This is a genomic window from Glycomyces tritici, from assembly GCF_030403505.1.
This window is the reverse complement of the sequence record NZ_JAUEMJ010000001.1, coordinates 490,439-605,781: the sequence shown is the minus strand read 5'-3', so window position 1 is coordinate 605,781 and position 115,343 is coordinate 490,439. Positions and strand designations below refer to the sequence as shown.

Here is a 115,343-nt window from a genome sequence, read left to right as displayed (position 1 = left end):
CCTCCCTCGGACCACCGCGCTGCGGCCGCCTCCCTGGCCCTGACCACCCGTTTCGCCACCTGCTCGGACGGTTCCGCTTCTTCCGACAGCTCGGCCAGGATCGCCGAGGGCGGCACCGCCGGGAGATCCACCCGGAGGTCGATCCGGTCCATCAGCGGCCGCGAGATCCTCGGCAGATAGCCGCGCTTCACCTGCGGCGTGCAGATGCAGTCGTACGGCTTGTTCGGCGCACATGGACACGGGTTGGCCGCCAGCACGAGGATGACCTTGGCCGGATAGCAGATCGAGGTGTTCGCCCTCCTGATCCGCACCTCACCGCTTTCCAAGGGCTGGCGCAACGAGTCCAGGACCGGCCGCTTCCACTCCGGCGCTTCATCGACGAACAGCACGCCCCGGTGAGCGAGCGCCAGCGAGCCCGGTCCCACGAAACCACTGCCGCCTCCTATCAAGGCCTGCATGGTGATCGAGTGGTGCGGCGCCTCGAAGGGGGCATGACGCATCAGTGTTGCCGCGCCTCCGGAGAAGCGGCCCCGGAGGGAATGCAGCGAGGTGACCTCCACGGCCTCGGCATCGGTCAGCGGAGGAAGGATCGACGGCAGCCGCTCGGCCAGCATCGTCTTGCCCGCGCCCGGAGGACCCACCATCAGCATGTGGTGGCCTCCTGCCGCCGCGATCTCGAGGGCGCGGCGGGCGGCCGGTTGGCCACGCACGTCGGCGAGGTCCGGCAGCGGCGGTGGCGCATCCGGGGCCGTTCGCATCACCGGTTCGAGCGTGGTCTGGCCGAACAGCCAGGCCACGAGCGTCGCAAGATCGCGCGGGGCGTAGACCGCGAGACCGTCGACGAGGGAGGCTTCTGCGGCGTTCTCCGGTGAGACGATCGCGGTGCGCATCCCGCACTTCCGGGCCTCCATGAGCGCGGGGAGCGTGCCCGGCACGGCCCGGAGGCTGCCGTCGAGGCCGAGTTCCGAGAGCAGGACCGTGTCGTTCAGCTTCTCGGTCGGCAGCGTGTCGTCCGCGCACATGATGGTGAGCGCCAGTGCGAGGTCCGCCGCCGAGCCCGTGGTCGGAAGGGAGGCCGGGCCGAAGTTGACGGTCACGGATTTGTCAGGGAACCGCAGGGCGGAGTTCGCCATCGCGGAGCGGACGCGGGTCTGCGCCTGGTTCACGACGCTGTCGGGCAGGCCCGACATGCGGACCGTGTCCGTGCCCTTCGCGGAGGACTTGAACACCGAGGCCTCGACGGTGACCGCGACGGCGGTCGCGCCGATCATGCAGACGGTGTTGGTGCGCGCGTAACCCATGGCGGTCCCCTTGGCGGTGTTCGAGTGCGAGTCTCCGCGGGCCGGTGACGGTGAGCGCGAGGCGGTCGATCCGCCAGGGCTGGTCGGTGCGGCAGTGCTGCCTGAGCCAGGCGCGGGCGAGTTTCTCGATCCGGTCGAGCTTGTCGCCGTCGACGGCGCCGAGCGGGCCGCCGTACCGGTCGGATCGGCGGGTCTTGACCTCGCAGAAGACGACCGTGTCGGCGGAGCGGGCGATCAGATCGAGTTCGCCGAGGCGGTGGCGCCAGTTGCGGGCGAGGATCTGCATACGGTCGCGTTGGAGGTGGGCGGCCGCGAGTTGCTCGCCGAGGCGGCCGAGTTGGTGCGGGGTGAGCCGTTTGAGGTTCACGGCCGGGCTCGGCAGGGCCGGTGGGGTGCGGAGCGGGGCCGGTGGTGCGGCGGTGGAGGCGGGCGGGTTCACGGCTGGGCCTCCGTCCGGCCGGGGCGGGGGAGCAGGCGGACCTTGCCTGCGCCGAACAGGAGCATCGGGTCGAGGTAGAGCGGGCCGCGTTTGAGGCCGAGGTGGAGGCAGGTCTGGCCGGGGCAGGAGGCATGGTCGGGTTGAAGGCGGCCGATCGTCTGGCCCGCGGTGACCGTGGTGCCCGCGGTGACGAGGGGTTCGACCGGTTCGTAGGTGGTGCGGAGGCCGTTGTCGTGGACGATGCTGACCACGCCCCGTCCGGCGAGTTCATCGGCGAAGACCACGGTGCCCGCGCCGGCGGCGGTGACGGGGAGGTCGGTTCCCGCTGCGAGGTCGACGCCGCGGTGGCCCGCGAGCCACGGTTCGGGTGGCGGGTCGAAGCGGGTAAGGAGGTCGAGGGTGCCGACCGGGGAGTGCCAGGGGCCGTGGGCGGGGTCGGGTGGCGGTGCGGTCTGCTCGAGGGCGGGTGCTTCGGCCCTGGCGATCGTGGGGGCGGCGATCGCGGCGGCGGCGAGGAGCGATGCGGTTATGAGGCTGATGGCCATTGCGGTGTGTAGTTGTCGCATGACTCAATGCTGACCGGGGTGCCCGGTTTCGGCAACAGAAAGTTTTCTGCCTGTGGATAACTTTGTTCGGAGGGGTTGCGACCTGGGCGTCTGGTTCACGAGGTATGGGGATCTTCGAGGGCTTCGGCGGGCCTGTCGTGGCGCGCGCGGCGATTGCGTCTGTCACTGCCGTCCACCGCGTTCGTAGAGCGCACGGGGGTTTGAGTACACTGATCGGAGCGGTACGGGGCCCTTGTGTCCTGAACCGACTTCGCGCGCTCGCCGCGGCCCGACCTCCATCGCACGCTCTGCAGGGGCGCACTGCGACGGATGCGGTCCGGCCCTAGCGATCTCCCAGGTCCGGGACTTCCCGGTTGCAGATCGCCGGAGGCGAGTGCCAGGCGCGGGACGCCCGGACTTCGGGCGGCTCCCGCGATTGAACCAGGGAACGAAAGGAATACAACCGTGTCGGTTGTCACTATGCGTCAGCTCCTCGAGAGCGGCGTGCACTTCGGTCACCAGACCCGTCGCTGGAACCCGAAGATGAAGCGGTTCATCCTCACCGACCGCAACGGCATCTACATCATCGACCTGCGCCAGTCAGTCGACTTCGCGGTCAAGGCCCACGACTTCGTCAAGAACGTCGTCGCCGAGGGCGGCGAGGTCCTGTTCGTGGGCACCAAGAAGCAGGCCCAGGAGGCCGTCTCCGAGCAGGCCCTGCGCGTCGGCATGCCCTTCGTGAACCACCGCTGGCTCGGCGGCATGCTCACCAACTTCCAGACGATCCAGAAGCGCCTCATGCGCCTCAAGGAACTCGAGATCATCGAGGCCAACGGTGCGGCGAACCGCACCAAGAAGGAAATGCTCCAGCTGATGCGCGAGAAGGACAAGCTCGAGCGCACGCTCGGCGGCCTCCGCGACATGGAGAAGACCCCGGCCGCGATCTGGATCGTCGACACCAAGAAAGAGCACATCGCCGTCGACGAGGCCCGCAAGCTCGGCATCCCGATCGTCGCGATCCTCGACACCAACTGCGACCCCGACGAGGTCGACTTCCCGATCCCCGGCAACGACGACGCGATCCGCTCCGTCGCCCTGCTGACCAAGGTCATCGCCGACGGTGTCGCCGAAGGCCTGCTGGCCCGCTCCGGCGGCCAGGTCGCGAAGGGCGAGGGCGAGCCGCTCGCCGACTGGGAGAAGGAACTGCTCTCCACCGACGCCGCCGAGACCGAGGTCGCGGAAGCCGCCGTCGAGGCCGCAGAGAACACCGAAGAGTCCGTGAAGGTCGTCGAGCCGTCCGGCGAGAAGACCGTCGAAGACGAGAAGTAAGAAGGGGAGCAATGGCCAACTTCACGATGGCTGACGTCAAGAAGCTCCGGGAAGCCACCGGCTCCGGGATGATGGACGTCAAGAAGGCCCTCGAAGCGGCTGACGGCGACTACGACGCCGCCCTTGAGGCCCTGCGCATCAAGGGTGCCAAGGACGTCGGCAAGCGCGCCGAGCGCACCACGGCCCAGGGCCTGGTCGCGCAGTCCGGCAACACGCTGCTCGAGCTGCTGTGCGAGACCGACTTCGTCGCCAAGAACGGCGCGTTCATCGAGCTCGCCCAGACGCTGGTCGAGCTGGCCGACGAGGTCCGCCCCGCGGACGCCGAGGCCTTCGCCAAGGCCGAGCTGAACGGCAAGGCCGTCGCCGAGGTCATCGCCGAGGAGTCGGTGAAGCTCGGCGAGAAGCTCGCCCTCGGGCGCGTCGGCTCGCTGGAAGGCGACGTCGCGGTCTACATGCACCGCAAGGCCGCCGACCTCCCGCCGGCAGTCGGCATCATCGTCTCGTACACCGGTGACGCCGAAGCCGCCCGCCAGGTCGGCATGCAGGCCGCCGCGATGCGTCCGAAGTACCTCACCAGCGACGAGGTCCCGGCCGAGATCATCGAGGCCGAGAAGCGCGTCGCACTCGAGACCGCCAAGGAAGAGGGCAAGCCCGAGCGCGCCTGGGACAAGATCGTGGAAGGCAAGGTCAACGCCTACTTCCGTGACTTCGCCCTGCTCTCGCAGACCTCGGTCCTCGACAACAAGAAGACCGTGTCCCAGGTGCTCGCCGAGGCGGGCACCGAGGTCACCGGCTTCATCCGCTACGAAGTCGGCCTGGACTAGCAAGCAGCCCGCACACGCGGACTACACTGGCTCCAGCCGTAAGCACGGGAAGGGGCGGCGGCGCAGGCCGCCGCCCCGTTCCATGCCCGGAGAAAGCGCCTGCGCCCTCGAGCGCCGCCGCACGCGAGGCCGCCACCGCGGCCGGAGCGAGCGCGGCCCGGCGCGGGCAGTACGGTCAACGGCAGCGCAGCCGCCAGGGTCACGTCAGAGCAGGGGAGTGCCATGAGTCAAGACACGTACCGCCGGGTCGTGCTGAAACTGTCAGGTGAGGCCTTCGGCGGCGGCGCCGTCGGCGTCGACCCCGATGTCGTCCAAGCCGTCGCACGCCAGATCGCGGCCGGCGTCGCCGCGGGCGTCCAAGTGGCCATCGTCGTCGGCGGCGGCAACTTCTTCCGCGGGGCCGAACTCCAGCGCCGCGGCATGGACCGCGCCCGCGCCGACTACATGGGCATGCTCGGCACCGTCATGAACTGCCTCGCCCTCCAGGACTTCCTGGAGAAGGAAGGCGTCGACACGCGCGTCCAGACCGCCATCGCCATGGCCCAGGTCGCCGAGGCCTACCTGCCGCTGCGCGCCATCCGCCACCTCGAGAAGGGCCGCGTCGTCATCTTCGGCGCCGGCGCGGGGATGCCCTACTTCTCCACCGACACCGTCGCCGCCCAGCGCGCCCTCGAGATCGGCGCCCAGGTCGTGCTCGTCAGCAAGAACGGCGTCGACGCCGTCTACACCGCCGACCCGCGCACCGACCCCGCCGCCCAGCGGCTCGACGACATCACCTTCGACGAGGCCCTCAAGCGCGAACTCATGGTCGTCGACCAGGCCGCCTTCAGCCTCTGCAAGGACAACGCACTGCCGATGCTCGTCTTCGGCGCCGACGACGACGGCAACCTCCGCCGCGCCATCATCGGCGAACAGCTCGGCACCCTCATCCACGCCGCCGACGACTGACCCGCGGACGCCGGCCGCCTGCACGAACCGGCCGGGTCCGATGACATCCACGCCACCGAGCCACGCCGCCGGGACGGTACGGTCAGAAGTGCTGTCAGGCCGCGAGAGAATGTGAGAAAGCCGTGATTGACGACACCCTCCTCGAAGCCGAGGAGAAGATGGAGCGGGCCATCGAGCACGCCAAGGAGGAATTCGCCGCCATCCGCACCGGCCGCGCCTCCTCCTCAATGTTCAACCGGATCACCGTCGACTACTACGGTGCGCCCACCCCCATCCCGCAGGTCGCCTCCATTGCGATCCCCGAGCCGCGCATGGTCATCGTCAAGCCCTTCGACGCCTCCCAGATGAAGGACATCGAGGACGCGATCCGCAACTCGAACCTCGGCGTCAACCCCTCCAATGAGGGCACCCAGCTGCGCCTGAACCTGCCTCCCATGACCGAGGAGCGCCGCCGCGAGATGATCAAAGTGGCCAGGACCAAGGGCGAGGACGCCAAGATCGCGATCCGCAACGTCCGCCGCAAGGCCAAGGACGAGATCGGCAAGGTCGTCAAGGACGGCGAGGCCTCAGAGGACGAGGGGCACTCGGCCGAGAAGGAGCTCGACGACCTCACCGGCCGCTTCGTCAAGAACGTGGACGAGCTCATGAGCTCCAAAGAGTCTGAGCTGCTCGAGATCTGATGAACGCCCTTCCCGACGGACCGCCCGGCCGTCGCCCGCAGCCGTCGCCGGACGGGCGAGGGCCCGGCGCCGCCGAGGTCGACCCTGACGACCGCAAGCCCAAGGCCGGCCGCAACCTTCCCGTCGCCATCGGCGCCGGGCTCGGCATGGCCGCGGTCGTCCTGGCCTCGCTCCTGATCTGGCCCACCGCCTTCCTCGGCGTCGCCGTCATCGCCGTGGCCGTCGCCTGCTGGGAGACCGGCACGGCGATGCGCAAGGCCGACCGGAACGTCCCGGTGATCCCGCTGGCCGCCGCCGGCGCGCTCATCGTGGTCCTCGCCTGGTTCGGCGGCGCCACCGGCCTGCTGCTCGGCACCGCCGTCGGCGTGGCCGCCCTGTTCGTGTGGCGCCTCTCCGAAGGCGCCACCGGGTACCGCACCGACACCGCCGCCGCCGCGCTCCTGCTCGTCCAGGTCCCGTTCCTGGCCGGGTTCATCATGCTGCTCGCGAACGCCGACAACGACTCGGCGCGCTGGATCGACGGCGCCGCCGCGCAGGTCATCATCGCGCTGTTCACCGTCGTCTGCTCCGACACCGGCGGCTACACCGCCGGCGTCCTGTTCGGGCGCCACCAGATGACCCCGCGCATCAGCCCCAAGAAGTCCTGGGAGGGCCTCGGCGGTTCCGTCGTGGCCGCCGCCATAGGCGGTTCGGTCACCCTGTGGCTGTTCTTCGACGTGCCCTTCCCGTTGGGCGTGGCGTTCGGCGTGTGCGTCGCGCTGGCCGCTACGTTGGGGGACCTGTCCGTCTCGCTGCTGAAGCGGGACCTCGGCATCAAGGACATGAGCAATCTCATTCCGGGCCACGGCGGGGTCATGGACCGGCTCGACTCGATCCTCATGGTCGCCCCAGTGGCTTACGTGTGGTTCCGTTACCTGCTCGGGTGATGTGTCCTGATTGGTGTATCCGTTGAAGGAGGGCCCGGGGTGAATTCCATGATCCGGGGTTGGCGGGTTCCGGTCCTGTCATGCGAGACTAGGTCGTGACATGTCTGTAGCACTCACGTTGACCGAACCGCGCCCCCGCAAGGCTGCGCCGCGGCACCTCGCCGACCTCGACCTGGCCGGGTGCCAGTCCGTTCTCTCTGAGATCGGGCAGCCCGCCTTCCGCGCCAAGCAGCTGCGCCAGCAGTACTTCGGCCGCCACGTCGGCGACGCGTCCCTCATGACCGACCTGCCCGCCGACGCGCGCGAGGCCATCGGCGAGGCGCTGCTCCCGCAGCTGCTCAGCCCGGTGCGCGTCGACTCGTGCGACGACGGGCGGACCGTCAAGGCCGTGTGGCGCCTCTACGACGGCTCGCTCGTCGAGAGCGTCATCATGGCCTACCCGGACCGGGTGACCGCGTGCGTGTCCTCGCAGGCCGGTTGCGGCATGGCCTGCCCGTTCTGCGCCACCGGCCAGGGCGGTCTCGACCGCAACCTCACCACCGCCGAGATCGTCGACCAGGTGGTCGCGGCAGCGCGGCTCGCCGAGGAGCGCGGCCTGGGACGGCTCTCGAACATCGTGTTCATGGGCATGGGTGAGCCGCTGGCGAACTGGGCCCGCCTCAAGAGCGCCCTGCACCTCATCACCAAGCCGGTGCCCGACGGGATCGGGATCTCGGCTCGGAGCGTCACGGTCTCCACGGTCGGCCTCGTGCCCACCATCAATAAGCTCTCGGAGGAGGGCCTGCCGGTGCGACTGGCGGTCTCGCTCCACGCCCCCGACGATGAGCTGCGCGACGAGCTCGTCCCCATCAACACCCGCTGGAAGGTCGCCGAAGTGCTCGACGCGGCCTGGGAGTACGCTCGGGTGACGAAACGTCGTGTTTCGATCGAGTACGCGATGATCAGGGACGTCAACGACCAGCCTTGGCGGGCGGACCTCCTCGGGAAGCTGCTCGCGGGCAAACTCGTGCACGTCAACCTGATTCCATTGAACCCGACTCCGGGAAGCCGCTGGGACGCCAGTCCCAAACCGGTCGAAGCGGAGTTCGTACGGCGGCTGCGGGCCGCGGGTGTGTCCACGACGGTGCGCGATACGCGCGGCCAAGAGATCGACGGCGCGTGCGGGCAGCTGGCCGCTTCGGTCCGGGAGGCCGGCACGCCCGGCCGCGCCGGAGCGAAGCCGCTCGGCGCCTCTGGCGCCGAGGATTAGGCGGAGAAGGGTGGCTTGGTAGTGGCGAGTCATGGTGACCGGTTCCGGCGCCGGGCGTTGAGCCGGGGCTACAAGGTCGATGAGGTCGATGCGTTCCTCGACCGCGTCGAGGCGACCCTCGCCGGGGAGCCCGTGGGCAGCCCCGTGTCGGCCGACGAGGTCGACGACGTCGTCTTCAGGGTCCGTTTCGGCGGCTACGACGAGTGGCAGGTGGACGTCTACCTCGACCGCGTCGCGCGCCAGCTCGCCGAGCTCGAGGAGCGCGGCGTCCTCGGCACCGCGCCCGCCCCCGACTACGGGAAGGCCGAGGTCGGCGCTGCGCCCGCCCCGCCGATGCAGGCGGCCCCCGGGTCGCGACGCGCTCCCGAACCCCAGGCGACGCAGGTCATTCCCGCTGCGACGCAAGCGATCCCCGCACACGAGATGATGGGCGCCCGCGAGATGGCGCCACCGCCTCCCACTCCCGAACCGGTCGGCCGCGGACGCGGCGCCTCGCGCGGCGCGGCGGTACCCCCGCCCTCCGACCACGAGGGCTTCGGCGACCTGCGCGGCGGCGACGACGAGGGCTTCGGCTTCCTCGCCGGTCCCCCCGACGACGACTACGACGACCCGTTCGCGCAGCGAAACGGGGCGGACCAAGGGCTCGGCGCCAAGCGCAACGGCGCCGGCCAGGACTTCGGCCGCGGCGGTCCGAACGACTTCGGGCCCGGCCAAGGCGACTTCGGCCGCGGCGGCCAGGGCGACTTCGGCCCCGGCGACTTCGGCGGCCAGCGCGGTGCCAACGGATTCGGCCCGCGCGGCGGCGCCCCTGAACCCGCCGGTTTCGGCAACGAGTACGGCGCGCCCGCGCCCGAACCCGCAGGGTTCGGCAATGAATACGGCGCTCCCGAGCCGGGCGGCTTCGGCAACGAGTACGGCGCTCCGCGCGGCCCCGAGCCGGTGCGCGGCGAGTTCGCCCCGCCCACGCAGGCGGTGCCCCGTGCCGGGATGCCGATGCACGAGGGCCCGCAGGCCGGTCCGATCCCGCACGGCGCCACCGAGCAGCTGCCGCTGCAGTCCGACCCGCGGCGCGGTGGCGGTTTCGGCCAGCAGGGCGCTCCGAACGACCTCCCCGCCCCGTTCGGGCAGAACGAGGGTCCGGGCGGTTTCGCCCCGGGCGACGCGCCCGGCGGATTCGGCCAGAACGACGCTCCCGCCTACGGTCCGAACGACCAGGGCGTCTACGGCCAAGGCCGGCGGTCGGCCCCCGAGCCCGCTCCCGGCTTCGGCGCGGCCTACGACGACGAGTTCAGCGACACCGGGAGCCGCCGCGGCATGCCGCAGCAGCCCCCGATGCAGCAGCCGCCCATGCAGGGCGGCCACCAGGGCCCGCCGTCGGGCGCGATCCCGCAGGCCGGGCGCTACAGCCAGCCCGAACCCGAGCCGGTGCCGCCCGCGGCGCCGACCCAGGCGATCCCGCAGAGCCTCGTGAACGGCATGGGCCAGAACCCGATGGGCCGCCCCGAGCCGCAGCAGTCCGATCCGTACGGCGGCGCCCCGCGCCGCGAGTACGGCCCGGGCGGCGGGTTCGGACAGCCGAGCGGCCAGCAGCCGCCGCAGGAGGACACCGGGTACGGCCGCCGCGCGGCCGCACCGAGCCCGCCGATGCAGCCGGGTTTCGACCGCGGCCCGCAGCACGAGCCGACGGGCGGCTTCGGCGCCCCCGCCGGACCGCCTCCCGGCCCCGCCGACCACGGTTTCGGACCGCAGGGCGCCCCGCCCGCGCCTCCCGCCGACCCCGCAGGGTTCGGTCAGCCGAGCGCCCCGCGCGGTGCGGCCACGCCGCCTGACTTCGGCCGCCGCAACCCGTACGAGGGCCGCGGCGCGTTCGAGGCCCCCGGCCGGCACGGCCGCGAGGAGATGACGACCGAGATGCGGGCGTCCGACTCCCCGTTCACCCCGGACGACGTGCAGCGCCTGGAGCAGATGCGCCGGGCCTTCCAGCCGCGCCGTTTCGGCTCGGGCTACGACCCCAGCCAGGTGGACCAGATGTTCGACGCGGTCTCCGCGGCGATGACCGGGCGCAACCCGGTCCCGCTCTCGGACCGCGAACTCGACACGAGCCAGTTCTCCCTGGTCCAGGGCGGGTACTTCGAGGCCGAAGTGGACTCGGCGCTGCGCGAGGTGCGCGAGATGTTCGCCCGCCGCGGCATGATGCACTAGCAAGCACGCGAATGGGCGGGTCCGCGATGGCGGACCCGCCCATTGCTTTTCTCAAGATTCAGTGTGTTCGCGGCCCCGTGCGCGCCGCGCTCGGGAGCGGCGTCAGCGCAGGCCGGTCTTGCGCATCCAGGCGTCGGAGACGATGACGCCCAGGAGCACCACGACGGTGATGCCGATGAAGACGTCCTCGATCCAGCCCTGGTGGTTGCCGAACAGGTACGCCAGGTTGATGACGATGGCGACGCTCAGCGCGGTGTACAGGGCCTTGCGGCTGGTGGGCTTGCGCTGCGCGGGCGAGAGCACCTGCTCTTCTGCGGCCATGTGACTTCCTCCGAGGTCTTCGTTGTTCGGCCACAGTCTCCCACGCCACAAGCCCGAACGTCGGGGGCCCGTCGATGCTGTGACTTGTAGAGTTGAGGCGTCGTCGTCCTCCTGTCCGGAAGGGTCACTGTGCGAATCACCGGTACTGGCCACGCCAGCATGTTCATCGAGACCGCCGCGGGGTCGATCCTGTGCGACCCCTGGGTGAACCCCGCCTACTTCGCCTCCTGGTTCCCCTTCCCCGACAACTCGCAGCTGGACTGGAAGACCCTCGGCCAGGCCGACTACCTGTACGTCTCGCACCTCCACCGCGACCACTTCGACGAGGAGAACCTCTCGGAGCACATCAGCAAGGACACGACGGTCCTGCTGCCGGAGTACCCCACAGCGGAGCTGGAGTCGGAGCTGCGGGCCCTGGGCTTCCACAAGTTCATCAAGACCGTGTCCGAGGAGATCGTGGAGCTGCCCGGCGGCGTCAAGGTCATGATCCAGGCGCTCACGAGCCCCACGGACGGGCCGATCGGCGACTCGTCGCTGTGGGTCGAGGACGCCGACGGGACCCGCCTGTTCAATCAGAACGACGCGCGCCCCACCGACATGAGCGTGTTCCTGCAGCACGGCAAGATCCACGCCCACCTGCTGCAGTTCTCGGGCGCGATCTGGTTCCCGATGGTCTACGAGCTGCCCGACAACGCCAAGCGCGCCTTCGGGAAGCAGAAGCGCGAGCGCGGCTTCGACCGCTCGCTGCGCTACATCGACGATGTGAAGGGCGACTGGGTCTTCCCGATCGCCGGCCCGCCCTGCTTCCTCGACGACTCGCTGTACGAGTTCAACGACGTGTTCGGCGACGAGGGGAACATCTTCCCCGACCAGATGTCCTACGTGGAGTGGCTGGAGGAGCAGGGCCGCAAGCAGAACATCATCCTGCTGCCGGGCTCCGTGGCCGAGGTGAGCGCCGACGGCTCCGCGTCGGTCGTGCACCCGGTCGACGACATCCGCGAGTGGTTCAAGAACAAGAAGCAGCACCTCGACGAGTACAAGGAGCGGATGCAGCCGCGCCTCGAGGCGGAGAAGGCCTCCTGGTCGCACCCGGAGATCGACGTCCTGGAGACGCTGCGCGAGCGCATCGAGCCGCTCATGCAGTCGGCCGAGCACATCGCGACCGGCATCGGCGGCCCCGTCCGCTTCGACCTCACCGCGGCCGACTCCGACCAGGTGGTCGAGTCGATCGTCTTCGACTTCCTCGAGCGCAGGATCTACCACGACGACGGCGCGAAGGTCCGGTACCGGTTCCGCACCGAGCGGCGACTCATCGAGCACCTGCTGCACATCCGCGAGGTCGACTGGGTCAACTCGCTGTTCCTCTCGTGCCGCTTCACCGCGGCGCGCATCGGCCAGTACAACGAGTACGTGTACGCGTTCTTCAAGTGCCTCTCGGAGGAGCGCCTGCAGTACGCCGAGGGCTGGTACGCCGAGCAGCGCCCCGACGACGAGGACATCACGGTGCAGGGCTGGCAATTCCAGCGTCGCTGCCCGCACCTCAAGGCCGACCTCTCGGTGTTCGGCAAGGTCGAGGAGGGCGTCCTCACCTGCCAGATGCACGGCTGGAAGTGGAACCTCAAGTCCGGCAAGTGCATGACGAGCGTGGGGCATGACATTCGAAGCGCTCGCGCTGAGGATGCTTGAGCAGGGTCGAAGCGCTCGCGCTGAGGATGCTTGAGTTAAGCGGCCGCGTCGAAGAGGGCGCTGCGGAGTCTTCTTGAGACGGAGGGCCGGACCGTTACGGTCCGGCCCTTCACTCCTCCATGCCGAAGTCGCGCAGCATGGACTTGATCTGGGCCTTGTAGAACTCGTCGATGTTGTGCTGCACCGGCAGCGACCCGAACGCCTCCATGGTGACCAGGCCGAACACCCGCACCCAGGCCGAGGTGAACGCGAACACCCACGACAGCGGGAGGCGTTCGCCGATGATCATCAGCGAGCAGCTCTCGATGAGCTCCTGCTGGAGTCCCTCGGACATCTCGGGCAGGCTGACCGAGCCGAACTCGAACCCCTCGCCCTCGGTCTGCCGGTAGAACGCGGCGAGTTCGCGCCCGCACAGCTGGGCGTGCTCCATCGATTTCAGTATCACCGGGTCGAGGTGCTCGACGTCGATGGCCGCCGGGTCGGCGCAGATCGACATCGCGCTGTTGCCCTCGGGGTAGCTGATCATGAGTTCGAATTCGCGTCGGTTGCCCACTGACCAGGCGCGGAACGCCCAGACCCAGGCCTTCATCCGTTCGAGGTGCGCCTCGGGCGGCGCTTCGTCCATCGCCGCGCGCGTTGCAGCGATAAGTTCGTCGTAGAGGTCGCAGACGAGTTGGATGAGCAGCGCGTCGAGGTTGTCGAAGTACCGGTACAGCGCGGCGGGCGTCACGCCGACCTCGCGGGCGATGGCCCGCAGGGAGATGCCGCTGGGGCCTTGCTCCAGCAGTTGTCTCCTGGCGCTCGCCTTGATCTCGGCGATCGTCTCGGCGCGCATCCGTTCGCGGCGGGACGGGCCTCCCGCGGTGTTCGAGGTCACTGCTCTCCTCAGACTACAACTTGGTTAACGGTGTTGACTCTATCGATGGGCGTTCATTATAGTGAACACCGTTAGCAAATTAATCAACGCTCACCATCCTACCGCCAGGCGCCCCTCGCGCACCAGCGGTCAGCGCCTCACCTTTATTGGAGAAGCACATGTACTCCCTGCTAGGCAGAGCGGTCATCAAAGCCCGCTGGTTCATCGTCGCCGGCATAGCCGCGGTCTTCGCGATCGGCGCGACCTGGGGACTCGGGGTCTTCGACGAGTTCACCGACGGCGGTTACGTCTCCCAGGACTCGCAGTCGGTGCGCGACGCCGAGGCGATCGAGGAGGAGTTCGGCTCCACCGGCGCCGAAGTCGTGGTCCTGTACGAGTCCGAGACGATGACGGCGGACGACCCGGCATTCGCCGAGGCCGTCAAGGGCGCGGTCGCCGACATCGACGACCTCGAGGGGGTCGAGACCGTCACCTCCTACTACGACACGCAGCTGCCGTCCTTCGTCTCCGAGGACGGGCACGCCACCTACGCGGCCGTCTCGCTCGCCGGCTCCTCCGACGAGGCCCAGGCCCAGTCCTTCGAGGCCATCGAGGACCAGCTGAGGGACGCCGGGGACACCGGCGACCTCACCGTCTCCCTCGGCGGCGGTGCGGCGATCTTCGCCGACCTCAACGAGCAGGTCCAGCACGACCTCGAGATCGCCGAGATGATCTCGATGCCGATCCTGCTGCTCATCATGATCGTGGTCTTCGGCGCCCTCGTGGCCGCCTCGCTGCCCCTGCTCATCGGCGGCATGTCGATCCTCGGCGGCTTCGCGATCACCCGCGTCATCACCGAGTTCACCGACGTCTCGGTCTTCGCGGCCAACGTCATCACCATCATCGGCCTCGGCATGTCCATCGACTACTCGCTGTTCGTGCTCCGCCGGTTCCGCGAGGAACTCGCGGCCGGTCGCGACAAGCGCCGCGCCGTGCTCAACACCGTCGCCACCGCCGGTCGCACCGTCATGGTCTCGGGCGTCATCATCGTCCTCTCGATGGGCGGCCTCCTCTTGGTCGACGTGCCGTTCCTGCACGGCATCGCCTACGGCGTCATGTCCGCGGTGGGCGTGGCCATGCTCTCGGCGCTCGTGGCGCTCCCGGCACTGCTCTACCTGCTCGGCCACCGCGTCGACAAGGGCCGCCTGCCCTGGCGGAAGAACAAGGAGCCCAAGACCGACACCGGGTTCTGGCACGGCCTCGCGGCCGGCGTGATGCGCCGCCCCGTGCTGGTGCTGCTGCCGGTCCTGGCGTTCATGGCGCTGCTCGCCAGCCCGATCCTCGGCGTGCAGTTCGGCGGCGTCGACGAGCGCGACATGCCGAAGGACGCCGAGTCCCGCGTCGTCACCGAGACCATCGCCGCCGATTTCCCGGGCGGCGAAGAGGAACGGTTCCAAGTCATGGTCACCGGTGGCCAAGATGCGGCCGCCGAAGCCACTGCAGCGATCCTGGAGCTCGACAACGTCGACGACGTCGTGCCCGCCGCCGCGCCCCAGGACGACGCGACCCTCCTCGACGTCCTCTACGACCTCGACCCGTTCAGCGCCGAGGCCCGCACCCTCATCGAGGACACCCGCGCCATCGAGGTCGACGGCGCCGACCTGTACGTGACCGGCGGCGCCTCCGACCGCGTCGACATGCTCGACGCGATCGGCGAGGGCCTGCCCTACATGCTCGGCTACATCGTCATCGTGACCATGGTGGTGCTGTTCCTGGCCTTCGGCTCGATCGTGCTGCCGATCAAGGCGGTCCTGATGAACGCCGTCTCGCTCGGCGCCGCGCTGGGCATCGTGGTGTGGATCTTCCAGGAGGGCCACCTCTCCGGCCCGCTGGGATTCACGCCCTCGGGCTTCATCGACCCGTCGAACCTGCTGCTCATGATCGCCCTGCTCTTCGCCCTCGCCACCGACTACGAGGTCTTCCTGCTCTCGCGGGTGCGGGAGGAATGGGACAAGGGAGCCGACAACCGCACCGCCGTCCTGCGCGGCATGCAGTCCACCGGCTCGATCATCACCGCCGCGGCCCTGATCCTCATCGTGGTGGTGGGCGCGTTCGCCTTCAGCGGCATCACCTTCATGAAGATGATCGGCCTGGGCATGGCGATCGCGATCTTCCTGGACGCCACGGTCGTCCGGATGCTGCTCGTGCCCGCCACGATGCGCCTCCTCGGCCGCGCCAACTGGTGGGTCCCGGGCCCGCTCGGCCGGCTCTACTCCAAGTACGGCATCAAGGAGGGCGACGACTCGGTTGCCGCCGTTGAGGAGCGGTCGCACGCCGGGGTGCGCTGACCAGACCATCCACTGGGGAACCAGCGGCCCGCCCGGATTTCCGGGCGGGCCGCATTTCGTTGCGGGAGCGGCGGAATCGCGCTTCGGTAACGGCCCGGGACCGGAGAGCGAAAGATATTCGGGAATTTAAGTACAGGCATTGACAAGAGGCAAGCGGTTGCATAGCCTGATGTGATCTAGGAGCCAACCCCCTCCGAAAGGTCCCAAAACCTTATGACCGACAACGATGTCGCTGTGGTGCGCCCGAAGCAGCGCAGCTCGGGAGCACCCCCCGGGCACGCCGCCTCCGCACCCTCCCCGAGCCCCGAACGGGTCCGCAGGAGGACCGGCGCGTCCATCCGCTCCCGCGAGCGGTGGGCCGCACTGAGCTTCCTGTCGCCGTGGCTGATCGGCCTCCTGGCCATCACCATCGGGCCCATGATCGCCTCGTTCTACCTCTCGTTCACCGACTACAGCCTCGGCTACGGCGAATGGGTGGGCGGCGAGAACTACGCCCGCATGTTCGAGGACCCGCGCCTGGCCAACGCCATCAAGGTCACCGCCGTCTACACCTTCGTATCGGTGCCCCTGCAGCTCGCCGCCGCGCTCCTCCTCGCGATCGTCCTCGACCGCGGCCTGCGCGGCATGGCCTTCTACCGCTCGATCTTCTACCTGCCCTCGCTGCTCGGCGGCTCCGTCGCCATCGCGATCATGTGGCGCCAGGTCTTCGGCACCGAAGGCCTCGTCAACCAGGTCCTCGCCATCTTCGGCATCCAGGGCGAAGGCTGGGTCTCCCACCCCGACTACGCCCTCGGCACCCTGATCATCCTGCACGTGTGGACCTTCGGCTCACCGATGATCATCTTCCTGGCGGGCCTGCGGCAGATCCCCGCCATGTACTACGAGGCCGCGAAGATCGACGGCGCCGGCGTCATGCAGCGCTTCATGAGCGTCACCCTGCCGCTGCTGACCCCCATCATCTTCTTCAACCTCGTGCTGCAGATCATCAACTCGTTCCAGTCCTTCACGCAGGCGTTCATCATCTCCAGCGGCAAGGGCGGCCCGGCCGACTCCACGATGTTCCTGACGCTGTACCTCTACGACCAGGGCTTCACCCAGTTCGACATGGGGTACGCCTCGGCCATCGCCTGGCTCCTGCTGGCCATCATCGCGATCTTCACCGCGCTCAACTTCCTGATGTCGAAATTCTGGGTGTTCTATGGCGACAATGACTGAGACTCCGACCCCCGCGCCGGCCCGGCCGCGCGCCAAGCAGAGCCCCGCGACCCTCGGGCTCAAGCGCTTCGTCTTCCACCTGGTGCTCATCATCGCGGCGATGGTCATGATCTACCCGCTGCTGTGGATGCTCTCGGCCAGTCTCAAGCCGATCAACGAGATCTTCGCCGACCCGGGGCTCATCCCGTCCTCCTGGGAATGGGGCAACTACGCCGACGGCTGGAACGCCCTCCCGCACCCGTTCGAGAAGTACATCTGGAACTCGATGGTCATCGTCGCCGGGTCCATCCTCGGCAACCTGGTCTCCTGCTCCATGGCCGCCTACGCCTTCGCGCGGCTGCGGTTCCCCATGCGCGGCATGCTCTTCGCGGTCATGCTCGGCACCATCATGCTGCCGATCCACGTCGTGATCATCCCGCAGTACATCCTGTTCAACAACCTCGGCTGGGTCGACACCTTCTGGCCCCTCATCGTGCCCAAGCTCCTGGCGACCGACGCGTTCTTCATCTTCCTCATGGTCCAGTTCATCCGCGGACTGCCCAAGGAGCTCGACGAGGCCGCCTCGATCGACGGCTGCGGCTACTGGGGCACCTACCTGCGCGTCATCATGCCGCTGTGCATGCCCGCGCTGGCGACGACCGCGATCTTCACGTTCATCTGGACCTGGAACGACTTCTACTCGCAGCTGATCTACCTGCGCGACGTCGACCTCCAGACGGTGCCGCTGGCGCTGCGCCTGTTCATGGACTCGACGGGGACCACCAACTGGGGCGCCCTTTTTGCCATGTCTATTGTGGCTCTGGGCCCGATCTTCGGGTTCTTCCTCGCCGGCCAGCGCTACCTCGTCCGGGGTATCGCCACCACCGGTATCAAGTAAACCGGCAAACAACCCTCACCAAAGTCCTGAAAGGACCACGACAATGCAGTCATCCAACCCCTCGGGCGTCTCTCGGAGAACGCTCGCCAAAGCCGGGATCTTCGGCGCCGCCTCCGCACCCCTCCTCGCGGCCTGCGGCAACGGCGGCGGCGGCGGTGCCAAGGACGGCGACGGCGAGCTCGACTTCTGGTGGTGGGGCTCCGACCCGCGCCACGAGTACACCCAGAAGATCGTCGACGCCTTCCTCGCGAAGAACGACGGCGTCACGATCAAGCCGAGCCCGAACGAGTTCGACGCCTACTGGGACGCGTTGAACGTTTCAGTGTCCGGCAACAACGCGCCCGACGTGCTCCAGCAGGACGAGCGCTACCTGCGCGACTACGCGGACAAGAACGCCCTGCTGGCGCTGGACGACATCGGCATCGACCTCTCCAAGATCGAGGAGGGGACGCTCAAGACCGGTCAGCTCGACGGCGAGACCTACGGCATCGCCACCGGCGTGAACGCCATGGCGCTGCTGGTCAACCCGGCACTGGTCGAGGCGGCGGGCATGGCCATGCCGGACGACACGACCTGGTCCTGGGCGGACTTCTCGCAGTTCCTCACCGACCTGTCGGCCAAGGGCGACGCGATCGGCAACTCGGCCATCTCGTTCAGCAACGAGTCGCTGTTCAACATCTTCGCGCGCCAGAAGGGCGAGAGCCTCTACACCGCGGACGGGAAGCTCGGCTTCACCGAGCCGACCATGAACGAGTGGTGGCAGATGGTCCTCGACCTGCGCGACGCCGGGGCGATCCCGGAGCCGAGCAAGATCGTCGAGGCGTTCTCCGCGGGCCAGGACCAGGCGCCGCTGGCCACGGGCACCGGTGTCACGGAGTTCTACTGGACCAACCAGATCGGTGCGATCCAGAAGGTCCTGGGCGCCGACCTGGCCCTGCTGCGCGTCCCGGGGGAGAGCACCGGCACCCAGCCGGGCCTGTACCTGAAGTCGGCCATGTACTGGTCGATCTCGCGCACCACCTCGGACCAGGCCGCGGCCGCGAAGCTGGTGGACTTCCTGCTCAACAGCGACGAGTCGCTGGACCTCATGCTGGGCGACCGGGGCGTGCCCTCGAACACCGCGCAGCGCGACCGGATCCTGCCGAACCTTCCGGCCGACCAGAAGCTCGGCGCCGACTTCATCGCGACGATCACCCCCGAGCTGGCCGAGGGCCCGCCGGTGCCGCCGGTCGGCTCCGGTTCCGCCGCGGACATCATGCTGGGCGTGTTCGAGACGATGATCTTCGGCGACGTGAGCGTCGAGGACAGCACCAAGTCGTTCATGGAGCAGCTCAACGCCGAGATCGGCGCTTAAAGTCACTTGACTCTTACTCAGGGTGAGTTACAATAAAGGTCGAAGGGTGAACTCGAAAGAGTCCGCCCTTCCTCCTTGTCCGGCGTCTTTCTCGCGGCGGAGCTGGTCGAAATGCGACACCCCGTGACATCCCGTCCGTGATGGAAGTCGATTGTCGCCTGCTCGGGCAGCTCCGTATCATTGGTAGGATGACCAGCCAGTTCGTGCTCACGCTCTCGTGCCCCGACCGCCTCGGCATCGTGTACGCCGTCTCGGGTTTCCTGACCCGCCGCGACGCCAACATCGAGGACTCCCAGCAGTTCTCCGAGCACGGATCCGGTCGCTTCTTCATGCGCGTCGAGTTCAACACCGCCGCGCAGCGCGATGAACTGGCCGTGGGCTTCGCCGACATCGCCCGCGAGTTCGACATGGACTGGCAGCTGCACGACCGCGCCGTCAAGCGCCGCGTCCTCATCATGGCCTCCAAGCAGGGGCACTGCCTCAACGACCTGCTGTACCGCTTCCGTATCGGCGCCCTGCACGGCGAGGCCGCCGCGGTCGTCTCGAACCACCCCGACTGGGCCGACCTCGCCGCCTCCTCGGGCGTGCCGTTCCACTACCTGCCCGTCGGCCCCGAGGGCAAGGCCGTCCAGGAGCAGCGGATCCTCGACATCATCGAGGAGGAGCGCATCGACACCGTGGTCCTGGCCCGGTACATGCAGATCCTCTCCTCGGACTTCTGCGCGAAGCTCCCGGGGAAGATCCTCAACATCCACCACTCGTTCCTGCCGAGCTTCAAGGGCGCCAAGCCCTACCACCAGGCGCACGACCGCGGTGTCAAGCTCATCGGCGCGACCTGCCACTACGTCACCGCCGACCTCGACGAGGGGCCGATCGTGGAGCAGGAGGTGGCCCGCGTCGACCACGCGCACAGCCCCGAGGAGCTCGTGGCCGCCGGACGCGACCTCGAATCGACCTGCCTCGCCCGCGGCCTGGCCGCCCACCTGGACGACCGCGTCCTCATCAACGGCACCAAGACGGTGGTTTTCCGCTAGCGGATAATCATGCCCGTGACTGACCAACGCGAGATCGTGCTCCTGGGGTCCACCGGCTCCATCGGGACGCAAGCCATCGACATCGTCCGCGCCAACCCCGACCGCTTCCGCGTCGTCGGCATCGGCGCGGGCGGCGGCAATCCGGCACTCCTGGCCGAGCAGGCGATCGAACTGGGGGTCGACGTCGTGGCGGTCGCCGACGCCAAGTCGGTGGAGGACGTCCAGCTCCGGCTGTTCGCCGCCGCCACCAAGGCCGGCTGGACCTCCGGCGACGCGCGCATCCCGAAGCTCATCGCCGGACGCAGGGCCATGGCCGAACTGGCCGCCTGGCCCTGCGACACCGTCGTGAACGGCATCAACGGCTCCATCGGCCTCGAACCCACGCTCGCCGCGCTGAAGGCCGGACGCCAAGTGGCCCTGGCCAACAAGGAGTCCCTCGTCGCCGGCGGCCCGCTCGTGCGCGAGCTCGCGAAGTCCGGCCAGCTCGTGCCGGTCGACTCGGAGCACTCCGCGCTCGCCCAGTGCCTGCGCTCCGGCTCGATGGAGCGGGTCGCGAAGCTCATCCTCACCGCCTCGGGCGGCCCCTTCCGCGGGAGGACCCGCAGTGAACTCGCCCAGGTCACCGTCGACCAGGCGCTCGCCCACCCCACGTGGGCCATGGGCCCGGTCGTCACGATCAACTCCGCGACCATGGTGAACAAGGCTCTCGAGGTGATCGAGGCCCACGAGCTCTTCGACGTGCCGTACGAGCGGCTGGAGGTCGTGGTCCACCCGCAGTCGGTGATCCACTCGATGGTCGAGTTCACCGACGGCTCCACCATCGCCCAGGCCTCCCCGCCGGACATGCGCCTGCCCATCGGCCACGCGCTCGCCTGGCCCGACCGCCTCCCCGGCTCCGCGCGGCCGGTCGACTGGACGCAGGCCGCCGACTGGCACTTCGAGCCGCTCGACGAGACCGCGTTCCCGGCCGTCGCCCTGGCCAAGGACGCCGGCCGCGCCGGCGGCCTCATGCCCGCCGTGTACAACGCCGCCAACGAGGAGGCCGTAGCCGCCTTCCGCGACGGGCGGCTGCCGTTCCTCGGCATCGTCGACACCATCGAAGCGGTCCTCACCGCCGCGCCGGACGGCTTGTCCGGGCACGGTTCGCGACCCGGCAGTGTCGCAGACGTACTCGAGGCGGAGAACTGGGCGCGCGCGTGCGCGCGACGGCTAGTGTTGGACGCGTCCGAGCGTTAGAAGGAGACCGACTTGCTGGCCTACATCACCGGGATCGTCCTGTTCGCCTTGGCGATCCTCATCTCCGTGAGCCTGCACGAATTCGGCCACATGCTCACGGCCAAGGGCTTCGGCATGAAGGTGACCCGCTACTTCGTGGGCTTCGGGCCCACCCTCTGGTCCTTCCACAAGGGAGAGACCGAGTACGGCGTCAAGGGCATCCCGCTCGGCGGTTTCGTCAAGATCGTCGGGATGACCCCCCTCGAAGAGGACGAGGAGGAGCTGAGCGAGGCCGACAAGAAGCGCGTCTTCTGGCGCAAGCCGCTGTGGCAGCGCACCGTGGTGCTCGCGGCCGGCTCGGTCACGCACTTCATCATCGGCTTCGTCGCCCTGTGGATCCTCGTCTCGTTCGCCGGCGTCGTCGCCAACCCGGCCTACGCCGAGCAGGTCACCGAGTCCCAGGAGCACTCCCAGGTCGCGGTCGCCCAGTGCGTCGAGTCCACCGACACCGCCGCCCCCGCGGGGGACTGCCCCGAGGGCCAGATCCCGGGTCCGGCCTACGCCGCCGGCATCAAGGACGGCGACGCGGTCACCGCCGTCGGCGGCACCGCGGTCACCGACTGGGATTCGCTGGTCGCCACGGTCACCGAACTGACCCCGGGCGAGCCGGTCGCCGTCACCGTCGAATCGGGCGGCACCGAGAAGACCGTCGAAGTCACCCCGTACGCCGCCACCGCCGAGACCGAGGACGGCAAGACCACCACGGTCGCCCGCCTCGGCGTCTTCGTCTACACCGACCCCTCGATCGCCCCGACGATCGCGGTGGGCCCGATCGACGGCATCGGCGAAACCTTCACCACCACGGGCGACATGTTCAAGGAGACCTTCATCGCCCTGGGCCAGCTGCCCTCGAAGATCCCGCCGCTGTGGGACGCGATCATGGGCGGCGAGCGCAGCGCGGACTCGCCCGTCAGCGTCGTGGGCGCCTCCCGCCTGGGCGGCGAGATGGTCCAGTACGACCAGTGGGCGATGTTCTTCATGCTCCTGGTCGTCCTCAACTACTTCATCGGCATCTTCAACCTGCTGCCGCTCCTGCCGATGGACGGCGGGCACATCGCCATCGCCTGGTACGAGAAGGCCAGGTCGTGGCTCGCCCTGAAGCGAGGAAAGGTCGACCCCGGGCGTGTCGACTACATGAAACTCATGCCGCTGACCTACGCTGTCATCGTCCTCCTGGGCGGCTTCATGCTGCTGACGATCACCGCAGACATCGTCAACCCGATCACTATCTTCAATTAACCCGCGAATCAAGGTGGAAACTAGCCACATGACCGCAGTGAACCTCGGTATCCCCACCAAGCGCCACGACCACGAGATCGAGCCGCTCGCCCCGCGCCGCAAGACCCGGCAGCTGAACGTCGGCGGCGTCCTCGTGGGCGGCGGCGCGCCCATCAGCGTCCAGTCCATGACCACCACCCGGACCTCGGACATCGGCGCGACGCTGCAGCAGATCGCCGAGCTCACCGCCACCGGCTGCAACATCGTGCGCGTCGCATGTCCCACCCAGGACGACGCCGACGCGCTCAAGATCATCGCCAAGCAGTCGCAGATCCCGGTCATCGCCGACATCCACTTCCAGCCGAAGTACGTCTTCGCCGCGATCGACGCCGGATGCGCCGCCGTGCGCGTCAACCCCGGCAACATCAAGCAGTTCGACGACCGCGTGGGGGACATCGCCAAGGCCGCGAAGGACGCCGGCACGCCGATCCGCATCGGCGTCAACGCCGGCTCGCTCGACAAGCGCCTGCTCCAGAAGTACGGCAAGGCCACCCCGGAGGCGCTGGTCGAGTCCGCGCTGTGGGAGGCCTCGCTGTTCGAGGAGCACGACTTCCGCGACATCAAGATCTCCGTCAAGCACAACGACCCGGTCGTCATGATCAAGGCCTACCGGCTTCTGTCGCAGCAGTGCGAGTACCCGCTGCACCTGGGCGTCACCGAGGCCGGACCCGCCTTCCAGGGCACCATCAAGTCCGCCGCCGCGTTCGGCGCACTGCTCGCCGAGGGCATCGGCGACACCATCCGCGTCTCCCTCTCGGCCCCGCCGGTCGAGGAGGTCAAGGTCGGCAACCAGATCCTGGAGTCGATGGGCCTCAAGGAGCGCGGCCTGGAGATCGTCTCCTGCCCGTCGTGCGGCCGCGCCCAAGTGGACGTCTACACGCTCGCCGAGCAGGTCACGGCCGGACTCGAGGGCCTGCCCGTGCCGCTGCGCGTGGCCGTCATGGGCTGCGTCGTCAACGGTCCCGGCGAGGCCCGCGAGGCCGACCTGGGCGTGGCGAGCGGCAACGGCAAGGGCCAGATCTTCGTCAAGGGCGAGGTCATCCGCACCGTGCCCGAATCGCAGATCGTGGAGACGCTCATCGAAGAGGCCGTCAAGCTGGCCGAAGCGATGGGCGCGGACCTGCCCGAGGAGCTCAAGGGCCTCGCCGGACCGGTCGTCCAGGTCCACTGACGCGACTGTCGGATCGCCGACTCACCGGTCGGCGATCCTTCCGTACGCTGGTACGCAGCGCCAGTTGAGGGCTCCACCGCTCGACGCGAAACCCGACATTCGTCTCATCCTGTGCAAAATTCCACAAAGGTGACTCGAGGGGATTCCGCCGAAGCACCGCCCGGCGCCGCGCATAATGACTTCCGTGCGTGTCAAGCGCAGCCCGACGGCTGCGTCCGCGAAAGGGGAGCGACCGGCATGGGGAAGTTCGAACGACAGATTTCCGAGGGCGTCACCAAGTACTACTGGTACCCCGGCGAAAAGGTCGACTGGATCAGGGGCGTCCTCACCGTCCTCGGCGGCGGCCTGCTCTTCGCCCTCATCTACGTGGTCAGCAAGAACCTGCTCCTCGCCGCCGTCGTCTCCGGCACCGCCGTCCAAGCGGTCGTCGGCGCCTACCTCGGCCGCCGCGACGCCGCGGGCCTCTCCGAGTTCCACGACCCGGCGACCGAGCGCCGCGAAGCGGTCGTCGACGGCACCCGCGCCGCCTGGCGCGGTACGCTCCAGGGCCTGCTCTGCGCCGGATCGGCCATGCTCGTGCTCAACATGCCGCACTCGGGGTTCCTCGCCGACTGGGTGCTGCCGTTCGTCCCCTCGATCATCGGCGCGCTGGCCCACTCCGGCGGGATGCTCTGGGAGCGGCTCGCTCAGGAGGTCGGCACCGCCGACGTGGAAGCGGCGGCCGCCGATGCGGACGCGGAGGCGCCCACCAAGGCGCTCGAGGCCGCGTAGCCGCGTCATCGGCCAAGGCCCGCAGTCGTTCGACGGCTGCGGGCTTTCGCGTGCGCGGGGGAGGTGTGGTGAGCCGGCGCGGGGCGACTGCACGCCGCCTGGGTTGGACAGGCGGGGCGCTCGACCGCGGGAGGTGTCGTACACCGCGCGCCCGGCCTGAGCCGGACCGCGGATCTCCTGCGGGAGCCGCGCCCCGCGCCGGCTCGGTAGGAAAGTCGTTCGGACTCATCGTGGCGCGCCGTATTCGCGGGGTCCCGGATCGCCCCGTCCCCGAATGCACGGACACGGGCTCGCCGGATGTCCAGGATGCTGCCTGGCGCGGCGGAACGCAAGAGGTTTTCGCGGTCGCAGGGCCATTTACGCGCGTCGTCTCGGTAACGGACCGGACCGGCCCTGAGCCCCTCCGGTTAGGCTTGACGGATGGAATCCCGTCCCGCGCTGCGCCCAGGCAGGCAGAGCCCCCGCAGGAGTGTCCCCGACGCGATCGAGCGGCCCGAGTACGTCGGCAGGCCCGCGCCCTCGCCGTTCACCGGTTCGGAGGTGAAGGACGCCGAGACCATCGACCGGATGCGCATCGCCGGCCGCATCGCCGCCGACGCCCTCGAAGTCGTGGGCAAGGCCGTCGCCCCCGGCATCACCACCGACGAGCTCGACCGGATCGTCCACGAGTACCTGTGCGACCTCGGCGCCTACCCCTCGACGCTCGGGTACCGCGAGTACCCGAAGTCGTGCTGCACCTCGCTCAACGAGGTCATCTGCCACGGCATCCCCGACTCCACGGTGGTCCAGGACGGCGACATCGTCAACGTCGACATCACCGCGTTCATCGGCGGCGTGCACGGCGACTGCAACGCCACGTTCCTCGCCGGGGACGTCTCGCAGGAGGTCCGCGACCTCGTCGAGCGCACCTGGACGGCCACCTGGCGCGGCATCAAGGCCGTCAAGCCCGGCCGCCAGCTCAACGTGGTCGGCAAGGTCATCGAGGCCTACGCGCAGCGCTTCGGGTACGGCGTGGTCCGCCAGTTCACCGGGCACGGCATCGGCACCGCGTTCCACTCCGGACTGTACGTCCCGCACTACGACAACCCCGGCCTCCAGGTCGAGATCGAGACCGGCATGACCTTCACGATCGAGCCGATGATCAACCTCGGCACCGCCGAGCACGAGATGTGGGACGACGGCTGGACCGCCGTCACCCGCGACCGCAAGTGGACCGCCCAGTTCGAGCACACGCTGCTCGTCACCGACGACGGCTTCGAGATCCTCACGATGCCCTCCAGCGGCGTGCCCGCGGGCACGCCCGAGCACCGGCGCTGAGCGGCGGCACCGTTGCAGCCGATGCCGTTGGCGGGCACTGTCTAAGCTGGAGCGGGGCGGCGCCGGTCCGCGAGATGCCGATGTCTCCGAGGGGTTGAGCCGGCGCCGCTCCCCTGAAGCATCCGAAGCCGAGGGCCCCAGTGCGACCGCACTGGGGCCCTCGGCTTTCTCGGAGTGCTAGGTCAACCGGCGCTCGCTCGGGAGCTTCGCCTTGGTGAAGACGAGCGCCCCGAGTGCGGCGAGGACCGGCACGGCCACGAGGATCACGGCCATCGCGCCCCACGGCAGTTCCCATCCGTACGGCACCTCGAACGGGTACACGAACCGCAGCGGCCGGTTCAGCGCCTGCTGCACCATCGCGTATCCGATGACGCCCGCGATGGTGCCGAGCCCGGCGCCGAACACGGCGATCATCACCGTCTGCCACATCGCGAACCGCTTGCGCAGGCCTGGTGCGGCGCCGACCGCGCCCAAGGTCGTCATGTCCTTGCGCTGCTCGGCGATGATGAGCCCGGTCGAGACCGCGGTGGCGCCCAGAGCGACGAGCGCGCACAGACCGGACACGAGCAGCACCATGTAGAACGTGAACTCGTCGGTGTAGTCGGCGACGCTGGTGTGCGCGGCGAGCCGGCCGGTGCCGATCGCCTCCAGGTCGGCGGAAATGGCCTCGACGACCGCGCCTTCCACCGGAGTCGACGTCTGGAGCAGGTAGGTCCTGTCGTAAGGGTTGGGACCCTGGCCCATCTGCTCGGCGGCCCCGGGGCTCAAGAGCAGCTTGTTGTAGCCCAGGAGCGAGTCGTCGACCGCCATCGCCGGCAGCTCCAGGTACTGCGTCTCGTACTCCTGGTACTCGCCGCTCTCCTCGTCGAAGTTGGTGATCCTGCCTTCGAGGACGACCGTGCCCTCACCGGTGAGGGCCAGCGGGTCGGCGACGAGCACGCCGCCGCCCTCCAAGACCGCCACCGCTTCATCGAGCTGTTCGCCCTCGAAGCCGGTGTATGCGGCCACGATCTGCGGATCGGTGGTCGTGGGCGTATCGCCCGAGCTGATGCCGACGTCGTTCGAGGTCTCGTTGCAGTTGGGGTCCTGCCGCGCGGCCTCGGCCCCTTCCCGTTCGGCCTCCTCGGTGCGGTCGCCCTCAGGTACGTCCCAGTACGAGCACTGGTTCTCCTCGGGCCGGGTCACCATCCAGGAGCATTCGGCCGTCTCCTTGAACTCCTCCACGACGGGCAGCGTGCAGCCGGTCCAGCTGGAGGACATGGAGATCGGCACGATCTCAAGGTCGTCGAGGTGGCGCTCGAGCACGGTGCGGGCCTCCGCGAGCCCGGCCTCCCAGTCGGGTTCGACCGCCTGTTCAGGGTCGGCGGTGCCGATGTCCCACAGGTTCAGCGTCACCGTGCCCTGCTGGAGGTCGATGACCTGCGACTGCATCTTGCGCTCCGCGTCCGCGGTGACGATCATCGAGAAGACCATCCCGGCGGCGACGACACCGAGCACCGCGGCGATCGCGGGAGCGGCCGAACCGCGGTTGCGCCCCGCTTCGCGCAGCGCCATGCGCGGCGCCAGCGGCAGCCACCGGCCGAGCTTCGCCATGACCGCCAGCAGCGCCGGTGTGCAGGCCACGAGTCCCAGCTGCGCCAGGATGATCGCTGCCGACATGAGCGGCAGGCTCCACATCGAGACCCCCGCGAGCGCCGAGGCGACACCCGCGCCCAGCATGAGCAGTCCGATGACCAGCCAGCGCTTGGAGCCCTTGCGGCCCGGCGTGCGGCCCATGAGCGCCGCGACCACGTTGACGCGGGAGGCGCTGATCGCCGCCGCGAGCGCCGCGAGCAGCCCGGTCGTGAGCGCGACCGCGACCAGGCCGATCTGCAGCAGCGGGAGGACCCGCAAGCCCGCACTGCGGTAGCCGAAGATCCCCTCCAGGATCGGCATCCCCGCGAACACCACGAGAATGCCGATCGCGATGGCGCAGACCGCCGCGATGAGTCCGAAGATGACACCGCTGGCGAGCACGACCCGGCGGATCTGCGCGGGCGTCGCACCGTTGGCGCTCATGAGCGCGAACTCGCGGGTGCGGCGGCGGGCGCTGATCGCGAACGCGGGCCCCGCCAGCAGGATGACCTCCATGACCACGGCCACCACGATGAGGCCGGTGATCATGATCGTCGCCTCGTCCAGCAGCATCGAATCGAAGTAGTAGTCCCCGGAGGTCGGACGGTCGATCAACGAGCCCGCCCACACGACGACGCCCAGCTCGTTGAGCGCCAGCGCGTCCTCATAGGTCAGCTCCTCGGGCGTGTCCACCAGCCAGCCGCCGACCGGGGTCGCGAACATCGAGCCGATCACGAACTGCTCGTCGATGTTCCACGGGACCTCGACGATCCCGCTCACCTCGGCCTCCTGCGTGCCGACGGTCTGGTCGGCCACGAGCATGTCGCCGACCCCGAGCTCCAGATGCTTCGCCGCCTCCTCGGAGAGGACCACCTCGCCCTTGCCGGGAGCCGAGCCCTCGATGAACTCGATCCCCGCCTTCTCGTAGAGGCCGTCGTGGAGGTCGTACCCGTAGGTGCTGATCGAACCGAGACCGTCGGGGGTCTGGACCTGGATCGTCTCCGACCCCTCATACGTGCTGTAGGGCACGATCCAGGAGCCGATCGGGAGCGCGCCGAGGATCTCGCTCTCGGTGGGGCCGGCCGCCCCTTCGATGTAGTCCTCGGCCTCGTACATCGGCCACTGTTCGTTCCACGAGTGCTGCACGATCGGCGTACCGGAGCCCGTGTCCTCGATGAACGCGTCGTTCTCGCCCACGTACTGCTGCACGGTCTCCTCGTCGGAGAGCATCATCGTGTCGTAGGCGCTCGCGCCGATGGCCACGGCCAGCAGCGGGAGGCCCAGCAGCGTGATCGACAGGGCCGAACGGCCTTTGTAGCGCAATGCCTCGCGGCGCGCGATCCTGAAAGCGAGTCGTTGGCTCGCCAGCAGTCTTCCCACGCTACGAACCGGCCCCTTCGAGCAGGCTGTCCGCACCGGCGAGCGGCGCGGAGGAGTCCACGATCCGCCCGTCGCGCAGGAACACGACCCGGTCGGCCCAGCCCGCGTGCCGGGCGTCGTGGGTGACCAGGAGACCGGCCGCGCCCGCGTCCACGCGGCGGCGCAGCAGCTTCAGCACCTCTTCGCCGGTGTGCGAGTCGAGCGCGCCGGTCGGCTCGTCGGCGAGCACGAGCCGCCGCTCGCCGATGAGCGCCCGCGCGATGGCGACGCGCTGCGCCTGGCCGCCCGAGATCTCGTCGGGGAAGCGGTCGGCCTGCTTGACGTCGAGCCCGACCTCCTCCAGCGCTGCGAGCGCCATCTTGCGGGCCTTGCCCGCGGACATCCCGTCCAACTCCAAGGGCAGGGCCGCGTTCTCTGCGGCCGTCAGGCTCGGCACCAGGTTGTAGTCCTGGAACACGTACCCGACGCTGCGCCGGCGCATCCCGGCGAGCTGCTTCTTGTTCAGCGAGGCGAGGACGGTGCCCTCGACGAGGACTTCGCCCGCGGTGGGGGCGTCGAGCCCTCCGGCGAGGTTGAGCAGCGTGGACTTGCCGGACCCGGACGGGCCCATGATGGCGACGAGTTCACCGGCTTGGATCGTGAGCTCGGCGTCGACGAGGGCGTGGACGAGGTTCTCGCCGGTGCCGTGGGTGCGGCTCACGCGTTTGAGGTGCAGAACGGTCATGGGGGTACCGCGTTCTCTCTTAGTGGGTTCGGGTTCGGTTGTGTTCAGGCGTCGCGTCGGCCGAGGTCGGCTCCTCGACTGCGAAAGGGAACGGCGCCGGCAGTTCGGCGCGGGCGACGACGGCCTCCGTGTGGTCGAGCCACCGGATCTCGGCCTCGGCGCGGAAGATCATGGACTCCAGCACCAGGCGCCAGGCCAGTTCCGCGTTCTCCTCCGCGACCTTGAGTCGCGTGTACTCCTGCAGCAGGCGCAGGGTCGCCCCGCGCTGCCGCTGGATGACGTCGGCGACGTCCACGCCGGGCGTGGTCACCGCCAGGGCCAGCTTGATCGTGAGCTCGTCCCGGGGCCGGTCCGCGGCCTGCACCGGCGAGGCGAACCAGCCCGCCAGGTGGCGGCGGCCCGTCTCGGTGATCCGGTACGGGCGCTGGCCGGAGTCGTTCTCCGGCAGGGCTTCGACGAGCTCGTCGCGTTCGAGCCGGTTGAGCGTGGTGTAGACCTGGCCGATGTTGAGCGGCCAGGTGTTCCCCGTGGCGCTCTCGAACGCGGCCCGCAGTTGGTAGCCGTAGGCGGGTCCCCGTTCGAGCAGCGCGAGGAGGCTGTATTTGACACTCATGTGCACCCTCGTATCGCTACTTCTTCTCCAGATGGAGAGATACCGAGTATGGCATAACTGGTATGCAGTTCGGGGATACGGGGTATTGAATTCTGATCGAACGCCGTGGAACGGGCCGGGGCTACGCGGGGCGGCCCGGCCAGGGGTCGGCCGCGGACCGGCCGACCGCCAGGCGCCAGCGGGCCAGCGTGACCGCTGAGTCGCCGTACATCCGCAGGCAGAGTTCGCGCTCGTGCGGCTCGGTGGAGACCACGCCCGCGCGCCAGGTCGCGGTCACGTTCGTCTCGACGGCGAGCAGCAGCTCCTGCGCGGCGGCGGCGTCCGCGATCGGCTCGATGTCGTAGCCGGGCAGGGACGGCGCGGCTTCGAGCCCGTGCTCGTCGTAGAAGTCGAGCAGCGCGTCGCGCCGCGAGCGGTGCTCGGACTCGAGCTCCTCGGCGATCCAGCGCGGATCGCCGTCCAGGTGCACCGCGGCGGCGCTGTAGGCGTAGACCGCCGCGTACTCCGCGGCGAGGCCGGTGTCCACAACGGTCATGCGAGCACCGCCGCGTGGGCGGCGCGGCAGGCCGCGATCTCACCGAGGAGCACGGCGTAGTCCGACTCGGTGGTGAGGCAGGCGTCGCCCGCCTCCCGGCTCGCGGCGGACTCGGCTTCGGCGAGCGCCGCGGCGTCCGCCGGGAGCTCCCCGGTCTCGTCGGCGACCACATTGGGCCGCAGCAGCCGCTCCAATGCGGCGGCGTGGGTCAGGTGGTCTTCGGCGAGGTCGCCGAATCCCAGCGCGTCGGAGGCCGCGGCCAGCGTGCGCGCAGAGCGGAGCGCGGCGGTGAGGTCCGCGTCTGACGTGATGATGTGCGCCGTCTCCCGGGTGCATCCGGCGGCCGTGAGAACGGCCGCCCCGACCAGGAGTCCGCGTCGGGTCGTGAACACCCCCCCAGTTTCCCAGGCTGCCTTTCCATTCTGTCCCCGGGCGGTTAATCTCGGCCGAACAGCCAACGGGAGGGAAGTGCGCATGGGTTCTGAGCGGCAAGCCGAGGTAGAGGCGATCCTGGCTCCGGCCGTCGCCAAGATCGGGTTCGACCTCGAAGGGCTGCAGGTCACCAAGGCCGGCCGACGGCTGCTCGTCCGCGTCCTGGTCGACAAGGACGGCGGCATCAGCCTGGACGATGTGGCGGTGGTCTCGAAAGCCTGCTCGAAGGCGCTCGACGAGGCGGAGTCCACGGGCGGCCCCTTCGCCGACACCGCCTATACCCTGGAAGTGTCCTCGCCAGGCGTGGACCGTCCGCTGACCGAGCCTCGGCACTGGCGGCGTAATATTGGGCGCTTGGTAGCCGTGCACATCGGGGAGGAGCCCTTCACTGGGCGCGTCACGGCCGCCAGCGAGCGGGGGATTGAACTAGAAGCCGACGGCGCGCGCCGCTCGGCTACCTATGCCGAGCTGGGGCCCGGCAAGGTGCAGATCGAGCTGAGATGAGCGTCTGCTCGAAGACGCGGCTCGCACGCCTTGAACGGCCGCGGTGAGGACAACTCAAGACTTAAGGAGAACGGGTGCATATCGACCTGGCCGCGCTGCGGTCGCTGGAACGCGAGCGCGACATCCCTTTCGAGACCATCCTCGGCGCTATCGAAACGGCGCTGCTGACCGCCTACAAGCACACCCCCGGGGCCGATGAGCGCGCGCGAGTAGTGGTGAACCGTGACAACGGTATCGCCAATGTCCTTGTGCCGGTGCTGAACGAAGAGGAAGAGGTCGTCTCGGAGCGGGACGACACCCCGGAGGGGTTCGGCCGCATCGCCGCCCAGACCGCGAAGCAGGTCATCCTGCAGCGGCTCCGCGAGGCCGCCGACGAGGTCAACTACGGCGAGTACTCCGGCAAGGAGGGCGACATCGTCACCGGTGTCGTCCAGGCCCACGGCGAGCGCAACGAGCGCGGAATCGTCACTGTGGACCTCGGCAAGATCGAGGCCACCCTGCCCCTCAACGAGCAGGTCCCCGGTGAGAACTATGAGCACGGCAAGCGCATCCGCGCGATCGTCATCCAGGTGAACCGCACCGCCCGCGGCCCCCAGATCACGCTCTCGCGCACGCACCCCGCCCTGGTGAAGAAGCTGTTCGCGTTCGAGGTGCCCGAGATCGACGAGGGCGCCGTCGAGATTCCGGCCATCGCACGTGAGGCCGGTCACCGTTCCAAGATCGCGGTGCGCGCCACAACGAAGGACGTCAACGCGAAGGGCGCGTGCATCGGCCCGATGGGCTCGCGCGTCCGCGCCGTCATGAGCGAGCTCGGCGGCGAGAAGATCGACATCGTCGACTGGGACGCCGACCCCGCGCGGTTCGTCGCGAACGCCCTGTCGCCGGCGAAGACCCTGTCGGTGCGGGTGGTGGACGAGTCCACGCGGTCCACTGAGGTGATCGTCCCCGACTATCAGCTTTCGCTCGCGATCGGCCGCGAAGGCCAGAACGCCCGGCTCGCCGCGCGCCTCACGGGATGGCGGATCGACATCAAGTCCGACGCGCACGTCTCCGGCGGCGCGAAGGAGGAGACCGGCCCGGCCGGTGGCGGTCGGCGGTCCGGGAGGTAGACTGAATATCGGATCGCAACGTGACGCAGCGGTAGTCCGCACTTGTGTGGGGTGCCGCAGACGCGCATCGGCCAGTGAGCTGCTGCGCGTCGTCGTTCAACGCTCTGAGGGTTCCCTGAATCGCTTGGTTCCGGACCCGCAGCGCCGCCTCAGCGGCCGCGGAGCACATGTGCACCACGACCTGAACTGCCTTGACCAGGCAGTTCGTAAGCGTGCGTTCGCCCGAGCCCTCAACATCGAGGGAACGGCAGACGTTGAAGCGGTGCGAGCCCATGTCGAGTCGGAGTCGGCCGAGAGGCCGACTCCCGCACACGAAGCAGGTATGGACCGAATGAAGACCACGCGATGAAGTTCTTCGAATGAACACGTTGCTAGTCGGTAGATAAGGTCGGCGGGCGCTGCCCGTACGACCTCGAATTGAGGAGTGCAGTGGCAGCAAAGCCCCGCGTACATGAACTTGCCAAGGAACTGGGCACGACGAGCAAGGAATTGCTCTCCCGCCTCGGTGACATGGGCGAGTTCGTGAAGTCAGCGTCGAGCACGGTCGAAGCGCCTGTGGCGCGTCGACTGCGGCAGGAGTACGACGCCGCACAGGGCGCCCCGGCTGCGTCGGCCGGGAAGACCGAGTCCCCGACGCCTGAGCCCGCCAAGGCGGCGGCGGCCCCCAAGGGCCCGCGCCCGGCGGCACCGAGCCCGTCCAAGATCATGCAGGCCAAGGTCGAAGCCAAGGACGCCAAGTCCGAGGCGAAGGCCGAGGCCGAAGCGAAGAAGGCCGAGAAGAAGGCCGCTCCGAAGCCGGGCGCGGCCGCCGGGCCGAAGCCCGGCCCGAAGCCGGCCCCCGCGCCGGCCCCGGCCGAAGCCAAGCCCACGAGCGCCCGCGACATCGAAGTGGCCGCGGAGCAGAAGCGCGCCGAGGAACTGGTCAAGCGCCAGCAGGAGCAGGCAGAGGCCGCCAAGCGCGCCGCCGCCGCTCCGAAGCCCGGCCCCAAGCCCGCTCCGGCCGCCCGTCCGGGCGGCCCGAAGCCGGGCCCCAAGAACCCGTTCGGCGTCGGCAACGCCGGTGCCAAGCCGCGTCCCGCTGCCGCCGACGGCGGCGCGGAGCGCCCGGGCGGTCCCCGTCCGAGCCCGCGCATGATGCCCCCGCGGCCGAACCCGGGCATGATGCCCGGTCGTCCGGCAGGCGGCGGTCGTGACGGCGGCGGTCCCCGCGGGGCCCGCGGCGGCGGTCGCGGCGGCCCCGGCGGCGGCGCAGGTCGTCCCGGTGGCGGCGGCGGTCGTCCCGGTGGCGGCGGCGGCAACTACCGCGGCACCTTCGGTGGTGCGGGCGGCGGTGCCGGCGGCGGCGCAGGCGGTGCGGGCGGTTCCGGTCCTTCGACCGGTACTCCGGCTCCGTACCGCGGCGGCGGCGGTCGCGCAGGCGGCGGCGGCAAGGCCCGCGGCGGCGGTGCGGCCGGTGCGTTCGGTCGCGGCGGCCCCCGTGGCAAGAGCCGCAAGTCGCGTCGTCAGCGGCGCCAGGAGTTCGACAACCTCGCAGCGCCGAGGATGCAGTCGGGCGCTCCGCGCGGCAACGGCGAGACCATTCGCCTCGCACGCGGCGCGTCGCTCTCGGACTTCGCCGACAAGATCGGCACCCTGCCGGGCACGCTCGTTCAGGAGCTGTTCGGCCTGGGCGAGATGGTGACGGCCACGCAGTCGGTGTCGGAGGACACCTTCACGCTGCTCGGCGCCCACCTCGACTGGGACATCAAGATCGTGTCCCCGGAGGAAGAGGACCGCGAGCTGCTCTCGCAGTTCGGCATCGACCTCGACGCCGAGGACAAGGACACGTTCGTCGCGCGTCCCCCGGTCGTCACGGTCATGGGCCACGTCGACCACGGTAAGACGAAGCTGCTGGACGCGATCCGCAGCTCCAACGTGGTCGCCGGCGAAGCGGGCGGCATCACCCAGCACATCGGCGCGTACCAGGTGCACGTCGAGCACGAGGGCGAAGACCGCGCCATCACCTTCATCGACACCCCGGGCCACGAGGCGTTCACCGCCATGCGTGCTCGCGGTGCGAACGTCACGGACATCGTGGTGCTCGTGGTCGCGGCCGACGACGGCGTCATGCCGCAGACGGTCGAGGCCCTGAACCACGCGAGCGCCGCCGGTGCTCCCGTCGTGGTGGCGGTCAACAAGACCGACCTCCCCGACGCGAACCCGGGCAAGGTCCGCCAGCAGCTGACCGAGTACGGCCTGGTCGCCGAGGAATACGGCGGGCAGACCATGTTCGTCGACGTGGCCGCCAAGCCGCGCATCGGCATCGCCGAACTGCTCGAAGCGGTGCTCCTGACCGCTGACGCCTCCCTTGAACTGGAAGCGTCGGAAGAGGGCAACGCGCAGGGCATCGCGATCGAGGCGCACCTCGACAAGGGCCGCGGTCCTGTCGCGAGCGTCCTGGTCCAGAAGGGCACGCTGCGGGTCGGCGACTCGATCGTCGCCGGCGGGGCCCACGGCCGCGTCCGTGCGATGCACGACGCCGACGGCAACCGCGTCACCGAGGCGACCCCGTCGTTCCCGGTGCAGGTGCAGGGCCTCGCGTCCGTCCCGATGGCGGGGGACGTGTTCCTCGCCGCCGACGACGACCGCATGGTCCGGCAGATCGCCGAGCAGCGTCAGGCTCGCCGCCGCGCCGCTCAGCAGGCGTCCCGCGTCTCGCGCACCACGCTCGAGAACCTCATGGACAAGATCGCCGAAGGCGAGCGCACCACGCTCTCCCTCATCATCAAGGGCGATGGCGCCGGTTCGGTCGAGGCCCTCGAAGAGGCCCTGGTCGCGCTGGAGATCCCCGAGGAAGTGCACCTGCAGGTCATCCACCGCGGCGTCGGTCCGATCACCGAGAGCGACGTCAACCTCGCTGCGGCGGGCGACGGCGAGTCGGCGACGATCATCGCCTTCAACGTGCGAGCCGAGGGTCGCGTCCGCGACATGGCCGAGCGCGAAGGCGTGGACGTCCGGTACTACACGGTCATCTACCAGGCGATCGAAGAGATCGAGACCGCGCTCAAGGGCATGCTGAAGCCCGAGTACGAGGAAGTGGCTCTCGGCACCGCCGAGATCCGCGAGGTGTTCCGATCCTCGAAGCTCGGCAACATCGCCGGTGCGCTGGTCACGAGCGGTTCGATCAAGCGCAACGCGAAGGTGCGCCTCATGCGCGACGGCAACGTCGTCATCGAGACGACCATCTCCTCGCTGCGCCGGTTCAAGGACGACGCGACCGAGGTCCGCGAGGGCTTCGAGTGCGGTTTCACCTTGAAGAACTACAACAACATCGAAGAGGGCGACATCGTCGAGGCCTTCGAGATGCGCGAGAAGCCGCGCGTTTAGTGCGACTGCTCCAAACCGACGCCGCAGCGCGGCTCGGCGAAGCCTTTCGGGGCTTCCGCCGGGCCGCGCTGTCGGCCGTCTACGGCGACGAGGCGATGCGCGCGGCCGACCGCGGCGACTACCGGGCGCTCCTCGCGCAGTGCGGTGACGATCCGCTCGGGGTGTGGACGCGGCTGTTCGTCGCCGGGGTACCCGTACTCGCCGATGCCGCGTCAGCGGCCTTGGCGCCCTTCACCTTCGATGAAGCGCTCGACTGCGGACTCCTGGAGCCCCTGGACTGCGGCCGCCTCTCCGGCGACGGCGAGGTCGCGGCCGGCTGGGGCGCCCAGTTCGACAGCACCTCTGCAGGCAACGACCGCCTCCTGTTCTCCGACCAGCTGCCGAACACGACGGGCGGGCGGATGCGCGAGCACGTGCTCGGCGTCGGCGGCGCCTCGAAGCTCCTCATGGACGCCACGCTCCGCGCCCCGGTCGGCAGCGCGCTCGACCTGGGCACCGGCTGCGGGGTGCAGGCGCTCGGCCTCGCGGACCACGCCGAGCGCGTGACCGCCACGGACCTGAGCGAGCGCGCGGTGGCCTTCGCCGCGCTCAACGCCGTCGTCAACGGCGTGGAACTGGAACTGCTGCAAGGCGACCTGCTCGCTCCCGTGGCGGGCCGCCGCTTCGACCTGGTGGTCGCGAACCCGCCGTTCGTCATCGGCACACCGGGATCGGGCTGGACCTACCGGGACGGCGGCCGCGAAGCGGACGGCCTCGCCGCCGAGCTCTCGGGGGCCGCTGCGGACCTGCTCAACCCGGGCGGCACCATGCAGTTCCTCGCGAACTGGCTGCACGTCGCGGGGGAGGACTGGGCCGAACGCGTCGCGGGCTGGTTCCCGGACGAGGGCCTCCAGGTCTGGGCCGTGGAACGCGAGCGGCTCGATCCGCTCGACTACGTGCGCACCTGGCAGCGCGATTCAGGGGAGGACCACGACGCCGATCAGGCCGCGGCCTGGCTCGACTGGTTCGAGTCCGCCTCCGTCGCGGGCGTGGGCTTCGGCTTCATCAACGTCCGCCGGGTCGAAGGCCCGACGACCGTGGTCTGCGAGGAGGCCCGCCACTCGGTCGAGACCCCGTGGCGCGACCGCGTCGCGGACTGGTTCGCGGTGCGCGGCAGGGACCTCGAACCCGAAGCCCTGTGGCAGGCGAAGCTCCGCGTCGCCGACGGCGTCGTGCTCCAGCAGACCGCCGGGATCGGCGACGAGGGCTGGGACGTCGAGCATCAGTGGCTGCAGCAGGCGAACGGCATGCGCTACGCCGAGGAGCTGGACCCGCTCGTCGTGCAGTTCATGGGCGCGTGCAACGGCGAAGCCGAAGTGCGCCTTCAGGTCCAGCTCCTCGCGGACACGTACGGGGCGGAGCCGGCGATGCTCTACGCCCAGCTCTACCCCGTGATCCGCCGCCTCGTCGAACGCGGCTTCCTCGCGTTAGGAGCGCAGGTAGGCCAGGACCGCCTTGACGCGGCGGTGGTGGTCGCCGTCCTCGCTGCTCAGCGTCAGCTTCGTGAAGATGTTGCGGATGTGCTTCTCGACCGCGCCGTCCGAGATGAAGAGCTTCTTGCCGATCGCCTTGTTGGAGTGGCCCTCGGCCATGAGGCCCAGGACCTCCTTCTCGCGGGGGGTGAGGGTCGCGACCGGGTCGTTCTTCCTGCGGCGCACCATGAGCTGCGAGACGACCTCGGGGTCGAAGACCGTGCCGCCGCCGGCGACCCGCTTCAGCGAGTCCATGAAGTCGTCCACGTCGATCACGCGGTCCTTCAGCAGGTAGCCCACCGCACCGCGGGCGTCCGCGAGGAGGTCGTCCGCGTAGGAGACCTCCACGTACTGGCTGAGGATGAGCACCGGCGCGCCCGGCACGAGCTCCCGGGCGCGGGTCGCGGCCCGCAGCCCCTCGTCGGTGAAGGACGGCGGCATCCGCACGTCCACCACCGACACGTCGGGCCGGTGCTCGGCGACGGCCTCCACGAGGGCGTCGCCGTCACCGACCTCGGCGACCACCTCGCAGCCGAACTCCTCCAAGAGCCTGACCAGGCCGGAACGGATGAGCACGGCGTCATCGGCCACCACTACACGCACGGAACCTCCACGACGATCACTGTCGGACCGCCGTCGGGGGAGTCGATGGTCCACTGGCCCTCGACGGCTTTGACCCGGTCGGTGAGACCCGAGAGCCCGTGCCCCTTGGAGACGTGCGCGCCCCCGATCCCGTTGTCGCCGACCGAGAGCACCAGCCTATCCCCCCAGTCCTCGACCGCCACGGTGGCTTTCGTCGCCTGCGAGTGCTTCGCGATGTTCGTCAGGCACTCGGCCGTCACGAAGTACACGGTGCTCTCGACGCTGGCCTTGTAGCGGCCGTTGAGGTTCGTCTCCAGCTCCACCGGCACGAGCGAGCGCGCCGCGAGGGCCGCCAGCGCCGCCGCCAGGCCCCGGTCGGTGAGGATCGGCGGGGCGATGCCGCGCGAGAGCGAGCGGAGCTCGTCGATGGTCTCCCGGGTCTGCGCGATCGCCGCCTCCAAGGTCTCCTGCGCCGCTTCCGGGTTCGTCGCCAGCTGGCGTTTGACGCGGGCCAGCTCCATGCCCAGGCCCACCAGCCGCTGCTGCGGGCCGTCGTGGATGTCGCGCTCGATCCGGCGCAGCGCGTCGGCCTCGGCGGAAGTTGCCGCGTTCCGCGACTCCTCGAGCTGGTCGATCCGCTCGTGCAGGCCGCTGATGGAGGTGAGCATCCCCTTGCCGACGAGCGCTTGGGCGAGCGCCAGGCCGCGCAGGACCGGGACCAGCGTCAGCGCCATGATCACACCGCCGATCACCGCCAGGATCGACTGGGCCAGGTACGAGTCGCCCCACCCGAGCCACTCGGTGGCGTAGTGCAGGCCGTCGTCGCTGTCGTTGGTCGCCGCCCGGATGATCCACGAGTAGGCCGGGTACAGCAGCGCGGCGACCGTGGCGCACCACCACGAGATCGCGACCGCGAACCCCGTGACGGCGATCGGCAGGACCGCGACGGCCCACAGGACGTTGAGCCACGACTGCCCGTCCGTGAGCGGCGTCAGGTACCGGCGCAGCGCCGAGGCGTCCTCGCGGGCGCGCTTGTAGCGGGGGCGGGGCAGCTCGCGCCGCAGCACCGCCGGGAGCATCGACCGGCCCGCGGCGGCCATCCCGCGCATCGCGAAGAGGGTGGCGGCGGCGATGGGCACGCCGATCCAGATGACGGCGGTGCCGACGCCGAGTACGGTGCCGACCACGCCGATGATGAAGGCGGGCAAGGCGATGAAGAACATCGACAGCAGATAGCCGGTGTCGATGCCCAGTTGTCGCAGGGTTGTACGCATGCGTCAACACTAGAAAGGCCGAGCCGCCATCGCGACCCGGCCGTCCTGTGTCTTCCTGGTAGGGACAGCCCTACCTCAGTACGCTCCCGCCCCAGGCTGGCGCGGCTCCCGCGTCGCGATCCCGGCCACCGAGTTGAGCAGGCTCAGGATGCAGATCCCGATGACGAAGTTCAACCCGGCCGTCGCGATCTGCGACTCCAGATCGGCCACCACCGTGAACGGGATGAGCACGCCCACCGCGATCACCAGCAGCATGATCCAGACGAAGAAGCTCATCGGCCGCGGCATGAGCAGCAGCAGCAGGTGCACGACCCCGGTCGCCAGGATCGCCACCGCGAACGCGCCGAACGCGTACGTCGTCGTGGTCGCGTCGCCGTAGGCCCCCGCGTCCGACGGCGAGAGGATGTGGATGCCGAACACCCCGCGCACCAGCAAGATGCCCACCAGCGCGACCAGCGCGGCGACCACGGCCGTGCCGAACCCGCCCGCCCACAGCTTCGCGGCGTCCACCGCGGGCCGCTGCGGCTGCGGCTGCGCCGCCGCCGGATACCGCCTCGTCGGTTCTTCGTGGTTTCCGACCCACCCGCCCTGCGGTGCCGACATGGTTCCTCCTTCTCGGCGAAGCCCGCGGGCCGCAACCGGCCCGCTCCTCGGCCCCATGGTGGCAGCAACTCGTGACGGAGGTCGCGAAACCGGTGTTTTCGGGCGGCTTTAAACGTCTTGGGGATGTCGGAGGCGGCGCGTAATCTAGAGCCGTGTTCACTGGATGCGCAGAATTCGACCTCCTCCTCCCACAGGACTCCCGCTCACTGAAGGCCAAGCGCTCCTACGTGCGCCCGATCGTCGCCTCGCTGCGGAAGTACGAGGTGGCGGTGGCCGAAGTCGGCGACCAGGACGTCCACGGCCGCACCACCATCGGCGTCGCCGCCGTGGCCGGCGAGAACCGGCACGTCCAGGAGCTGCTGGACGCCTGCGAGCACCACATCGCGGGACGACCCGAAGTGGAACTCCTGAGCGTCAGGCGGCGAGTCTTCGGCCCGGAAGACGAATAGGCGCGCAAGCGCTGCAAGACCAGTAGCGGCACGCCCGACCGGCGAGCCGCAGAACGGACTCGGCGAAGCCCGGCGAGCCGTGCATGAGTATGGCGCACCCGAACCGAGGTGCGCGTGAAGCGGAAGGCAGGAGTGCGATGGTAGACGCGGCGAAGCGAGCCCAGGTTTCCAAGCGGGTCATGGAGCTGACCGCCCAGGCGGTGCGCAAGCTCAAGGACCCCCGGGTCGGCATGGTCACCATCACTGACGCGCGCATGACCCCCGACCTGCGCGAGGCGACGGTCTTCTACACCGTCCTCGGCGACGAAGAGCACGTCAAGGCCTCCGCGGTCGGTCTGGAGCGCGCCACCGGGCACCTGCGCACCACCGTCGGACGCGCCCTCGGGATGCGCCACACGCCCTCCCTCACCTTCGTGGCCGACACCGTCCCCGACCAGGCCAACCGCATCGAAGAGCTCCTCGCGAAGGCCGCCGCGGCCGACGCCGAGGTCCACAAGATCGCCGAAGGCGCCGCCTACGCGGGCGACGAGAACCCGTACATAGAGAAGGACGACGAGGAGGACTCGGAAGAGTCCACCCGGTGACCCCGGCGCCGCAGGACGCCGCACCGCGCCCGGCCTCGTACCGGCGCATCGCGTCCCTGGCGATCCCGGCCCTGGTCGTGCTCGCCGCCGAGCCGATCTACCTCCTCATCGACACGGCCGTCGTCGGCCACCTCGGCGCGGTCCCGCTCGGCGGCCTCGCCCTCGGCGGCGTCATCATGGGCCTCGCGCCGTTCATCGGTGCGGTCCTCGCCTACGGCACCACCGCCCGGGCCTCCCGCCGCTACGGCGCCGGAGACCGGCCCGGCGCGGTGGCCGAAGGCGTCCAAGGCACCTGGCTCGCGCTCGCCGCCGGCCTGGTCATGATCGTCGCCTTCCAGTTCCTCGCCGGCCCGGCCGCCGGACTCATGGGCGACGACCCCGCCGTCGAGGCCGCCGCCGCCGAATGGCTGCGCGTCGCCGTCCTCGGCGCCCCGTTCCTGCTCGTGGCCGGCGCCGGCCAGGGCTGGATGCGCGCGGTCCAGGACACCAAGCGCCCCATGTGGTTCGTGACGGCCTCGTTCCTGCTCTCGGCCGTCCTCGCGCCGATCCTCGTCTACCCGGTCGGCCTCGGCCTCGTCGGCTCCGCGTGGGCCAACGCCGTCGCGCAGGCCGTCTCCGGCGTGCTGTTCCTCCTCGCGCTGCGCCGCGAACGCGTGCCACTGCGCATCGACCGGGAACTCATGTCGAAGCAGCTCGTCGCCAACGGCGACCTGATCATCCGCGGCGTCGCGTTCCAGGTCAGCTCCTTCTCGGCCACCGCCGTCGCCGCCCGGGTCGGCACGGTCGCGCTCGGCGCCCACCAGATCGGCGTGCAGCTGTGGTTCTTCGCGGCGCTGGCGCTCGACGCGGTGGCGATCGCGGCCCAGGCCCTCATCGGCGCCGACCTCGGCGCGGGCCGGCCCGACGCCGCGCGCGCCACCGCGAAGCGGCTGACCGTGGTCGGCCTCGGCTACGGCGTGGCCTTCCTCGTCGCCGTCCTCGCGCTGCTCCCGGTCTTGCCGGACCTGTTCACCGCCGAAGCGGGCGTCCACGACCAGCTCGGCTACATCTGGCCGTGGCTCGTGCTGCTGCTGCCGGTGGCCGGGGTGGTCTTCGCTCTCGACGGCGTGCTCATCGGCGCGGGCGACCTGCGGTTCATGCGGAACATGACCGTCATCTCGATCGCGAGCGGCCTGCCGTTCACGTGGCTCACGCTCGTCTTCGGGTGGGGCCTCACCGGCATCTGGGGCGGCATCGCGGTCTTCATGCTGGTGCGCCTCGGCATGATCCTCTGGCGCCTGCGCTCGGGTGAGTGGGCCGTCACCGGAGCCGAGCGCTCCTAGCAATTCCCATCCCACTATGTGAATTGTGCGCAGCGCTGCTCCTGAACCTTCGTTAAGGTGTCGAGGATGAAGACTGATTCATCGACTCGACGGAAGCGCCGCACCCGTCCCGATAATTGGGACGAGGAGAAGGCGGAGGCACTGCGCGCCCTTCAGGAATCGCTCGACCGGCACCAGTAGCCACCCACGCGGCGGGCGCGGTCGGGGGCGCGGTTAGCCTCTACGACCGTGACCACAGTGCCGCCCTCAGCCGCTAAAACCGCGCGCCCGGTGCAACCGGGCCTCATCGTCGTCGACAAGCCGCAGGGCATCACCTCGCACGGCGTGGTATCCCGGATGCGCCGCATCTGCGGCACCCGCAAGATCGGCCACGGCGGCACGCTCGACCCGATGGCGACCGGCGTGCTCATCATCGCGGTCGGCAAGGCCACCAAGCTGCTGACGTACGTCTCCGGGCTGGACAAGTCCTATGCCGCGACGATCCGCCTCGGCCAGGCCACGGTCACCGACGACGCCGAAGGCGACGTGATCGCGAGCGCCGACGCGTCGGCGCTCGCGGACGCAGCGATCCGCGACGGACTCGCGGCGATGACCGGCGAGATCGACCAGGTGCCGAGCGCGGTGAGCGCGGTGAAGGTCGACGGCCAGCGCGCTTACAAGCGCGTGCGCGACGGCGAGACGGTCGAGCTGAAGGCCCGGCGCGTCACGATCGCCGCCATCGAGGTGGGGGCGATCCGGCGCGACGGCGAGTTCGTGGACGTGGACGTCGACGTCTCGTGTTCCTCAGGCACGTACATCCGCGCGATCGCGCGCGACCTCGGCGACGCGCTCGGCGTCGGCGGGCATCTGACCGCGTTGCGGCGCACCAGGATCGGCGGCTTCGGGATCGATGTCGCGGCGACCTTGGAGACGCTGGGGGAGCGGTCGGAGGCGGGCGAGCCGCTGGGCGTGCTCGCGATGGGCGAGGCGGCGGCCCGGCTCATGCCGACGCGAACCGCGACCGAGGTCGAGGCGAAGGCGCTCTCGTACGGCAAGTCGCTCGACGCGGTCGGCATCGATGGGCGCTACGCAGTCCTCGGCGGGGACGGCGATCTGCTCGCGGTCGTGATCGAGAAGGACGGCAAGGCGAAGCCGGAGACGGTCTTCGCCGCGGCGTCGTAACGCCGGGCGTCGGATCTCGGAGTGGCTGACCGGGCCGCTCCGTGTGGGGCCGCTCTGTATTGGGCCACTCTGTGTCGGGCCGGTCAGTGTTGCGCCGGCCCGGCGCGCGGGCGCCTCGGCATAGGGCATGCCCCTTCCCACCCGCATCCACCTCCGACCAACCGAAGAAATGAGACGACTCTCCCACACGGGTCCGACACTCAGCGTTTTCGCAGCCGGCGCCGGGCTCAGTGTGCCGGGGCTCGGGCCGCGTCGCGGAAGGCGATCGGGGTCGTGCCGGTTCGCTGGGCGAAGAACTTGTTGAAGTTGGTGGCGCTGCTGAAGCCGAGCCGCTCGCCGATGCGGGCCGCCGGGATCAGGGAGCAGGCGAGCATGCGCTTGGCCTCCAGGACGACCCGGCGGTCGATGAACTCCTTCGCCGGAATCCCCGCCGCCGCGAGGGTCGCGCGCGACAGCGTCCTGGGGGAGTAGGCGAGCGCATCGGCGTAGTCGCTGAGCCGCCGCGAGTTCGCGAAGTCCCGCTCCACCGCGTCCCGGAACGCCAGGTACACCTCGCTCGGGTCCGGACCCGCTTGCGGCGCGGGCAGGCTCGCCACGCGCAGCACCAGCACCGCGAGGAGGTGCCGCAGGACCTGCAGCCGCGTGTCCAGCGGCAGCTTGTCCGCCGAATGCTCCCACTGCAGCTGCGTGGTCGCCGCGCGCAGCAGCGCGTGGTCCTCGTTCGACGGGACGCGCACCGCCGGAGCGTGCGGGTCGTCGACGCACACGCCGATCGCCGTGTCGGGGTCCAGGAACTCGGTCGCGAAGCGGATGACGGTGCCCTCGGCGCGGTCGAGGCCGCTCCACTGCTGCACCTGGCCCGGCCGCGCCCACAGCCACTGGGTCGGCGCGAGGGCGTGCTCGGTGAAGTCCACCGAATGCCGCATCGCACCCGAAGTGAGGGTGAGCAGGCAGTGCCTGTCGGACCGGAACGGCCTCGCCAGAGCGGGAGCGTCGCCGCTCGCGCGCAGCCGCGCGAGCGTGAGGATCTCGATCAAGGGACCGCGGCCGTCGTGCCCGGCCGGCTCCGAAGCGGGCGCGAAGAGGCTACCCGTTATGTCGTCTTGTCGCGTATTCACCAGCATCGACGGCAAGTTTATCCCTTTTATCGTGGTTCCACGTTGTGTCTCGATCATAGGGTCGAGCCGCCCAGCGAACTTGTTTAAATTTGAAGTAGTGTAGTCCGCATGGCTGAAACCAAGACTGTCGACTTCTGGTTCGACCCCGCCTGCCCCTGGGCGTGGATGACCTCCCGCTGGATCATCGAGGCCGCCAAGCTCCGCCCCATCAACATCCGCTGGAACGTCATGAGCCTCTTCGTGCTCAACGAGCCGAAGCTCGACGAGATCCCCGAGCACTACAAGGAGCTCCTGCCGAAGACCCTCCCGGCCGTGCGCGTCGCCACGGCCGTGGCCCAGCAGTACGACAATGAGACCCTCGGGCGCCTCTACACCGCCCTCGGCAACCGCATCCACCTCGGTGGTGAGAAGGACGCCGAGGTCTACATCCCCGCCGCGCTCGAGGCCGCCGGCCTCCCGGCCGAACTGGCCGACGCCGGCAAGAGCGAGGAGTGGGACGAGGCGCTCAAGGCCTCGCATCACCGCGGCATCGGCCTGGTGGGCACCGACGTCGGCACCCCGGTGGTGGCCGTCGAGAACGACGAGGGCGTGCAGGTCGGCCTCTTCGGCCCCGTGGTCACCCCCGCCCCGCAGGGCGAGGCCGCCGCGAAGCTGTGGGACGGCGTCTACGCCGTGGTCACCACGCCGGGCTTCTACGAGCTCAAGCGCTCGCGCACCGACGGCCCGAACTTCGACAACCTCACCGCCGACCTCTAGACGGCGGGCACGCCGACGCCCGCAACGCCTATAGCGTTGCGGGCGTTGGTTTTTCCACGCGTGTCGCGACGCGAGACGCGTTCGGGCCCCGCGCGAATCGCGCGGGGCCCGAACGTTCGTCTCGCTCAGCCGACCTGGGACAGCCAGGACTGCTCGGTGCCGCCCGCGGCCTGGCGGTACGGCCGCAGTTCCCGGTCCCACTCCAGGCCCAGCAGCTGGTCCAGCCCATTGCGCAGCGCCTCGGCACTGGTCGTGGTCGCCAGCAGTGCGCGGATGCGGTCCTCGGCGATCATGATCTCGCCGCCGGCGCTCATCGCCGCACGGTAGATGCCGCGGCCGGGGACGTGCATGATCCGCTCGCCGTCGACGCCCGCGCTCGGGTCCTCGGTGATCTCGAAGCGCAGCATCGGCCACTGCGCGAGGGCCTTCGCGAACTCGGCGCCCATGCCGGCGTAGCCGGTCCAGGGGCGCTCGGCGCGCATGGTGGCGCGCTCGGCGTTCTGCGGGGTCCACCCGAGCTTCACGCCCTGGCTCGCCGCGGAGCCGGAGCGCTCCAGGACACGTCCGATCGCCCACTCGACATGCGGGCAGACCGCAGACGGGCTGGAGTGGATGTAGATCACGCCGCGTGTCTGCATCGCGCACCTCCTTGGGAATCGGCGTATCTGAGTACTGGCTCACTCCTTGTGGTCATTTCATAACGACTTGAAGTCGTGCAACGGGTATCGGCCGGGATGAGAGTGGGATGAACTCGAACCCGGCACGCTATTCCGCTCAGTTACATACTGACAGCTTCGAAAGCATCGCGCTAGGCTTAAAGCGCCCCGGGGGCTCACTTTTTCGATCATTCGATGCGTCACACCCGGTACGTGTGCTAGTTGCCGCACCCCGAGGCTGAGCTAGACTTGCGCATGACCGGCGGACTGTCGGTTTTCTTTTGTGGTCCAACCCAGGTTCAGAGCCCGCCTTTCGAGCTGCTCTCCCTGCGCCGGGCCGAAGATACGTCGTAACGACATGGTGAGGAGACCGGCGTGGCAGCCAACACTTCCAAGACAGCACGCGCTTCCGTCAAGGCCGGCCAGAAGGGCGGCTCCGCTGGCGGACTCAACGTCCTCGGCGAGTTCAAGTACCTGATCCCGCTCAACAACGGGAAGCACGTGTACCTGCGCAACCTGACCACCGGCAAGACCCTGCACCTGGCCACCGGCTCCGAGGCGTTCACCGAGGCCGTCAAGGCCCTCGCCGCCGCCGGCCACGGCGCGAAGATCAAGGCCGAGATCGAGGGCCTCGCCGCCAAGCTCCCGGCGGAGCAGGGCTGGGACACCACCCTCAAGACCCTCGAAGAGGCGGACGCTTTCGCCGCCGAGGCCGTCGCCGCCTAGGTCTCGCACCCGCGACATTCGCGCTCCATGCCCGCGAGGGCGTGGAGCGCTTTTTCGTTTCCGGGACCGGCGAACGCATTGCTCGATCGCCTGTTCGAATGGGTCCGCGCGGGCGCGCATTTGCCGAATGTGTCTATGCACATTGCCGTTCGAGGTTTAAAAGTGCGGCACTGCGAATAGGCCGTCGAGGACGCGCGCCTCAGCCGATCGGACGATCCCCAATGGGGCGAGCGGCTCAGTCCGCCAGATCGGTGGTGCAGACCGGTTCCGACATCGGGACCTTGTCGACGGCCCGCAGCACGCCCACGGTGAAGCAGTAGTCCTCGCCCGGGATCAGGCCCGCGGCGGAGAACTCGGTCGCCGTGGTGCCCTCCGGGTTGAGCGGCTCGGCCTTCTCGTCGCCCACCCGCTGGGCGAAGACGATGTACCGCAGGCCCTCGGCGTCCTCGGCCGCCGTCCAGGTCAGGTCCACCGCGCCGTCGTTCCACGTCTCGATCGTGACCGCTTGCGCGGCATCGCCCGAGGTGTTCGCCTGGTCCAGGTCGTCGGCGTCCCGGTTCGGCGAGAGGAGCCACAGCCACACGGTCATGATGCCGCCGAGCAGCACCGTGATCGCGAGCCCGAGGTACACGTACGACTTGAGGCTCCGCTCGTCCTTCTGCTTCGCCTGCACCGGCTTGGGGGCCTTGTACGCCTGGGTCTTGCGCGGCTTCGAGCCGTCGCGGCCGATCACCGGCGGCGCGAAAACCTGCTCCTGCGGTGACGCCTGCTGCATCTGCGGCGACTGCTGCCCGGCCTGCGGGCTCCACGGCATCGGCGGCGGCTGCATGCTCACCGGCGCCTGCGGAGGCGCGGAGTACGGGGCGATGCCGGCCGCGGCGGCCTGCTGCGGCGCGCCGGAGAACGGCTGGGCGCTCATGGGCGCCCCCGAGAACGGCTGCCCGCTCATCGGCACGCCCGAGAACGGCGCGGCCGAGACCGGTCCGCCCTGCGTCCCGCCCTGGGCGAGGCCGTCGAGCTGCGCGTACCGCGGGTCGATCGCGTGGCCCAGCTCCCCGGCGTAGCCGCCGGTGCGCCCTCCCGTGAGACCGCCGCCGAGCGTGCCGCCCCGGTCGGGCTGCGCCATCGGGTGCACGGGTGCGAACGGGTCCAGCGGGACCCGGGTGCCGCGCGAGGCGACCTCGGGCCGGTAGACCGTCTCCTCGTTGCTCACGTCCCCGATCACGGCGGGCGCGGCGGCCTTGCCGACGCCGCCGCCGTACATGCCGCGCTGGAGCTCCTCGGCGAACGCCTGGCCCGAGGCGGGCCGGCGGGCCGGGTCGCGCGAGAGGGCGCGCACGAGCAGGCTCTCCAGCCACTCGGGCACGTCGTCGCGGGGGAGCTTCGGCGGCGGCGCGTCTGAGGTGACGCGCTCGCGGTGCGTGTCGGGGTCGGTGCCGCCTTCGGGGTTGGCGAACGGCGCGTACCCGGCGAGGAGGTGCCACATGCTCGACGCGAGGCTGAACAGGTCGCTCGCCGAGGTCTGCGCTTGGCGCAGCAGCGCCTCAGGGGAGGCGTGGAGCGGGGTGAGCTTGTCGATCGCGGCGGTCGCGGCCAGCGAGGCGGGGGTGCGCGCGATGCCGAAGTCCGCCAGCGCGGGCCCGTACTGGCCGCGGAGGATGTTCTGCGGCTTGACGTCCCGGTGGAGGATGTCCGCGTTGTGCGCGGCCTGGAGGGCCTGGCCGATCTTGACGCCCATGTCGATCACGTCGTTCACGGGCAGCGGCCCGCCGGCCTTCAGGATCGCGGAGTAGGAGCCTTCCGCGCAGTACTCCATGACGATGTACGGCTGCCCGGCGTCGGTGTGGCCGGTGTCGATGATCGAGACGATGTGGGGGTGGTTCGAGACCGCGACGGTGGCCTCGAGCTCCTTCTCGACCGAGTCCGCGGTGGTCATGTCGTCGTCGACGAGGAGGACCTTGACGGCGACCGTGCGGTCGAGCCGCTCCTGGACGGCGGTGTAGACGAACGCGGTCGACCCGTGCGCGACCATCGCGAAGTCGCGGTAGCCGGGGATGGCAGGAGTGGGGGAGCTCAAGGCGAGGGCTTCCTGTCAGGATGCGGTGTGTCGTCCTGAACAGAGTAGCCCTCGCCTTGAGGCTGCCTCAGATGCGTCCGCTGGGGCCGTTCAGCAGGTTCGCGACCCGGATGAGGCCCAGGTGCGAGTACGCCTGCGGGTGGTTGCCCAGGCCGCGCTCGGCGATCGGGTCCCACTGCTCGGGCAGGAGGCCGGTCGGGCCCGCGCACGCGAGGATCTGCTCGAACAGCTCCTCGGCGTCGGTCCGGCGGCCCACCTGCAGGTACGCCTCGGCGAGCCAGGCGGCGCAGATGATGAACCCGCCCTCGGTGCCCGGCAGGCCGTCGTCGCGGTGGTAGCGGTAGACCGTCGGGCCCGAGCGCAGCCCGGCCTCGATCTTGAGCACGGTCCTGAGGTAGCGCGGGTCGTCCGGCGGGAGCAGCCCGGAGAGGCCGATCCACAGCGACGCGGCGTCGAGGTCGTCGTGGCCGTACGCGGCCGTGTAGGCACCGGCCTCGTCGTTCCAGCCCAGTTCGAGCACGTTCTTGGCGATCTGGTCGCGCAGCTCGTGCCAGTTGGGGCCGTACTCCATGCCGAAGTGGTCGGCGACCTTGAGCGCGCGGTCGACGGTGACCCAGCACATGACCTTCGAGTACACGTGGTGGCGGGGGGCCTGGCGGGCCTCCCAGATGCCGTGGTCGGGTTCGTGCCAGCGCTTGGCGACGGCCTCGACCATGCTGCCGAGGACCTGCTGCTCGAACTCCGAGAGGTGCCCGCGGCGCTGCGCGACGGCCTCGACGAGCATGGCCACGGGGCCGAACACGTCCAGCTGGACCTGGTTCGACGCGGCGTTGTTGATGCGCACCGGCCGCGCCCCGGCGTACCCGGGGAGCGTGTCGATGATCGCCTCGGGGCTCGGGGCCATGCCCTCGATGTCGTAGAGCGGGGCGAGCCGCTCGGGGTGGCCCGCGGTGCGCTCGAGGATGCCGGCGACCCACGCGAAGTACGCCTCGGCCTCTTGGAGCGAGCCGAGGTCGACGAGCGCGTTCGCGGTCATCGCGGCGTCGCGGATCCAGCAGAACCGGTAGTCCCAGTTGCGGACGCCGCCGAGCTCCTCGGGGAGCGAGGTGGTGCCCGCGGCGAGGATCGCGCCGGTGGGCTGGTAGCAGAGCGCCTTGAGCGCCAGCGCGGAGCGGGAGACCATCTCGGTCTCCACGCGCGGGAGCTTCAGCGAGTCCGACCAGTTGCGCCAGCCGGCCTCGGTGGTGCGGCGGCGGACGTTGACGGCGGGCTTCCACTCGTCGAGGCTCGCCGAGCCGGAGCGCATCTCCAGGACCACGGAGCCGCCGATGGCGGCGAGGTCGACGACGGCGACGGCGAGCGAGTGCTGGCCGTCGTACTCGATCTGCCATTCCACGCCCGGCGAGCGCAGGCTGATGGGCTCGCGGCCGCCGAGGACCCGCAGGCCGTCGTCGCCGACGGGCTGGAGCTGCACGGGCAGCTGCCCGAACTCGGGGCGCGGGGCGAAGGTGATCTTGACCGGGACCTCGCCGTTGATCTCGCGGACGAGGACGGTGGCGTTGAGGTCGCCGCGGCGCCGCGGCGTGGAGTCGAGCCAGTCGGTGACCGACAGGCCCGGCCAGCGGGTCTCGACGGTCATCGTGCCGGACACGTACCGCTGCCCGAGCGGGATGCCGGCGTTGACGGGCTGGACGCTGAAGTGCCCGGCGTGCTCGCCGCCGAGGAGGTCGGCGAAGACCGAGCCGGAGTCGGGGCGCGGGTGGCACATCCAGGTGACGCGCCCGTCGGGGGTCAGGAGCGCGTGGTTGGCGCCGTCGGCGAGCATCGTGTGCCGCTCGATGAGCTGCGCCTGCTCGCCTTGGAGCCAGGCGCGGCGGGTGTCGACGAGGCGGGCGAGGAGCTTCGCGACGTCCTCGGGGTCGCCGATGCGGAACGACGCGCGGGTGGGGCCGGGGCCGACGCGGACGCCGACGTCCGGGCCGTGCAGGTGCGCAAACGCATTCTCGTCGGTCACGTCGTCGCCCAGGAAGAGGACCGCGGAGGCCCCCAGCTGGTGGCGGAGCTTGTCGAGCGCGTCGCCCTTGTGGGTGGTGACCACGGACAGGTCGACGACGGCCTTGCCCTCGGTCGTCTGCACACCGTCCCAAGTGGACGGGCCCTCGTGGACGTCCTCGACCGCGCGCATCGCGTCGGCCTCGGACGCCTCGCGGACGTGCAGCGCGCAGCCGGCGGGCTTGGGCTCCACCCGGGCGCCCTCGTAGCGTTCGGCGATCGCGGACAGCTCGGCTACGAGCTTGTCGCGCAACCGCTGGTCCTCGCTCGAGAGCGCCCGGGTGAAGCCGACGTCGAACTCCGATCCGTGCGAGCCCACCAGGTGGATCTCGGAAGGGAGCCGGGAGAGCGCCGCCAGATCCCGCAGCGCCCGGCCGGAGATGACCGCGACCTTCGTCTGCGGCAGGTTCGCCAGCGTCCGCAGAGCCGAGACCGACTCGGGCAGCGGCATCGCCTGCGAAGGGTCGGTCACGATCGGCGCGAGCGTGCCGTCGTAGTCGCACGCGATCAGCAGCTGCGGAACGCGGGCGAGCAATGTGAGAGCCGAGCGCAGCTCCTCGGAGGAGCTGAAGTCCTCCGGCGCGGGGCCCTCAGGGCGTGGTGCGGTCATCGTGGCGTATCTCTCCAACACCGTCGTTGCGGAAATGTCTGTGCCTGCCGCCCGACCGCCGGGTATCAGACTTCGGCAGGCGGGCTGCCCGGATTGTACGCCGCGCTGCGCTCCGGAACTCCTAGCGCTGTGAGGAAACTGCGCGCCCAGCGACTCACGTCGTGCTTGCGCAGATACCGCCTCATGGCGCGCATCCTCTTCATCTTATCGTCGAGCGGAGCGTTCGCCGCTGTCACAAATCCGTCTTTCAAATCGGTCAAATCATGCGGATTCACCAGGAACGCCTGCCGCAAATCGCCTGCGGCACCGGCGAACTCGCTGAGCACGAGGGCCCCGCGGTTGTCGATGCGGCTCGCCACGTACTCCTTCGCGACGAGGTTCATCCCGTCACGCAAAGGGGTGACGGCCATGACGTCGGCCGCCTGGTACAGCGCCGCGAGCTCGTACCGGTCGAAGCTCTGGTGCAGGTAGTGCACCGCCGGGAGCCCGACCTGCCCGTACTCGCCGTTGATCCGCCCGACCTGGCGCTCCACCCGCTCCCGCAGCTTCATGTACTGGTCCACGCGTTCGCGACTGGGGGTCGCGACCTGCACCATCACCGCGTTCGGCACCTGCAGCCGGCCGTCCTCCAGGAGCTCCCGGAAGGCCTTGAGCCGCTGCTCGATGCCCTTGGTGTAGTCGAGCCGGTCCACGCCGAGGATGATCGTCTCCGGCTCGCCGAGCTCGGCGCGGATCTCCTTGGCGCGCTGGCGTACCCGCTCGGTGCCCGCGACCTCTTCGTTGTGGGCGGTGTCGATCGAGATGGGGAAGGCGTCGGCGCGCACCAGGCGGTCGTCGACGGTGACGTAGTGCCCCCGCGGCCGGTAGCCGAGGAGGTGCCTCGTGAGCGCCAGGAAGTTCTGCGCGGCGAGCGGGCGCTGGAAGCCGACCAGGTCGGCGCCCAGGAGCCCCTTGAGGATCTCCATGCGGTGCGGCAGCTGCATGAACAGCTCCACGGGCGGGAACGGGATGTGCAGGAAGAACCCGATCCGCAGGTCCGGGCGCCGTTCGCGCAGCATCCCGGGGACGAGCTGGAGCTGGTAGTCCTGGACCCACACGACCGCCCCGGGGGCGGCCTCGCGGGCGCAGATGTCCGCGAACCGCTCGTTGACCTCGTAGTAGGACTTCCACCAGGAGCGGCGGAAGACGCGCGGTTCGACCGCGTCGTGGTAGAGCGGCCACAGCGAGGCGTTCGAGAACCCCTCGTAGTAGCGCAGGACCTCCTGCTCGCTCAGCGGGACGGGCATGAGGGTCACGCCGTCCGACTCGAAGGCGTCAGGGGCTTCGCCGGCGGTGCCGGCCCAGCCGATCCACGTGCCCCGGTTGGCCTGGAGTACTGGTTCGAGGGCGGTGACGAGGCCGCCAGGGGATCGGCGCCAAGTTCGGTTTCCCTCGTCGTCGACCACTGAGTCGACGGGGAGGCGGTTGGCGACGACAATGAAGGATGCGTTGCTCAATTCGTATTTCCTCCTTTTCGCCAGCCTACCGGGACGCGCGACCCGGTGGTCGCGGTGACGCAGACGGTCACCGCGAAGGGCCCGTTTGCGGGGGCGCGCCGGGGCTTGACATCATTGACACCGGTCAGTTCAGTACGGCTCGTCCCAAAGCGAAGGATCAGCGTGGCGCAGTTCATCTACACCTTGGAAAAGGCGCGTAAGGCGCACGGTGACAAGGTCGTCCTCGACGACGTCACCCTGTACTTCAACCCGGGTGCGAAGATCGGCGTGGTCGGCCCCAACGGCGCCGGCAAGTCCAGCCTCCTGCGCATCATGGCGGGGCAGGACCAGGTCTCCAACGGCGAGGCGAAGCTCGCCAACGGCGCCACGGTGGGGATGCTCGCCCAGGAGCCGCCGCTGAACGAGTCGAAGACCGTCATGGAGAACGTGATGGAGGCCGTGGCCGACATCCAGGGCAAGCTCGACCGGTTCAACGAGGTCGCCATGGAGATGGCCACCGACTACACCGACGAGCTCATGACCGAGATGGGCCGCCTCCAGGAGGAGCTCGACGCCGCCAACGCCTGGGAGCTCGACTCCCGGATCGAGCAGGCCATGGACGCGCTGCGCTGCCCGCCCGGCGACTGGCCCGTCACCAACCTCTCCGGTGGCGAGCGCCGCCGCGTGGCCCTCTGCAAGCTGCTGCTCGAGGCGCCCGACCTGCTGCTCCTCGACGAGCCCACCAACCACCTGGACGCCGAGTCCGTGCTCTGGCTGGAGCGCCACCTGGCCTCCTACGCCGGTGCCGTGATCGCCATCACGCACGACCGGTACTTCCTCGACAACGTCGCGGAGTGGATCCTCGAGCTCGACCGCGGCCGCACCTACCCGTACGAGGGCAACTACTCCACCTACCTGGAGAAGAAGGCCGAGCGCATGAAGGTGGAGGGCCGCAAGGACTCCAAGCTCCAGAAGCGCCTCAAGGACGAGCTGGAGTGGGTCCGCTCCAACGCCAAGGGCCGCCAGACCAAGTCCAAGGCCCGCCTCGGCCGCTACGAGGAGATGGCCGCCGAAGCCGACAAGACCCGCAAGCTCGACTTCGAGGAGATCCAGATCCCGCCGGGCCCGCGCCTGGGCTCCACGGTGATCGAGGCCAAGAAGCTGGTCAAGGGCTTCGACGGCGAGGTCCTCATCAACGGCCTCGACTTCAGCCTGCCGCGCAACGGCATCATCGGGATCATCGGCCCCAACGGTGTGGGCAAGACCACGCTGTTCAAGACCATCGTCGGCCTCGAGAAGCCCGACTCGGGCGAGGTCAACGTCGGCGGCACCGTTCAGCTCTCCTATGTGGACCAGAACCGGGCCGGCCTCGCGGGCGACAAGTCGGTGTGGCAGGTCGTCTCCGACGGCCTCGACTACCTCATGGTCGGCAAGGTCGAGATGCCCTCGCGCGCTTACATCGCCGCGTTCGGCTTCAAGGGCCCGGACCAGCAGAAGCCGACCAAGGTCCTCTCGGGCGGCGAGCGCAACCGCCTGAACCTGGCGCTCACCCTCAAGCAGGGCGGCAACGTCCTCCTGCTCGACGAGCCCACCAACGACCTCGACGTCGAGACCCTCTCCAGCCTCGAGAACGCGCTGCTGGAGTTCCCCGGCTGCGCCGTGGTCATCAGCCACGACCGGGCCTTCCTCGACAAGGTCGCCACCCACATCCTCGCCTGGGAGGGCGAGGGCGAGGACGGCCTGCCGAAGTGGTTCTGGTTCGAGGGCAACTTCGACTCCTACGAGAAGAACAAGATCGAGCGGCTCGGCCCCGACGCGGCGAACCCGCACCGGGTCACGCACCGCAAGCTCACCCGGGACTAGCCGTGGCGCGCTTCAAGACCGACGTCCCGCTGCGCTGGTCGGACATGGACGCCTTCGGGCACGTGAACAACAACCAGTTCATGGTGCTGCTCGAAGAGGCCCGGGTCGCGATGATGTTCACCGCGGCCTACGAGGCCGGCGTCCCCGGCTTCCGCGAAGGCGTCGTCGTGGCCCGCCACGAGGTCGACTACCTGCTGCCCGTGGTGGTGCCCGCCGAGGTCCGCGTCGAGCTCTGGGTCGAGCGGATCGGGAACGCGTCGTTCTCGTTCGCCTACGAGCTCATGGCGAACGACAAGCTCGCGCTGCGCGCCAAGTCCGTGATGGTGCCCTTCGACACCGTCGCTCAGCGGCCCCGGCGCCTCACCGCCGAGGAGCTGGCGTTCCTCGAGCAGTGGACCGACTGACGATCGATGCTGATCCGATGACCGACACGACGACCGCCGGGGACGACGCGGCCTTCGCCGCGCGCGCCGCCCGGCTCGATCCCGACACCCTCGTGCTCGCGCAGGGCGGCCGCCTCTGGGCCGCCCTGCCCATCGGGGTCCTCGCCGTCCGCGACGCGGGCGACGGCAGCGCCCTGCCCGACGGGGTCTACCGCGCCGGCGACCTCGCCTCGGGGAACGCCGCGGTGCGGCCCGCCGCCGAATGGCGGGGGCGCCTCCCCAGGCAGCCGTGGACGGCCGTCGAGGCCGTTCCGGCCGCCGACATCGCCGACATCGACCGCAAGGCCGCACAGGCCCTGCGGGAGCGGCGCGGCCAGGGCATCGGCGACCGGCGCCTGCGCGACGCCATGCTCGACCACGTCACCCTCCGCGTCGAGCACGACGGGCAGATCTACCCGGTCGAGCTCCGGCTCGTCGCCGGGCTGTGCCGCATGGGCTTCCTCGGCGACGAACCCGTGCGGGTCGTCAAGGCCGGGCGCCGCATCGGACTCGCCGCCACCTACGGCACCGTCTGGGACAGGGACCGCGGCCTGCCGATGCTGTGACCGATTCGGAACACACAGTGACCGTTACGCCGATCGGTGACGGATACCCGACGTCCGGAGGATGGGACGGCCCTTCCTGTTCTGATACATATGAAACCGGTGACAGTACCCAGTTCGTGCCTGCGAACAAACGCGCGACGGTTCATACTTTTGGTCAGGATTGGTTGACGGTTGTGCCATGTCAGTGGCGAGCCCTAGTCTGCTCACTGCAACACGACGTAACTTGGCTATGCCCCGCGAAGCACAACCAATCACATCCAATGGTTCAGCCGAGCATGAATGCCAACGTATTACCCAACACTGCCAGTGATTCGCATTTGGGTGGGAAGGCGGACAACACCATGGCATGGTGGCGCAGCAGAAAACGCGACGCACAGCAAGAGTCGATCGCCGAGGCGGTCGCGGAACCCGACACCGAGCTCGGAGGAGCCGCCGAGCGCGCCCAAGCGCGCGGCAGCCAGCCGAGCGCGGTCCCGAACCCGCGCGCCGAACGGCACGAGGACCCCGAGCTCGACACCGAGGAGTACGAGGTCGACCTCGAGTTCGCCTCCCGCGAGCTGCGCCACGAACTCACCGCGGAACAGCTCCTGCTCGGCCCCGAGCACGAGCAGATCTCCGAGGTCGAACGCTGGCACCTCATCAAGCGCGACCTCGAGGAGATCGACCCCGAGTTCATCTCCGACCTGGAGCAGATCGCCGCCGACGCGGTCGCCCAGGAGACCGACGAGGCCGCGCCGCTCGACTCGGACCGCATCATCGCGGCCCTGAAGAACCTCGACATCCGCTACCTCGTCGACGAGAACGGCGGCATCGTGGCCCTCTGGGAGCGCCACATCGTCCAGGTCCGCGCCGAAGGCCCCGACGCCGACATCCTGGTCCTGCGCGCCCGCGCGTACCAGACTGTCCCCCGCGAGTGGGCCGAGCGCGGCTACGCGACCATGAACGAGTGGAACCGCACCCGCCGGTTCCTCAAGGCCTACCTCGGCGAACCGACCGAATCGGGCTCGCTCCCGGTCTTCGGCGAGATCCAGGTCCCCGTCCGCCCCGGCATCACCACCGCCCTGCTCGAAGAGCTCATCGACTGCGGCACCGCGATCTCGGGCACATTCGTCGAGTGGCTCGAGGGCGAACTGCTGTAGACCCTGCCGGTCTGACCGTTGTGCGACGCCGCCCCGGACTCCCATGGGAGTCCGGGGCGGCGCTTTGAGCAGGTGCGATGAGCTTTGAGTCGGTACGATCATGAGGAACCCCCATCTCCAAATTGGATAGGAGACCTCCATGACCCCCGAACACCAAGGCGCCCAGCCTCATGAGTCACCCGCGCCTCCTCCGGTCACTCCAGACCCTGCACCCCAAGGGCCGCAGCCGGATGCCGAGGTCCGGAACCCCGTCCAGGCCTCCCCGTCCGTCTTCGAATCCGAAGCCGACGCGACCGTGAAGGTGGTCCCCGGAGCGGTCCCGCAACCCGCCCCCCAAGCCGCCCCCGCCCCTTCGCCTTCTCCGGCACCGCAATCCGCGTTCGCCCCCTCGAACGACGACTTCCTCACCGAAGCGCAGCCGTCCGCGGCCCCGCGCCCCGCGGACCTACCCGGATACCCCCCGGCCCAGGCCCCCGCCTCCTCGACCGGCGCCATGCCGCAGACGACCCTCCCGTCTCCGGCGGCCCCGCCCGCCCAGGGCTACGCGATGACCCCGCCGCCCATGGGATCCCCGGCCGGTCCGCCGCAGATGGGCGCTCCCGCCGGCCCGCCGCCGATGGGCTCGCCCGCAGGCCCGCCCCCCGGCATGCAGACGGGCCCGATGCCGCTGCCGCCGGCACCGCGCAAACCCCGCAACAAGGCCGCCGTGGCCTTCGGCGTCATCGCGTTCGTGCTCCTCGCCGCGACCGCGACCTTCGGCATCCTGTACTCGCAGAAGGCGAACGACTTCACCGAGCAGGCCGAAGAACTGGAGTCAGTCGAGGAGCAGCGCGACGCCCTCGACGCCGAGAAGGCCGAACTCGAGGACGAGATCGTTGCGCTGCAACTGGAGCGCGACAACCTCCAAGGCGACTCCGAGGCCCGCCAGGCCTGCTCCGACGCGCTCGACATCCTGATCGCCGACGAGTACCCGGGCACCATCGACGACCTCGAGGACCTCGCCAGCGCCGAGTACATGGAATGGGCCCAGGCCCACGACGAGCTGTACCGCGAAGTCGAGCGCCAGTGCCTCGCCTGACCTGAGGACGAACGAGAACGGAGCGGCGGGTGATCCCGCCGCTCCGTTCGCTTGTTCAGTTGCCTTGGTGTGGAAGGCGCCTCAGGCGTTCCTCGTTGAGTGTTTCAGCTTCATGCGTTCCGTGTGATGTTCACACGCTTCATGCGTTCCGCATGCTGCTCACATGCTTCATGCGTTCCGCATGAAGTCCGCCGCGCGCTCCATGTACTCCCACATGACCTTGTCGTACTCGGCAGGGAGCGCGACCTCGTCCATCGCGTGGCGCATGCAGCGCAGCCAGGCGTCGCGCTCGCGCTCGCCGATCGTGTAAGGGGCGTGGCGCATCCGCAGGCGCGGGTGGCCCCGCTCCTCCGAGTAGGTGTGCGGGCCGCCCCAGTACTGCTCGAGGAACATCTTCAGCCGCCGCGCGGCCGGACCCAGGTCCTCTTCGGGGTACATGGGCCGCATGATCGGGTCGTCGGCCACCTGGGCGTAGAACGCGGCGGTCAGGCGCTCGAACGTCTCCTCGCCGCCCACGGCCTCATAGAAGGACTGCGTGGGGGCAGGCTGTCCGGTCGGCGTCAAGGCCACCACGGCCCGCGGGCTGTCACTAGGCATCTCCCAATCGTGCCAAGGGCAGGACCGACTGGGAAGCCGATCCGGCACGCGTCACACCGAATGGGCCCTATATCACTGTCTAAGCGGTCGTTCCGGACGCCCCGGCCGCACCGGCGGCCCCGCCGTTCGCGATCGTGCGCGGCACGTAGATCCGCCCGGCCGAGGCCAGATCGATGATCCCCGCCGCCCGCAGCGCCTCCGTGACCCGCAGACGCAGCTCACGCCCGGCCGCCCACTGCTGGTCAGAGGTGGTCCGCACGCCCAGGCGCACCTTGATCTCGTCGATCGTCATCTCGACCGGGCCGAGGTACTCCGGCTCCTTGAGGATGTGGGTGCTCCAGTCCTCGTCCGCCACGAACTCCTCGGCGACCTGCGTGATGATCTCCCCGGCCCGGTCGATGTCCGTCGTCGGCGGCAGCGGCGTGTCCACCACCACGTACGCCCAGCTCTGGCTGGAGTTGCCGACCCGCAGGATCTGCCCGTTGCGCACGTACCACAGCGTCCCGTCGAGCGACCGGAGCGTGGTGACGCGCAGGCCCATGTCGACCACCGTGCCCTGGGCGTCGCCGACGTCGACGTTGTCGCCCACGCCGTACTGGTCCTCGATGAGGATGAAGATCCCGGCCAGGTAGTCCTGCACCAGGTTCTGCGCGCCGAAGCCGATGGCGATGCCGGCGATGCCCGCGCTGGCGAGGATCGGCGCGAGGTTGACGTTGAAGGCGCTGAGCACCAGCATGAACCCGACGGCGAAGATCACGATCCCGGAGACGTGCTGGAGCACGCCGGTGAGGGTCTCGGCGCGCTTGTCGCTGCGGTCGCCGAGGAGCTCGTCGCGGCGGGCGTTGCCGGAGCCGAGCTTGTCGGCGAGGTCGGCGATCGACTGCGGGCCCTTGATCGAGGTGACCTGCTTGATGATGCGCTCGATGGCGCGGTTGGCGAGCCAGCGGAGGAAGACGGCCGCCAGGACGATGAGCAGGACCTGGCCGATCTTGTCGAGGACCACGCCGCCGTCGACGGCGAACTCTTCGCTGTTGGTGATCTTGTACAGCAGCGAGCACGAGTTGAAACCCGGGTCGCACGGGTTCCCCTCGGTGGCGGCAAGCAGTTCCACGTTCGTCCTTCTCAAGGTCATCGAGGTGCGGCCGCAGTGTTCACGGCGCGCGCGCACCCTTGGCGACGTCCGTTCGATCCGGTGTCGCCCGGGGTCCGCACAGACGATATTCGCGCGTCATTCAAGATCCCACGGAACCAGGGTGCAATTTTCTGAGATATAGGTCAAACTTGACGGGACCGATGGCTTGGAGGTACGTCACCGTGATAGGTCCTCGACATAGGAGCACGCTCGACAGCGATGACCCTGCCCCAGGGATGCTCCCGAATCTTTTCACGCTCAATACGGCCACGCTGGGCTCAGCCCTCGTCCTGAATCAGAGCTACGAGCCTCTGTGCGTGATACCAGTGAAGCGGGCGGCGGTGCTGCTGCTGACGCGCAAGGCCGAAACCGTCACTCCTGGTGACGGTTTTCTGCGCTCCGAAACCATGCACATCCCCGTGCCCTCGGTGGTCCGCCTCAACCGCTATGTGCCCATCCCCAGGCAGGTCGGGTCGAGCCCCTCTCGGCGCGGTGTCTTCGCCCGCGACGACTGGCGCTGCGTGTACTGCAACGCGTCGGCCGAGACCATCGACCACGTGGTGCCCCGCTCGCGCGGCGGGACGCACACGTGGGACAACGTCGTGGCGGCGTGCGCCCCCTGCAACCACCGCAAGAGCGACAAGACCTTGGCCGAACTCGGCTGGCGCCTCCCTCGGGTGCCCCGGCCGCCTTCGGGCTGGCAGCTGCGCGGCTTCCGCGGCCAGCGCCGTCCCGACCCGGCGTGGGAGGCCTGGCTTCCCCGCCACGGGAAGGAGCGCGCCCGGCTCTCGTAGCCGCCATCGGACGAACAGGGCCCGCCGGCAGTCGCATGACCGCCGGCGGGCCCTGTTCGCGTGCTTGCCTTGGCGCACCGATGCTTTCGGCCCTTGTGCGACCGGCTGCACCGAGTTACCACCTGCGGCGATGTGAGGGGCGTAATTGGATTAGTCTGGGTGGCAGGCATGGTGCCCGCTTGCCAGCCGTTAGAGAGCGGGGCGGCGGCCTGCCGGCCGTGACTTTGCCGAGTCGCCCTGTACCTGTATTTAGGGGAGCAACATGACGATCCAGGACTTGCTGATACTGTTCGGCGCCCCGATCCTGGTTGTGGTCGCGGTCTTCGCCGTGATCTTCCTGCGGCACCCGAGGCCGCAGTCCCGCTACCGCGCGGGCGAGCCCTACAACTTCAAACCGGTGTGGTTCGTCGCCCGCAATGGCGCGGTGGCAGGCGAGTCCGGCTTGGCCGAACTCGAGTCCGGCGCCCACGGCGCCGAGGCTGTCGCCAGTGGACCCAAGGGAGGCTCGCATGGCAAGTGGTAACCAGGTGGCGATCGTCGAGGGCGTCGACAAGAGCCCCGAGGACGTCCAGCCGGCCGTCCTCGAAGGCCCGTTCGACACCCGCGAACTGCTGCACATCGACGAGGCCCTCTCCGTCGCCGAGCGCGACGGCGGCGGCCTGCACTACAGCGTCTACGTCGGACCGCTGCACGACCCGGTCCGCGGCGCGGCGGAGGACCTGCACGACAAGCTCTCCGACCCCGACCGCTCGATCCTCATCGCCGTCTCGCCCGAGCAGCGGCAGGTGGAGATCGTGACGGGCAAGCTCGCCCAGGAGAAGGTCCCGGACCGCTCCGCGGCGCTCGTGGTCTTCTCGATGGAGGCCGCGTTCGGCGCCGGGCAGCTGGCCGGCGGCATCATCACCGGCCTGCGCATGCTCGCGGAGACGGCCGCGAGCCGCTAGACCCGAACATGGCGACGGCCCGGAAGCCGAGGCTTCCGGGCCGTCGCTCTGCCTTGGGCTACTTCGACTTTCCGGCGTTCTCAGGGAACTGGCGCTTGAGCAGGTCGTCCGCTTCGGTGAGTTCGAGCTTGCCGATGAACTCGACCCATGAGAGCGAGTCGGCGACGGTCTCGCGGATCGACAGGATCGTCGTCCCCGGGATGCGCATGGTCAGCGTCGCGGGGGAGCCGATCTGCTTCTGCGCCAGGACCGCCTCGGTCGGCTGGCCGTTGAGGCCCTTCGCGAGCTCGAACACGGCCGACTCGTTCTCCTTGGCCGTGGGCACCCATTCCATGTCGCGCTTGAGCATCAGGACCGCGCCGACGGTCTTGCCGCCGGACTCGCCGCTGTAGGTGAGCACGATCCGGTTGGCGTCGCCGCGCGCGCTGGAGAGGCTCCACGCCGCGTCGGTGACGTCCACGAGCTGGCCTTGGAAGCGCCGCACCGAGTTCTGGGCCTGCTTGGTCTGGCGGCGGTCGGCGAGCGGCTTCGCGACGAGCCGGAACAGCACCACGAGCACGGCGAGCACGAGCACGCCGATGCCGACGGCGGCGACCTCGTGCAGGCCCGCGTCGGCCGTCCAGATGATCGACATCGGCACGAGCACGCCCGAGGCGAGGCCGAGCAGCGGCTTGAGCCAGAACGGCCCGTTCCCGCCGGGCAGGCGCAGCGGCGCCATCAGGCCGATCACGGCCGCCGCGACCAGCGAGATGCCCACGAGCTCCGGCGCGGGCACGTCGTAGCGGCGCAGCCAGTCGACGGCCCACCAGGCCATGAAGCCCGAGCCGATGAGCACGGTGGGGATGAGGAGCACGACGGCGAACATCAGCTGCTGGGGCTGCGGCCGGGTGCGCGAGGCGAGCACGGGGCCGAGCAGCAGGAGCGGCAGGACGATCCCGAACAACGCGACCAAGGTGGCGCTCAGGACGACCACCGGCAAAAGCGCGGACAAGACGGCTCTTTCTCCTATTCGAGGTTCGGGAGGCACAGGGGGGCTTGCGACAAGGCGAGCTTATCAACGGTGCGAAAAGCGCTCGGGGCTCCGGGACCGCCGTTGTGCGCAGCGGTCCCGGAGCCCCGAGCAGGCTCGATCCGGTGTTAAGCGGACTCGTCGAGCTCCCGGCCCTTCAGGGCGCGGGCGATGTCGGCGCGGCCCTCGGCCACGCCGCGCTTCACGGGCGCGGGCCGCTCCTCGGCGAGCCAGGCGTCGAGTTTCTCGAGCGTCTCGGCCTCGATGAGGTTCGACGGGAACGCGAGCTTGGAGAACTCGACGGCCTGCTGCGCGCCCAGCTTCTCCCACAGCTCCGGCACCGCGTCCAGGTACGCCTGCAGGTACGGGCGCACCAGGTCGGCCTGGTCGAGCGGCGCGAAGCCGAGCATCGAGGAGCGGCGGACCCAGTTCTCCGTGTTCGGGTCCGTGATCCGCTCCCAGGCGCGCTGCTTCGCTTCGGCGTTGGGGACGACCGCGCGGGCGACGTACGACAGGCGGCGGCCGTCGGCGGTCGAGTCGCGGTCGAGCTCGGCGTCGATGGCGTCCTCGGGGACGGCGCCGTTGCCCACGAGCCCGGTGAGGAAGGCCCACCGCAGGTCCGCGTCCACGGCGAGGCCTTCGGGGACCTCGCGGCCCTCGAGCCAGCCGGAGATGCGGGCCAGGTCGGCCTCCGAACGCGACGCGGACGCGTAGGCCTTCGCCCACGAGCGCTGCGGGTCCGAACCCGGCGCGGCGGCCTCCATGGCGGCCTTCGCGGCCTGCGCCCACTGGTCGCGCAGCTCGGCGCGCTTGGCCGGGTCGGCGTAGGCGAGCGCCCCGGCGACCTGCCGCTGCGCGACGGTGACGATGTTGATGTCGTCCTCGGTGGTCAGGCTGCGGCAGCCGAGCTCCACGAACTGGGTCGCGGGCAGTTCGGCGTCCCGCAGCATGTCCCAGGCGGCGGCCCAGATCAGCGCACGGGCGAGCGAGTCCCCGAGCGCCGAAGTGTGCTCGACGGCGGTCTTGAGCGACCGCTCGTCCAAGCGCAGCTTCGCGTACGTGAGGTCGTCGTCGTTGAGCAGCAGGAAGTCAGGCTGCTTCACGCCGGCGAGCGCCGCGATCTCCGTCGCCTCGCCGGCGACGTCCACTTCGATCCGGTCGCGGCGCACCAGCGATGCGCCCTCCAGGTCGTAGAGGCCGATCGCGATGCGGTGCGTGCGGTGGGTCGGGTGCTCGGCGGGGACCTCCTGCAGCACGGTCACCTTGGTGTAGTTGCCGTCGGCGTCGACCGCCACGTCAGGGCGCAGGGTCGAGACGCCGGCGGTGCGCAGCCAGGTGTCCGCGAAGTCCTTGAGCGGCTTGCCGCTCGCGGCCTCCAGCTCGCCCAGGAGGTCTTGGAAGACCGCGTTCCCGAACTGGTGCTTCTGGAAGTACGAGCGCAGCCCGGCCAGGAACGGGTCGATGCCGACGTAGGCGACGAGCTGCTTGAGGATCGAGGCGCCCTTGGAGTAGGTGATGCCGTCGAAGTTGGCCTGGATCTCCTCGGTGTCGCCCGCGGCGGTGTACACCGGGTGCGTCGTCGGCTGCTGGTCGGCGCCGTAGCCCCAGTTCTTGCGGGCCGACAGGAACGTGGTCCACGCGCCGTCGAAGCGGGTGGCCTCGACGTTCGCCCAGTGGGAGGCCCACTCGGCGAAGGACTCGTTGAGCCACAGGTCGTCCCACCAGCGCATGGTCACGAGGTCGCCGAACCACATGTGGGCCATCTCGTGCAGGATCACGTTGGCGCGCTGCTCGAGCTCGAAGTCGGTGACCTGGCTGCGGAACAGGAACGAGGCCTCGGCGATCGTGATGCAGCCGAAGTTCTCCATCGCGCCGAAGTTGTACTCGGGGGCGAAGACCTGGTCGTACTTCGGCAGCGGGTAGCGCACGCCGAACTTCTCGTGGAAGTGGTCGAAGCCCTGGCGGGTGACCTCGAAGACCCCCTCGGGGTCGAGGTAGTCCTTCATGGACTGGCGGGCGTACAGGCCCAGGCCGATCCCGTCGTGCTCCTCGTGCACCCCGAAGTACGGGCCCGCGCAGATCGCGGTGATGTACGGGCTCATCCGCACCGACTCCTCGAAGAGGGTCACCTTCAGGTTGACCTCCTCGACCACGGCCTCGTTCTCGGCGGGCATGTTCGAGATCACGGTCCAGTGCTTCGGGGTGCGCACCTCGAACGTGAACTTGGCCTTGAGGTCGGGCTGGTCGAAGCAGGCGTACACGCGCTGCGCGTCGGCGACCTCGAACTGCGAGTAGAGGTAGGTCTCCTTGTCGACCGGGTCGACCATGCGGTGCAGGCCTTGGCCGTCGGTCGAGTACGCGAAGATCGCGTTGACGACCAGTTCGTTCTCGGCCGCGAGGCCCGTGATCTTCAGCCCGGCCTTGGGGTCGAAGGCCGTCAGGTCGACCGGCTCCCCGTTCAGGTAGGCGTCTTCGATGCGCTCGGCGGCGATCTCGATGAAGGTCTCGGCACCGGGTTCGGTGCAGGAGAACTTGACGACGGTGCGCGAGCCGAAGGTGTCGCCCTGCTCGTGCCCGGTCAGGTCGAGCTCCACGATGTAGGACTCGACGTGGAGCAGCTCAGCGCGCCGCTGAGCCTCGTCTCGAGTGAGAATGTGCGTTGCCGCCACAATGCCTCCAGTCAGGGTTCGGATATGAAAGAAGTGTGTCACATCCGGCTGGAGGTCCTCATCCGTAGCGGGAAGCCATCGCTCCAGGCTTGGAAGAGGTGCGGGCGGCAACCTGCCCCGAGATCCCGGCAGTGGACGTGAGCACGGTCATGCCGCGAGGCAGTTTCGGATCGCCGGGAGAGTCGTTGTACAGGTGTGCTGCTTCGATGCCGATATCGGGTCTGTCCGACATTGCCGCAGCGGGCCGTGCTCGCGCGGACGTTCGGATGTGTGCGCACGGTTTGGAACGACGCGGTTGCGGCTCGGAGGCACGTTGCAGGGCTTCCTTACCCGACGACGGCGTTGCTCGACAAGGTGTTGATCACCGAGGCGAAGCGCACCAAGGAGCGGTCCTGGATGGCAGAGGTATCGACAGTGTCGCTGCAGCAGGTGCTGCGGGACTGCCATACGGCCTACCAGAACTTCTTCGATTCGTTGAGTGGGAAGCGCCGAGGCCCGCGCGTCGGACTGCCCCGTTTCAAGCGCCGGGCCGGGACGCAGACGGCCCGGTTCACGCGTCGAGGGTTCGCGCTGCGGCGGAGCGGCCGGTTGTATGTGGCGAAGGTCGGAGAACTGAAGGTCGCTTGGTCCAGAGATCTGCCTGCGGAGCCCTCCTCGGTGACGCTGGAACCCACCCGTAGCCGGATCGCAATCGCGGACCGCAAGCCGGGAAATCCCTCTCAGGAAGAGGGAGGGTGTCAAATCTTGGAAGTTCATTAAGCGGCCACGTGGGCGCCGAAGCGGGTCGACTACCCTCGTGGCGTGACTGCTGCACACCCGATCGACCAGGCCTGGCTCTCCACTGGGAGCACTGGTGCGAAGAACTACGACGAGTTCCCCGACGAAACCGAGATCACGCGGATCATCGAGGCGAACCCGACCTCCATGCTGGGCGTCGAGATGCCCGCCCACACGCCCGAGGCGGTGGCCGCCGGACTCACGTTCGAGCAGGCGCTGCCCGCCGCGGCCGAGCGGCTCGCGGCCCTCAAAGAGGCCGGGCGCTTCGCCGCGTTCGGCGACGTGGCCGTCGCCTACCGGATCTCCGGCGGCGAGGAGCCCACCGCGTACGGCGTGTTCTGCCTCGTCGACACCGCCGAGATCTCCTCCTCCGCGGAGGAGCCCGGCAAGGTCATCCGCAACGAGGACGTCTTCATCGAGAAGGTCAAGCAGCGCAATGAGCTCAACCAGCGCCTGCGCCACCTGCTCAGCCCCGTCCTGCTGCTCCAGTCGAGCCGCGGCGAGGAACTGCACGCCGCGATTGAGGCCGCCGTCGCCGAAGCGGGCGAGCCCGTCGCGAAGGATGTGGACGAGGCCGGGCGCTCGCACGAGATCTGGGCGATCGGCGGCGAGGCCGGCGAGGCCCTGACCGCGCTGGCCGGGGACGGCGACCTCATCGTCGCCGACGGCAACCACCGCTCGCTGGCCGCCCAGGTGGGCGGGCTCGACCGGTTCCTCGCGGTGATCACCACCCCGCAGTCGGTCGTCATCCGCCCCTACCACCGCCTCGTCAAGGGCCTGCCCGGTTCGGCCGCGCAGCTGGTGGAGCAGATCGGGCAGATCGGCGCCTCGGTCATCGAGACCGACGGCCCGCCCGAGACCCCGTCCGAGGGCGGCACCGTGGTCGTCTACGGCCAGGGCCGCACCTGGGAGATCGCGTTCCCGGGCGTGGAGGGCTCGGTCGTGGACCGGCTCGACCACACGCAGGTCGAGAACGAGGTCTTCACGGGCCTGCTCGGCTGGGACGCGGGGGACAAGCGCATCACGTACGTGGGCGGCGACTACCCGGCGTCGTGGCTCGCCGAGCAGGTGGACGCGGGCAAGGCCGACCTGGCGATCCTCATCGCGCCGGTCACGGTCCCCGACTTCATCGATGTGAACCTCCAGCGGCTGAAGATGCCGCGCAAGTCGACCTGGTTCGTGCCCAAGGCGCGCGCCGGTCTCGCCATCGTCGAGCTCCCGAAAGGCTAGAGTCCCATCGTGCGCATTTATCTCGCCTCCGACCATGCGGGCCTTGAGCTCAAGGACCACCTGGTGAAGCACCTGGCCGGTCGCGGCTTCGAGGTCGTCGACGTGGGCCCGCACCAGTACGACGCCGAGGACGACTACCCGCCGTTCTGCCTCAGCGCCGCCTCGCAGGTGGTCGCCGACAAGGGCAGCCTGGGCATCGTCGTCGGCGGCTCCGGCAACGGCGAGCAGATCGCCGCGAACAAGGTCCCGGGCTGCCGTGCGGCCCTGGCCTGGAGCGTGGAGACCGCGAAGCTCGGCCGCCAGCACAACGACGCGAACGTGGTCGCCATCGGCGGCCGCATGCACTCGCTCGACGAGGCCGTGAGCTTCGCCGACGCGTTCGTCGACGAGCCCTTCTCCGGGGCCGAGCGCCACCAGCGCCGCATCGACATGCTCACCGAGTGGGAGTCCACCCACGAGCTGCCCGAGCTGCCTTAGACCGCAACGGACCACAGGGGAGGCCCGGGCGTTCGCCCGGGCCTTTTCCGTCGGCGGGAACCAGGATTCGGCGCCGCGGATCTGGAGTAATCGGACGCATGTTGGTAGCGTCGACACATGTCCAAGGGTTTTCGCGTTCTCCTCCAGATCTTCCAGACCATCGGCCTGGTCGGCACCCTGCTCTTCCTCACCTCCTCGCTCCTGTGGCACATCGCCGACATCGATCTGACCGGCCTCGCGGAGGACTCCGCGCCGGTCGAGCTGTGGGCCGTCGGCTTCGGGGTGCTCACCCTCGCGCTCTCGCCCGCGCTGTGGTCGCTCTCCCGTGTCGGCGGCCAGGCCGCGACCGTCTCGACCGGCGCATTCGACCGCGTTCAGGCCCCGAACGCCGCCCCGTCGCAGCCGCAGCCCGGCGGGGTGTTCGAGCCGATGCAGTCGAGCCAGGCCCCGGCCCCGCCGTCCAGCTCGTACGGCCAGCCCTCCGCCGGCGGCATCACGCCGACCTCCTCGCCGCAGGCCGGGAGCCCCTGGGGCGGGGGCCGCTGAGTTCCCGACCCCCGCGGCGGGTTGTCAGCTGAGATGATGCGAACAGCACCGCCTCCGGGGGCCGTCGGAGGTGGATTCCGGGCGTTACGCTATGAGCTCGGAACTCCCTGCGCGAAGGACCACTCATGTCGAACGCCACCGTCGACCTCGTCTGCGGCCCGGCCGATCCCCTGCCGGGGTCTGAGCAGAGCTACCGGCTGACCGGCCTGCTCGGCTCGGGCGGGCAGGCCGACGTGTACCAGGCCGTTCGCGTCTCCGCCGGGGTCGCCTCGGCGCCCCTGAGCGTCAAGGTCCTGCGCCTGAACCCGCACGACACCCGCGAGCACCAGTTCCGGTCCTGGGACAAGGGCGACGCGGTCCTCATGGACCTCCACGGCCGGGGCGTGGGCGCCATCTGCCGCCGCATCGACGCCTTCTACGGCCGCCTGCCGCACCCGCCCGGCCAGGCGCCGCAGGGCGAGCCGGTGCCGTTCCAGGTCCTCGAGTACCTGCCCGGCCACGACCTGCGGCAGCTGCTGCAGTGGCGGCTGGGCCGCGTCGACGCGGCCCGCACCCTCAAGTCCGTCGCCGAGGTCATGCAGGCGATGCACCACCCCCCTGTCGGCGCGCACCCGGTGCTGCACATGGACCTCAAGCCCGCGAACGTGATCATCGGCCCCGACGGCTCGGCGAAGGTCATCGACTTCACCGGCGCCCGCTACTACACGCCCGCGCACCTGACGACCATCGCGTACACCCGCGAGACCGCCGGCCCCGAAGCCCACCAGGGCACCGTAGGCCCGGCCTACGACGTGCACGGGTTCGGGTCCATCGCGTTCTACCTCGTCACCGGTGCGAGCGCCCGCACCGACTCGCCCGGCCAGGAGCAGTCGGTCCCGTGGGCGCGGCTGCGCAAGCACCCGGTCCTGGAGTCGAACCCGCGCCTGCGCGAGCTGCTGACCGCGCCGCTGGACGACAACCCGGAGAACCGGCCGCGCACCGAGGAGCTGCCGCGCTGGATCGGCGAGCTGTGCGCCGTGGTCTCCCGCGCGAACCTTCCCGACCTCGGCGTCGACTGGAGCACCCAGCACACCGGCGGCCCGCACTCGATGCCGGTGGGCGGCGCGCCCATCGACTCCGCCGCCACCCGCCGCCTCGACCGCCCGTCCCCGCCGGCCGCCGCGCCCACCCAGGTCGCGCCGGTCGCCGGACCCACGCAGGTGACTCCCGCCGCGGACAGCACCCGTGTGATGTCCGACGGCACGCGCGTCATGCCCGACGGCACGCGCGTCATGGAGGCCGGCGTCCCGTCGCCGAGCCCGGCGCAGGACAAGCCGGTCGCCGGGCGCGTCCGCGTCCCCGGCCAGAACGAGCGCCCTGACGGCTACTCGCCCGGCCGCTCCGCCGGGCCGCCCCCCGGCCGGGGCCCGCTGCCGCGCCTGAAACTCTCCACCGACCCCGAGGAACCGAGCGAGCGCGAGCTCGACAAGGCCGACCGGCCGCCGCTGCTCGGCCCGCCCGGCTCGCTCTCGAAGGGCTTCGAGCTCTCGGTGATCGGCGGCCTCTTCTCGCTCATCATGTGGCTGATCTGGGCGATCCAGCAGGGCATGGACACGCTCCGCAGCCAGGTCTTCAGCTACCTGTTCGTGCTGGCCGTGGCCGTGGGCCTGTTCTTCCTGATCCGCGTCGCCGGCGGCATCCTCTGGGGCCGCTGGCTGCACGCCAAGCGCAAATCGGCGCGCCTGGCGCACTTGGCGACCGGGATCTTCCTGTTCATGGTCGGCATGAGCTACCTCGACCAGCTCAGCTGGAACTGGATCTCGCTCGACTTGGGATGGTTCGACTGGATCACCGACCGATTCGGAGAGTGACAAAGCATCCGAAATCGCTTGGTTTCACGGTTTCCCATGAGACTTCGAGTCTTTCTCCAGCGCTCTTGAAGTGATCGCAACTACGCTTTCCGGTAATGAACACCGCGGGAATCTTGCCTGATTTTCCGACTCCCGCGGTGCAACCGAGAAGGGCGGAACGCGCGTCTAGCTAGACGACAGATCCCCCTGGAAACCGGAAAGGCATTGAGATGACCGCATTGACATCGGTCGGTGCCGCAGCTCTCACCCCTGAGCAGCGTGAAGCCTTCGATCGCGACGGCTATCTGATGATCCGCGGCGCGCTCGACGCCGAGGAGATCAAGCGTTGCTCCGACGCTCTGGACCGCGTCTACGAGCTGGAGAAGGAAGCGGGGCGGCTCAGCCCCGAAGGCGCGATGCACCGCCTCGACGCGGTGACCTCCTGCCCGGAGCTCGCGTTCCTCCTCAACCACCCCAAGACCTTCCACTACGTGTGGTCGATCCTGGGCTGGAACTTCCACGTCTACCACTCGCACGTGGACAAGCACCCGCCGATCTCCGGCAAGCGCCCGTTCCGCTTCGAATGGCACCAGGACGGCGGCCGCCAGAACCGCGAGACCGAGACCGACCCCCGCCCGCGCCTGTCGGTCAAGCTCGCCTACTTCTTCAGCGACCTGAACGAGGAGGGCCGGGGCAACACCAAGATCATCCCCGGCTCGCACCTGTGGAACACGATCGACGGCCCGCCGCGCCGCGACGTCGAGTGGCCCGACCCCGAAGGGGCCATCGAGGTCACCGGCAACGCCGGCGACGTCATGTTCTTCGACCGCCGCATCTGGCACGCCCGCAGCGACAACTACTCGGACCTGACCCGCAAGGTCGCGTTCTTCGGGTTCACGCCGCGCTGGATCCGCGCCCGCGACCTCGTCGACCACCTGCCCAACGAGCCGTGGTGGAACGACCTCGACCCGGTGCAGCAGCAGATGCTCGGCGGCCACATGGCCACCGGCGACCACGGCTGGGGCCACTGGCCGAAGGAGACCCCGCTGTACAACTGGCTGGCCGAGCGTGACCTCCTCGACCCGGACTACCCGGCGCTGCGCCCGTAAGGGCCCGCACGTGGCAGGCTGACCGCATGACCACCAGTGACGCCGAGCTCGCGCGCGACATCTTCAACCGCTCGCACCTGACCGGGGAGTTCACCCTCCGGTCCGGTGTGGTCGCGCACGAGTACTTCGACAAGTACCTGTTCGAGTCCGACCCGGTCCTGCTGCGGCGCATCGCCGAGGCGCTGGCGCCCCTGGTGCCCGCGCACGGCGTGGACGCGCTGGCGGGCCTGGAACTCGGGGGCATCCCGATCGTGACCGCCCTGTCGCAGGTGACGGGCCTCCCGGCCCTGTTCGTCCGCAAGGAGGCCAAGACGTACGGCACGTGCCGTCTGGCCGAGGGCGGCGAGGTCGAGGGCCGGCGGCTGTTCATCGTCGAGGACGTCGTCACTTCGGGCGGCGCCGTGCTCGACGCCGTCGCGGAGCTGCGGAACCGGGGCGGGATCGTCGAGCGGGGCCTGTGCGTCATCGACCGCGAGTCGGGCGGGTTGAAGAACCTGGCCGACGTCGGCGTGGAGATCCAGCCGCTGTTCACGATGACCGAGCTGAAGGCCGCGGGAGCGAACTGAAGCGTTGAGGAAGGGGGCGGACGCCATCGCGTCCGCCCCCTTTTCCGTGCCCGCTAGTTGGCCCAGAGCCAGATCTCGGCGCCCTTCTCGGCCTCGGAGCCGCCGTCGATCGACTGGTCGAAGACCGTGCCGCTGAACCAGATCTGCGCGGTCTTGACGGTGAACCCGAGCGCTTCCAGCTCCTCGGTCGCCTTGTCGAGGTCCATGCCCACGACGTCGGGGACCTCGATCATCTCGGGGCCGGAGCTGACGACCAGGTTCACGGGGTTCTCGGGCCCGACCGGCGTCTCCGGGCTCGGGTCCTGCTCGATGACCAGGCCCTCGGCGATGGTGTCGCTGCTGCGGCGGGTGACCTCGCCGACCGGCAGCCCTTCGGTCTCGATCGCAGCGCGGGCGTCGGCCTCGGCCAGGCCCACCACGTCCGGCACCTCGTTCGGCGGGAAGCCGTCGGAGACGAAGAGCGTCACCGGGGTCCCGGACTTGACCTCCTGGCCCGCGGGCGGGTCGGTGCGGATGACCTCGCCGGCCTTGGCGTCGACGCTGTACTCGTGCTCGACCTCGACTTCGGCGTTGAACGCGGCGAGCTCCTCGGTGGCCTCGTCCTGTGTCCTTCCGGCGAGGTTGGGCACCTGGTACCGCTCGGGCCCTTGGGAGATGACGACGGTGATGGTGGCGCCGCGGCGGATGCGGTCGCCCACCCCCGGGTCCTGCGAGACGATCCCGCCGACGGGGACGCTCTCGCTGTAGCCGTCCACGAGGTCGACCGTGAAGCCCTCGTCCTCGGCGTACGCGGCCACGGACTCCCGGGTCTGGTCCAGCAGCGACGGGGTCGCGGTGTACCGGCCGATGCCGATCCACCACCCGGCCGCGGCGACGCCGACGAGCAGGAGCGCGATGAGGCCGAGCGTGAGCAGCGCCTTCCACGACCGCTTGGTCTTGGGCGGCTCCACGACCATCGTGGTCTGCACGACCCGGGTGGGGCGCGGGACCTTCCCGGTGCTGCCCTTCGGGGGCCGCACGTCGACCGCCTGGAGCCGGCGCAGGAACGCCCCGGCGTCGACCGGGCGCGCCCCGGGCCGCCGCGCGGCGGCGGTGGTCACGAGCTCGGCGAGGCCGTCGGGCACATCGGGGGCCTTCAGCTGCGGGGTCGGCACGTCCTCTTCTACGTGCCGGCGCGCGACCTTCCCCGAGTCGGGGCCGTCGAACGGCACCTCACCGGTCAGCAGTTCGTACAGGAGGATCGCGGTCGAGTAGACGTCGCTCGCGGTCGTCGCGGGCCTGCCGTTGACCAGCTCGGGCGCGACGTACGCGGCCGTGGCCACGAGCGGCCCGCCGGTGTCGCGGTCGCCGTGGACCGCCTCGGCCAGGCCGAAGTCCACCACTTTGACGCGGTCGCCCCGGCCGCCGTTCTTGAGCAGGATGTTCTCGGGCTTGATGTCGCGGTGCACGAGCCCGGCGTCGTGCGCGGCCTGGAGCCCGTCGAGGACCTGGCCGCACAGCTCCACGGCCTCGTCGATGCGCAGGCGCCGCCGCCGGTTGAGCAGGTCCCGCAAGGTGGTGCCCGGCACGTACTCCATGACGACGTACGGCAGGCCCTCGTGGACGCCCTGGTCGAACACGGCCACCACGTTCGGGTGCGAGAGCTTCGCGATGGTCTTGGCCTCATCGGCGAAGGCCTTCACGTCGAACCCGGCCACCGCCGCGTTCGTGATGATCTTCACCGCCACGATGCGGTCGAGGCGCTCGTCCTGCGCCTCGTAGACGTCGGCCATCCCGCCGCGCGCTATGAGCCGCTCGAGCCGGTAGCGCCCGTCGACCCGCGCACCGGTCAAGTCCCCTGTCGTCGTTGTCAACCCGCACCTCACTCGTTAACGGCCGGCAAGCGGGCGCCGTGTCCCTCCACCTGGTGAACAGTGTAGGAGCTTGCTACGACTTCTACAGGACCTCTGCGCCGGGGAACACAGGCTTGTCGGGCGCCACGACGCCGAGCCGCTTCGTCGCCCGCGTGAGCGCCACATAGAGGTTCCGCAGGCCCGAGGCCGCGATCGCGTCGGGATCGACCACGATCACGCTGTCGAACTCGAGTCCCTTGGCCTGCTTCACCGTGAGCACGGACGCCTCGGCGATGCCGGCGAGTCCCGCCGCCCGCTCGGCGGTCGTCACGACCGCCACGCTGCCGTCGCCGACCGCGGCCTTCTCTGCAGCGACCAGTTCCTCGACCCGCGTGTCGAGATCCTCCTGGGCGATCTCCAGCCACGGCCGGTGCCCCGATTCGCGCACCGAGCGCGGCCGGGCCGCCTCGACGTCGATCGCGTCGAGCACCCGGGTCGCGACCTCCATGATCTCGGCCGGGGTCCGGTAGGAGACCGTCAGCTGCTCGGCCCGCCACGCGAGCCCGGAGCTGCCGAACACCTCGCCCCAGCTCCTCGGGGCCGTCGGCCCCGCGGCCTGCGCGAGGTCCCCGGCGATGGTGAACGAGCGCGTCACGCACCGGCGCAGCAGCGCCCGCCACTCCATGGGAGACAGTTCCTGGGCCTCGTCGACGATCACGTGCCCGAAGATCCAGCGCCGGTCCGCCGCCGCCCGCTCCGCCACGGAGACGAACACGTCGTCCACCTGCCGCTCGCCGAGCCAGAACTCGTCGATCACGTCGGTGGCCTGCAGGATCTCGGACTCCTCGTCCTCGAAGTCGAACGAGGCCGAACCGGCCGCGATCGTCAGGACGTCCTGCGCGTACGCGATCTGCTCGGCGGTCAGCTCGCCGGCGCGCTTGGGCGCCTCGATCTCGCCCAGGTGCTCCGCGGCCTCGTCGAGCAGCGCCACATCGGCCTCGCTCCAGCCGCCGGGCCTGCGCAGGAGCAGCGCCCGCTCCTCCTTCTTCAGCACGGCCGCCGCCGAGGCGATGAGCTCCCGGGACGAGAACAGGTCCTCCAGCAGCTCCCGCGCCGAGAGCTGCGGCCACAGCACCTCGATCTGGCCGCGGATCACCGCGTCGGAGGCGATCTCGACCGCGAACTGCGCCCGGTCGGCCAGGCCCAGCAGGTTCTCCCCGCCCAGCGGGTCCTCGCCGATGATGTCCGCGTACTGGGTCGCGAGGTCGGCGATCACCCGCTTGTGGAAGGTCTCGCGGGCCTCGTTGTGCGGCAGGCCCGTCTCGCGCGCCGCGTCCCGGGCCGCCGTGATCTTCTCGGGCCGCAGGTACAGCTCGTGGCCCTCGAAGTCGACGGGCACGGGCTCGCGCGGCACCACCTGGCGGTCGGCGACCGCGCTGGCGATGACGCCGGCCATCACGGCCCGGCCCTTGATCGCGGCGACCGCCTCCGTCTCGGGGCGGTCGGCGACGACCCCGGGGAACAGCTGCGCGGGCGTGCGCAGCAGCACGTCCGACTCGGCCAGGCCCGGCAGGACCTCGGAGATGTAGCGCAGGAACTGCTTGCCGGGGCCGATGATGAGCACGCCCTGGCGCTTGAGCCGCTCGCGGTGCTCGTACAGCAGGTAGGCGGCGCGGTGGAGGGCCACGGCGGTCTTGCCGGTGCCCGGCGCGCCGTCGACGATCATGACGCCCTCCAGGGGCGCGCGGATGATCCGGTCCTGCTCGGCCTGGATCGTGGCCACGATGTCCTGCATCGTGCCGGTGCGGGCCGCGTCGAGCGCGGCCATGAGCGCCCCTTCGGAGCCGATGGTCGAGCTGGACTCGCCCGCGGCGTCCAGGTCCAGGACCTCGTCGTTCACCGAGCGCAGGCGCCGGCCCTTGGTGTGGAGGTGGCGCCTGCGGCGCACCCCGGCCGGGGAGGCGGCGGTTGCGAGGTAGAACCGGCGGCCGGCCTCGGAACGCCAGTCGACGAGCAGCTGCTCGCCGCCCTCGGCGTGGATCCCGATGCGGCCCAAGTACATCGGCACGTCAGAGGCGAGGTAGTCGAGCCGTCCGAAGCACAGGCCCTCCTCGACGGCGTCGAGCTGGGCGATGCGCTGGCGGTACAGGTGGGTCTCGGCGTCGCGCTGCGAGCGCTCCTGGTCGTTCTCCACGTGCTTGCGCCGCGACTCGCCGAGCCGCTCGGCGGCCTCCTCGCGGAGCCGGTCGAGGCGGGCGTACAGCTCGTCGAGGCGTTGCTGCTCGAACTTGACGGCCGGAGTGATGGCAGCGGACACGGCTCTCCTCGGATGCGGAGCGGATGGGATTCAAGACGAAGGTGCGCGAATACTCCTGGGCGCTGCGGGAAATCCGATCCCGCCAGCGTCGCCGAGGCTGCGAAGTGCGCAACTGAAAAAGTCTAGCTCTTGCGAGGTGCCATCGTCTCCTGCTGCGCCACTCGCCGAGATCGTGCGCACAGCGGATTCGGGGCACTCACGCGCTCCAGTGCCGCGGGCTTCGCTACCGTATAGGCCGATATCAGTGCCCTGCCCCGATGTACTTGGAGAGAATGCCGATGGCGCGAGAACCGAATGTCAGAGAGAACTGGGGGAGCAGGCTCGGCTTCATCCTCGCCGCGGTCGGGTCCGCTCTCGGGCTGGGGAACATCTGGCGCTTCCCCGGCGTCGCCTACGAGAACGGCGGCGGCGCGTTCCTCATCCCGTACCTGGTCGCCCTGTGCACCGCGGGCATCCCGCTGCTGATCCTCGAGTTCACGATCGGGCGCCGCTTCCGGGGCTCGGCCCCGGTGGCCTTCCGCCGCCTCAACAAGAACACCGAGTTCATCGGCTGGTGGCAGGTGGCGATCTCGCTCGTCATCGGCGTCTACTACGCGGTCATCATCGCCTGGGCCGCCTGGTACGCGTACTTCTCGCTGGAGCAGCAGTGGGGCCAGGACCCCGCGACGTTCCTCATGGTCGACTTCCTCGAGGCCGGCGGGCTCTACGACTTCGGGACCTGGCTCCCGGGCCTCGCCGTCGCGCTCGCCCTGGTCTGGGTCGCCACCCTCGCCGTGATCGGCGCGGGCGTCAAGAAGGGCATCGAGGCCACCAGCAAGATCTTCATCCCGCTGCTGGTCGTGCTCTTCGGCGCGCTCCTGGTCCAGTCGCTCACGCTCGACGGCGCGGTCGACGGCCTGAACGCGTTCTTCACGCCCGACTGGGAGGCCATCCGCGGCCCGCAGGTCTGGCTCGCCGCCTACGCGCAGATCTTCTTCACGCTGTCGGTCGGCTTCGGCATCATGATCACCTACGGCTCCTACCTCAAGCGCAAGTCCGACATCACCACCTCCGCGTGGACCGTGGGCATGTCGAACTCGTTCGGCGAGATCCTCGCGGGCATCGCGGTGTTCTCGGTGCTCGGCTTCCTCGCGCTCGAGACCGGCGTGCCGATCGACGAGCAGTCCTACCAGGGCGTGGGCTTGGCGTTCATCGCCTTCCCGGCGATCATCAACACCCTGCCGTACCTGGCCGGGCTGTTCGGCGTGCTCTTCTTCGTGTCGCTGGTCGTCGCCGGCTGGGCTTCGCTCATCAGCGTGGTCGAGGTGCCGGTCGCGGCATTCGAGGACCGCTTCGGCTGGAGCCGCAAGAAGACCGTCGCGATCATCGGCGGCGGCATGGCCGTCGTCTCGCTCGTGCTCTTCCCCACGGTGAACGGCCTGATGGTGCTCGACGTGACCGACCACTTCATCAACAACTACGGCATCGCGGTGGCCGCCCCCGTGGCGATCATCGCCGTGGTCTGGATCCTGTGGCGGTGGCAGGAGCTGCGGGACGACGCGAACGCCACCTCGTCGTTCAAGATCGGCCCGATCTGGTTCACCTGCCTGGGCGTGATCACGCCGCTCGCGCTGGCGGTCATCCTGTTCTTCAACGTCCGGGACCTGCTGGCGGCCGGGCCCGACAGCCCTCTCGCCGACTACCACGAGTACCAGGCGTTCGGCTGGGCGGTCGCGGGCGGCTCGCTCGCGTTCGCCCTGATCATGGCGCTCGTGCTGCGCCGCAGGGAAGTGCCCCCGGCCGTGCCCGAAGAGGAGCTCGAGGGCGACAGGGTCGTTTCGATCGAGAAGGAGGTCGACCTGTGACTCCCAGTGCCATTGCGATGATGATCGTCGCGCTCGTGGTGGTCGGCGGCGGTCTGCTCGTCTCGATCATCTCGCTCATCAGGAATCCCGAGCAGCCGGAGGACTGACGTCCGCTGACGCTCGCCAAGGGCCGCACCCGCTTCAGGTGCGGCCCTTGGCGTTGTGTGCGAAAACGGTACGCCCATGCGGGTTGCGGTGATTGGCGCGCGCTTGCCCCTTGTGTGAAGCAAACTTAACTGTTAGGTTCCTTTTTAATTCGATCCATTGATTTTCATCGATCCATCGAAGCCCCGCCGACCCATCGTCGATAGGAGCCGAAGATGCGCACGAAGCGCAAGATCATCCTGTCCATCGCCGGAGCCGCGACCCTCGCGGTCTCGGTCTCCATGGCCGCCCTGGCCTGGGGCCACGGCTACGCCTCCAACCCGCCCAGCCGCTCGGCGCTCTGCGCCGGCGGCGCAGTGTCCGACTGCGGCGCCATCTCCTACGAACCCCAGAGCGTCGAAGGCCCCAAGGGCTTCCCCGCCGCCGGCCCCGCCGACGGCGAGATCTGCTCCGGCGGCCATGCCGAGTTCGCCGAACTCGACGACCCGCGCGGCGGCAACTGGCCCGCCACGGCCGTGAGCGCCGGCACCCGGACGTTCACATGGACGATGACCGCCGCACACGCCACGGCGACCTTCGACTACTACCTCACCAACGACCGCTACGACCCCGCGAAGCCGCTCACCCGCGACATGCTCGACCTCAAGCCCTTCGCCTCCTTCCAGATGGGCGGGGCCAGGCCCGACCACACGATGAACCACACCGTGACGCTGCCCGCTCGCAGCGGCCGGCACCTGGTCCTCGGCGTCTGGAACATCGCCGACACCGTCAACGCCTTCTACTCCTGCATCGACGTCGAATTCGGCGGTGGTGGCGGGGGGACCCCGACCTCCAATCCGACCACCTCCAGCCCGACCGAGCAGCCGACCGACTGCGGCGCCTGGGACGCCGCGGCCGTCTACACCGCGGGTGACACGGTCACCCACAACGGGACCACCTACCGCGCCGGCTGGTGGACCTCCGGCGAGGAGCCCGGCACCACCGGCGAATGGGGCGTCTGGAGACCGACCACCGCCTGCTAGAGCCGCCTTCACGGCCACGGGCCTCCCCGTCACCAGGGGGCCCGTGGCGCTCATCTCCCTTGACGACGCCCCCGGACCTGGCCTAACCTTGACGACGTCCTTGTTCCCGACGTTAGGCACTCACTTGAAGCTCTAGGTCGTAGACATCGCGCGATCACGTCTCTGTGCACGTGACCGGTGTGTCTTCGATCAAGAGGGTGCCCATTTCCGGGGGTTCTTTCTCTCTGCCGTCTCCGGCGCGATGTCTCTCATCTCGATTCCGTTCCGCATCGACCTGAGAGAGGTCTCATGACCACCTATATCAACGTCCAGCAGCTCCGCTTCCTATGGCCCGAAGGCGAAAAGGTCTTCGACGGGCTCGACGTCGTCTTCTCCGACGGCCGCACCGCCCTCATCGGCGACAACGGCACCGGCAAGTCGACCCTGCTCAAGCTCGTGGCAGGCCTCCTCAAGCCCGAATCGGGCTCGATCACCGCCTCCGGGCTCATCGAGTACCTGCCGCAGGAGCTGCCGCTCCGCTTGGGCGACACCGTGTCCGACCTGCTCGGCATCGCCGGGAAGCGGCGCGCGCTCGCCGCCATCGAGGCCGGGGACGTGGACGAAGCCCACTTCAACGCGATCGGCGAGGACTGGGACTTCCTGGACCGCTCCCGCGTGGCCCTCGACGAACTCGGTCTCGACCATGTGGGCTTCGACCGCACCGTCGGCACCCTGTCCGGCGGCGAGTCGATGCTCGTCGGCCTGGCCGGGCGCCTCGTGCGCCGCCCCGACGTGCTGCTCCTCGACGAGCCGTCGAACAACCTCGACGGTTCGGCGAGAAAGCGCCTGTACCAAGCGATCCGGCGCTTCAACGGCACCCTCGTGGTGGTGAGCCACGACCGGGCGCTGCTGGAGCACGTGGACGCCGTGGCTGACCTCTACAAGGGACGCATCCGCGTCTTCGAGGGCAATTACAGCGCCTACGAGCAGGTCATCGAAGCCGAGCAGGAGGCCGCCGCGCGCGCCGTCCGCGACGCCAAGCAGGACCTCGTCCGCCAGAAGAAGGAGCTCATCGCCGCCCGCACCCAGAACGACCGGGGCGCCTCGTCCTGGCGCCGCGAGCAGGCGCGCGGCGGCACGCCGAAAATACTGCTCAACGCCAAGAAGAACGCCGGGGAGGTCTCCTCCGCGAAGCTGCTCAACGCGAAACTCGACGACGTGGCCGAGGCCCGCGACCGCCTCGACGAGGCCGAGGACGGCCTGCGCGACGACGGCGGGATCAGCATCGACCTGCCCGAGACCAGCGTCTCCTCGCACCGCGACATCGCGATCCTCAAGGGGCTCAAAGTGAGCGACCTGTACGGGGAGGAGGGCCTCGGACTGCACCTCCGTGGCCCCGAGCGCGTGGCGGTCACCGGCGACAACGGTGCGGGCAAGACCACGCTCCTGCGCGCGATCGCCGACGCCGCCCGCGTCCCGCACGGGTTCCTCACCCAGCGGCTCGAGCTGCTCGACGACGAGGCGAGCGTCCTCGACAACGTGCGCGCCAAGGCGCCCGAAGCCGAGGAGAAGATCCTGCGGACCCGCCTGGCCCGCTTCGGGATGCGCCGCGACTCGGTGTTCCAGCCGGTGGCGACGCTCTCCGGCGGCCAGCGTCTGCGGGCGGCCCTCGCCACCGTGCTGTCCTCGCAGCCCGCACCGCAGCTGCTCCTGCTCGACGAGCCGACGAACAACCTCGACATGAGCTCGATCCGCCAGCTCCAGCAGGCGCTGACCGCGTTCCAAGGGGCGCTCGTGGTCGTGAGCCACGATGAGGCGTTCCTCGAAGGGCTGGGCCTGACGCGCCGGGTGGAACTGACGCGCGGGGAGGGGATCGCGGTCGACGTTCCGGTCGCGGCGTAGCGACCGGCGTGGAATCCCGGACGGACGGCATCGGCGGACCGATACTGGGTTCGCCCACTGACGAAGGAGCGCCGATGCCGTCCACCCGAGCCCTGACCGCCGCCGCGGTCGTCCTCGCCGGAGCCCTCGCGGGCTGCGGCGGCGACGATCCGAAGGACCCCGACCTCGGCGGGGCGTGGACCGCCGCGCTCGCGGTCACGAGCGCCTGGAAGCAGGCGGCGCCGCAGGCGACCGGCACCGTCGACATCTCCTCGACCGGCAGCACTTCGGTCCAGATCGCGGTGGTCGGCCTCGCCCCGGGCACGGAGTACATGGCGCACGTTCACGACGGCGAATGCGACGAGGACCCGCCCGGCGGTGGCCACTGGCTCGCCGACCCGGACGGTGAGGACGCGGCCGGGAACATCATCGAGCTGAGCTTCACGACCTCGGACACCGGCGTGGGCTCCACCACCGTCTCGAGCGACCTGGTCCTCGACGACCGGGCCGAGAGCGTCGTCGTCCACGCTCCGCAGGCGCTGGCCGACTCCGAGCGGTTGGACTCCGACCGGGTGCTGTGCGGCGACCTCGAAGACGACTGACACGATGGCGGCTCCTGCTCGCGTCTTGTTCGGTCGGGGGAGTGTCGGGCCCGGCGCGGATCATGGAATCGGGGGGCCGGAACTTGCGAGCCGTCAACCGGCAGAGAGCCCGATTTGCGAAGACGCTCCCGGCGCAGGCCACTGCGGCGGTTAATGCGTGGCGACCGGCCCGGGCATCCACGTATCCTTGACCATCGTCATGCCCAGTAGCGTCCCCGAATCCCGAACCAGCCTGCGCGAGCGCGTCTTCGCCCTGCGCACGGCCGATCAGCGTGCGCTGCGCCGCCGCCTGCGCGAGGCCCGCGAAGCCGAAGGCCCGGCCCGCGCCGAAGCCTTCGCCAAGCTCGAGGCCGAGGTCGAGCGGAAAGAGGCCGCGCTGGCGGCCCGCGCCGCCGGCGTCCCGAAGATCGTCTACCCCGAAGAGCTGCCCGTCTCGCAGCGCAAGGACGACATCCTCGAGGCGATCCGCGACAACCAGGTCGTGATCATCGCCGGCGAGACCGGCTCGGGCAAGACCACGCAGATCCCGAAGATCTGCCTCGAACTCGGCCGCGGCGTCCGCGGCATGATCGGGCACACGCAGCCGCGGCGCATCGCCGCCCGCGCGGTGGCCGAGCGCATCGCCGACGAGGTCGGCTCGCCGCTCGGCGAGGCCGTGGGCTGGAAGGTCCGCTTCACCGACCAGGTGTCGGACAAGAGCTACGTGAAGCTGATGACCGACGGCATCCTGCTCACCGAGATCCAGCACGACCGGCTCCTGAGCGCCTACGACACGATCATCATCGACGAGGCGCACGAGCGCAGCCTCAACATCGACTTCATCCTCGGCTGCCTGCGCCAGATCCTCCCCAAGCGCCCCGACCTCAAGGTCATCGTCACCTCCGCGACCATCGACCCCGAGCGGTTCTCCAACCACTTCGCCGGAGAGCACGGCCCGGCCCCGATCCTCGAGGTCTCCGGCCGCACCTACCCCGTCGAGGTCCGCTACCGGCCGCTGCAGGCCGAGGACGGCGAGGAGCAGCGCGACCAGACCGACGGCATCCTGGACGCCGTCAACGAGCTCAGCCGCGCCGGCGACGGCGACATCCTCGTCTTCCTCTCCGGCGAGCAGGAGATCCGCGACACCGCCGACGCCCTCGAGAAGGCCAAGCTCCGCCACACCGAGATCGTCCCGCTGTACGCGCGCCTCTCCGCGCAGGAGCAGCACCGGGTCTTCTCCTCCCACACCGGCCGCCGCATCATCCTCTCCACGAACGTCGCCGAGACCTCCCTCACGGTGCCCGGCATCCGGTACGTCATCGACGCCGGGTACGCCCGCATCTCCCGCTACTCGGCCCGCACCAAGGTGCAGCGCCTCCCCATCGAGGCGATCAGCCAGGCCAGCGCCAACCAGCGCGCCGGCCGCTGCGGCCGCGTCGCCGAGGGCATCTGCATCCGCCTCTACTCCGAGGACGACTTCAACGCCCGCCCCGAGTTCACCGACGCCGAGATCCTGCGCACCAACCTCGCCAGCGTCATCCTCCAGATGACCGCCGCGAAGCTCGGCCGGGTCGAGTCCTTCCCGTTCGTCGACGCCCCCGACTCGCGGAACATCAAGGACGGCATGGACCTCCTGGTGGAGCTCGGCGCGCTCGAGGACGTGCGCAGCGGCGAGCGGCGCCTCACCAAGGCCGGACGCGACATCGCGCGCCTGCCGATCGACCCGCGCCTGGCCCGCATGATCCTCCAGGCCCGCGAAGAGGGCTGCGTCCACGCCGTCGCCGTCATCACCGCCGCCATGTCCATCCAGGACCCGAAGGAGCGCCCGGCGGACAAGCGCGCCCAGGCCGACCAGTCGCACGCGCGCTTCAACGACCCCGACTCCGACTTCTCCGCCTACCTCAACCTGTGGCGGTACCTCGAGGACGAGCGCAAGACCCGCTCCTCCAGCTCCTTCCGGCGCATGTGCAAACAGGAGTACCTGCACTACCTGCGCATCCGCGAGTGGCAGGACCTGGTTCGCCAGATCCTCGGCGTCCTCAAGAGCCTCAAGATCGAGATCGGCTCCCCCGAAGCCACGCCCGCCCCGAAGAGCGTCCACACCGCGCTCCTGGCCGGGCTCCTCTCCCACATCGGCGTCAAAGAGGCCGACACCCGCGAGTACCTCGGCGGGCGCAACGCCAAGTTCGCGATCTTCCCCGGTTCCGGCCTCGCCAAGAAGCAGCCGCGCTGGGTCGTCGCCGGCGAACTCGTGGAGACCAGCCGCCTCTGGGGCCGCGTATGCGCCAAGATCGAACCCGAATGGGTCGAGCCGCTCGCCGAGCACCTCAGCAAGCGCACCTACTCCGAACCGCACTGGTCGAAGAAGGCCGGGGCCGTCCTCGCCTTCGAGCGGGTCACCCTCTACGGCGTCCCGATCGTCGCCCGCCGCAAGGTCAACTTCGGCCGCATCGACGTCGAGACCAGCCGCGAGCTGTTCATCCGCCACGCGCTCGTCCAGGCCGAATGGGACACCCACCACAAGTTCCTCGCGCAGAACCTCGCCAAGATCAGCGAGGTCGAGGACCTCGAGAACCGGGTGCGCCAGCGCGGCCTCCTCGCCGACGAGCAGACCCTCTTCGACTTCTACGACGAGCGCCTCCCCGCCGACATCGTCTCCGGCCGCCACTTCGACTCCTGGTGGAAGAAGGAGAAGGACAAGACCCTCCTCGACTTCGACGAGCAGCTCCTCCTCGGCGACCGCGCCGAGCGCGTCGCCGCCGACGCCTACCCCGAGATCTGGACCTCCGAAGGCGCCGACCTCGAACTCGACTACGAGTTCGAACCCGGCTCCGCCCGCGACGGCGTCACCGTCGCCGTCCCCCTCCCGGCCCTCCAGCAGCTCGACCAGGACGCCTTCACCTGGCAGGTCCCGGGCCTGCGCGCCGAGTTCGCCGAAGCGCTCATCAAGAGCCTCCCCAAGTCCCTGCGCCGCAGCTTCGTGCCGGCCCCCGACTTCGCGAAGGCCGCCGTCGCCCGCATGGCGCCCGCCCCCGGCCGGCCCATGATGGCCGCGCTCGCGGACACGCTCAAGTCGATGACGCACGTCCACGTCCCCGACGACGCCTTCGACCTCACCAAGGTCCCCGGGCACCTCCTCGTCACCTTCCAGGTCAAGGACGAGGAAGGCAAAGTCCTCGCCGAAGGCAAGGAACTCGGCGCCCTCCAGCGCCAGCTCGCCCCCAAGACCCAGGAGGCCGCGTCGGAGGCCTTCGACCTCGAGCGCACCGGCCTCAAGACCTGGGACTTCGACGCGCTGCCGAAGATCCACGAGACCCCGCGCAAGGGCTACACCGCGAAGGCCTACCCCGGGCTGGTCGACGAGGGCGGCTCGGTCGGCGTCAAGGCCTTCCCCGATCCCGGTGCGCAGGCCGCGAACATGTGGGCGGGCACGCGCCGGCTCCTGCGCCTGAACACCCCCGACCCGCGCCTGAAGGAGGCCCTTACCCGCAACGAGCAGCTCGCGCTGGCCACGGGCCCTTACGCGAACGTGGATGCGCTGCTGGCCGACTGCGTGCGGACGGTGCTCGACAAGGTGCTCATCGAGGGCGGCGGCCCGGCCTGGGACCGCGAGGGCTTCGAGGCGCTGCTCAAGCGCGCGAGGCCGGAGGTCGCGGGCGAGTCCCCGGCGGTGGCCCGCAAGGTCGCGGCGGTGCTGACCGAGGCGCGCGAGGCGTCCCGGCTCCTCGAGGGCAAGTTCGACCTGCGCGTGCTGCCCGCATTGAGCGACATGCGCCGCCAGCTCGAATCGCTCGTCGGCGCGGACGGCTTCGTGGGCTCGACCGGCTGGTGGCGCCTGGACGACCTGCTCCGCTATGTGAAGGCCATCAGCTTCCGCGCCAAGCGCGCGGTCGCCGACGTGGCGGGGGACCAGGGCAAGATGGAGGTCATCCAGTCCCTGGAGGCCGAGCGGGACTCGCTCGCGCGCACCCGGCCCGCCGCGCTCCGCTCGGGTGAGGGCCGCGAGGTCCGCTGGATGCTCGAGGAGCTGCGCGTGAGCTTCTTCGCCCAGCAGCTCGGCACCCGCTACCAGGTGAGCGAGAAGCGCATCCGGAAGCTCCTCCAGGCGCTCTAAGGGCCAATCGCACCCCGGATGTCACACCCCGGGTGCATGATCGAGTTCCGGTGTACGCCGCGCACGGTACGGCGAAGCGCCACCACAAAGGTGATGTCAAGCACGCATCAATATGACATCATGATCTCGGGTGCACGCTGCCCCGGAAACCAGAACTCGAAACCCTTCCACACGACACCACTCCAAAGGAGGACGAAGTGTCGCAAGACAACGCCATCGAAACCGAGGGCCTGACCAAGCACTTCGGCGACCTCGTCGCCCTCGACCACGTCGACCTCACCGCCCGGACCGGGACCGTGCTCGGCGTCCTCGGGCCCAACGGCGCCGGCAAGACCACCATGGTCCGCATGCTCGCCACCCTCTCCCAGCCCACGGCCGGGACCGCCCGCGTGGGCGGGTACGACATCGTCAAGGACGGCGCCAAGGTACGCACGTTCATCGGCCTCACCGGCCAGTTCGCCGGCGTCGACGAACTGCTCACCGGCGAGGAGAACCTGCGGTTCATCGGCCGCCTCCTCGGCATGCCCACCCGGGACGCCAAGGCCCGCGCCCGCGAACTGCTCGCCCAGTTCAACCTCTCCGACGCCGCCGAGAAGCCCGCCAAGGCCTATTCCGGCGGCATGCGGCGCCGCCTCGACCTGGCCGCCAGCCTCGTCGGCCGGCCCCGCATCCTCTTCCTCGACGAGCCCACCACCGGACTCGACCCCAGGGCCCGCGGCGAGCTCTGGGGACTCGTGCGCGGCCTCGTCGCCGACGGCACCACCGTCCTGCTCACCACGCAGTACCTCGAAGAGGCCGACCAGCTCGCCCACGAGATCGCCGTCATCGACCACGGCAAGGTCATCGCCACCGGCACCCCGACCCAGCTCAAAGCCAAGATCGGCGGCCAGAGCCTGCGCATCCAGCCCGAGGACCACGGCCAGCTCGACACCGTGCGCGAGCTCGTCGCCGCGCGCTTCCCCGAACTCGAACCGGCGGTCGAGGCCGGGGCGATCACCGTCGGCGTCAACGACGACGGCATCATGCCGGCCCTCGCCGCCGACCTCCGCGACCGCGGCATCGCGCTCACCGAGTTCCACCTGGGACTCTCCAGCCTCGACGAGGTCTTCCTGACCCTCACCGGCCGCCGCACCGAGACCGACACCGACGACGGCGATCCGGACAGCGCCGCCGAGACCGAGGAGTCCGCGAAATGACCGCCGCCCACATCTACGCCCCGGTCGTCCACCGCCCCGGGCTCGGCGCCACCGTCAGCCAGGTCCTCTCCATGGCCTGGCGGCAGATGGTCCGCATCAAGCACAACCCGTTCGAACTCGTCGACCTCAGCCTCAGCCCGATCATGTTCCTGCTGCTGTTCGTCTACGTCTTCGGCGGCCAGATGGCCGGGTCCACTTCGGACTACCTCCAGTACGTCCTCGGCGGCCTCATCGCCCAGAACGCCATCTTCCTCACCATGTACACCGGCACCGGCATCAACGCCGACCTGCGCAAAGGCGTATACGACCGCTTCCGCTCCCTGCCGATCGCCCGCTCCGCGCCGCTGGCCGGGAAGATCTTCGCGGACATGTTCAAGCAGGTCTGGTCGATCGTGGTCATGCTCGGCCTCGGCCTCCTCATGGGCTTCGAGCTGCGCACGGTCGCCGGCGCGTTCCTCGCGATGCTCGTGCTGGTGGTCTTCGCGCTGGCGATCTCGTGGATCTCGGTCCTGATGGGCGTGGTCGCGGATTCGGAGGAGAAGGTCCAGATCTACGCCTTCGTGATCATCATGCCGCTGACCTTCACCTCCAGCGCCTTCGTCGACATCAACACGATGCCCGGCTTCATGCAGGCCTGGGCGAAGGTCAACCCGGTCACCCACCTCGCGGACGCCATGCGCGGCCTCCTCTCGTTCGGCCCCATCGCCGAGCCGCTGATGTGGACCTTCGTATGGGCCGCGGCGATCTTCGCGGTCACCGCGCCCCTGGCGATGCGCGCCTACAGGCGCAAGATGGTCTGACCGGACCGAACCCGGAGCAGCGACATGGGCGGTGACCGGAGCCCCGAGGACTACTTCGGCGACGACGCGGAAGGCCTCGCGCTCTACCGCGCCGTCGCCGAAGCCGTCGAAGCCAATGGCGAGGCCGAGGTCAAAGTGACCAAGAGCCAGATCGCGTTCCGCCGCCGCAAGGGCTTCGCCTTCGTGTGGCGGCCCGCGCAGTACGTGAACAGCGACGTCCCCGTGGTCCTGTCGATCGCCCTTCCCGAGGAGCTGCGCTCCGAACGGTTCAAGGAGGTGGTGCATCCGTCCGCGAAGGCCTGGATGCACCACCTCGAAATCCGCGAGGCCGACGAGATCGACCACGAAGTCCGGACCTGGCTCGCGACCGCCTACCGCGAAGCGGCCTGATGCGGATCAGGCGGAGGCGACGGTGAACCGGACCCTGCGGTGCCTCGGGTGCTCGAGCTCGTCGAGCACGGCTACCGCCAGGTCTTCGGCGCTGATCCTCGAGACGCCCGCGGCGTCCGACAGGAGCTCGTCCCGGCCGAGGCGGTATGCCCCGGTGCGCTCGCCGGGCTCAAGGACCGCGGGCGGGCTCACATAGGTCCAGTCCGCCTGCCGCTCCCCGGCGCACTGCCGGTGCTGGGCCGCGCTGGCCTCCGCCACCGCCCGCCACTCCTGCGGAACATACCGGGGGTCCTCCAAGACGGTCGTGCCGCCAGGGACCGTGAGCGTCGCCGCGCCGCCTACGACCAGCAGCCTGACCCCGGTCGCCGCCGCGCCCTGCAGGAGCGTCGCGGTCGCCTCGACCTGCAGGTGCTCGGCGCCGGCGGGGGCGCGGACGGTGCTCACCGCCGCGTCGTGCCCTTTGAGCAGCCGGGCCGCCGCCTCAGGATCGGCGGCGTCGCCCACCTCGATCCGCACCCCGGCGGGGAGTTCGCGGTTCGGATCCCTGACCGCGGCGGTGACCTCGTGGCCTCTTGCGAGCGCCTCGGCGGCGGTGCGGGTGCCGACCATTCCGGCCGCTCCGAAGATGATGATGCGCATGGTGGTCTCCTTCTCGTCGTCTCAGGCGTGGGTCAGGATCTTGCGGGGCGCCGGAGGCACCTGCCGCTTGGGCCGGTTCTGGAGCTGCGCGGTCACGGTGGCCGCCAAGGCGACCGCGAAGCCGGCGGTCTGCAGGACCGTGAAGGTCTCGCCGAGGACGAGCCATCCGACCGTGGCGGCGGTGAGCGGGGAGAGCAGGCCCAGGAAGCTCAAGGGCACCACCGAGAGCCGGCCGATGCCGCGGAACCAGAGCCAGTAGCCGAGCGCGGTGTTGACCAGGCCGAGGTACAGGTAGCCGAGCAGGTTCGAGCCGGTGAGCGCGGGGACGGCGCCTTCGACGGCGAAGGCGAGGGGGATGAGCAGGAGGCCGCCCGCGGTGAGCTGCCAGCCCGCGAGGGCGGCGGGCCCGGCTTCCTTCGGCATGCCCCAGCGCTTCGTGAGGACCACCGCGACCGCCATCGAGACCGCGCCGCCGATGCCGGCCAGTGCGCCGAGGGTGTCGAGTTCGGCTTCGGCGGAGAGCACCACCATGGCCACGCCCGCCACGCCGGTGAGGCCGAGCAGCCAGGTGCGCAGGCGCACCTTCTGGTGGAGGATCAGCAGCGTCGCTCCCGCCGTGGCCAGCGGGCCGACCGCCGCCGCCACTGCCGCGACGCCGCCGGGGAGGCGGTAGGTCGCGATGAAGAGCAGGGCGAAGAACGCGGCGATGTTCAGCGTGCCGATGACGGCCGACTTCCACCACCACGAGCCTTTGGGAAGCCTTCGTGACAGGACGATGAGCAGGAGGCCCGCGGGGAGGGCCCGCAGCATGGCGGTGAGGAAGGGCCGGTCGGCTGGGAGGAACTCGGTGGTCACCACGTAGGTGGTGCCCCACATGACGGGGGCGAGGGCCGTGAGGAGGAGGTCCTTGGTGCTGCGGTTCATCGTGGCTCCTTGGGGTAGCTTGATAATAAGTAGCTTACACTCAAGCTACTTGAAGTCAAGATACTTGATCAGGAGTTAGATCACCCTGAGGTACTTCAGCGACCGGAAGGCAGGTGGGCCACAATGACCCCCATGACCGAAGACGCCGTGGAGCGCGACGCCGTTGACAGGATCGTCGCGCAGTGGCACCGTGAGCTGCCCGATCTCGAACTCGAATCCATGGCCCTCTACGGGCGCATCCACCGCATCTCGCAGAAGCTCGGCGCGCGGCTCCACGAGCTCCGCGCGCGGCAGGGCCTGGGGCCCAACGAGTTCGACGTGCTCGCCTCGATCCGGCGGTCCGGGGAGCCGTTCACGCTGTCGCCCAAGGAGATCGGCGCGACCCTGATGCTCAGCTCGGGCGGGCTCACCGGGCGCCTCGACAAGCTCGAGGCCGCCGGGTTCGTCGAGCGCCTCCCCGACCCCGCCGACCGGCGCGGCCTGAAGGTCCGCATGACCGCGCAGGGCCGCGAGGTCATCGAGGAGGCCGTGCGCACCGGCATCGACCTGCAGCTCGAGACTTTGGCGGTGCTCACCGACGAGGAGCGGGCGCAGCTCGGCGCGCTGCTGCGCAAACTGCACCTCGGCTTCGAGGACCAGCCGTTCGAGTAGCCGGACCGCGTCCCCGCGCCCTCGGCTGGACCTGCGGGCGGCTGATCAGCGCGTCAGGTCGACGTCGTAGTCGAAGACGTCGTACACGATCACCGGTGGCGGCGGTGTCTGCGGCTGCGCCGCAGGGGCCGTCGTCTCCGGCGGCGGGGGAGGAGTGAGGGCCTTGCACCGGTCGAGCGCCGCCCGCATCGGCGCCTCGCCGAACGGGTTGTGCGCCAACGCCTCCTCCTCGGTGAGGAATCCCTGCGACACCTCGCCGCACATCCGCGCGACCTCGGCCAGATCCCTCGTCTGCGCCCGCGCCCACCAGTAGTCCGCCGGGTCCCCGTGGCCCGGCACCACCACCGCGGGCTTCCAGCTCAGCAGGTACTCGACGGCCTGCGGCCACTCGTACGGGAACGCGGCGTCGTAGGAGGGCGGCGCGCCGTGCTCCAGCAGGTCCCCGGCGAACAGGACGCCCGCGTCGGGCACCTCGATCACCATGTCGTTGTCGCTGTGCGCCAGGCCGGCCTGGCGCAGCACCACCGTGCGACCGCCCAGGTTCAGCCCGATCGCGCCGTTCACCCGGCAGTTCGGCGGCACGAGCGCCGAGCGGGCGATGCGGCGGGCGTCCTCCTCGCGGCCCTCCCGGCGGTACCGCGCGGCCCAGGCCTTGCGCTGCTCGTCGCCGATGCGGATGTAGTGGGCGCCGTCCCCGACCGCCCAGATCGCGGACTCGCCGAACGCGGAGGTCCCGAACCAGTGGTCGAAGTGGTCGTGCGTGTACGCGACCTGCCAGGGCAGATCGGTCTTCTCGCGGATCGCCGTGGCGAACGCGAACCCCGCCTCGGCGTTGATGCCCGTGTCGATCACCAAGCAGGACTCGTCACCGATCACCAGTCCCAGCGTCTGGTCCAGTTCCTGCAGACGCCGCACCCACACCCGCGGGGCCACCTCGATCCACCGATCACTCATGCCCGCAATGGTATGCGGTCGATGCGCCAACATATCGAAGGTGATCACAGCGTTCTGGTGGGAGCGAGGCCCGTCGCTTTGCGGAGGGGCCGCCGGAAAGCGTGTTACCGGCAGGTTCTACGTTCGTTCCGGATGGTCGTGAAATCTTCGAGCACGGTCCTTGAACGCAGCGGGGGAATACGGCGCGAAGCGCCTCTGCATCCCGTTTCGTCCCTCCTTCCAGGACACGGTTCGGTCACGGAATGACCCGATTTAGCGAGCTTTCCACTCGTGTAAGTTTCGGGGGTGAAATGAACCCCCTCACCTGTACGAAGGAGTACTTGCCCCATGCACCTCAGTCGTCGCGGCCTGTTGTACGGAACGGCAGGCGTCGCAGCCGTATCGCTCGCCGCATGCGGCGCGGGCGAGGATTCGAAGCAGCTGACCGGCTTCACGGGCATCGCCATGCCCACCAGGGCGTCCGACCGGTGGGTGCTGGAGGGCGCCGACCTGGAGAAGCGGCTGCAGGACCTCGGCTACAAGACCATCCTCGAGAACGGCGAGGACGACGTCCCCGCCCAGGTCGCCCAGATCGAGTCGATGGTCGACCAGGGCGTCGAGTTCCTCATCATCGGCGCCATCGGCAACACCTCCCTCGGCGAGGTCCTGAGCAAGGCCAAGGACAAGGGCGTCACGATCATCGCCTACGACCGGCTCATCCTCGAGACCCCCGACGTCGACTACTACGCCTCGTTCGACAACTACCAGGTCGGCGTGCTGCAGGCCAAGCACATCATCGCCAAGCTCGGCCTCACCCAGGACACCACCGAGCAGTACAACGTCGAGCTGTTCTCGGGCTCCTTGGACGACAACAACTCCCAGTACTTCTTCCAAGGCGGCCTCGACACCCTCGAGCCCTACATCTACGGCGGCTCGGTCGTGGTCCCCTCCAACGAGACCGAGCAGGACGCCACCGCCATCCAGCAGTGGGACCGCAAGACCGCGCGGACCCGGATGGCCCAGCTCCTCGAGGACCACTACCAGGACCGGCCGCTCCACGCGGTGCTCTCGCCCTACGACGGCATCAGCCGCGGCATCGTGGAGGCGCTGGTCGACGCCGACTTCGAGCCCGGCTCGGACGACTTCCCGGTCATCACCGGCCAGGACGCCGAGCTGCGCTCCCTCAAGGCGATCAAGGAGGGCACCGGCCAGACCGAGACGGTCTTCAAAGACACCCGCCAGCTCGCCGAGGTCGCCGTGGACATGGTGAAGGCGATCGTCGGCGGCGGGACCCCCGACGTGAACGACCAGGGCACCTACGACAACGGCTTCAAGTTCGTCCCCTCCTACCTGCTCGAGCCGGTCGACGTGACCGTCGAGAACTACAAGGAGGTCGTCGTCGACTCGGAGTACGCCACCGAGGAAGCGATCGACAGCGCCCCGGCGGACGTGGACTGAGCCCTCCCGCTCGGACGGACAAAACGGCAGCGGCCGGGCGAAAGCCCGGCCGTTTCGCTGTGCTCCATCGGTTCCGCTTGCGCCGCTGCCGATCGCAGACCGTCCGTTACGAGATCGTTATGCGACCTCTCCTCGCACGGCGGCGTGTCTCCTTTGGTAAGTTGCCGAAGCCGGACGAGCGCTCACACCCTCGGCCGCGCGGCTCCGATTCCCCCCAAAGCAATTGCCATCCTTAGGAGAACCATGAACCGTACCCTCAAGCGGGTGCTGGGACTGAGCGGTAGCGTCGTCCTCGGCCTCGCAGGAGCGGTCACCTTCGCTTCCGCCGCCCAAGCCCACCACAGCGACTACTGGGGCACCTCCGTGTGCAACGAGGACGGCACCTGGACCGTCACTTGGGAAGCCACCGACGGCACCTGGCCGGGCAAGGAAGACGACCTGACCGCCACGGTCAAGTCCTGGACGGTCGAAGGCGACGTCTCCGGTCCGCTCTTCGTCGAGGGCGCGGCGCTCCCCGCCAACGGCTCGACCGACACGCTCAAGGGCACCCAGGTCGTGTCCGGCGACGTCGAGACCGTGAGCCTCGTGCTCACCTCGAAGTGGTCGAACACCGTCGAGGACACCGGCGCCCCGTACATCGTCTCCCAGCCCGAGGGCGGCTGTGACACGCCCGAAGAGCCCGAGCCGGGCTTCGTGCTCGACAGCGACATCGACTGCGTCGGCATCTGGGTCTGGGCCGACAACACCAACCCCGAGGCGCTCGCGGAGTTCACCTTCGTCTCCAGCGACGGTGAAGAGGAGAGCTACACCCCCGAGGTCGGAGAGGGCTTCGGCTGGTACTTCCTCCTGGAAGAGCCCGAGTCCGGTCTGTCCGTCGACGTGCTCGTCGACGGCGAGCTCGTCGACACCGTCGAGTGGTACGACCAGGAGCTGTGCAGCTACATCGAGGTCGAGGCCGACTGCGAGGGCCTGATCTTCACGCTCTCCGTCCCCGCGGACGGCGAGGCCACCACCTTCACCCTGTGGACCAGCTACAGCGATGAGCCCGAGGAGATCGTGGTTCAGCCGGGCGGCTCCGAGGTGCGCGAGTTCAAGGCCGTCGAAGACGTCCTCTGGGTCGACTACCGCATCAAGACCGCGAAGGACGGCACCGAGGGCGGCGTCGAATGGATCCCCTGTGACGAGGAGACCCCTTCGCCGAGCGGCACGCCTTCCGCTCAGCCGCAGCTGCCCACCACCGGCAGCTCGATGACGATCATGATCGGCTCGGCCGCCGCGCTCATCGTGGCCGCCGCCGCCATCTTCCTGATCATGCGTCGCCGCCGCGCCGCGCAGGACTGGTAGCAACACCCGGGGCCTGCACGTCAGTCCCTGACTGAAAGGCTCTGACGAACGGGGGCCGCGCCATCGCGCGGCCCCCGTTTCGCGTGCTCAGAGCATGACCTCGTCGGCGCCGGTCCCGGCCGCGCTCTCGATCGCAGGGAACGCAACGGACAGCACCACAAGGGACGCAGCGCGGACCCCGCGGTGGCGAGTGCTTCCACCACGCCCCGAAGAGGGCTGCAACGCTCCTAGATCAGGCGATGCCGCCGAGCCGGAGCAGGGCCGTCGTGCCCGCCGCGGCGACGACGACGACGAGGATCGGGGCTCTGCGCCAGGCCAGGAGCCCGCCGACGAGGACGCCCGCCGGGAGCGCCCAGCCGGCGAAGCCGCCGTCGGCGAACAGCGCACCGGTGATCACGAGGGCCGCGAGGACCACGATGGCGCCGCGCTTCATGAGGGTCTCGGACCGCTCGGAGACGTTGATGCGGCTGCGCATGAGCGGCCCGGCGAGGCGGACCAGGAAGACCCCTACCGCGAGGGCCAGTACTGCGGTCATGGTCATGCCGCCTCCTCCTTCGGCTTGCGGCGCGGCCAGGTCGCGAGGAGGCCGAGGAGGGCCAGCAGGACCGGGATGCCGGTGGGCAGGAACGGTGCGGTCGCGGCGGCGACGGCGACGCCGACCAGGGCCGCGAGCAGCGTGTCGCGGTCCTTCAGCGCGGGCATCACGAGCGCGAGCAGGAGCGCGGGGAACGCGGCGTCTAGGCCGAACACGGCCGGGTCGGGGATGAAGCCGCCCGCGAGGACGCCGATGACGGTGCCGAGGTTCCAGGCGACGAACATGGTCAGGGTGGTGATCCAGTACGCGGCCTTGGCGCGCCGCCGGTCGTCGCCGGCCGCGAGCGCGAACGCGGTGGACTGGTCGATGAGCATGAACGTGCCGAGGAGGCGCGTCCACCACTTGTCCCAGTAGAGGTTCCCCACGGCGAGGCCGTAGGGGATGTGCCGCAGGTGGACGAGCACGCCCGCGGCGAGGCCGGCGAGGACGCCGCCCCCGGCCATGACGACGGCGAGCATCGCGAACTGGGAGGTGGCCGCGAACGTCAGGAAGGACATGGCGACGGGGATCCACCAGGGCAGCCCGGCCGAGGTGGCCAGGGCGCCGAAGGAGACGCCGACGATGCAGATGCCGATCGACATGGCGAGGGCGTCGCGGAAGACGTCCCGGTCGTGTTCGTGGAGGAAGCGGGGAGGCACCGGGCGAGTATCCCTCGTGACCGCTGGGGTGAACAAACGTTCAAGGGGCGCGACCGGTGCGTCACACCGGCCGCGCCCCTCGAACACTCAGGACTCAGACCTTGAAGCCGTACCTTTCGGTACTACCTGTTAGACCTCGTAGTACAGGTCGAACTCGTGCGGGGTCGGGCGGAGGCGGATCGGGTCGATCTCGTTCTCGCGCTTGAAGGAGATCCAGGTCTCGATCAGGTCCGGGGTGAACACGCCGCCCTCGGTGAGGAAGTCGTGGTCGGCCTCGAGGTTGTCGAGCACCGCGTCGAGCGAGCCGGGGACCTGCTGGATGTCGCCGTACTCCTCCGGGCCGAGCTCGTAGAGGTCCTTGTCGACCGGCGCCGGCGGTTCGATCTTGTTCTTGATGCCGTCCAGGCCGGCCATGAGCATGGCCGAGAACGCCAGGTACGGGTTGCTCGACGGGTCCGGCACGCGGAACTCGACGCGCTTGGCCTTCGCGTTCGAACCGGTGACCGGGATGCGGGTGCACGCCGAGCGGTTGCGCTGCGAGTAGACCAGGTTGACGGGGGCCTCGAAGCCCGGCACCAGGCGGCGGTAGGAGTTCACCGACGGGTTGGTGAAGGCCAGCAGGCTCGGGGCGTGCTTGAGCAGGCCGCCGATGTAGTGGCGGGCGGTGTCGGAGAGGCCGGCGTACCCGGTCTCGTCGTAGAACAGCGGCTCGCCGTTCGCCCACAGCGACTGGTGGGTGTGCATGCCCGAGCCGTTGTCGCCGAACAGGGGCTTGGGCATGAACGTGACCGTCTTGCCCGCCTGGGTGGCGGTGTTCTTGATGATGTACTTGAACTTCTGGACGTCGTCGCCGGAGTGCAGCAGCGTGTCGAAGCGGTAGTTGATCTCCGACTGGCCCGCGGTGCCGACCTCGTGGTGGGCGCGCTCGATGGTGAGCCCGCCTTCGATGAGGTTGGTGACCATGCGGTCGCGCAGGTCCGCGAAGTGGTCGACGGGGCCGACCGGGAAGTAGCCGCCCTTGTGGCGCGGCTTGTAGCCGAGGTTGCCGCCCGGCTCGTCGGCACCGGTGTTCCAGGCGCCCTCGATCGAGTCGATCTCGTAGAACGCCTGGTTGGCGGTCTGGTCGAAGCGGATCGAGTCGAAGATGTAGAACTCGGCCTCGGCCCCGAAGTACGCGGTGTCGGCGATGCCGGAGCCGGCCAGGTACTGCTCGGCCTTCTTCGCGACGTTGCGCGGGTCGCGGCTGTAGGCCTCGCGGGTGAAGGGGTCGTGGACGAAGAAGTTCAGGGCGAGGGTCTTCTGCTCGCGGAAGGGGTCGATGAACGCGGTCGCCACGTCGGGCAGCAGCAGCATGTCCGATTCGTGGATCTCTTGGAAGCCGCGGATCGAGGAGCCGTCGAACGCGAGGCCCTCCTCGAGGAGGTCGTCGTCGAAGGACTCGGCCGGGATGTTGAAGTGCTGCATGACGCCGGGCAGGTCGCAGAAGCGGACGTCGATGAACTTCACGTCGTTGTCGCGGACGTAGCCGAGGAGCTCTTCAGGGCTGGAGAACACGAAGGTATTCCTCTCGGTAGGTGAGTGCCGGCGGGTCCGGGAAGGCCGGTTCCCCCGTCAGCCGTACTCAGGGCCGGCTCGCAAGCTTCGCCGGGCTGGCCGACCTCGCTGTCGACGCCTAAGCTTATTAGCCGAAACGCTAACCTCGATCAATTGCCCCACCGTAAATCAAATGTTTCGTGCGTGTTACTTGCGTTGTTCAAGTCTGTTCCACATTGACCGAAACCACTGCTCAGGGCGGTGCACAAGCCACGTTTCGGGCCGACCCGTAGACTCGCGCCATGACGAGCGAACGCGGTGCGAACTCCTCCCAAACCACCGGCTCCGGCCAGGATCTGGCGACCCTCGGTGCGCGGTTCGTCGCACTCTTCATCGACTGGATCGCCTGCACGATCCTCGCGATCGGCCTGAGCTGGCTCGACCTAGCCACGGCCGACCCCTTCGGCCAGGCACTCCTGCGCGCGGTGCTCTTCGCCGCGTACTGCACGGCCCTGCTCGCCTTCGGCACCCAGACACTCGGCATGTGGCTCATGCGCATCGCGTGCGTCTCAGCCGACCACGGCGGGCCGATCGGCCCCCTCCGCTCCCTGATCCGCGCGGTCCTGCTCTCGCTCCTGCTCCCGGCCCTGACCGCGCTGGCCCACCCGTACCACCGCGGCCTGCACGACCTCGCCGCCGGCTCGGTGATGCTGAAGGTGCCCCCGCGGCAGGCGTGACCCCGGCTCAGTCGGCGCCGGAACCCGGAGGCGTCAGCTCCGCTGCAGCCAGCGGACGAGCAGCGGTGACGGCACCGGGTAGGCGCCTTCGCGTCGCACCCGCATCGCGACCTCCTGGTCGGAGGAGACGACGACGACCGGCCGGCCCTCGGGCTCGACCCGCGCGAGCTCGACCACCACGTCGTCGGCGATCTGCCCTTTGGCGCTGAACAGGACCCGAACGCCGCGGGCGCTCGGCTTGGCGCCGAAGATGGCGTCGGCCCCGTCGAAGACCACGGTGATCTCGGCGTTCGTCTGCGCCGCGACCGCCCCGAGGCCCTGTACGAGCCGGTTGCGCTGCTGCTCGAGCGTCAGCGTGTCGCCCCAGGCCGAGATCGTGACGTTGTAGCCGTCGACGATGAGGTGCGGGTTCGGCAGCGACAAGAGGTGGTCGAGGCGCTGCGGGTCGGTCTGGTCGAGGCCGCGCGAGCCCTCGGCGGTGCGCTCCTCGGGCTCCTCGCAGAGCTCGTCGGCGATGTAGTCGGCGGGCCGCTCCACGACCGGTTCGAGGCCGAGCTCGCGACGCAGGCCCGTGGCCGTGCCCGAGAGCGTCTCCAGCAGCAGCCACAGCCGGGCCGAGGTGAGCCGCTCGTGCTCCCTGTCGGCCTTGCGGACGCGTTCGAGCTGCGCCTTCAACGACTCGACCTCGGCCTCGATGCGGCGGCGCTCGGACCGGCGCTCGGTGTCGAGGTGCTTGAGGCGGCCCCGCTCGGCGGCGAGGTCCCCGGCGGCCTTGGCGGCCCTGTCCTCGGAGTCCTTCAGGTCGCGGCGGGCCCGCCGCAGCTCCTCCTGCAGGACCGCGGCGGCCGACCGCTGCTCGGCGAGCGCACCGCGGAGCTTCCCGTTCTCCTTCTCCAACGCCGCCAACCGCTTCGGGTCGCCCTCGGCGGCCGGCTCGGGGGCCGGGACCTCAGGGGCCTCGGCCACGGCCCGGGCCGCAGTGGCGATCAAGTCGCGCCAGCCCTCGGGCCGGAGGAGGTAGGCGAGCGCGGCGACCTCGGCCGGATCGGCCATCGGCGAGACCTCCCCGCCGGTGGCGATGGCCGCGATCAGCGGCGAATCGGTCGAGGCGAGCACCTCGGCGAGGCCCTCGCGGAATGCGGCGTCGGAGGCGAGCGCGACGACGAGTTCGGGCTTCGCGAGCTTCGCCCGCTTGACCGGACTGAACTTGAGGAAGCGGCGGAGCCGAGCCGGGACCTTCCCCGGGCCGAGCCCGGGCATCGCCACCGCGGCGATCTCGACCGCCCTGCGCCGCACCGGTTCCGTGAGGAACACCGCCGGGCCGTCGCCGTCCTGAACGGCACCGCCGGAAGTCCCGGCGCCCGGTTCGGAAGGGTCCTCTTCGGACGCCCCGTCCGCGCCGCCCCCGTCTCCGGAGGCCGTCGGTTCAGGGCCTTCGTCGCCGCTTGCCTGGCCGCTCAACATAGGCACCAGTGTGCCACCGCCGTCACAGGCCGGGACTGCCGACCGCAGGTCTTCCCCCCGGGTCATGCGGATCGCAGCGCACGTCCGGGCCCGCGTGTCAGACTGGTCGGATCATGAAGGGGGTCATGATGAGCCGGACACTGCTGGTGACGAACGACTTCCCGCCCCGCCGGGGCGGCATACAGACCTTTGTGCACGGCATGGCTTTGCGGCTGCCCTCCGACGACCTGGTGGTGTACACCTCGACCTCGCCCGGCTGGGCCGAGTTCGACGCCGTCCAGCCCTTCACCGTCGTGCGCGACCGCAGCACGATGCTCGTGCCCACCCCCCGGGTCGCCCGCGCCGTCACCGCCGTCGCCCGCGAGCACCGCTGCGACCGCGTCTGGTTCGGCGCCGCCGCCCCCCTCGGCCTGCTCGCGGCGGGCCTCAAGCACGACACCGGCATCGAGCGCGCCATCGCCCTCACCCACGGGCACGAGGTCGGCTGGGCGATGATGCCCGGCACGCGCGGCGCCCTGCGGCGCATCGCCGCATCGCTCGACGTCATGACCTACCTGGGGGACTACACGCACCGGCGCATCGCGCCGGTCGCCGGGCACCTGACCCGCCTGGAGCAGTTGACGTTCGGCATCGACACCGAGATGTTCCACCCCGGCGTCGACGGCACCCTGGTGCGGGAGCGGCACCGCCTCCAGGGCCTGCCGGTCATCGTGTGCGTCTCGCGGCTGGTGCCGCGCAAGGGCCAGGACATGCTCATCGCGGCCCTGCCGCATGTGCGCGAGCAGGTGGGCGCCGACGTGCGGCTCCTCGTCGTCGGCCAGGGCCCGTACGAGGCCCGCCTGCGCGCGCTCGCGAGGGCGCACGGCGTGCAGGACCAGGTGGTCTTCACCGGCGGCGTGCCCGAACACGAGCTGGCCGCGCACTTCGCGGCCGGGGACGTGTTCGCGATGCCGTGCCGCACGCGCCGCCGCGGCCTCGACGTCGAAGGGCTCGGCGCGGTGTTCCTGGAGGCGGCCGCGTGCGGCCTGCCGGTGATCGCCGGCGACTCGGGCGGCGCGCCGGACACGGTGCTGCACGATCAGTCGGGATGGGTGGTCGACGGCCGCGACCTCGGCGAGATCACCTTCCGGCTCTCGCAGGTCCTCGCCGATCCTTCGCTGGCGCGAAAGCTCGGCGAGGCCAGTCGCGAATGGGCCCTGAGCGAATGGACATGGGACCGGCAGGCCGGCCGGCTCGAGGGCATGCTGTACGGCGAGACGGTCTGAGCCGGGCGGGCACGGCCGCCGCACGGCGCGGCATAGGGCATGCCCCTTCCCACCCGCATCCACCTCCGACCAACCGAAACAATGAGACGACGGTCCCACACGGGTCCGACACTCCGGTGTTCACGCAGGTCGAAAGCGCCTGCGCGCGGTCTGGGGCTCGCCTCGCGGGGCAGGGGCGTGCGAGCGGCTCCGGCGAGCCGCCCGGCGGTGGCGATCGGGGGGTGGTGCGGCGGGCGAGGCCGCTCCGTTCAGAACTTCGGCTGGTCGGGGGCTTCCAGGAGGCCGAGCTTCAGGGCGGTCATGAGCGCCTGCGCCCGGTTGCCCGCGCCGAGCTTCTCGTAGAGCTTCGAGATGTGCGTCTTCGCCGTCGACTCCGAGACGTACAGCTGCTTCGCGATCCCGGCCACCGACAGGCCGTCCGCGAGGAGCTTCAGCACCTGCGACTCGCGCGGCGAGAGCTGCGGGCCCGTCGGCGTCAGCCGCCGCTGCATCGCCTCGGCCAGGTCCGCGGCGCTGAACGCCGTGGGGTTCGCCGCCGCGTGCCGCGCCGCCGAGACCACGTCGTTCGCCGGGGCCGACTTCGGCACGAACGCCGAAGCGCCCGCGTCCAGAGCGCCGAACAGCTGGTCGTCGCCCGCGTACATCGTCAGCACCACGATGCCCATGTTCGGATGCGCCTTGCGGAGCTTGCGCGTCGCGTCCAGCCCCGACCCGTCGGGCAGGCGCAGGTCCATGATCACCACCGACGGCATGAGGGAGGCGGCATGCCGCAGCGCGTCCGCGGCCGTGTCGGCCTCGCCGACCACCTCGAACTCGGGGTCGCGGTCGAAGGCATGCCGGAGACCCTTGCGGATCAGGTCGTGGTCGTCGACGATGAGCACGGTCGTCTGACCGGTCGTCTCCTGCGCCTCAGCGTTCATGTCGTCTCTCTCCTCATTGGCTGCCACGGCCACGCAAGGCCCGGCTTCCAAGCCTTCACTTGTTGTCGTGGTCGGGCCGTCGGGCCGGCTGTTCAGTTCTCGAAATGCGGTCGGCGGCCGCCCAGGCCGCGGACCCCGGTCGCGGGGTCTCGGCCCGGGGCGTGGGCCGCGCCCCCGCGTTGAGCACCACGGCCACCGTCGTCCCGTGCGGCTGGTGCGGCCGGATCTCCAGTGATCCGCGGATCCGCTCCGCCCGCTCGCTCATGATCGCCAGCCCGTACCGCCCCTCCGAGGCCTCGCCGGAGAGGCCCTGGCCGTCGTCGGTCACCTCGATGCGCGTGTAAGGCGGGTCGACCTCGCACGTCACCCACAGATTCTCGGCCCTGGCGTGCTTACGGGCGTTCGTGATCGCCTCCTGCGCGATCCGCAGCAGCTCCGCCTCGGTACTCGCGGGGAGCCTCGCCCCGCCCTCGTCGAGCGACAAGTGCACCCTGAGGCCGGCGGAAGCGCCCACAGTACGAGCATAGTCCGCAATCGCCGATGCCAGCCCGCCCTGACGGTCGACGTTCGACCGCAGTTCGAACAGGGAGAACCGCAGCTCGGTCACGAGCCGGGTCACCTCCGAGCGCAGGTCCTCCAGCTCGCCCTTGGCCTCCCCGGCATCGGGCGGGAGGATCGCCATGGCGTTGTCGATCCCGTAGCCGAGCATCGCCAGCTCCTGGGCGATGCCGTCGTGGATCTCGCGGGCGAGGCGCTGGCGCTCCTCTGTGGTCGCCATGGACCGCACGTCCTCGAAGAGCAGCGCGGTCTCCAGGCGCAGGGCCGCGCCCTTGGTGCGGTCCTCGGCGGCGGTGATGGCCTCGGGGCCGAACGCGGCGGGGTCGTCGGATTCGATGGCGACGAGGCCGACGGTGCGGCCTTCGGCGACGAGCGGGATGACCAGGGACGCCACGGGCCCTTGGGTGGAGCGCGAGAGCGGGACCTGCCCGGCCTGCGGTTTCTGGCCGGCCCAGGCGTCGGCGAGGAGCGAGTTGAGCTGCGGTGAGGTCTCCCAGTCGACGCGTTCCTCGGCGTGCTGGGCGAGTACGACGAGGCGCCGGCCGGAGGCGGCGGAGAGCACGGCGGCGCGGGCGACGCCGGGGATGCGGGAGGCGGTGTCGACGATCTCGGTGGCGATCCCGCCCGGGTCCAGTGTGGATCCGGGGAGTTGGCGGGCCACGACGCGCAACTGGGTGAGCAGGGCCGCGGCCTCGGCGTACGGCAGCTGCGAGTGGTGCAGGTCCGAGGAGCGGGAGCGGCGCAGCCACCAGGCGCCGACGGCCGAGGCGAGCCCGAAGGCGAGCGCCACGGCCACGGTCGTCACGTAGGTGCCCCGGTCGTACGCGGAGATGCGGGGCGTCTGGGCGATGAGGCCGATCGCGGCGATGGCGACGAGCACGGGCGGGCCCCAGGCGCGCATGCGGCTGTACCGGTCGTCGTCGCCGGTCTGGTCGGCGGCGTCGAACGCGGCCGTGGCGAACGGCGCGATGAGGTAGGGCAGCATCCAGGCGGGGAGGCCGTCGGTCGCGAGGGTGCCGAGCACGACGACGGCGACCTCGGCGACCTGCCCGGCGGGGGCCAGGAGTCGGTGCCGGGGGAGGACGACGCCGGGCAGCGCCGCGAGTGCGAGGATGCCGCACCACGTCGCGGCGTCGGCGAGCCCTTCCGAAGCCCAGCCGAACACCGCGACCAGCGCGAACAGCACGCCCCGCAGCGCGACGGCGGGCAGTCGCCACTGGCGCTCCAGCACCGCCTCATCGCCCATACGGGCACCTCGCTTACTCGTTTCGTTGCGCCTTCGCCGTGTCGTAGAGCGCGTTGATCTCGCTTGAGTATTTTTCCATGACAACGTGTCGTTTGACCTTGACCGACGGGGTGATTTCCCCGGCGTCCTCGGTCAGTTCGACCGGCATGATCCGGAACTGCTTGATCTGCTCGGCCCGGGAGACCGTGCGGTTGGCCTCGTCGATCTTCTCCTGCAGTTCGGCGCGCAGCTCGGGGTCCTCGGTGAGGTCGCTGATCGGCGTCTGCGGGTCCTTGTCGTGCCGGGAGAGCCAGTCGCGGATCATCTCGCCGTCGAGGGAGATGAGGCAGCCGATGTAGGGGCGGCCCTCGCCCACGACCATGGCGTACGCGATGAGCGGGTGGGCGTCGAGGATCTTCTCGAGCGGTCCGGGGGCGACGTTCTTGCCGCCGGCGGTGACGATGATGTCCTTCTTGCGGCCGGTGATGGTGACGTAGCCGTCGTCGTCGATCTCGGCGATGTCGCCGGTGGAGAACCAGCCGTCGGCGTCGAGGACCTCGGCGGTGGCGGCGTCGTTGTTCCAGTACCCGGGGAAGACCTGCGGGCCCTTGGCCTGGAGTTCGCCGTCGTCGGCGATGCGCAGGGCGGTGCCGGGGGTCGGGCGGCCGATGGAGCCGACCTTGATGGCGGTCTCGAGGTTGAGCGAGAGCACGGGGGAGGTCTCGGTGAGGCCGAAGCCCTCGTAGATGGTGACGCCCGCGCCGCGGAAGAAGTGGCCGAGCTCGGGGCCGAGCGCCGCGCCGCCGGAGACGGCGGAGTTGCACTCGCCGCCGATCGCGGCCCGGATCTTGGAGTAGACGAGCACGTCCCACAGCTTGTGCTTGAGCTTCAGCACCAGGCCGGGGCCGCCGGGCTTGTCGAGTGCGCGGCTGTACTCCTTGGCGACGATCGTGGCCTTCTCGAACAGGTGGCCCTTGCCGCCGTCGACGGCCTTCTGGTACGCCCCGGCGTAGACCTTCTCGAACACACGGGGGATCGCGAGCAGCGTGGTCGGCTTGACCACGGGCATGATCGCGGTGAGCTTGGTGCGGTCGGCGTGGGCGATGGTGGTCCGCGATTCCATGCCGGCGAGCTGGAGGATGCGGGCGAGGACGTGCGCGAGCGAGAGGAACAGCAGCATGCGGGCGCCGTCGTAGAGGACGCCGGGTACCTCGGGGATGATGTTGCGGATGTCCGCCAGCAGGTTCCGGTGGGTCAGCATGCAGCCCTTGGGGCGGCCGGTGGTGCCCGAGGTGTAGACGATCGTGGCGAGGTCGTCGGCCTTGCGGGAGGTGCGGCGCTCCTCGATGTCGATGTCGGCGTTCGCGCCCAGGGCGTCGAGGGCGTCGAGGGCGCCCTGGTCGCCGTCGATGGTCCACACGTGCTTGACCTGGTTGCCCAGGCCTTCCATCATGGCGGCCATCTCGGCGTTCTCGCAGATCACGGCGATCGCCCCGGAGTCCTCAAGGATCCATTTGGCCTGGTCGGCCGAGGAGGTCTCGTAGATCGTGACGGTGACGGCCCCGGCGGCCCAGATCGCGTAGTCCAGGAGGGTCCACTCGTAGCGGGTGGCGGACATGATGGCGACGCGGTCGCCCGGCTGCACGCCGGCGGCCGCCAGGCCCTTGGCCGCGGCGATCACCTGCGCGCGGAACTCGACCGAGGTGACGTCCTTCCAGGTGGCGCCGTCGTCGAGCGAGCGCATGAAGAGGATCGAGGCGGGGTGGTTCTCGGCCGCGTCCCACAGCGCGGTGAGGGTGTTGTCTTCGTCGGGCACAGTCACCACGGGGGGGACGGCGAACTCGCGCATGGAAAGGCTCCGTTCAAGACGCCATGTTCACGGCTTTGTAAAGTGGCTCACAGCTCATGTTACCGGTGGGTCAACTTCCTATGGAAGAGGGACTGTGAGGCAGACCATGATGCTAAGGGCAGCTTAGCGGAGCAGGGGCAGGACCGTCGAACGCACGTTGCGGGACTGTCACTCAAGCGACCCTCTCCCCTCGCACCCGGTGATACCTTCGCCGAGTGGGACGGAACGGCCGATTTCATCTCCAGGTCATCGCGCTGTAAAGTCCTCGGTGGCCCGCAGCGTCGCGCGGCATCCCACGCCTCAAACCGTGAACCGCTGGAGGGTACAGCAGTGAGTCTGACTATCGGGGTCGACATCGGGGGCACGAAAGTCGGCGGCGGCGTCGTCGACGAGAACGGCAACGTCCTCGCCACGTCCCGGCGCCCCACCCCAGCGGACGACACCTCCGGCGTCATCCAGGCCGTCAAGGAAGTCGTCGACGAGCTCCGCGCCGGCCGCGAGGTCGAGGCCGTCGGCATCGGCGCGGCGGGCTGGATCTCCTCCGACCGCTCCACCGTGATGCTCGCCCCCAACCTCTCCTGGAAGGACGAGCCGCTGCGCGACAAGGTCGCCGCGGCCATCGACCTCCCCGTCGTCGTCGAGAACGACGCCAACGTCGCCATCTGGGGCGAGCACAAGTACGGCGCCGCCAAGCGCCACCGCTCCTCCGTGCTCTACACGATCGGCACCGGCGTCGGCGGCGGCATCGTCGTCAAGGACAACCTCCTGCGCGGCACCAACGGCGTCGCGGCCGAGATCGGCCACATCCGCTCCGTCATGCCCGGCGGACGCGAATGCGGCTGCGGGCGCACCGGCTGCCTCGAGCAGTACGCCTCCGGCCGGGCCCTGACCCGCGCCGCCCAGGAAGGCGCCGCCGAGCACCCCGAGAAGGCCGCGGTCCTCCTCAAGCTCGCCGGCGGCGACCCCGAGTCGATCACCGGCCGCCAGGTCACCGAGGCCGCCCGCCAGGGCGACGAGGTCGCCTTGGGCGCCTTCGACTTCATCGGCTTCTACCTCGGCAACTCCGCCGCGGACATGGTCAACCTCATCGACCCCGGCGTCATCCTCATCGCCGGCGGCGTCGTGGACGCGGGCGACCTGCTCCTGGACCCGATCCGCAAGCACTACAAGGAGGCCCTGGCCAGCCGCGACCAGATCCCGGTCGCCGAGGTCCGCGCCGCCGAGCTCGGCTCCAAGGCCGGCGTCATCGGCGCGGCCGATCTCGCCCGCCACCGCGAGATCGTCCCCTAAGGACACCGAACGCGAAGCAGGGCCGGAGCGATAGCTCCGGCCCTGCCTCGTGTGAGGGTCAGCAGATGTTCCGCGAGCCGTTGCCGCTCAGGGTCCAGTTGGTGTTGGTCCCGCACGGCGACTCCCGCACTGACGTGTTGTTCACCGTCAGCGTGATCCAGATGTCGCGGTTGTTGGCGAACTCCGTGCGGGCCGCGAGGCGCACCTCGCCGCCGCCGTTGACGGTCCCGCCCCTGATCGACACGTTGTAGCAGTTCTCGATCAGCACCGAGTTGTTCCCGTTGCTGGCCAGGTCGACGTTCTTGATGACGACCCCGCCGGACTGCGAGACGCAGAAGATCCCGCGCCCCCCGCCCCTGGAGATCACGTTGTCGACGTAGATGTTGGTGCTGTACGAGCCGTTCGACAGGCGCCCGTTGGTGTTCGCCATCCGGAACGTCGCGTAGCCGGTGCCCGCGCCGACGTTGTTGCCGTCGACCGTGCCGACCCAGCCGTTGCGCGAGTTCTGGATCAGCAGCCCCGACTCGCCGACGTTCCGCGCGGTCACCCGGGTGATGTTGAACCCGTCGATGTTCCAGGTCTCGACGGCGTGGCTGCCGGCGCCCGACACGTAGATGTCGTTCATGGTCACGTTGTAGTTCCAGGCGGCGTCGCGGTCGAAGCGGATGCCCAGGCCGCCGCTGAGGGTGAGGTCGATGTCGCCCAGCTTCAGGCCGTTGGTGCCGGAGAACCGGAGGCCGAAGTAGGGGTTGCCGCTCATCTTCAGGTACGCGATGTTGACGTCGGTGGTGTTGATCGCCTCGATCGCGCCGCGGCCGGACCGGTTGCCCACGGTGATCATGCCGCAGCCTTCGAAGGTCTTGCCGCTCTGGATGGTGATGGTGCTCGCGCCGATGTTGCCCGAGGCCATCACGGCGACGCGCTGGCCGCTGGAGATGGTGTCGACGCCGGCCTGGACGGCGGCGCGGTAGTCGCCGCCGGAGTAGACGGTGGTCGAGCCCTCCCTGGTGACGTAGGCCCCGCTGGAGCCGGTGACCGTGGCGTGGGGGGAGTTGGCGCCGCAGGCGGCCTGGGCCACTGCGGCGCCGTCGAGGACGGGGAGGGCGACGACGCCTGCGGCGCCCGCGAGGAACGCGGCGGCGGTCGCGACGAGTGTGCGGAGCCTTCGCTTCGGTGCGAGGGACATGGGAGCTCCTAAGGGAGTGGTGCCGGTGAAACGATTCAATTGAGACATCGATATGAATCGATTTAATGGGATCATAGCGGGCGGATCGCGGTTTGGAAAGCGCTACACCACTCGAATTCGACCACTTTCGGGTGACACGTAGGCCGCGGGCCCGGGTTCCTGTCGTACCCGCCCGGCACGCTGGGCCCTACAGTCTCTTCCCCTCCAGTGGTGGGTGGGGGATGTGGACGGCCGGTCGCGAAAGGGCGGCCGGCGCACACGAAACGCTTGCCGGCGTATGCGAAAGGGCGGCCGGCGCACGCCTGGCCGCCCTCCCGATCGAGGTCTAGTCGCGCTTGTAGCCGACCACGAGCTCGCCCGCGAGCTGCTCGCAGAACAGCCCGATGTCGGTGATCACGCCGATCGCCTGCGCCGAGCCCCGGTCCGCGAGCTTGGTGACCGTCGCGGGGTTGATGTCGACGCTCACGAGCGGCACCTTCGCGGGCAGGAGGTTCCCGGTCGCGATCGAGTGCAGCATCGTGGCGACCATGATCGCGAAGCCCACGCCCGGCAGCGCGGCGCGCATGGCGCGCTGGCCCTCGATGACGTCGGTGTACACGTCGGGCAGGGGGCCGTCGTCGCGCACGGAGCCGACGAGCACGAACTCCTTCTTGTTCTTGACCATCGCGTGCATGATGCCGCCCTTGAGGACGCCCTGCTCGACGGCCTCGCTGATGGAGCCGCAGGTGCGGATCTTGTTGATGGCCCGGATGTGGTGCTCGTGGCCGTGCGGCACCCCGTGCCCCTTGTCGAGGTCGACGCCGAGCGAGGTGCCGTACAGGTTCGACTCGATGTCGTGGGCGGCGAGGGCGTTGCCGGCGAAGATGACGTCGGCGTAGCCCTCGTTGATGAGCGCTTCGAGGGCCTTGCCGGCGCCGGTGTGGACGATGGCGGGGCCGCCGACCCACAGGATCTTCTCGCCGCGGGCCTTGACCTCGCGCATGCGCTCGGCGATCTGGCGCACCTGGAGCGCTTGGGGCCGTTCGGAGGAGACGCCGCCGCTCATGAACTCGAAGTTCGAGGACTCGGGGTTCTTGCGCTCGGGCTCGGGCAGGGGGAGGACCTTGACGCCCAGGCCGCCGCAGACGACGAGGTCGCCGGCCTTGACGTCGGAGACCGGGAGGGTCCAGGCCCTGGCGCGGTCCTCGTCGACGATGATGCCGCAGTCCATCTCGGAGTTCTCGACGTCCATCCAGTTGCCGTTGAGGCGGATCTGGGTGTCGAAGTTGGTGGTGGAGTAGAAGTCCTCGGGGAAGACGCCGTCGCGCGGGGCCGGCTTGAGGACGGCGATGCCGGGGTCGAGCGGGTTCGCGCCGTGCGTCTGGAGGCGCATGACGATGCGTTCGACCAGCTCGGGCGTCTCGGCGGAGACGGTGAGCTGGACGTAGGACTCGTCGGTGTGGTGGCGGCCCACGTCGAAGCGGTCGATCGTGTAGGCCCCCGAGTACTCGAGGACGTCGTCCATCACGCGGGCGAAGACGCCCTGGTCGATGAGGTGTCCGCGCAGCTCGACGGTCTTTGCGTGTTCCACGTTGGTGCTCCTGTTGCTTCCCGGCCTCGTGTCCCCGCGAACTTACGGCTCGCGGGCGTCGCCGCGGGCGCCGGCCCGGGGACGCCGAGACGAGCCTAGCTCCCGGCGCAGGGGAGCAGGCGAAGGCTCCTCGGGGTCAGGCGGCGGTGGGCGGCGGCGCGGCCGCGGCCTTGGCGGCCCCGATCTCCTCGGCGGTGGGCCAGTGGCGGGTGACCAGGTACTGGATGAGGAAGCCGACGAGGCCCCAGGCGCCCACGACGTACGGCAGGGTCGCCCCGAACTCGACGATGAGGCCGATCCCGGCGATGGCGATGCCCTGGCTGAGCTGCAGCCCGGAGTTGGCGGCGGCGACCACGCGGCCGCGCCAGCCGTCGGGGATGCACTGGGCGAGGGTCGCGTTCATCGGGGCCATGATCATGTTCGCGGCGCCCGCGCCGATCGCGATGAGGAGCACCCCGGCGAGCGGCGGGTCGAGCAGTGCCGTGGTGAGGACCGCCGGGCCGATGAACGCGAGCGGCCGGATGAGCCGGTCGCGCACCGAGGGCCGCACGAATCGCGTGAACAGGAGGGTCGCGACGACCGCGGCGGCGGCGTCGACGGCCATGATCAGGCCCTGCGTCTTGGAGTCCCCCTGCAGGTGCACCGACCACAGGACCGCGACGCCCTCGGGGACGGCGGTGAGCGCGAACAGGCCCCAGACCCCGAGGGACACGGTGCGCAGGACCTTGTTGTCGCGCAGCATCCGGAGGCCGTCGGCGGTCTCGGCGAGCACGTGGCGGCGCGCTTCGCGCTTGTTGACCGAGGGCCGGTACTGCACGAGCAGGCTGATCGCGATCGCGCTGACCACGAAGAGCCCGGCGTTGATCGCGAGGGCCGTGTACGGGTCGATCGCGGCGAGGAGGCCGCCGGCGAGGTAGCCGATGATCTGGGCGGTCGCGGCGGCGCTGAACGAGAGCGCGATCGCGACGGACAGGGCGTCGCCGGTGAGGATCTGGGCGAGGGTGGCGACGCGGGCCGCGTTGTAGGCGGGCTGGACGGCGGCGACGGCGAAGACGATCGCGATCATCACCCCCACGGGCAGGCCCGGGATGAGCAGCAGGCTGATGAGAGCGGCGCGCAGCACGTCGCACACGATCATGACGTTGCGGTACGAGTAGCGGTCCACAATGGCCCCGAGGACCTGGGCGAGGCCGAGGTAGGGCGCGAAGCTGATGGCGAACGAGGCGGCGGCGAGCGCCGAGGACTCGGTCTGCTGCCAGACGAGGAAGGTGACGGCGACGCGGTTGAGCATCGCCCCGGCGTTCGAGAGGCAGAAGGCGAGGAGGAACCCGGCGGCTTCACGGTCGCCGAAGACCTGGGAGAACGACGGCTTGCGGTCGGTCTCGGCCGCGTCGTCGGCGGGCCCGGCCGGAGCCGGCGGGGGGTTCTGGTTCGACACAGGGCCTTCCTCGTTCTCGGCTCCGCGAGCGTCGGCCTCGGGCGCCGGTCTCCACCGTGCTGTCGGCCGCCACGGGGGTGGTGCGGCCCCGCCGGCATCGACACGGAAGGGGGCCGCGTCGGCGCAGGGAATCGCCGAGGCTCCGAGTTCCAGAGCGGTGATACCTGAAGGGCGGTAAGTGACAATCCTCCGCGATTGCCGCAAGTGTCACCAGTCTGCCCCTGGCGCATGTGGTTGTCAAGCGTCCCACTGTGTTCAAAGTGTAAAAACCCGGACGGAGCAGGTGGGTCCGTAATGACCGCCCAAAACTACGCCTGCCGCCTCGCGAAGGCGGCGGCGGCCTCGGTTCGATAACGGTGGAGTCAAGGGCATCGCACGAGACGGGAACGGCCGCGCGCCCCTGCCGGACACCCCGCCCCCGGCGGTATCCTCCAATCAGTTTTGTAGGAACCATCTAAGGAGCCGAGCGATGACCGCCAGCGCCGAATGGACCGCCCGCGACGCGTCGACCGTGTGGCACCCCTTCACGCAGCACGCGAACTGGACCGGCGACCGGCCCGTCGTCGTCGACCGCGCCGAGGGGCCCTGGCTCATCGACGTCGACGGCCGCCGCTACCTCGACGGCGTCTCCTCACTGTGGACCACGACCGTCGGCCACGGCCACCCCGACATCAACGCCGCGATCACCGCCCAGCTCGCCAAGCTCGACCACTCCACGTTCCTCGGCACCACCCACACCCCCGGCATCGAACTCTCCGAAGCCCTCATCAGCCTGGCCCCCAAGGGGAACGGCCCTGAGCTCACCAAGGTCTTCTACGCGGGCGACGGCTCCTCCGCGGTCGAGGCCGCCCTCAAGATCGCCTACCAGTACTCCACCCAGACCGGGCGCTCCCGGCCCACGTTCGTGCGCCTCGACCAGGCGTACCACGGCGACACGCTCGGCGCGGTCGCCGTCGGCGGACACGACCTGTTCCACGAGGCCTACAAGCCCCTCCTGCTCGACACGATCGGCGTCGCCTCCCCGGGCGACCGGAACCTCGGCCCCGACCGCAATCGCAAGGCGGCCGCCGACCTGCGCGCGGTGATGGACGAGGCGGGCGACCAGGTGTGCGCGATCATCGTCGAACCGATGATCCAGGGCGCCGCCGGCATGCTCGACTACGACGCCGCGTTCCTGCGCACCGCAAGGGAACTCGCCGACGCCCACGGGGCGCTCCTCATCTTCGACGAGGTCGCGACCGGCTTCGGCCGCACCGGGAGGATGTGGGCCGCCGAGCACGCCGGCGTCGTCCCCGACCTGCTCACCTGCGGCAAAGGCATCACCGGCGGGTACCTGCCGCTCTCGGCGGTGCTCGCCGCCGAACACGTCTACGAGGCGTTCCTGACCCGGCCCGGCGACACCGCACCGCGCACGTTCTTCCACGGCCACACCTACACCGCCAACCCGCTGTGCTGCGCCGCCGCACTCGCGAACCTGCGGGTGATGGGGGAGCAGGACGTGATCGGCCAGGCGGCCCGCCTCGGCGACCGGCTCGCGAAACTGCTGGAACCGGTGGGCGCCAAGGACGGCGTGGTCGAGATCCGCCAACTCGGGACCATGATCGGCGTCGAGGTCGCCCCCGCCGGCGACCGCACGGGCTTCGCGGTCTGCCAGGCCGCGCGCGAGCGGGGCGTGTGGCTGCGCCCGCTGGGCGACACCGTGGTGCTCATGCCGCCGCTGACCCTCGGCGACGACGAGACCGACCTGCTCGTGAACGCCCTCGCCGAAGCCGTGGACGAGGTCACCGCGTGAGCACTGTGGAAGACGCGCAGCCGATCCGCCGGGCACACGGAACGGAGCCGGAGACGACCGCCGCTCCGGGCGAACCGCCGACGCCGACCGGGCCCGATGCCGTCTGGAACCGGCTGGGACGCAAGGCCGACCTCCGCGCCAAAGCCGGACTCACCCGCACCGTCCGCACCCGCGCCGCCGCGATCGACCTCGCCGGGAACGACTACCTCGGGCTCTCCCGCCACCCGGCCGTCCTGACCGCCGCGGCCGCCGCACTCGCCGACCACGGGCTCGGCGCGGGCGGTTCCCGCCTCGTGCGCGGCACCACAGGCGTCCACGAGCGGTTCGAAGCCGACTTCGCCCGGCACACCGGCACCGAGACCGCCGTCCTGTACTCCTCGGGGTACATGGCCAACCTCGGCGCCGCGGCCGCGCTGGCGGGCCCGGTCCTGCTCGACGCCCACGCCCACGCCTCGCTCCACGACGCGGCCCGCCTCGCCGGCGGCCGCTCGGCGACCTTCGCGCACAACGACCTCGAGGACCTGGAACACCGGCTCCGGGAGCTGCGGCCGGCACTCGTCGCGGTCGAATCGGTGTACTCGGTCCTCGGCGACGCGGCCCCGCTTCGCGACATCCACGCCCTGACGAGCGCGTACGGCGCGCTGCTGCTGGTCGACGAGGCCCACGGGATCGGCACGGTCGGACCGCGCGGCGCGGGCGGAGTCGCCGCGGCCGGGCTCGCGGGCGATCCGGGGATCGTCGTCACCGCCACGCTCTCGAAGGCCCTCGGCGCGGCGGGGGGCGTGATCGCGGGGCCGGCGGCGCTGCGCCGCCACCTGCACGACACGGGCCGCACCTTCATCTTCGACACCGCGCCGCCCCCGGCGGTCATCGCCGGAGCCGGTGCGGCACTGGCGATCGCGCGCGAATCCGACAGCGCCCGAACCGAACTCGCCCGCCGCGCGGCCCGCGCGGCCGAGCTGCTCGAGGTCGCGGCCCCGGCCGCCGGGGTGCTCTCACCGCCCGCGGGTGACGCCCGGGCGGCCACCGGGTGGGCCGAGCGGTGCGCCGCCGAGGGGGTGGCGGTCGGCTGCTTCCGCCCGCCGTCCACACCGGACCACCGCTCGCGGCTGCGGATCACGATCAACACGGGCATCGACGCGGCCGACTTCGACCGGGCGCTGGATTCGGTGCGAGCGGTGAGGTAGGCGGTCGGCGCCGTTGCGCCGTTGCGCCGTTGGGCCGTTGGGCCGTTGGGCCGTTGGGCCGTTGGGCCAGCGGCGCCTGCGCCATGCGATCGCCAGTGTTCGCGGTCGCATCCTGCGATGGCGCTCGCGCTGGCGGCCGCGCCGGGCGCATAGGGCATGCCCCTTCCCACCCGCATCCGCCTCCGACCGGCCGAAGCAATGCGACGACTCTCCCACAAGGGTCCGACACACCATCGTTCCCGCAGGTCACGCGCAAAGTGCCGGGCGGCGGGCGGCTCGCCGGGCGGGCCGTTACGTTATCCGGATGATCGCCTTCGAAGGACCGGTCCTCGTGACCGGCACCGATACCGGGGTCGGCAAGACCGTCGCCACCGCCGCGCTGGCCGCCTACCTCATGCGGCAGGGCCGCAGCGTCGAGGTCGTCAAGATCGCCCAGACCGGGGACGACGACGACGCCGCCGAGGTCACCCGCCTCTCCGGGGCGCCGGCCCGCGCGCTCGCGGCCTACCCCGATCCGCTGGCGCCCTTCGCCGCCGCGCGCCGCAGCGGCCTGCCGCTGCTCGACCTCCACGAAGTCGCCGAGACGATCCTCGACCTGAAGTCCGAGGTGGTCCTCCTCGAAGGCGCCGGCGGCCTCCTCGTCCAGCTCGGCGCCGGCGGCTGGACCGCCCGCGACCTCGCCGTGGAGCTCGGCTGCCCGGCCGTCGTCGTCGCCCGCGCCGGGCTCGGGACCCTCAACCACACGGCCCTGACGCTCGAAGCGCTGTCCCGGCGCGGCATCGACGCGTCCGTCCTCATCGGATCGTGGCCGCTGGAGCCGGGCCTGGCCGAGTACGAGAACCTCAAGGACCTTCCGGGCCGGCGCATCGGCTGGATTCCCGCCGGGGCCGCCGCACTCGCCCCGGAGGTCTTCCGCCTCAGCTCCTCGGAATGGTTCGACCTGGAAGGGGACCTGGGTCGCTTTGCCGCAGGCGATTAGCGTGACGCCTCGCCTACGAACTCGTCACAGCGATGGTGCTCGCTCCCACCGGCCTTGACGGCCCCCGGTACATTGTTATCGAACCGGCCCATTAGGTGCCGAATCAGTGCGATGCGGGCGCCTCTACCCCCGGCGCCCGCATCGCACCACACGATCCACCGCGGCATCCTGCCGCGGCACCCCGAGCGATCCGAAGTCCCGCGGCTACGCGGGCACGCGCCGCTCGGCCGCGCGCAGTGCCTCGAACCTCGGCAGGGCGAGCCCGAGGAGCCAGTCCAGGCCCCAGTCGATGCCCGACGCCTCGACCGGCCGGAACTCGCACCGCATCCGGAGTCCGTCGTCCTCGTCCCCGGTGTCGTCCACCGTGTGGTCCCACGAGTCCCGCCGGTCCTCCGTGCGCATCCACGAGTACGTGTTCACCTGGTAGTCGAAGTCGTGCCAGTCCGGCACCGCCATCAGCTTGCTGCCGAGCACCTCGCCGAAGACGACGCCCCGGACGCCGGTCTCCTCGACCGCCTCGCGCATCGCCGTCTCACCGGGCGTCTCGCCCGGCCGCGCCCCGCCCCCGGGGACCTGGACGCCCGCCTCCGGCTGATCCCGGTGGAGCATCACGAGGACCTCGACTCCCGGCCGGTCGGGCAGATCACGAAGGACATAGGCGGTGCCGCGTTGGCGGAACTCCAGGAATTCAGGCATCCGGACAGCCTGGCAAGCGCCTGCACCGCACCGCAACGCATTAAACGGCGAGCCGCACCACGAGCGGGCTCGGCATCCGGAACGACAGGTTCGGCTCGCTCACCGGAGCGGCCACCACCCGGCAGCGGGGGAGCAGCGGCGCCAACTCCGTCACGACCACCTCGGCTTCCAGGCGCGACAACTGGCTCCCCAGGCACCGGTGCGCCCCGGCCCCGAACGCCAAGTGCCGCCGCGAACCGCGCTGGCCCGGCACCATCCGCATCGGACACTCCGCCACGCCCTCGTCCACGCCGGCGGCCCCCAGCCACACCAGCACCGACTCGCCCGCCCGCACCTCGAAACCGTCGATGTCGGTGTCCCGCTTCACGATCCGCCGCCACGACGTGATCGGCGGCAGCAGCCGCAGACCCTCCTCGACGATCGCCGACGGCGCCGACCCCAGCAGGCCCGGCTCCTCGACCAGCCGGTGCAGCAGCAGCGTCAAG

99 protein-coding genes and 3 pseudogenes (2 of these 102 running past the window's edge) are annotated in these 115,343 nt (G+C 69.9%); 62 read left to right on the top strand and 40 right to left on the bottom strand.

Translation table 11 applies throughout. The features are described from left to right. The 3 genes and pseudogenes from QWI33_RS02795 to QWI33_RS02785 form a co-directional block, all read right to left on the bottom strand. Window positions 1–1,301, bottom strand: the 5' portion of a protein-coding gene (locus QWI33_RS02795) for a YifB family Mg chelatase-like AAA ATPase (protein ID WP_353895342.1). The gene continues 244 nt to the left of window position 1, outside the view; only the first 1,301 of its 1,545 coding nucleotides appear in the window; the start codon lies at window positions 1,299–1,301; its stop codon lies off the left edge, out of view. A gap of 19 nt (window positions 1,302–1,320) precedes the next feature. After that, window positions 1,321–1,668 (bottom strand): annotated as a pseudogene (locus QWI33_RS02790) (YraN family protein); the annotation flags it as partial. Window positions 1,669–1,736: 68 nt separating this feature from the next. Further along, window positions 1,737–2,306 (bottom strand): M23 family metallopeptidase, encoded by a 570-nt coding sequence (locus QWI33_RS02785; protein ID WP_289954638.1) that lies wholly within the window; start codon window positions 2,304–2,306, stop codon window positions 1,737–1,739. Between the two features lie 444 nt (window positions 2,307–2,750). Here QWI33_RS02785 and rpsB point away from each other — a divergent pair, with 444 nt between their 5' ends. From rpsB to QWI33_RS29555, 7 genes and pseudogenes are all read left to right on the top strand, one after another. Continuing rightward, entirely contained in the window at window positions 2,751–3,614 is an 864-nt protein-coding gene (rpsB, locus tag QWI33_RS02780) for a 30S ribosomal protein S2 (protein ID WP_289954637.1), read from the top strand. A gap of 11 nt (window positions 3,615–3,625) precedes the next feature. Next, window positions 3,626–4,438, top strand: coding sequence for a translation elongation factor Ts (gene tsf / locus QWI33_RS02775; protein WP_289954636.1), 813 nt, complete (start codon window positions 3,626–3,628; stop codon window positions 4,436–4,438). Window positions 4,439–4,660: 222 nt separating this feature from the next. Further along, complete coding sequence (gene pyrH, locus QWI33_RS02770; protein ID WP_289954635.1) at window positions 4,661–5,386, top strand: UMP kinase; 726 nt, start codon at window positions 4,661–4,663, stop codon at window positions 5,384–5,386. A gap of 122 nt (window positions 5,387–5,508) precedes the next feature. Further along, window positions 5,509–6,066 carry a ribosome recycling factor gene (gene frr / locus QWI33_RS02765; protein ID WP_289954632.1) on the top strand — a complete coding sequence of 186 codons (558 nt, stop codon included), beginning with the start codon at window positions 5,509–5,511 and terminating at the stop codon, window positions 6,064–6,066. Then, on the top strand, window positions 6,066–6,992 hold the full coding sequence (locus QWI33_RS02760) for a phosphatidate cytidylyltransferase (protein ID WP_289954630.1): 927 nt from the start codon (window positions 6,066–6,068) through the stop codon (window positions 6,990–6,992). The genes frr and QWI33_RS02760 overlap by 1 nt, the downstream gene beginning before the upstream one ends. 100 nt (window positions 6,993–7,092) lie before the next feature. Further along, window positions 7,093–8,241 carry a dual-specificity RNA methyltransferase RlmN gene (rlmN, locus tag QWI33_RS02755; RefSeq protein ID WP_289954627.1) on the top strand — a complete coding sequence of 383 codons (1,149 nt, stop codon included), beginning with the start codon at window positions 7,093–7,095 and terminating at the stop codon, window positions 8,239–8,241. Between the two features lie 21 nt (window positions 8,242–8,262). After that, window positions 8,263–8,515, top strand: a pseudogene (locus tag QWI33_RS29555) (DivIVA domain-containing protein); the annotation flags it as partial. A 2,030-nt stretch (window positions 8,516–10,545) separates the two neighbouring features. Here the strand turns inward: QWI33_RS29555 and QWI33_RS02745 are convergent. After that, on the bottom strand, window positions 10,546–10,764 hold the full coding sequence (locus QWI33_RS02745) for a hypothetical protein (protein ID WP_270114375.1): 219 nt from the start codon (window positions 10,762–10,764) through the stop codon (window positions 10,546–10,548). 129 nt (window positions 10,765–10,893) lie between these two features. Here QWI33_RS02745 and QWI33_RS02740 point away from each other — a divergent pair, with 129 nt between their 5' ends. Further along, window positions 10,894–12,450, top strand: a complete 1,557-nt coding sequence (locus QWI33_RS02740) for a Rieske 2Fe-2S domain-containing protein (protein ID WP_289954623.1) — start codon at window positions 10,894–10,896, stop codon at window positions 12,448–12,450. 109 nt (window positions 12,451–12,559) lie between these two features. Here the strand turns inward: QWI33_RS02740 and QWI33_RS02735 are convergent, their stop codons facing one another. Continuing rightward, on the bottom strand, window positions 12,560–13,327 hold the full coding sequence (locus QWI33_RS02735; RefSeq protein WP_289954621.1) for a TetR/AcrR family transcriptional regulator: 768 nt from the start codon (window positions 13,325–13,327) through the stop codon (window positions 12,560–12,562). Between the two features lie 158 nt (window positions 13,328–13,485). Between QWI33_RS02735 and QWI33_RS02730 the strand changes: the two genes are divergently transcribed. The 10 genes from QWI33_RS02730 (at window position 13,486) to map (ending at window position 25,946) form a co-directional block, all read left to right on the top strand. Next, window positions 13,486–15,654, top strand: coding sequence for an MMPL family transporter (locus tag QWI33_RS02730; protein ID WP_289954619.1), 2,169 nt, complete (start codon window positions 13,486–13,488; stop codon window positions 15,652–15,654). Between the two features lie 213 nt (window positions 15,655–15,867). Beyond that, entirely contained in the window at window positions 15,868–16,869 is a 1,002-nt protein-coding gene (locus QWI33_RS02725) for a carbohydrate ABC transporter permease (protein WP_289954618.1), read from the top strand. After that, window positions 16,853–17,746 (top strand): carbohydrate ABC transporter permease, encoded by an 894-nt coding sequence (locus QWI33_RS02720; protein ID WP_435367544.1) that lies wholly within the window; start codon window positions 16,853–16,855, stop codon window positions 17,744–17,746. Before QWI33_RS02725 ends, QWI33_RS02720 begins: the two co-directional genes overlap by 17 nt. A 43-nt stretch (window positions 17,747–17,789) precedes the next feature. After that, window positions 17,790–19,100, top strand: a complete 1,311-nt coding sequence (locus QWI33_RS02715) for an ABC transporter substrate-binding protein (protein WP_289954614.1) — start codon at window positions 17,790–17,792, stop codon at window positions 19,098–19,100. A gap of 188 nt (window positions 19,101–19,288) precedes the next feature. After that, on the top strand, window positions 19,289–20,134 hold the full coding sequence (gene purU, locus QWI33_RS02710; protein ID WP_289954613.1) for a formyltetrahydrofolate deformylase: 846 nt from the start codon (window positions 19,289–19,291) through the stop codon (window positions 20,132–20,134). A 15-nt stretch (window positions 20,135–20,149) separates the two neighbouring features. Beyond that, on the top strand, window positions 20,150–21,370 hold the full coding sequence (gene dxr, locus QWI33_RS02705; protein WP_289954610.1) for a 1-deoxy-D-xylulose-5-phosphate reductoisomerase: 1,221 nt from the start codon (window positions 20,150–20,152) through the stop codon (window positions 21,368–21,370). Window positions 21,371–21,385: 15 nt separating this feature from the next. After that, a complete protein-coding gene (locus tag QWI33_RS02700; RefSeq protein ID WP_353895381.1) occupies window positions 21,386–22,648 on the top strand; it encodes a M50 family metallopeptidase in 1,263 nt (420 codons plus the stop codon). 28 nt (window positions 22,649–22,676) lie between these two features. Then, window positions 22,677–23,858 (top strand): flavodoxin-dependent (E)-4-hydroxy-3-methylbut-2-enyl-diphosphate synthase, encoded by a 1,182-nt coding sequence (ispG, locus tag QWI33_RS02695; RefSeq protein ID WP_289954607.1) that lies wholly within the window; start codon window positions 22,677–22,679, stop codon window positions 23,856–23,858. Between the two features lie 237 nt (window positions 23,859–24,095). After that, window positions 24,096–24,629, top strand: coding sequence for a hypothetical protein (locus QWI33_RS02690; protein ID WP_289954606.1), 534 nt, complete (start codon window positions 24,096–24,098; stop codon window positions 24,627–24,629). A gap of 420 nt (window positions 24,630–25,049) precedes the next feature. Continuing rightward, on the top strand, window positions 25,050–25,946 hold the full coding sequence (gene map, locus QWI33_RS02685; protein WP_289954604.1) for a type I methionyl aminopeptidase: 897 nt from the start codon (window positions 25,050–25,052) through the stop codon (window positions 25,944–25,946). 177 nt (window positions 25,947–26,123) lie between these two features. Here the strand turns inward: map and QWI33_RS02680 are convergent, their stop codons facing one another. The 5 genes from QWI33_RS02680 to QWI33_RS02660 all read right to left on the bottom strand — a co-directional run bounded on the left by QWI33_RS02680 (window position 26,124) and on the right by QWI33_RS02660 (window position 31,204). After that, on the bottom strand, window positions 26,124–28,940 hold the full coding sequence (locus QWI33_RS02680; protein WP_289954602.1) for an FtsX-like permease family protein: 2,817 nt from the start codon (window positions 28,938–28,940) through the stop codon (window positions 26,124–26,126). Window position 28,941: 1 nt separating this feature from the next. After that, window positions 28,942–29,664, bottom strand: coding sequence for an ABC transporter ATP-binding protein (locus QWI33_RS02675; protein WP_289954599.1), 723 nt, complete (start codon window positions 29,662–29,664; stop codon window positions 28,942–28,944). A 19-nt stretch (window positions 29,665–29,683) separates the two neighbouring features. Continuing rightward, the gene (locus tag QWI33_RS02670) at window positions 29,684–30,277 is read right to left on the bottom strand and encodes a PadR family transcriptional regulator (RefSeq protein ID WP_289954597.1); all 594 of its coding nucleotides are present in this window, start codon (window positions 30,275–30,277) and stop codon (window positions 29,684–29,686) included. A 121-nt stretch (window positions 30,278–30,398) separates the two neighbouring features. Continuing rightward, a complete protein-coding gene (locus QWI33_RS02665; RefSeq protein ID WP_289954595.1) occupies window positions 30,399–30,812 on the bottom strand; it encodes a DUF4439 domain-containing protein in 414 nt (137 codons plus the stop codon). Beyond that, window positions 30,809–31,204: a hypothetical protein gene (locus QWI33_RS02660; RefSeq protein WP_289954593.1), complete on the bottom strand. Its 396-nt coding sequence runs from the start codon at window positions 31,202–31,204 to the stop codon at window positions 30,809–30,811. The genes QWI33_RS02665 and QWI33_RS02660 overlap by 4 nt, the downstream gene beginning before the upstream one ends. A gap of 82 nt (window positions 31,205–31,286) precedes the next feature. Here QWI33_RS02660 and rimP point away from each other — a divergent pair, with 82 nt between their 5' ends. The 5 genes and pseudogenes from rimP to QWI33_RS29550 form a co-directional block, all read left to right on the top strand. Then, window positions 31,287–31,748, top strand: a complete 462-nt coding sequence (gene rimP / locus QWI33_RS02655) for a ribosome maturation factor RimP (RefSeq protein WP_289954591.1) — start codon at window positions 31,287–31,289, stop codon at window positions 31,746–31,748. A gap of 74 nt (window positions 31,749–31,822) precedes the next feature. Next, window positions 31,823–32,857, top strand: a complete 1,035-nt coding sequence (gene nusA / locus QWI33_RS02650; protein WP_289954589.1) for a transcription termination factor NusA — start codon at window positions 31,823–31,825, stop codon at window positions 32,855–32,857. Continuing rightward, entirely contained in the window at window positions 32,832–33,206 is a 375-nt protein-coding gene (locus QWI33_RS02645; RefSeq protein WP_435367543.1) for a YlxR family protein, read from the top strand. Before nusA ends, QWI33_RS02645 begins: the two co-directional genes overlap by 26 nt. A gap of 80 nt (window positions 33,207–33,286) precedes the next feature. Next, window positions 33,287–36,223 (top strand): translation initiation factor IF-2, encoded by a 2,937-nt coding sequence (gene infB / locus QWI33_RS02640; protein ID WP_289954584.1) that lies wholly within the window; start codon window positions 33,287–33,289, stop codon window positions 36,221–36,223. Further along, window positions 36,136–37,674, top strand: a pseudogene (locus QWI33_RS29550) (methyltransferase); the annotation flags it as partial. The gene infB and the pseudogene QWI33_RS29550, both read left to right, overlap by 88 nt. Window positions 37,675–37,689: 15 nt before the next feature. On the opposite strand, the gene QWI33_RS02630 reads toward QWI33_RS29550, so the two are convergent. From QWI33_RS02630 to QWI33_RS02620, 3 genes are all read right to left on the bottom strand, one after another. Then, window positions 37,690–38,337: a response regulator gene (locus QWI33_RS02630; RefSeq protein WP_309299881.1), complete on the bottom strand. Its 648-nt coding sequence runs from the start codon at window positions 38,335–38,337 to the stop codon at window positions 37,690–37,692. After that, a complete protein-coding gene (locus QWI33_RS02625; RefSeq protein WP_289954582.1) occupies window positions 38,328–39,590 on the bottom strand; it encodes a sensor histidine kinase in 1,263 nt (420 codons plus the stop codon). Before QWI33_RS02625 ends, QWI33_RS02630 begins: the two co-directional genes overlap by 10 nt. 75 nt (window positions 39,591–39,665) lie before the next feature. Continuing rightward, a complete protein-coding gene (locus QWI33_RS02620; protein WP_289954580.1) occupies window positions 39,666–40,193 on the bottom strand; it encodes a DUF6069 family protein in 528 nt (175 codons plus the stop codon). A gap of 152 nt (window positions 40,194–40,345) precedes the next feature. Here QWI33_RS02620 and QWI33_RS02615 point away from each other — a divergent pair, with 152 nt between their 5' ends. From QWI33_RS02615 to truB, 4 genes are all read left to right on the top strand, one after another. Then, window positions 40,346–40,642, top strand: coding sequence for a DUF503 domain-containing protein (locus QWI33_RS02615; protein ID WP_289954578.1), 297 nt, complete (start codon window positions 40,346–40,348; stop codon window positions 40,640–40,642). Between the two features lie 137 nt (window positions 40,643–40,779). Beyond that, window positions 40,780–41,226, top strand: coding sequence for a 30S ribosome-binding factor RbfA (rbfA, locus tag QWI33_RS02610; protein ID WP_289954576.1), 447 nt, complete (start codon window positions 40,780–40,782; stop codon window positions 41,224–41,226). After that, the gene (locus QWI33_RS02605) at window positions 41,223–42,548 is read left to right on the top strand and encodes an MATE family efflux transporter (RefSeq protein ID WP_289954574.1); all 1,326 of its coding nucleotides are present in this window, start codon (window positions 41,223–41,225) and stop codon (window positions 42,546–42,548) included. Before rbfA ends, QWI33_RS02605 begins: the two co-directional genes overlap by 4 nt. Window positions 42,549–42,776: 228 nt before the next feature. Then, window positions 42,777–43,709 (top strand): tRNA pseudouridine(55) synthase TruB, encoded by a 933-nt coding sequence (truB, locus tag QWI33_RS02600; protein WP_289954572.1) that lies wholly within the window; start codon window positions 42,777–42,779, stop codon window positions 43,707–43,709. A gap of 227 nt (window positions 43,710–43,936) precedes the next feature. Here the strand turns inward: truB and QWI33_RS02595 are convergent, their stop codons facing one another. Beyond that, window positions 43,937–44,746, bottom strand: a complete 810-nt coding sequence (locus QWI33_RS02595) for a helix-turn-helix domain-containing protein (RefSeq protein ID WP_289954570.1) — start codon at window positions 44,744–44,746, stop codon at window positions 43,937–43,939. A 189-nt stretch (window positions 44,747–44,935) separates the two neighbouring features. Here QWI33_RS02595 and QWI33_RS02590 point away from each other — a divergent pair, with 189 nt between their 5' ends. After that, window positions 44,936–45,583: a mycothiol-dependent nitroreductase Rv2466c family protein gene (locus QWI33_RS02590; RefSeq protein WP_289954568.1), complete on the top strand. Its 648-nt coding sequence runs from the start codon at window positions 44,936–44,938 to the stop codon at window positions 45,581–45,583. Window positions 45,584–45,708: 125 nt separating this feature from the next. On the opposite strand, the gene QWI33_RS02585 is transcribed toward QWI33_RS02590, so the two are convergent. Then, a complete protein-coding gene (locus QWI33_RS02585; protein WP_289954566.1) occupies window positions 45,709–46,221 on the bottom strand; it encodes a DUF3145 family protein in 513 nt (170 codons plus the stop codon). A 393-nt stretch (window positions 46,222–46,614) separates the two neighbouring features. Here QWI33_RS02585 and QWI33_RS02580 point away from each other — a divergent pair, with 393 nt between their 5' ends. Then, window positions 46,615–46,965 carry a hypothetical protein gene (locus tag QWI33_RS02580; protein ID WP_289954564.1) on the top strand — a complete coding sequence of 117 codons (351 nt, stop codon included), beginning with the start codon at window positions 46,615–46,617 and terminating at the stop codon, window positions 46,963–46,965. Between the two features lie 235 nt (window positions 46,966–47,200). Here QWI33_RS02580 and QWI33_RS02575 read toward each other — a convergent pair whose 3' ends face one another. From QWI33_RS02575 to QWI33_RS02565, 3 genes are all read right to left on the bottom strand, one after another. Then, window positions 47,201–49,042, bottom strand: coding sequence for a protein kinase domain-containing protein (locus tag QWI33_RS02575; protein ID WP_289954563.1), 1,842 nt, complete (start codon window positions 49,040–49,042; stop codon window positions 47,201–47,203). A gap of 67 nt (window positions 49,043–49,109) precedes the next feature. Beyond that, window positions 49,110–51,704: a trehalose-phosphatase gene (otsB, locus tag QWI33_RS02570; RefSeq protein ID WP_289954560.1), complete on the bottom strand. Its 2,595-nt coding sequence runs from the start codon at window positions 51,702–51,704 to the stop codon at window positions 49,110–49,112. Between the two features lie 65 nt (window positions 51,705–51,769). After that, a complete protein-coding gene (locus QWI33_RS02565; RefSeq protein WP_289954559.1) occupies window positions 51,770–53,200 on the bottom strand; it encodes an alpha,alpha-trehalose-phosphate synthase (UDP-forming) in 1,431 nt (476 codons plus the stop codon). A 162-nt stretch (window positions 53,201–53,362) separates the two neighbouring features. Between QWI33_RS02565 and ettA the strand changes: the two genes are divergently transcribed. The 5 genes from ettA to QWI33_RS02540 all read left to right on the top strand — a co-directional run bounded on the left by ettA (window position 53,363) and on the right by QWI33_RS02540 (window position 58,247). Next, complete coding sequence (gene ettA / locus QWI33_RS02560) at window positions 53,363–55,042, top strand: energy-dependent translational throttle protein EttA (protein WP_289954557.1); 1,680 nt, start codon at window positions 53,363–53,365, stop codon at window positions 55,040–55,042. Between the two features lie 2 nt (window positions 55,043–55,044). After that, the gene (locus tag QWI33_RS02555) at window positions 55,045–55,446 is read left to right on the top strand and encodes an acyl-CoA thioesterase (protein WP_289954554.1); all 402 of its coding nucleotides are present in this window, start codon (window positions 55,045–55,047) and stop codon (window positions 55,444–55,446) included. Between the two features lie 17 nt (window positions 55,447–55,463). After that, window positions 55,464–56,030 carry a DUF8185 domain-containing protein gene (locus tag QWI33_RS02550; protein ID WP_289954552.1) on the top strand — a complete coding sequence of 189 codons (567 nt, stop codon included), beginning with the start codon at window positions 55,464–55,466 and terminating at the stop codon, window positions 56,028–56,030. A 341-nt stretch (window positions 56,031–56,371) separates the two neighbouring features. Then, window positions 56,372–57,169: a type III secretion system chaperone family protein gene (locus QWI33_RS02545; RefSeq protein ID WP_289954551.1), complete on the top strand. Its 798-nt coding sequence runs from the start codon at window positions 56,372–56,374 to the stop codon at window positions 57,167–57,169. 139 nt (window positions 57,170–57,308) lie between these two features. Then, window positions 57,309–58,247: a hypothetical protein gene (locus tag QWI33_RS02540; RefSeq protein ID WP_289954550.1), complete on the top strand. Its 939-nt coding sequence runs from the start codon at window positions 57,309–57,311 to the stop codon at window positions 58,245–58,247. A 168-nt stretch (window positions 58,248–58,415) separates the two neighbouring features. Here the strand turns inward: QWI33_RS02540 and QWI33_RS02535 are convergent, their stop codons facing one another. Then, window positions 58,416–58,844, bottom strand: coding sequence for a globin (locus QWI33_RS02535; protein ID WP_289954549.1), 429 nt, complete (start codon window positions 58,842–58,844; stop codon window positions 58,416–58,418). Window positions 58,845–58,923: 79 nt separating this feature from the next. Continuing rightward, entirely contained in the window at window positions 58,924–59,955 is a 1,032-nt protein-coding gene (locus QWI33_RS02530) for a mechanosensitive ion channel family protein (protein ID WP_289954547.1), read from the bottom strand. Between the two features lie 293 nt (window positions 59,956–60,248). On the opposite strand from QWI33_RS02530, the gene QWI33_RS02525 reads away from it, so the two are divergent. The 3 genes from QWI33_RS02525 to QWI33_RS02515 all read left to right on the top strand — a co-directional run bounded on the left by QWI33_RS02525 (window position 60,249) and on the right by QWI33_RS02515 (window position 61,714). After that, a complete protein-coding gene (locus QWI33_RS02525; RefSeq protein ID WP_344469212.1) occupies window positions 60,249–60,770 on the top strand; it encodes an HNH endonuclease in 522 nt (173 codons plus the stop codon). 262 nt (window positions 60,771–61,032) lie between these two features. Then, the gene (ctaJ, locus tag QWI33_RS02520) at window positions 61,033–61,293 is read left to right on the top strand and encodes an aa3-type cytochrome oxidase subunit CtaJ (RefSeq protein WP_289954543.1); all 261 of its coding nucleotides are present in this window, start codon (window positions 61,033–61,035) and stop codon (window positions 61,291–61,293) included. Further along, window positions 61,280–61,714 carry a DUF5130 family protein gene (locus QWI33_RS02515; RefSeq protein ID WP_289954541.1) on the top strand — a complete coding sequence of 145 codons (435 nt, stop codon included), beginning with the start codon at window positions 61,280–61,282 and terminating at the stop codon, window positions 61,712–61,714. Before ctaJ ends, QWI33_RS02515 begins: the two co-directional genes overlap by 14 nt. Window positions 61,715–61,772: 58 nt before the next feature. Here QWI33_RS02515 and QWI33_RS02510 read toward each other — a convergent pair whose 3' ends face one another. The 3 genes from QWI33_RS02510 to QWI33_RS02500 form a co-directional block, all read right to left on the bottom strand. After that, on the bottom strand, window positions 61,773–62,705 hold the full coding sequence (locus QWI33_RS02510; protein WP_289954539.1) for a hypothetical protein: 933 nt from the start codon (window positions 62,703–62,705) through the stop codon (window positions 61,773–61,775). Window positions 62,706–62,851: 146 nt separating this feature from the next. Next, the gene (gene pepN, locus QWI33_RS02505) at window positions 62,852–65,392 is read right to left on the bottom strand and encodes an aminopeptidase N (RefSeq protein ID WP_289954537.1); all 2,541 of its coding nucleotides are present in this window, start codon (window positions 65,390–65,392) and stop codon (window positions 62,852–62,854) included. A 58-nt stretch (window positions 65,393–65,450) separates the two neighbouring features. Next, window positions 65,451–65,624: a hypothetical protein gene (locus QWI33_RS02500; RefSeq protein ID WP_289954535.1), complete on the bottom strand. Its 174-nt coding sequence runs from the start codon at window positions 65,622–65,624 to the stop codon at window positions 65,451–65,453. Window positions 65,625–65,734: 110 nt separating this feature from the next. On the opposite strand from QWI33_RS02500, the gene QWI33_RS02495 reads away from it, so the two are divergent. From QWI33_RS02495 to pyrE, 7 genes are all read left to right on the top strand, one after another. Continuing rightward, complete coding sequence (locus tag QWI33_RS02495; protein ID WP_289954533.1) at window positions 65,735–66,151, top strand: hypothetical protein; 417 nt, start codon at window positions 65,735–65,737, stop codon at window positions 66,149–66,151. 42 nt (window positions 66,152–66,193) lie between these two features. Beyond that, on the top strand, window positions 66,194–67,399 hold the full coding sequence (locus tag QWI33_RS02490; RefSeq protein WP_289954530.1) for a DUF1015 family protein: 1,206 nt from the start codon (window positions 66,194–66,196) through the stop codon (window positions 67,397–67,399). Window positions 67,400–67,408: 9 nt separating this feature from the next. Next, window positions 67,409–67,876, top strand: coding sequence for a ribose-5-phosphate isomerase (locus QWI33_RS02485; protein WP_289954529.1), 468 nt, complete (start codon window positions 67,409–67,411; stop codon window positions 67,874–67,876). A gap of 117 nt (window positions 67,877–67,993) precedes the next feature. Beyond that, window positions 67,994–68,422, top strand: coding sequence for a superantigen-like protein SSL4 (locus QWI33_RS02480; RefSeq protein WP_289954527.1), 429 nt, complete (start codon window positions 67,994–67,996; stop codon window positions 68,420–68,422). A 125-nt stretch (window positions 68,423–68,547) separates the two neighbouring features. Continuing rightward, on the top strand, window positions 68,548–70,272 hold the full coding sequence (locus tag QWI33_RS02475; protein ID WP_289954525.1) for a serine/threonine protein kinase: 1,725 nt from the start codon (window positions 68,548–68,550) through the stop codon (window positions 70,270–70,272). 209 nt (window positions 70,273–70,481) lie between these two features. Next, on the top strand, window positions 70,482–71,360 hold the full coding sequence (locus QWI33_RS02470) for a phytanoyl-CoA dioxygenase family protein (protein ID WP_289954523.1): 879 nt from the start codon (window positions 70,482–70,484) through the stop codon (window positions 71,358–71,360). Between the two features lie 26 nt (window positions 71,361–71,386). Beyond that, the gene (gene pyrE / locus QWI33_RS02465) at window positions 71,387–71,926 is read left to right on the top strand and encodes an orotate phosphoribosyltransferase (protein WP_289954520.1); all 540 of its coding nucleotides are present in this window, start codon (window positions 71,387–71,389) and stop codon (window positions 71,924–71,926) included. 53 nt (window positions 71,927–71,979) lie between these two features. Here pyrE and QWI33_RS02460 read toward each other — a convergent pair whose 3' ends face one another. Both QWI33_RS02460 and QWI33_RS02455 read right to left on the bottom strand, forming a co-directional pair. Continuing rightward, window positions 71,980–73,779, bottom strand: a complete 1,800-nt coding sequence (locus QWI33_RS02460; RefSeq protein ID WP_289954517.1) for a Stk1 family PASTA domain-containing Ser/Thr kinase — start codon at window positions 73,777–73,779, stop codon at window positions 71,980–71,982. A gap of 82 nt (window positions 73,780–73,861) precedes the next feature. Continuing rightward, entirely contained in the window at window positions 73,862–76,075 is a 2,214-nt protein-coding gene (locus tag QWI33_RS02455) for a HelD family protein (protein WP_289954515.1), read from the bottom strand. A gap of 278 nt (window positions 76,076–76,353) precedes the next feature. Here QWI33_RS02455 and QWI33_RS02450 point away from each other — a divergent pair, with 278 nt between their 5' ends. From QWI33_RS02450 to QWI33_RS02410, 9 genes are all read left to right on the top strand, one after another. Then, window positions 76,354–77,919, top strand: coding sequence for a sodium-dependent transporter (locus QWI33_RS02450; protein WP_289954513.1), 1,566 nt, complete (start codon window positions 76,354–76,356; stop codon window positions 77,917–77,919). Next, window positions 77,916–78,026 carry a methionine/alanine import family NSS transporter small subunit gene (locus QWI33_RS02445; protein WP_289954512.1) on the top strand — a complete coding sequence of 37 codons (111 nt, stop codon included), beginning with the start codon at window positions 77,916–77,918 and terminating at the stop codon, window positions 78,024–78,026. Before QWI33_RS02450 ends, QWI33_RS02445 begins: the two co-directional genes overlap by 4 nt. Before the next feature lie 213 nt (window positions 78,027–78,239). Continuing rightward, the gene (locus QWI33_RS02440) at window positions 78,240–79,046 is read left to right on the top strand and encodes a lytic polysaccharide monooxygenase auxiliary activity family 9 protein (RefSeq protein ID WP_289954510.1); all 807 of its coding nucleotides are present in this window, start codon (window positions 78,240–78,242) and stop codon (window positions 79,044–79,046) included. 288 nt (window positions 79,047–79,334) lie between these two features. Beyond that, window positions 79,335–80,927 (top strand): ABC-F family ATP-binding cassette domain-containing protein, encoded by a 1,593-nt coding sequence (locus tag QWI33_RS02435; RefSeq protein WP_289954509.1) that lies wholly within the window; start codon window positions 79,335–79,337, stop codon window positions 80,925–80,927. Between the two features lie 74 nt (window positions 80,928–81,001). After that, window positions 81,002–81,508: a hypothetical protein gene (locus QWI33_RS02430; RefSeq protein ID WP_289954507.1), complete on the top strand. Its 507-nt coding sequence runs from the start codon at window positions 81,002–81,004 to the stop codon at window positions 81,506–81,508. Window positions 81,509–81,707: 199 nt separating this feature from the next. Then, complete coding sequence (gene hrpA / locus QWI33_RS02425; protein WP_289954505.1) at window positions 81,708–85,601, top strand: ATP-dependent RNA helicase HrpA; 3,894 nt, start codon at window positions 81,708–81,710, stop codon at window positions 85,599–85,601. Window positions 85,602–85,798: 197 nt separating this feature from the next. Continuing rightward, window positions 85,799–86,797, top strand: coding sequence for an ATP-binding cassette domain-containing protein (locus QWI33_RS02420; protein WP_289954503.1), 999 nt, complete (start codon window positions 85,799–85,801; stop codon window positions 86,795–86,797). Then, window positions 86,794–87,597, top strand: a complete 804-nt coding sequence (locus QWI33_RS02415) for an ABC transporter permease (RefSeq protein ID WP_289954501.1) — start codon at window positions 86,794–86,796, stop codon at window positions 87,595–87,597. Before QWI33_RS02420 ends, QWI33_RS02415 begins: the two co-directional genes overlap by 4 nt. Before the next feature lie 24 nt (window positions 87,598–87,621). Further along, complete coding sequence (locus QWI33_RS02410; protein WP_289954500.1) at window positions 87,622–87,987, top strand: DUF5655 domain-containing protein; 366 nt, start codon at window positions 87,622–87,624, stop codon at window positions 87,985–87,987. Between the two features lie 6 nt (window positions 87,988–87,993). On the opposite strand, the gene QWI33_RS02405 is transcribed toward QWI33_RS02410, so the two are convergent. Beyond that, a complete protein-coding gene (locus tag QWI33_RS02405; protein ID WP_289954498.1) occupies window positions 87,994–88,626 on the bottom strand; it encodes an NAD(P)-dependent oxidoreductase in 633 nt (210 codons plus the stop codon). A 21-nt stretch (window positions 88,627–88,647) separates the two neighbouring features. Further along, complete coding sequence (locus QWI33_RS02400; RefSeq protein WP_289954496.1) at window positions 88,648–89,550, bottom strand: EamA family transporter; 903 nt, start codon at window positions 89,548–89,550, stop codon at window positions 88,648–88,650. A gap of 132 nt (window positions 89,551–89,682) precedes the next feature. Between QWI33_RS02400 and QWI33_RS02395 the strand changes: the two genes are divergently transcribed. Beyond that, on the top strand, window positions 89,683–90,201 hold the full coding sequence (locus QWI33_RS02395; protein ID WP_289954494.1) for a MarR family winged helix-turn-helix transcriptional regulator: 519 nt from the start codon (window positions 89,683–89,685) through the stop codon (window positions 90,199–90,201). Window positions 90,202–90,246: 45 nt separating this feature from the next. On the opposite strand, the gene QWI33_RS02390 is transcribed toward QWI33_RS02395, so the two are convergent. Beyond that, on the bottom strand, window positions 90,247–91,155 hold the full coding sequence (locus tag QWI33_RS02390; protein WP_289954491.1) for an MBL fold metallo-hydrolase: 909 nt from the start codon (window positions 91,153–91,155) through the stop codon (window positions 90,247–90,249). Window positions 91,156–91,482: 327 nt separating this feature from the next. Between QWI33_RS02390 and QWI33_RS02385 the strand changes: the two genes are divergently transcribed. Continuing rightward, a complete protein-coding gene (locus QWI33_RS02385) occupies window positions 91,483–92,592 on the top strand; it encodes a substrate-binding domain-containing protein (RefSeq protein WP_289954489.1) in 1,110 nt (369 codons plus the stop codon). A gap of 243 nt (window positions 92,593–92,835) precedes the next feature. Beyond that, window positions 92,836–93,936 carry an LPXTG cell wall anchor domain-containing protein gene (locus tag QWI33_RS02380; RefSeq protein WP_289954487.1) on the top strand — a complete coding sequence of 367 codons (1,101 nt, stop codon included), beginning with the start codon at window positions 92,836–92,838 and terminating at the stop codon, window positions 93,934–93,936. A gap of 232 nt (window positions 93,937–94,168) precedes the next feature. Here the strand turns inward: QWI33_RS02380 and QWI33_RS02375 are convergent, their stop codons facing one another. From QWI33_RS02375 to glnA, 3 genes are all read right to left on the bottom strand, one after another. Beyond that, on the bottom strand, window positions 94,169–94,477 hold the full coding sequence (locus tag QWI33_RS02375; RefSeq protein WP_289954485.1) for an AzlD domain-containing protein: 309 nt from the start codon (window positions 94,475–94,477) through the stop codon (window positions 94,169–94,171). Continuing rightward, window positions 94,474–95,169, bottom strand: coding sequence for an AzlC family ABC transporter permease (locus QWI33_RS02370; protein WP_289954483.1), 696 nt, complete (start codon window positions 95,167–95,169; stop codon window positions 94,474–94,476). The genes QWI33_RS02375 and QWI33_RS02370 overlap by 4 nt, the downstream gene beginning before the upstream one ends. A gap of 129 nt (window positions 95,170–95,298) precedes the next feature. Continuing rightward, window positions 95,299–96,723 (bottom strand): type I glutamate--ammonia ligase, encoded by a 1,425-nt coding sequence (gene glnA, locus QWI33_RS02365; RefSeq protein ID WP_289954481.1) that lies wholly within the window; start codon window positions 96,721–96,723, stop codon window positions 95,299–95,301. 281 nt (window positions 96,724–97,004) lie between these two features. On the opposite strand from glnA, the gene QWI33_RS02360 reads away from it, so the two are divergent. Beyond that, complete coding sequence (locus QWI33_RS02360; protein WP_289954479.1) at window positions 97,005–97,439, top strand: RDD family protein; 435 nt, start codon at window positions 97,005–97,007, stop codon at window positions 97,437–97,439. Window positions 97,440–97,472: 33 nt separating this feature from the next. On the opposite strand, the gene QWI33_RS02355 is transcribed toward QWI33_RS02360, so the two are convergent. After that, window positions 97,473–98,903, bottom strand: a complete 1,431-nt coding sequence (locus QWI33_RS02355; protein ID WP_289954478.1) for an NYN domain-containing protein — start codon at window positions 98,901–98,903, stop codon at window positions 97,473–97,475. A 128-nt stretch (window positions 98,904–99,031) separates the two neighbouring features. Here QWI33_RS02355 and QWI33_RS02350 point away from each other — a divergent pair, with 128 nt between their 5' ends. Next, window positions 99,032–100,168, top strand: a complete 1,137-nt coding sequence (locus QWI33_RS02350) for a glycosyltransferase family 4 protein (protein ID WP_289954476.1) — start codon at window positions 99,032–99,034, stop codon at window positions 100,166–100,168. Between the two features lie 248 nt (window positions 100,169–100,416). Here QWI33_RS02350 and QWI33_RS02345 read toward each other — a convergent pair whose 3' ends face one another. From QWI33_RS02345 to QWI33_RS02335, 3 genes are read right to left on the bottom strand one after another with little or no spacing between them, the layout of a single operon-like run. Continuing rightward, a complete protein-coding gene (locus QWI33_RS02345) occupies window positions 100,417–101,088 on the bottom strand; it encodes a response regulator transcription factor (protein ID WP_205324017.1) in 672 nt (223 codons plus the stop codon). Between the two features lie 55 nt (window positions 101,089–101,143). Next, on the bottom strand, window positions 101,144–102,892 hold the full coding sequence (locus tag QWI33_RS02340) for a sensor histidine kinase (RefSeq protein ID WP_289954472.1): 1,749 nt from the start codon (window positions 102,890–102,892) through the stop codon (window positions 101,144–101,146). 13 nt (window positions 102,893–102,905) lie between these two features. Further along, the gene (locus QWI33_RS02335) at window positions 102,906–104,720 is read right to left on the bottom strand and encodes an AMP-dependent synthetase/ligase (protein WP_289954470.1); all 1,815 of its coding nucleotides are present in this window, start codon (window positions 104,718–104,720) and stop codon (window positions 102,906–102,908) included. A 330-nt stretch (window positions 104,721–105,050) separates the two neighbouring features. On the opposite strand from QWI33_RS02335, the gene QWI33_RS02330 reads away from it, so the two are divergent. Continuing rightward, window positions 105,051–106,010 (top strand): ROK family glucokinase, encoded by a 960-nt coding sequence (locus QWI33_RS02330; RefSeq protein ID WP_289954469.1) that lies wholly within the window; start codon window positions 105,051–105,053, stop codon window positions 106,008–106,010. A gap of 58 nt (window positions 106,011–106,068) precedes the next feature. On the opposite strand, the gene QWI33_RS02325 is transcribed toward QWI33_RS02330, so the two are convergent. The 3 genes from QWI33_RS02325 to QWI33_RS02315 all read right to left on the bottom strand — a co-directional run bounded on the left by QWI33_RS02325 (window position 106,069) and on the right by QWI33_RS02315 (window position 110,204). Beyond that, on the bottom strand, window positions 106,069–107,196 hold the full coding sequence (locus QWI33_RS02325) for a hypothetical protein (RefSeq protein WP_289954467.1): 1,128 nt from the start codon (window positions 107,194–107,196) through the stop codon (window positions 106,069–106,071). Window positions 107,197–107,521: 325 nt separating this feature from the next. Further along, entirely contained in the window at window positions 107,522–108,766 is a 1,245-nt protein-coding gene (locus QWI33_RS02320) for an ornithine cyclodeaminase, nickel-pincer nucleotide-dependent (protein ID WP_289954465.1), read from the bottom strand. A gap of 136 nt (window positions 108,767–108,902) precedes the next feature. Continuing rightward, the gene (locus QWI33_RS02315) at window positions 108,903–110,204 is read right to left on the bottom strand and encodes an MFS transporter (RefSeq protein WP_289954462.1); all 1,302 of its coding nucleotides are present in this window, start codon (window positions 110,202–110,204) and stop codon (window positions 108,903–108,905) included. Window positions 110,205–110,673: 469 nt separating this feature from the next. Between QWI33_RS02315 and bioA the strand changes: the two genes are divergently transcribed. The 3 genes from bioA (at window position 110,674) to bioD (ending at window position 114,162) form a co-directional block, all read left to right on the top strand. Continuing rightward, a complete protein-coding gene (bioA, locus tag QWI33_RS02310; protein WP_289954460.1) occupies window positions 110,674–111,996 on the top strand; it encodes an adenosylmethionine--8-amino-7-oxononanoate transaminase in 1,323 nt (440 codons plus the stop codon). Window positions 111,997–112,109: 113 nt separating this feature from the next. Next, complete coding sequence (locus QWI33_RS02305; RefSeq protein WP_353895379.1) at window positions 112,110–113,183, top strand: aminotransferase class I/II-fold pyridoxal phosphate-dependent enzyme; 1,074 nt, start codon at window positions 112,110–112,112, stop codon at window positions 113,181–113,183. Window positions 113,184–113,487: 304 nt separating this feature from the next. Further along, window positions 113,488–114,162, top strand: coding sequence for a dethiobiotin synthase (gene bioD, locus QWI33_RS02300; protein ID WP_289954456.1), 675 nt, complete (start codon window positions 113,488–113,490; stop codon window positions 114,160–114,162). Window positions 114,163–114,366: 204 nt separating this feature from the next. On the opposite strand, the gene QWI33_RS02295 is transcribed toward bioD, so the two are convergent. Together QWI33_RS02295 and QWI33_RS02290 are read right to left on the bottom strand one after the other, a co-directional pair. Further along, complete coding sequence (locus QWI33_RS02295) at window positions 114,367–114,858, bottom strand: NUDIX domain-containing protein (protein ID WP_289954454.1); 492 nt, start codon at window positions 114,856–114,858, stop codon at window positions 114,367–114,369. A 40-nt stretch (window positions 114,859–114,898) separates the two neighbouring features. Continuing rightward, window positions 114,899–115,343: the final stretch of a cytochrome P450 gene (locus QWI33_RS02290; protein WP_289954452.1), read on the bottom strand. The gene runs 680 nt beyond the window's last position; the window shows 445 of its 1,125 coding nt (coding positions 681–1,125); its start codon lies off the right edge, out of view — the gene reads right to left on this strand; it ends in the stop codon at window positions 114,899–114,901.

What these genes read in the sequence shown, in the direction of transcription:
- QWI33_RS02415 (WP_289954501.1), top strand. Translation starts at nt 86,794, where the DNA reads ATGACCGCCGCCCACATCTACGCCCCGGTCGTCCACCGCCCCGGGCTC.
- ctaJ (WP_289954543.1), top strand. Translation starts at nt 61,033, where the DNA reads ATGACGATCCAGGACTTGCTGATACTGTTCGGCGCCCCGATCCTGGTT.
- QWI33_RS02715 (WP_289954614.1), top strand. Translation starts at nt 17,790, where the DNA reads ATGCAGTCATCCAACCCCTCGGGCGTCTCTCGGAGAACGCTCGCCAAA.
- QWI33_RS02760 (WP_289954630.1), top strand. Translation starts at nt 6,066, where the DNA reads ATGAACGCCCTTCCCGACGGACCGCCCGGCCGTCGCCCGCAGCCGTCG.
- QWI33_RS02380 (WP_289954487.1), top strand. Translation starts at nt 92,836, where the DNA reads ATGAACCGTACCCTCAAGCGGGTGCTGGGACTGAGCGGTAGCGTCGTC.
- pyrH (WP_289954635.1), top strand. Translation starts at nt 4,661, where the DNA reads ATGAGTCAAGACACGTACCGCCGGGTCGTGCTGAAACTGTCAGGTGAG.
- QWI33_RS02675 (WP_289954599.1), bottom strand. Translation starts at nt 29,664, where the DNA reads ATGACCGTTCTGCACCTCAAACGCGTGAGCCGCACCCACGGCACCGGC.
- QWI33_RS02480 (WP_289954527.1), top strand. Translation starts at nt 67,994, where the DNA reads ATGTCCAAGGGTTTTCGCGTTCTCCTCCAGATCTTCCAGACCATCGGC.
- rbfA (WP_289954576.1), top strand. Translation starts at nt 40,780, where the DNA reads ATGGTAGACGCGGCGAAGCGAGCCCAGGTTTCCAAGCGGGTCATGGAG.
- bioD (WP_289954456.1), top strand. Translation starts at nt 113,488, where the DNA reads ATGATCGCCTTCGAAGGACCGGTCCTCGTGACCGGCACCGATACCGGG.
- QWI33_RS02535 (WP_289954549.1), bottom strand. Translation starts at nt 58,844, where the DNA reads ATGCCTAGTGACAGCCCGCGGGCCGTGGTGGCCTTGACGCCGACCGGA.
- QWI33_RS02430 (WP_289954507.1), top strand. Translation starts at nt 81,002, where the DNA reads ATGCCGTCCACCCGAGCCCTGACCGCCGCCGCGGTCGTCCTCGCCGGA.
- ispG (WP_289954607.1), top strand. Translation starts at nt 22,677, where the DNA reads ATGACCGCAGTGAACCTCGGTATCCCCACCAAGCGCCACGACCACGAG.
- map (WP_289954604.1), top strand. Translation starts at nt 25,050, where the DNA reads ATGGAATCCCGTCCCGCGCTGCGCCCAGGCAGGCAGAGCCCCCGCAGG.
- QWI33_RS02730 (WP_289954619.1), top strand. Translation starts at nt 13,486, where the DNA reads ATGTACTCCCTGCTAGGCAGAGCGGTCATCAAAGCCCGCTGGTTCATC.
- QWI33_RS02350 (WP_289954476.1), top strand. Translation starts at nt 99,032, where the DNA reads ATGAGCCGGACACTGCTGGTGACGAACGACTTCCCGCCCCGCCGGGGC.
- QWI33_RS02725 (WP_289954618.1), top strand. Translation starts at nt 15,868, where the DNA reads ATGACCGACAACGATGTCGCTGTGGTGCGCCCGAAGCAGCGCAGCTCG.
- QWI33_RS02475 (WP_289954525.1), top strand. Translation starts at nt 68,548, where the DNA reads ATGTCGAACGCCACCGTCGACCTCGTCTGCGGCCCGGCCGATCCCCTG.
- QWI33_RS02295 (WP_289954454.1), bottom strand. Translation starts at nt 114,858, where the DNA reads ATGCCTGAATTCCTGGAGTTCCGCCAACGCGGCACCGCCTATGTCCTT.
- QWI33_RS02620 (WP_289954580.1), bottom strand. Translation starts at nt 40,193, where the DNA reads ATGTCGGCACCGCAGGGCGGGTGGGTCGGAAACCACGAAGAACCGACG.
- QWI33_RS02625 (WP_289954582.1), bottom strand. Translation starts at nt 39,590, where the DNA reads ATGCGTACAACCCTGCGACAACTGGGCATCGACACCGGCTATCTGCTG.
- QWI33_RS02500 (WP_289954535.1), bottom strand. Translation starts at nt 65,624, where the DNA reads ATGTCGGACAGACCCGATATCGGCATCGAAGCAGCACACCTGTACAAC.
- QWI33_RS02385 (WP_289954489.1), top strand. Translation starts at nt 91,483, where the DNA reads ATGCACCTCAGTCGTCGCGGCCTGTTGTACGGAACGGCAGGCGTCGCA.
- rlmN (WP_289954627.1), top strand. Translation starts at nt 7,093, where the DNA reads ATGTCTGTAGCACTCACGTTGACCGAACCGCGCCCCCGCAAGGCTGCG.
- QWI33_RS02670 (WP_289954597.1), bottom strand. Translation starts at nt 30,277, where the DNA reads ATGAGTGTCAAATACAGCCTCCTCGCGCTGCTCGAACGGGGACCCGCC.
- QWI33_RS02440 (WP_289954510.1), top strand. Translation starts at nt 78,240, where the DNA reads ATGCGCACGAAGCGCAAGATCATCCTGTCCATCGCCGGAGCCGCGACC.
- QWI33_RS02345 (WP_205324017.1), bottom strand. Translation starts at nt 101,088, where the DNA reads ATGAACGCTGAGGCGCAGGAGACGACCGGTCAGACGACCGTGCTCATC.
- purU (WP_289954613.1), top strand. Translation starts at nt 19,289, where the DNA reads ATGACCAGCCAGTTCGTGCTCACGCTCTCGTGCCCCGACCGCCTCGGC.
- QWI33_RS02785 (WP_289954638.1), bottom strand. Translation starts at nt 2,306, where the DNA reads ATGCGACAACTACACACCGCAATGGCCATCAGCCTCATAACCGCATCG.
- QWI33_RS02360 (WP_289954479.1), top strand. Translation starts at nt 97,005, where the DNA reads ATGACGAGCGAACGCGGTGCGAACTCCTCCCAAACCACCGGCTCCGGC.
- QWI33_RS02745 (WP_270114375.1), bottom strand. Translation starts at nt 10,764, where the DNA reads ATGGCCGCAGAAGAGCAGGTGCTCTCGCCCGCGCAGCGCAAGCCCACC.
- QWI33_RS02355 (WP_289954478.1), bottom strand. Translation starts at nt 98,903, where the DNA reads ATGTTGAGCGGCCAGGCAAGCGGCGACGAAGGCCCTGAACCGACGGCC.
- QWI33_RS02590 (WP_289954568.1), top strand. Translation starts at nt 44,936, where the DNA reads ATGGCTGAAACCAAGACTGTCGACTTCTGGTTCGACCCCGCCTGCCCC.
- QWI33_RS02585 (WP_289954566.1), bottom strand. Translation starts at nt 46,221, where the DNA reads ATGCAGACACGCGGCGTGATCTACATCCACTCCAGCCCGTCTGCGGTC.
- QWI33_RS02690 (WP_289954606.1), top strand. Translation starts at nt 24,096, where the DNA reads ATGGGGAAGTTCGAACGACAGATTTCCGAGGGCGTCACCAAGTACTAC.
- QWI33_RS02340 (WP_289954472.1), bottom strand. Translation starts at nt 102,892, where the DNA reads ATGGGCGATGAGGCGGTGCTGGAGCGCCAGTGGCGACTGCCCGCCGTC.
- otsB (WP_289954560.1), bottom strand. Translation starts at nt 51,704, where the DNA reads ATGACCGCACCACGCCCTGAGGGCCCCGCGCCGGAGGACTTCAGCTCC.
- QWI33_RS02410 (WP_289954500.1), top strand. Translation starts at nt 87,622, where the DNA reads ATGGGCGGTGACCGGAGCCCCGAGGACTACTTCGGCGACGACGCGGAA.
- QWI33_RS02405 (WP_289954498.1), bottom strand. Translation starts at nt 88,626, where the DNA reads ATGCGCATCATCATCTTCGGAGCGGCCGGAATGGTCGGCACCCGCACC.
- QWI33_RS02545 (WP_289954551.1), top strand. Translation starts at nt 56,372, where the DNA reads ATGGCATGGTGGCGCAGCAGAAAACGCGACGCACAGCAAGAGTCGATC.
- QWI33_RS02515 (WP_289954541.1), top strand. Translation starts at nt 61,280, where the DNA reads ATGGCAAGTGGTAACCAGGTGGCGATCGTCGAGGGCGTCGACAAGAGC.
- rimP (WP_289954591.1), top strand. Translation starts at nt 31,287, where the DNA reads ATGGGTTCTGAGCGGCAAGCCGAGGTAGAGGCGATCCTGGCTCCGGCC.
- QWI33_RS02450 (WP_289954513.1), top strand. Translation starts at nt 76,354, where the DNA reads ATGGCGCGAGAACCGAATGTCAGAGAGAACTGGGGGAGCAGGCTCGGC.
- QWI33_RS02390 (WP_289954491.1), bottom strand. Translation starts at nt 91,155, where the DNA reads ATGAGTGATCGGTGGATCGAGGTGGCCCCGCGGGTGTGGGTGCGGCGT.
- QWI33_RS02375 (WP_289954485.1), bottom strand. Translation starts at nt 94,477, where the DNA reads ATGACCATGACCGCAGTACTGGCCCTCGCGGTAGGGGTCTTCCTGGTC.
- hrpA (WP_289954505.1), top strand. Translation starts at nt 81,708, where the DNA reads ATGCCCAGTAGCGTCCCCGAATCCCGAACCAGCCTGCGCGAGCGCGTC.
- QWI33_RS02335 (WP_289954470.1), bottom strand. Translation starts at nt 104,720, where the DNA reads ATGCGCGAGTTCGCCGTCCCCCCCGTGGTGACTGTGCCCGACGAAGAC.
- QWI33_RS02470 (WP_289954523.1), top strand. Translation starts at nt 70,482, where the DNA reads ATGACCGCATTGACATCGGTCGGTGCCGCAGCTCTCACCCCTGAGCAG.
- QWI33_RS02550 (WP_289954552.1), top strand. Translation starts at nt 55,464, where the DNA reads ATGACCGACACGACGACCGCCGGGGACGACGCGGCCTTCGCCGCGCGC.
- QWI33_RS02665 (WP_289954595.1), bottom strand. Translation starts at nt 30,812, where the DNA reads ATGACCGTTGTGGACACCGGCCTCGCCGCGGAGTACGCGGCGGTCTAC.
- QWI33_RS02540 (WP_289954550.1), top strand. Translation starts at nt 57,309, where the DNA reads ATGACCCCCGAACACCAAGGCGCCCAGCCTCATGAGTCACCCGCGCCT.
- QWI33_RS02400 (WP_289954496.1), bottom strand. Translation starts at nt 89,550, where the DNA reads ATGAACCGCAGCACCAAGGACCTCCTCCTCACGGCCCTCGCCCCCGTC.
- QWI33_RS02395 (WP_289954494.1), top strand. Translation starts at nt 89,683, where the DNA reads ATGACCGAAGACGCCGTGGAGCGCGACGCCGTTGACAGGATCGTCGCG.
- bioA (WP_289954460.1), top strand. Translation starts at nt 110,674, where the DNA reads ATGACCGCCAGCGCCGAATGGACCGCCCGCGACGCGTCGACCGTGTGG.
- pyrE (WP_289954520.1), top strand. Translation starts at nt 71,387, where the DNA reads ATGACCACCAGTGACGCCGAGCTCGCGCGCGACATCTTCAACCGCTCG.
- QWI33_RS02325 (WP_289954467.1), bottom strand. Translation starts at nt 107,196, where the DNA reads ATGTCCCTCGCACCGAAGCGAAGGCTCCGCACACTCGTCGCGACCGCC.
- QWI33_RS02435 (WP_289954509.1), top strand. Translation starts at nt 79,335, where the DNA reads ATGACCACCTATATCAACGTCCAGCAGCTCCGCTTCCTATGGCCCGAA.
- QWI33_RS02720 (WP_435367544.1), top strand. Translation starts at nt 16,853, where the DNA reads ATGGCGACAATGACTGAGACTCCGACCCCCGCGCCGGCCCGGCCGCGC.
- tsf (WP_289954636.1), top strand. Translation starts at nt 3,626, where the DNA reads ATGGCCAACTTCACGATGGCTGACGTCAAGAAGCTCCGGGAAGCCACC.